At 69.5% G+C, this 102,332-nt stretch carries 100 protein-coding genes, 1 tRNA gene, 1 rRNA gene and 1 pseudogene (1 of these 103 only partly in view); 41 read left to right on the forward strand and 62 right to left on the reverse strand.

What is annotated here, in order from left to right:
- Positions 1-509, forward strand: the 3' end of a protein-coding gene (gene pepN, locus DMC61_RS38355) for an aminopeptidase N (RefSeq protein WP_125695385.1). Its footprint begins 2,065 nt before the window's first position; only the last 509 of its 2,574 coding nucleotides appear in the window; its start codon lies beyond the left edge, outside the window; it ends in the stop codon at positions 507-509.
- 84 nt (positions 510-593) lie between these two features.
- On the opposite strand, the gene DMC61_RS38360 is transcribed toward pepN, so the two are convergent.
- Positions 594-1,076, reverse strand: coding sequence for a DUF5130 family protein (locus tag DMC61_RS38360; protein WP_125695386.1), 483 nt, complete (start codon positions 1,074-1,076; stop codon positions 594-596).
- Complete coding sequence (locus DMC61_RS38365; RefSeq protein ID WP_063277678.1) at positions 1,063-1,326, reverse strand: hypothetical protein; 264 nt, start codon at positions 1,324-1,326, stop codon at positions 1,063-1,065. Before DMC61_RS38365 ends, DMC61_RS38360 begins: the two co-directional genes overlap by 14 nt.
- 278 nt (positions 1,327-1,604) lie before the next feature.
- Here DMC61_RS38365 and DMC61_RS38370 point away from each other — a divergent pair, with 278 nt between their 5' ends.
- Positions 1,605-1,976, forward strand: coding sequence for a hypothetical protein (locus tag DMC61_RS38370; protein ID WP_125695387.1), 372 nt, complete (start codon positions 1,605-1,607; stop codon positions 1,974-1,976).
- Between the two features lie 117 nt (positions 1,977-2,093).
- Here DMC61_RS38370 and DMC61_RS38375 read toward each other — a convergent pair whose 3' ends face one another.
- Positions 2,094-2,588 (reverse strand): HNH endonuclease, encoded by a 495-nt coding sequence (locus DMC61_RS38375; protein ID WP_016332308.1) that lies wholly within the window; start codon positions 2,586-2,588, stop codon positions 2,094-2,096.
- 409 nt (positions 2,589-2,997) lie between these two features.
- Between DMC61_RS38375 and DMC61_RS38380 the strand changes: the two genes are divergently transcribed.
- From DMC61_RS38380 to DMC61_RS38390, 3 genes are read left to right on the forward strand one after another with little or no spacing between them, the layout of a single operon-like run.
- Positions 2,998-3,978, forward strand: coding sequence for a mechanosensitive ion channel family protein (locus DMC61_RS38380; RefSeq protein WP_016332307.1), 981 nt, complete (start codon positions 2,998-3,000; stop codon positions 3,976-3,978).
- Between the two features lie 20 nt (positions 3,979-3,998).
- Complete coding sequence (locus DMC61_RS38385) at positions 3,999-4,394, forward strand: globin (RefSeq protein WP_016332306.1); 396 nt, start codon at positions 3,999-4,001, stop codon at positions 4,392-4,394.
- Positions 4,394-5,947, forward strand: a complete 1,554-nt coding sequence (locus tag DMC61_RS38390) for a glycoside hydrolase family 13 protein (protein ID WP_125695388.1) — start codon at positions 4,394-4,396, stop codon at positions 5,945-5,947. Before DMC61_RS38385 ends, DMC61_RS38390 begins: the two co-directional genes overlap by 1 nt.
- A gap of 78 nt (positions 5,948-6,025) precedes the next feature.
- On the opposite strand, the gene DMC61_RS38395 is transcribed toward DMC61_RS38390, so the two are convergent.
- Positions 6,026-7,489: an LVIVD repeat-containing protein gene (locus tag DMC61_RS38395; RefSeq protein WP_125695389.1), complete on the reverse strand. Its 1,464-nt coding sequence runs from the start codon at positions 7,487-7,489 to the stop codon at positions 6,026-6,028.
- A gap of 87 nt (positions 7,490-7,576) precedes the next feature.
- Here DMC61_RS38395 and DMC61_RS38400 point away from each other — a divergent pair, with 87 nt between their 5' ends.
- On the forward strand, positions 7,577-8,218 hold the full coding sequence (locus DMC61_RS38400) for a DUF305 domain-containing protein (protein WP_125695390.1): 642 nt from the start codon (positions 7,577-7,579) through the stop codon (positions 8,216-8,218).
- Positions 8,219-8,292: 74 nt separating this feature from the next.
- On the opposite strand, the gene DMC61_RS38405 is transcribed toward DMC61_RS38400, so the two are convergent.
- From DMC61_RS38405 to DMC61_RS38445, 8 genes are all read right to left on the reverse strand, one after another.
- Complete coding sequence (locus tag DMC61_RS38405) at positions 8,293-8,571, reverse strand: hypothetical protein (protein WP_125695391.1); 279 nt, start codon at positions 8,569-8,571, stop codon at positions 8,293-8,295.
- 63 nt (positions 8,572-8,634) lie between these two features.
- Entirely contained in the window at positions 8,635-9,270 is a 636-nt protein-coding gene (locus DMC61_RS38410; protein ID WP_037347649.1) for a hypothetical protein, read from the reverse strand.
- Positions 9,263-9,682 carry a thioesterase family protein gene (locus DMC61_RS38415; RefSeq protein WP_125695392.1) on the reverse strand — a complete coding sequence of 140 codons (420 nt, stop codon included), beginning with the start codon at positions 9,680-9,682 and terminating at the stop codon, positions 9,263-9,265. The genes DMC61_RS38410 and DMC61_RS38415 overlap by 8 nt, the downstream gene beginning before the upstream one ends.
- Positions 9,682-14,655 (reverse strand): NAD-glutamate dehydrogenase, encoded by a 4,974-nt coding sequence (locus DMC61_RS38420; RefSeq protein ID WP_125695393.1) that lies wholly within the window; start codon positions 14,653-14,655, stop codon positions 9,682-9,684. Before DMC61_RS38420 ends, DMC61_RS38415 begins: the two co-directional genes overlap by 1 nt.
- Positions 14,656-14,997: 342 nt before the next feature.
- Entirely contained in the window at positions 14,998-17,553 is a 2,556-nt protein-coding gene (locus DMC61_RS38430; protein WP_125695395.1) for a hypothetical protein, read from the reverse strand.
- Between the two features lie 16 nt (positions 17,554-17,569).
- Positions 17,570-19,246 carry an energy-dependent translational throttle protein EttA gene (ettA, locus tag DMC61_RS38435; protein WP_007034699.1) on the reverse strand — a complete coding sequence of 559 codons (1,677 nt, stop codon included), beginning with the start codon at positions 19,244-19,246 and terminating at the stop codon, positions 17,570-17,572.
- A gap of 96 nt (positions 19,247-19,342) precedes the next feature.
- Positions 19,343-19,792, reverse strand: coding sequence for a single-stranded DNA-binding protein (locus DMC61_RS38440; protein ID WP_233595092.1), 450 nt, complete (start codon positions 19,790-19,792; stop codon positions 19,343-19,345).
- A gap of 162 nt (positions 19,793-19,954) precedes the next feature.
- Entirely contained in the window at positions 19,955-21,982 is a 2,028-nt protein-coding gene (locus DMC61_RS38445) for a cytochrome c oxidase assembly protein (protein WP_125695397.1), read from the reverse strand.
- A gap of 42 nt (positions 21,983-22,024) precedes the next feature.
- Between DMC61_RS38445 and DMC61_RS38450 the strand changes: the two genes are divergently transcribed.
- A complete protein-coding gene (locus DMC61_RS38450; RefSeq protein ID WP_063277688.1) occupies positions 22,025-22,663 on the forward strand; it encodes a histidine phosphatase family protein in 639 nt (212 codons plus the stop codon).
- Here the strand turns inward: DMC61_RS38450 and DMC61_RS38455 are convergent.
- Together DMC61_RS38455 and DMC61_RS38460 are read right to left on the reverse strand one after the other, a co-directional pair.
- Complete coding sequence (locus DMC61_RS38455) at positions 22,637-23,770, reverse strand: sensor histidine kinase (RefSeq protein WP_125695454.1); 1,134 nt, start codon at positions 23,768-23,770, stop codon at positions 22,637-22,639. The genes DMC61_RS38450 and DMC61_RS38455 overlap by 27 nt on opposite strands.
- Before the next feature lie 103 nt (positions 23,771-23,873).
- Positions 23,874-25,052: an MFS transporter gene (locus tag DMC61_RS38460; RefSeq protein ID WP_125695398.1), complete on the reverse strand. Its 1,179-nt coding sequence runs from the start codon at positions 25,050-25,052 to the stop codon at positions 23,874-23,876.
- A 121-nt stretch (positions 25,053-25,173) separates the two neighbouring features.
- Here DMC61_RS38460 and DMC61_RS38465 point away from each other — a divergent pair, with 121 nt between their 5' ends.
- The 7 genes from DMC61_RS38465 (at position 25,174) to DMC61_RS38495 (ending at position 30,913) form a co-directional block, all read left to right on the forward strand.
- The gene (locus DMC61_RS38465) at positions 25,174-26,223 is read left to right on the forward strand and encodes a LacI family DNA-binding transcriptional regulator (RefSeq protein ID WP_125695455.1); all 1,050 of its coding nucleotides are present in this window, start codon (positions 25,174-25,176) and stop codon (positions 26,221-26,223) included.
- 187 nt (positions 26,224-26,410) lie between these two features.
- Positions 26,411-26,800, forward strand: a complete 390-nt coding sequence (locus DMC61_RS38470) for a peptidase inhibitor family I36 protein (RefSeq protein ID WP_125695399.1) — start codon at positions 26,411-26,413, stop codon at positions 26,798-26,800.
- Between the two features lie 242 nt (positions 26,801-27,042).
- Positions 27,043-27,116 (forward strand) — tRNA-Arg (locus DMC61_RS38475).
- A 263-nt stretch (positions 27,117-27,379) separates the two neighbouring features.
- On the forward strand, positions 27,380-27,988 hold the full coding sequence (locus DMC61_RS38480; protein WP_125695400.1) for a hypothetical protein: 609 nt from the start codon (positions 27,380-27,382) through the stop codon (positions 27,986-27,988).
- The gene (locus DMC61_RS38485) at positions 27,985-29,037 is read left to right on the forward strand and encodes a peptidoglycan-binding protein (protein ID WP_125695401.1); all 1,053 of its coding nucleotides are present in this window, start codon (positions 27,985-27,987) and stop codon (positions 29,035-29,037) included. The genes DMC61_RS38480 and DMC61_RS38485 overlap by 4 nt, the downstream gene beginning before the upstream one ends.
- Positions 29,034-29,723, forward strand: coding sequence for an ABC transporter ATP-binding protein (locus tag DMC61_RS38490; RefSeq protein ID WP_125695402.1), 690 nt, complete (start codon positions 29,034-29,036; stop codon positions 29,721-29,723). Before DMC61_RS38485 ends, DMC61_RS38490 begins: the two co-directional genes overlap by 4 nt.
- A complete protein-coding gene (locus DMC61_RS38495) occupies positions 29,720-30,913 on the forward strand; it encodes an ABC transporter permease (RefSeq protein ID WP_125695403.1) in 1,194 nt (397 codons plus the stop codon). The genes DMC61_RS38490 and DMC61_RS38495 overlap by 4 nt, the downstream gene beginning before the upstream one ends.
- On the opposite strand, the gene DMC61_RS38500 is transcribed toward DMC61_RS38495, so the two are convergent.
- From DMC61_RS38500 to DMC61_RS38510, 3 genes are read right to left on the reverse strand one after another with little or no spacing between them, the layout of a single operon-like run.
- A complete protein-coding gene (locus DMC61_RS38500; protein ID WP_125695404.1) occupies positions 30,910-31,395 on the reverse strand; it encodes a GerMN domain-containing protein in 486 nt (161 codons plus the stop codon). The two genes, DMC61_RS38495 and DMC61_RS38500, sit on opposite strands and share 4 nt — an antisense overlap.
- Positions 31,392-32,795 carry a HAMP domain-containing sensor histidine kinase gene (locus tag DMC61_RS38505; RefSeq protein WP_125695405.1) on the reverse strand — a complete coding sequence of 468 codons (1,404 nt, stop codon included), beginning with the start codon at positions 32,793-32,795 and terminating at the stop codon, positions 31,392-31,394. Before DMC61_RS38505 ends, DMC61_RS38500 begins: the two co-directional genes overlap by 4 nt.
- Positions 32,792-33,475 carry a response regulator transcription factor gene (locus DMC61_RS38510; RefSeq protein ID WP_125695406.1) on the reverse strand — a complete coding sequence of 228 codons (684 nt, stop codon included), beginning with the start codon at positions 33,473-33,475 and terminating at the stop codon, positions 32,792-32,794. The genes DMC61_RS38505 and DMC61_RS38510 overlap by 4 nt, the downstream gene beginning before the upstream one ends.
- Before the next feature lie 73 nt (positions 33,476-33,548).
- On the opposite strand from DMC61_RS38510, the gene DMC61_RS38515 reads away from it, so the two are divergent.
- A complete protein-coding gene (locus DMC61_RS38515; protein WP_125695407.1) occupies positions 33,549-34,172 on the forward strand; it encodes an MFS transporter in 624 nt (207 codons plus the stop codon).
- 3 nt (positions 34,173-34,175) lie between these two features.
- On the opposite strand, the gene DMC61_RS38520 is transcribed toward DMC61_RS38515, so the two are convergent.
- Positions 34,176-34,586 carry a MarR family transcriptional regulator gene (locus tag DMC61_RS38520; RefSeq protein ID WP_125695408.1) on the reverse strand — a complete coding sequence of 137 codons (411 nt, stop codon included), beginning with the start codon at positions 34,584-34,586 and terminating at the stop codon, positions 34,176-34,178.
- A gap of 87 nt (positions 34,587-34,673) precedes the next feature.
- Here DMC61_RS38520 and DMC61_RS38525 point away from each other — a divergent pair, with 87 nt between their 5' ends.
- From DMC61_RS38525 to DMC61_RS38540, 4 genes are all read left to right on the forward strand, one after another.
- Complete coding sequence (locus DMC61_RS38525) at positions 34,674-35,750, forward strand: substrate-binding domain-containing protein (RefSeq protein ID WP_255431801.1); 1,077 nt, start codon at positions 34,674-34,676, stop codon at positions 35,748-35,750.
- Between the two features lie 83 nt (positions 35,751-35,833).
- Positions 35,834-36,343, forward strand: coding sequence for an AmiS/UreI family transporter (locus tag DMC61_RS38530; protein WP_370456448.1), 510 nt, complete (start codon positions 35,834-35,836; stop codon positions 36,341-36,343).
- 27 nt (positions 36,344-36,370) lie between these two features.
- Positions 36,371-37,369, forward strand: coding sequence for an aliphatic amidase (locus tag DMC61_RS38535; protein ID WP_125695409.1), 999 nt, complete (start codon positions 36,371-36,373; stop codon positions 37,367-37,369).
- A gap of 29 nt (positions 37,370-37,398) precedes the next feature.
- On the forward strand, positions 37,399-37,863 hold the full coding sequence (locus DMC61_RS38540) for an SRPBCC family protein (RefSeq protein ID WP_125695410.1): 465 nt from the start codon (positions 37,399-37,401) through the stop codon (positions 37,861-37,863).
- On the opposite strand, the gene DMC61_RS38545 is transcribed toward DMC61_RS38540, so the two are convergent.
- Complete coding sequence (locus tag DMC61_RS38545; protein ID WP_370456449.1) at positions 37,803-39,296, reverse strand: MFS transporter; 1,494 nt, start codon at positions 39,294-39,296, stop codon at positions 37,803-37,805. The two genes, DMC61_RS38540 and DMC61_RS38545, sit on opposite strands and share 61 nt — an antisense overlap.
- 49 nt (positions 39,297-39,345) lie before the next feature.
- On the opposite strand from DMC61_RS38545, the gene DMC61_RS38550 reads away from it, so the two are divergent.
- Both DMC61_RS38550 and DMC61_RS38555 read left to right on the forward strand, forming a co-directional pair.
- Complete coding sequence (locus tag DMC61_RS38550) at positions 39,346-39,774, forward strand: helix-turn-helix domain-containing protein (RefSeq protein ID WP_081809649.1); 429 nt, start codon at positions 39,346-39,348, stop codon at positions 39,772-39,774.
- 8 nt (positions 39,775-39,782) lie between these two features.
- Entirely contained in the window at positions 39,783-40,757 is a 975-nt protein-coding gene (locus tag DMC61_RS38555) for an ROK family transcriptional regulator (protein ID WP_125695411.1), read from the forward strand.
- Here the strand turns inward: DMC61_RS38555 and DMC61_RS38560 are convergent.
- The 5 genes from DMC61_RS38560 to ligD (DMC61_RS38580) all read right to left on the reverse strand — a co-directional run bounded on the left by DMC61_RS38560 (position 40,735) and on the right by ligD (DMC61_RS38580) (position 45,498).
- Positions 40,735-42,123: an amino acid permease gene (locus DMC61_RS38560; protein ID WP_125695412.1), complete on the reverse strand. Its 1,389-nt coding sequence runs from the start codon at positions 42,121-42,123 to the stop codon at positions 40,735-40,737. The genes DMC61_RS38555 and DMC61_RS38560 overlap by 23 nt on opposite strands.
- A 32-nt stretch (positions 42,124-42,155) precedes the next feature.
- The gene (locus DMC61_RS38565; protein WP_125695413.1) at positions 42,156-43,520 is read right to left on the reverse strand and encodes an aminotransferase class V-fold PLP-dependent enzyme; all 1,365 of its coding nucleotides are present in this window, start codon (positions 43,518-43,520) and stop codon (positions 42,156-42,158) included.
- Between the two features lie 79 nt (positions 43,521-43,599).
- The gene (locus DMC61_RS38570; protein WP_123798827.1) at positions 43,600-44,133 is read right to left on the reverse strand and encodes a MarR family winged helix-turn-helix transcriptional regulator; all 534 of its coding nucleotides are present in this window, start codon (positions 44,131-44,133) and stop codon (positions 43,600-43,602) included.
- 114 nt (positions 44,134-44,247) lie between these two features.
- Positions 44,248-44,520 carry a hypothetical protein gene (locus DMC61_RS38575; RefSeq protein ID WP_125695414.1) on the reverse strand — a complete coding sequence of 91 codons (273 nt, stop codon included), beginning with the start codon at positions 44,518-44,520 and terminating at the stop codon, positions 44,248-44,250.
- A 60-nt stretch (positions 44,521-44,580) separates the two neighbouring features.
- On the reverse strand, positions 44,581-45,498 hold the full coding sequence (gene ligD / locus DMC61_RS38580; RefSeq protein WP_125695415.1) for a non-homologous end-joining DNA ligase: 918 nt from the start codon (positions 45,496-45,498) through the stop codon (positions 44,581-44,583).
- Between the two features lie 46 nt (positions 45,499-45,544).
- Here ligD (DMC61_RS38580) and ligD (DMC61_RS38585) point away from each other — a divergent pair, with 46 nt between their 5' ends.
- Positions 45,545-46,510: a non-homologous end-joining DNA ligase gene (gene ligD / locus DMC61_RS38585; RefSeq protein WP_125695416.1), complete on the forward strand. Its 966-nt coding sequence runs from the start codon at positions 45,545-45,547 to the stop codon at positions 46,508-46,510.
- On the opposite strand, the gene DMC61_RS38590 is transcribed toward ligD (DMC61_RS38585), so the two are convergent.
- Together DMC61_RS38590 and DMC61_RS38595 are read right to left on the reverse strand one after the other, a co-directional pair.
- On the reverse strand, positions 46,488-46,883 hold the full coding sequence (locus DMC61_RS38590; protein ID WP_125695417.1) for a VOC family protein: 396 nt from the start codon (positions 46,881-46,883) through the stop codon (positions 46,488-46,490). The two genes, ligD (DMC61_RS38585) and DMC61_RS38590, sit on opposite strands and share 23 nt — an antisense overlap.
- A complete protein-coding gene (locus DMC61_RS38595) occupies positions 46,880-47,722 on the reverse strand; it encodes a sigma-70 family RNA polymerase sigma factor (RefSeq protein WP_125695418.1) in 843 nt (280 codons plus the stop codon). The genes DMC61_RS38590 and DMC61_RS38595 overlap by 4 nt, the downstream gene beginning before the upstream one ends.
- 104 nt (positions 47,723-47,826) lie before the next feature.
- Between DMC61_RS38595 and DMC61_RS38600 the strand changes: the two genes are divergently transcribed.
- The 5 genes and pseudogenes from DMC61_RS38600 to DMC61_RS38615 all read left to right on the forward strand — a co-directional run bounded on the left by DMC61_RS38600 (position 47,827) and on the right by DMC61_RS38615 (position 51,643).
- A complete protein-coding gene (locus tag DMC61_RS38600; protein ID WP_125695419.1) occupies positions 47,827-48,240 on the forward strand; it encodes a VOC family protein in 414 nt (137 codons plus the stop codon).
- 141 nt (positions 48,241-48,381) lie between these two features.
- The gene (locus DMC61_RS38605) at positions 48,382-49,197 is read left to right on the forward strand and encodes a DUF4097 family beta strand repeat-containing protein (RefSeq protein WP_125695420.1); all 816 of its coding nucleotides are present in this window, start codon (positions 48,382-48,384) and stop codon (positions 49,195-49,197) included.
- Between the two features lie 253 nt (positions 49,198-49,450).
- Positions 49,451-49,567 (forward strand): annotated as a pseudogene (locus DMC61_RS42050) (IS30 family transposase); the annotation flags it as partial.
- 141 nt (positions 49,568-49,708) lie between these two features.
- Positions 49,709-50,965, forward strand: a complete 1,257-nt coding sequence (locus DMC61_RS38610; protein WP_125695421.1) for an HNH endonuclease signature motif containing protein — start codon at positions 49,709-49,711, stop codon at positions 50,963-50,965.
- A 63-nt stretch (positions 50,966-51,028) separates the two neighbouring features.
- Positions 51,029-51,643, forward strand: a complete 615-nt coding sequence (locus tag DMC61_RS38615; RefSeq protein ID WP_125695422.1) for a tyrosine-protein phosphatase — start codon at positions 51,029-51,031, stop codon at positions 51,641-51,643.
- Here DMC61_RS38615 and pip read toward each other — a convergent pair.
- On the reverse strand, positions 51,640-52,578 hold the full coding sequence (gene pip, locus DMC61_RS38620; RefSeq protein ID WP_125695423.1) for a prolyl aminopeptidase: 939 nt from the start codon (positions 52,576-52,578) through the stop codon (positions 51,640-51,642). The genes DMC61_RS38615 and pip overlap by 4 nt on opposite strands.
- Before the next feature lie 150 nt (positions 52,579-52,728).
- On the opposite strand from pip, the gene DMC61_RS38625 reads away from it, so the two are divergent.
- Positions 52,729-53,811, forward strand: a complete 1,083-nt coding sequence (locus DMC61_RS38625; RefSeq protein WP_233595093.1) for a glutamate--cysteine ligase — start codon at positions 52,729-52,731, stop codon at positions 53,809-53,811.
- An 11-nt stretch (positions 53,812-53,822) separates the two neighbouring features.
- On the opposite strand, the gene DMC61_RS38630 is transcribed toward DMC61_RS38625, so the two are convergent.
- Positions 53,823-54,428, reverse strand: a complete 606-nt coding sequence (locus DMC61_RS38630) for a DNA-binding response regulator (protein WP_043848645.1) — start codon at positions 54,426-54,428, stop codon at positions 53,823-53,825.
- A gap of 456 nt (positions 54,429-54,884) precedes the next feature.
- On the opposite strand from DMC61_RS38630, the gene DMC61_RS38635 reads away from it, so the two are divergent.
- Positions 54,885-55,583 (forward strand): AraC family transcriptional regulator, encoded by a 699-nt coding sequence (locus DMC61_RS38635; protein WP_016332248.1) that lies wholly within the window; start codon positions 54,885-54,887, stop codon positions 55,581-55,583.
- Between the two features lie 78 nt (positions 55,584-55,661).
- Here the strand turns inward: DMC61_RS38635 and DMC61_RS38640 are convergent, their stop codons facing one another.
- Positions 55,662-56,657 (reverse strand): DUF1702 family protein, encoded by a 996-nt coding sequence (locus DMC61_RS38640; RefSeq protein ID WP_199750207.1) that lies wholly within the window; start codon positions 56,655-56,657, stop codon positions 55,662-55,664.
- Between the two features lie 422 nt (positions 56,658-57,079).
- Here DMC61_RS38640 and DMC61_RS38645 point away from each other — a divergent pair, with 422 nt between their 5' ends.
- The 3 genes from DMC61_RS38645 (at position 57,080) to DMC61_RS38655 (ending at position 59,363) form a co-directional block, all read left to right on the forward strand.
- Positions 57,080-57,685 (forward strand): DNA-binding response regulator, encoded by a 606-nt coding sequence (locus DMC61_RS38645; protein ID WP_125695426.1) that lies wholly within the window; start codon positions 57,080-57,082, stop codon positions 57,683-57,685.
- 166 nt (positions 57,686-57,851) lie between these two features.
- Positions 57,852-58,631 (forward strand): AfsR/SARP family transcriptional regulator, encoded by a 780-nt coding sequence (locus DMC61_RS38650; RefSeq protein ID WP_125695427.1) that lies wholly within the window; start codon positions 57,852-57,854, stop codon positions 58,629-58,631.
- 45 nt (positions 58,632-58,676) lie between these two features.
- Complete coding sequence (locus tag DMC61_RS38655; protein WP_016332244.1) at positions 58,677-59,363, forward strand: helix-turn-helix domain-containing protein; 687 nt, start codon at positions 58,677-58,679, stop codon at positions 59,361-59,363.
- 38 nt (positions 59,364-59,401) lie between these two features.
- On the opposite strand, the gene DMC61_RS38660 is transcribed toward DMC61_RS38655, so the two are convergent.
- Entirely contained in the window at positions 59,402-60,022 is a 621-nt protein-coding gene (locus DMC61_RS38660) for an L-threonylcarbamoyladenylate synthase (protein ID WP_125695428.1), read from the reverse strand.
- Positions 60,023-60,348: 326 nt separating this feature from the next.
- On the opposite strand from DMC61_RS38660, the gene DMC61_RS38665 reads away from it, so the two are divergent.
- A complete protein-coding gene (locus DMC61_RS38665; protein WP_125695429.1) occupies positions 60,349-62,670 on the forward strand; it encodes a sensor histidine kinase in 2,322 nt (773 codons plus the stop codon).
- Here the strand turns inward: DMC61_RS38665 and DMC61_RS38670 are convergent.
- From DMC61_RS38670 to DMC61_RS41535, 8 genes are all read right to left on the reverse strand, one after another.
- Positions 62,667-63,275: a DNA-binding response regulator gene (locus DMC61_RS38670; RefSeq protein WP_083715723.1), complete on the reverse strand. Its 609-nt coding sequence runs from the start codon at positions 63,273-63,275 to the stop codon at positions 62,667-62,669. The two genes, DMC61_RS38665 and DMC61_RS38670, sit on opposite strands and share 4 nt — an antisense overlap.
- A gap of 231 nt (positions 63,276-63,506) precedes the next feature.
- Complete coding sequence (locus tag DMC61_RS38675; protein ID WP_016332241.1) at positions 63,507-63,698, reverse strand: hypothetical protein; 192 nt, start codon at positions 63,696-63,698, stop codon at positions 63,507-63,509.
- Positions 63,699-63,967: 269 nt separating this feature from the next.
- Positions 63,968-64,522 (reverse strand): carboxymuconolactone decarboxylase family protein, encoded by a 555-nt coding sequence (locus DMC61_RS38680; RefSeq protein ID WP_125695430.1) that lies wholly within the window; start codon positions 64,520-64,522, stop codon positions 63,968-63,970.
- A complete protein-coding gene (locus DMC61_RS38685) occupies positions 64,494-64,979 on the reverse strand; it encodes a DUF6187 family protein (RefSeq protein ID WP_125695431.1) in 486 nt (161 codons plus the stop codon). The genes DMC61_RS38680 and DMC61_RS38685 overlap by 29 nt, the downstream gene beginning before the upstream one ends.
- The gene (locus DMC61_RS38690) at positions 64,972-66,291 is read right to left on the reverse strand and encodes an FAD-dependent oxidoreductase (protein WP_125695432.1); all 1,320 of its coding nucleotides are present in this window, start codon (positions 66,289-66,291) and stop codon (positions 64,972-64,974) included. The genes DMC61_RS38685 and DMC61_RS38690 overlap by 8 nt, the downstream gene beginning before the upstream one ends.
- Before the next feature lie 8 nt (positions 66,292-66,299).
- Entirely contained in the window at positions 66,300-66,785 is a 486-nt protein-coding gene (locus tag DMC61_RS38695; RefSeq protein WP_016332237.1) for a DUF6423 family protein, read from the reverse strand.
- 240 nt (positions 66,786-67,025) lie between these two features.
- Positions 67,026-67,334, reverse strand: coding sequence for a DUF6235 family protein (locus DMC61_RS38700; protein WP_016332236.1), 309 nt, complete (start codon positions 67,332-67,334; stop codon positions 67,026-67,028).
- 103 nt (positions 67,335-67,437) lie between these two features.
- Positions 67,438-67,587, reverse strand: coding sequence for a hypothetical protein (locus DMC61_RS41535; protein WP_199750208.1), 150 nt, complete (start codon positions 67,585-67,587; stop codon positions 67,438-67,440).
- Between the two features lie 290 nt (positions 67,588-67,877).
- Between DMC61_RS41535 and DMC61_RS41540 the strand changes: the two genes are divergently transcribed.
- Positions 67,878-68,054 (forward strand): hypothetical protein, encoded by a 177-nt coding sequence (locus tag DMC61_RS41540; RefSeq protein ID WP_016332235.1) that lies wholly within the window; start codon positions 67,878-67,880, stop codon positions 68,052-68,054.
- A 307-nt stretch (positions 68,055-68,361) separates the two neighbouring features.
- Here DMC61_RS41540 and DMC61_RS38705 read toward each other — a convergent pair whose 3' ends face one another.
- The 18 genes from DMC61_RS38705 to DMC61_RS38785 all read right to left on the reverse strand — a co-directional run bounded on the left by DMC61_RS38705 (position 68,362) and on the right by DMC61_RS38785 (position 92,285).
- Positions 68,362-68,553 (reverse strand): acyl-CoA carboxylase subunit epsilon, encoded by a 192-nt coding sequence (locus DMC61_RS38705; RefSeq protein WP_125695433.1) that lies wholly within the window; start codon positions 68,551-68,553, stop codon positions 68,362-68,364.
- A gap of 12 nt (positions 68,554-68,565) precedes the next feature.
- Positions 68,566-70,269, reverse strand: a complete 1,704-nt coding sequence (locus tag DMC61_RS38710) for an acyl-CoA carboxylase subunit beta (RefSeq protein WP_125695434.1) — start codon at positions 70,267-70,269, stop codon at positions 68,566-68,568.
- On the reverse strand, positions 70,266-70,433 hold the full coding sequence (locus DMC61_RS41545; protein ID WP_167337763.1) for a DUF6222 family protein: 168 nt from the start codon (positions 70,431-70,433) through the stop codon (positions 70,266-70,268). Before DMC61_RS41545 ends, DMC61_RS38710 begins: the two co-directional genes overlap by 4 nt.
- A gap of 17 nt (positions 70,434-70,450) precedes the next feature.
- The gene (locus DMC61_RS38715) at positions 70,451-71,023 is read right to left on the reverse strand and encodes a flavin reductase family protein (protein WP_125695435.1); all 573 of its coding nucleotides are present in this window, start codon (positions 71,021-71,023) and stop codon (positions 70,451-70,453) included.
- 1 nt (position 71,024) lies between these two features.
- Positions 71,025-71,465, reverse strand: a complete 441-nt coding sequence (locus tag DMC61_RS38720) for a thioesterase family protein (RefSeq protein ID WP_005154182.1) — start codon at positions 71,463-71,465, stop codon at positions 71,025-71,027.
- Position 71,466: 1 nt separating this feature from the next.
- Positions 71,467-77,286, reverse strand: coding sequence for a type I polyketide synthase (locus DMC61_RS38725; RefSeq protein WP_125695436.1), 5,820 nt, complete (start codon positions 77,284-77,286; stop codon positions 71,467-71,469).
- A gap of 224 nt (positions 77,287-77,510) precedes the next feature.
- On the reverse strand, positions 77,511-77,936 hold the full coding sequence (locus DMC61_RS38730) for a hypothetical protein (protein WP_125695437.1): 426 nt from the start codon (positions 77,934-77,936) through the stop codon (positions 77,511-77,513).
- Positions 77,937-77,991: 55 nt separating this feature from the next.
- On the reverse strand, positions 77,992-78,810 hold the full coding sequence (locus DMC61_RS38735; RefSeq protein ID WP_158634167.1) for a helix-turn-helix domain-containing protein: 819 nt from the start codon (positions 78,808-78,810) through the stop codon (positions 77,992-77,994).
- 125 nt (positions 78,811-78,935) lie between these two features.
- A complete protein-coding gene (locus tag DMC61_RS38740) occupies positions 78,936-79,901 on the reverse strand; it encodes a carboxymuconolactone decarboxylase family protein (protein WP_125695439.1) in 966 nt (321 codons plus the stop codon).
- Between the two features lie 2 nt (positions 79,902-79,903).
- Positions 79,904-81,556 carry a GMC family oxidoreductase N-terminal domain-containing protein gene (locus DMC61_RS38745; RefSeq protein WP_125695440.1) on the reverse strand — a complete coding sequence of 551 codons (1,653 nt, stop codon included), beginning with the start codon at positions 81,554-81,556 and terminating at the stop codon, positions 79,904-79,906.
- A complete protein-coding gene (locus DMC61_RS38750; protein WP_063272893.1) occupies positions 81,553-82,110 on the reverse strand; it encodes a DUF5987 family protein in 558 nt (185 codons plus the stop codon). The genes DMC61_RS38745 and DMC61_RS38750 overlap by 4 nt, the downstream gene beginning before the upstream one ends.
- Before the next feature lie 5 nt (positions 82,111-82,115).
- The gene (locus tag DMC61_RS38755; RefSeq protein WP_125695441.1) at positions 82,116-83,468 is read right to left on the reverse strand and encodes a cytochrome P450; all 1,353 of its coding nucleotides are present in this window, start codon (positions 83,466-83,468) and stop codon (positions 82,116-82,118) included.
- Positions 83,465-84,454 carry an enediyne biosynthesis protein gene (locus DMC61_RS38760; protein ID WP_199750209.1) on the reverse strand — a complete coding sequence of 330 codons (990 nt, stop codon included), beginning with the start codon at positions 84,452-84,454 and terminating at the stop codon, positions 83,465-83,467. The genes DMC61_RS38755 and DMC61_RS38760 overlap by 4 nt, the downstream gene beginning before the upstream one ends.
- A complete protein-coding gene (locus DMC61_RS38765; protein ID WP_125695443.1) occupies positions 84,451-86,415 on the reverse strand; it encodes a CRTAC1 family protein in 1,965 nt (654 codons plus the stop codon). Before DMC61_RS38765 ends, DMC61_RS38760 begins: the two co-directional genes overlap by 4 nt.
- Positions 86,412-87,365, reverse strand: coding sequence for a DUF1702 family protein (locus DMC61_RS38770; RefSeq protein WP_255431812.1), 954 nt, complete (start codon positions 87,363-87,365; stop codon positions 86,412-86,414). The genes DMC61_RS38765 and DMC61_RS38770 overlap by 4 nt, the downstream gene beginning before the upstream one ends.
- Positions 87,366-87,526: 161 nt before the next feature.
- Positions 87,527-88,429: a helix-turn-helix transcriptional regulator gene (locus DMC61_RS38775; protein WP_370456450.1), complete on the reverse strand. Its 903-nt coding sequence runs from the start codon at positions 88,427-88,429 to the stop codon at positions 87,527-87,529.
- Between the two features lie 97 nt (positions 88,430-88,526).
- Positions 88,527-89,972: a SagB family peptide dehydrogenase gene (locus tag DMC61_RS38780; protein ID WP_125695459.1), complete on the reverse strand. Its 1,446-nt coding sequence runs from the start codon at positions 89,970-89,972 to the stop codon at positions 88,527-88,529.
- 42 nt (positions 89,973-90,014) lie between these two features.
- Positions 90,015-92,285: a TOMM precursor leader peptide-binding protein gene (locus tag DMC61_RS38785; protein WP_125695445.1), complete on the reverse strand. Its 2,271-nt coding sequence runs from the start codon at positions 92,283-92,285 to the stop codon at positions 90,015-90,017.
- Positions 92,286-92,508: 223 nt separating this feature from the next.
- Between DMC61_RS38785 and DMC61_RS38790 the strand changes: the two genes are divergently transcribed.
- The 4 genes from DMC61_RS38790 (at position 92,509) to DMC61_RS38805 (ending at position 96,095) form a co-directional block, all read left to right on the forward strand.
- Positions 92,509-93,348 (forward strand): AfsR/SARP family transcriptional regulator, encoded by an 840-nt coding sequence (locus DMC61_RS38790; protein ID WP_199750210.1) that lies wholly within the window; start codon positions 92,509-92,511, stop codon positions 93,346-93,348.
- A 34-nt stretch (positions 93,349-93,382) separates the two neighbouring features.
- Positions 93,383-94,069, forward strand: coding sequence for a winged helix-turn-helix transcriptional regulator (locus DMC61_RS38795; protein WP_125695446.1), 687 nt, complete (start codon positions 93,383-93,385; stop codon positions 94,067-94,069).
- Between the two features lie 116 nt (positions 94,070-94,185).
- On the forward strand, positions 94,186-94,764 hold the full coding sequence (locus DMC61_RS38800; protein ID WP_016332218.1) for a hypothetical protein: 579 nt from the start codon (positions 94,186-94,188) through the stop codon (positions 94,762-94,764).
- Positions 94,761-96,095, forward strand: coding sequence for a copper resistance CopC/CopD family protein (locus tag DMC61_RS38805; RefSeq protein WP_125695447.1), 1,335 nt, complete (start codon positions 94,761-94,763; stop codon positions 96,093-96,095). Before DMC61_RS38800 ends, DMC61_RS38805 begins: the two co-directional genes overlap by 4 nt.
- Here the strand turns inward: DMC61_RS38805 and DMC61_RS38810 are convergent, their stop codons facing one another.
- Positions 96,096-96,791, reverse strand: a complete 696-nt coding sequence (locus tag DMC61_RS38810) for a maleylpyruvate isomerase family mycothiol-dependent enzyme (RefSeq protein WP_370456451.1) — start codon at positions 96,789-96,791, stop codon at positions 96,096-96,098. It lies immediately after the preceding gene.
- 212 nt (positions 96,792-97,003) lie between these two features.
- On the opposite strand from DMC61_RS38810, the gene DMC61_RS38815 reads away from it, so the two are divergent.
- A complete protein-coding gene (locus DMC61_RS38815) occupies positions 97,004-97,672 on the forward strand; it encodes a M protein (RefSeq protein WP_125695448.1) in 669 nt (222 codons plus the stop codon).
- Here DMC61_RS38815 and DMC61_RS38820 read toward each other — a convergent pair.
- Entirely contained in the window at positions 97,669-98,031 is a 363-nt protein-coding gene (locus DMC61_RS38820) for a YciI family protein (protein WP_125695449.1), read from the reverse strand. The two genes, DMC61_RS38815 and DMC61_RS38820, sit on opposite strands and share 4 nt — an antisense overlap.
- A 168-nt stretch (positions 98,032-98,199) precedes the next feature.
- Between DMC61_RS38820 and DMC61_RS38825 the strand changes: the two genes are divergently transcribed.
- A complete protein-coding gene (locus tag DMC61_RS38825) occupies positions 98,200-98,481 on the forward strand; it encodes a metal-sensitive transcriptional regulator (protein ID WP_007034631.1) in 282 nt (93 codons plus the stop codon).
- Here the strand turns inward: DMC61_RS38825 and DMC61_RS38830 are convergent.
- The 3 genes from DMC61_RS38830 to DMC61_RS38835 are packed head-to-tail and all read right to left on the reverse strand — an operon-like array spanning position 98,432 to position 101,021.
- Positions 98,432-100,660, reverse strand: coding sequence for a cation-translocating P-type ATPase (locus DMC61_RS38830; RefSeq protein ID WP_255431809.1), 2,229 nt, complete (start codon positions 100,658-100,660; stop codon positions 98,432-98,434). The two genes, DMC61_RS38825 and DMC61_RS38830, sit on opposite strands and share 50 nt — an antisense overlap.
- Positions 100,657-100,818: a hypothetical protein gene (locus tag DMC61_RS41550; protein WP_170064575.1), complete on the reverse strand. Its 162-nt coding sequence runs from the start codon at positions 100,816-100,818 to the stop codon at positions 100,657-100,659. The genes DMC61_RS38830 and DMC61_RS41550 overlap by 4 nt, the downstream gene beginning before the upstream one ends.
- Entirely contained in the window at positions 100,815-101,021 is a 207-nt protein-coding gene (locus tag DMC61_RS38835) for a heavy-metal-associated domain-containing protein (protein ID WP_016332212.1), read from the reverse strand. Before DMC61_RS38835 ends, DMC61_RS41550 begins: the two co-directional genes overlap by 4 nt.
- Positions 101,022-101,117: 96 nt before the next feature.
- On the opposite strand from DMC61_RS38835, the gene cobF reads away from it, so the two are divergent.
- Positions 101,118-101,888, forward strand: coding sequence for a precorrin-6A synthase (deacetylating) (gene cobF, locus DMC61_RS38840; protein ID WP_125695450.1), 771 nt, complete (start codon positions 101,118-101,120; stop codon positions 101,886-101,888).
- A 327-nt stretch (positions 101,889-102,215) separates the two neighbouring features.
- Here the strand turns inward: cobF and rrf are convergent.
- Positions 102,216-102,332, reverse strand: a 5S ribosomal RNA gene (rrf, locus tag DMC61_RS38845).

Here is a 102,332-nt window from a genome sequence, read left to right on the forward strand (position 1 = left end):
TCGACACCGACCTGCGCTGGCGGCTGCTGCACGCGCTGGTCGCGCACGGCAAGGCGGAGAACCCCGAGATCGACACGGAACTCGGCAAGGACGACACCGCCGCCGGACGGCGCCAGGCGGAGCGCTCGCGGGCGCTGCGGCCGACCGCCCAGGCGAAGGCCGACGCGTGGCAGCGGGCGGTGTACGACGACGAGCTGCCCAACGCGGTCAGCGACTCGCTCATCACCGGCTTCTCCCACCCGGGTCAGAAGCACCTGCTCGGCGACTACGTGACGCGCTACTTCGAGGTCATCGACGAGGTGTGGCAGCGGCGCTCCAGCGAGCGGGCGCAGCCGACCGTGGTCGGGCTGTACCCGTCGTGGGCCGTCGAGCCGGCGACGGTCGAGGCGTCGGACGAGTGGCTGGCCGGGGAGCACCCGGCGGCGCTGCGCCGTCTCGTGTCGGAGGGCCGGGCCGGGATCGTGCGGGCGCTGGCCGCCCGTGAGTTCGACTCGCAGGCCGGGGTCTAGTCCCGTAATGCAATGAACGGTCCTTTCCTTGCAAATTTTGCAAGGAAAGGACCGTTCATTGCATTTGAAGCGGCTTGAAGAGCGTCAGTGCTGCGGAGCGCCCGCCTGGTCGCTCAGCATGCGGAGCGCGTTCACGAGGCCACCGATGAGGTCGCCTTCCTTGAACGAGGCCACCATGCTGGCCACGGCGAGCTTCGCGCCGCGGTCGGGCAGGCGGTGCCGGGCCTGCGTGCCGGTCACGACCTCGATCGCCCGCTGGCCGGGCGACACGGCGATGACGACCCCGTCGGCCGGGTTGTCGGTCGAGGTCAGCAGGGCTTCGGCGGTGGCGCGGGTGTCCTCGCCGAGGTCGCCCAGGTACACGCTGAAGTCCAGGCCGGTCTCGCGGCTGGCGAGCGTCAGCGCCTCGTCCAGCCGGGCGAGCTGCTGGGTGGTGAATGGGCTGATCGGACCAGCCGGTTCGTACATCTTGGCGGCGGAAATCCGGCCGCTCGAGGTAACGACGGCGCCGTAACCGGGCTCTTCGTCAACAGCGGTGGACGAATGGGTCAGTTCACCAGTTGCCACGAGCGCCTCCCGTCACCGAAGCTCCGTCCGCCGCGACGACGGCGGTCGCGCCGCCCTCGTTCGCGTGCGAATGCCTTGCGCCGACACCGTCGGGGTTGGCGCTCCACCACATGGCCGGGTACTCCCACGGCTGCCCCGGCCGGTACCGGGCGACGCCCGCGCCCTTCGACCGCAGCGTGGCCACCCCGCACAGCGCGTAGATGACCAAGGGGATCACCGCGAAGACCAGGATCGTCTCGACAAGGTTCACGCGCGTGAGCGTATCCGATGGCGTGCGGCCGCACCCGCTCGCACGGCCCCTACCGCTCGTCGTCCTCAGGTGGCCGTCCGCCGCTTGCCGCGAAAGCGCTCCCACGTTGGGGCGAAGCCCGCAAGGCCGAAAGGTTGCAACTCAACGTACGGGCGGCCGCACCCGGCGCTGTCGTCTTGTCGCGGCCTTGAAATCCTCGTAGCTTTTTCACCTGTACGGGCCTTGCGCCCAGCTCCCCCACCCCAGCAGGTAACGCACCGGTCGCAGGAGGATATGTCATGCAGAGCACCCAGACACCCGGCCAGGCGATCATCGACGACATTTCGTCACTCTTCGAAATTGGATTCGTCCCCGGTACGCGTGTGACGGCGGGCACACGGGTTACGCGCGGTACTCGTGTCACTCGCGGTACGCGGGTCACCGCCGGCACCCGGGTCACCCGCGGAACTCGCGTCACCCGGGGCACCCGCGTCACCGCCGGCACTCGAGTCACCCGTGGCACTCGAGTCACCCGCGGCACCCGCGTGACGGCGGGCACCCGCGTCACCTGCGGCACGCGCGTCACCTGCGGCACGCGCGTCACTCGCGGGACCCGCGTCACCCGGGGCACCCGCGTCACCTGCCAGAGCGACTTCTCGCTCGCCGCCTGAGTCCGAGCACGACCGGTTTGTAGGGGACGGCGTACTCGTAACGAGTTTCACCACGGCGTCATCGGCCCGCCCCGGCCGCCGAAAGGCAGCCGGGGCGCCGACGTGTTCACGGTCTGATCAGGCCGCGGTTCCCAGGTACGGCCGCCACAACGGGTCGGCCTCCTTGGAATGCGCGAGCAGCCGCCAGTGCGGCCCGTGCGGGGCCCTCGGCACGACGCGCAGGCGCCAGCCGATCTCGGAAAGCAGCTTGTCCGCCTTCCGGTGGTTGCACTTGGCGCAGCAGGCCACGCAGTTCGTCCAACTGTGGGGGCCTCCGCGACTGCGCGGGACGACGTGGTCGATGGTCTCGGCCCGCCCTCCGCAGTAGGCACAGCGGTACCGGTCGCGGTGCATCAGCCCGGCCCGGGTCAGCGGCACCTGCGCGCGGTAGGGCACGCGCACGTAGGTGCTCAGCCGGATCACCGAAGGCACGGGCAGCGAGACCGTGGCGGCGTGCAGTTCGATCCCCGCCGGGTCTCCGTGCACCACCTCGGCCTTGCCGCACATCACCAGGACCACCGCGCGCCGCAGCGGCAGCGCCGTGAGCGGTTCGAACGTGGCGTTCAACAGCAATACCCGTCTGCGGCCCCACGAATTCGTGGTGGGTGCCGCCGTGGTCGACGGGTCCCGCCCTCTACGCTGTCCGGGCGGGCGGGCAACACCCCCTGGCCGCGTTCCCGGCCCGCCCGGTGGAGCCCCGTGCGAGGGGGCACCTCCCGGATGGGCGCGCAACACGACCTCCGGCGCCTGTCCGGCCACGGCTTGGCTCGGGACGCCGAGGGGGATGGGTTGTCGGTCTGGCACTCGACCACCTCCACCGGTGCAGGCATAGTCGACCACAGATCAGCCCCAAAGTGCACGTGTGTTACTGGACGTGTCACATGCGCGCGACCCGGCGGCCACATGAAGTTGGGTGTTTCGCATCCGCCGGGGCGTGTGGCGTGACCGATCCCCGCCGAGTACGAAAGGACATTTCCTCTCCGTGAACCTGCTGCCCACCGAACCCCCGGCCTGCACACGCGAAGCCGGGAGCCTGTGCTACCAGGTGTTCCAGGTCACAAAGAACGAGTGGCTCTCCGCCTCAGCGGGCTGGCTTCTGACGAAGCCGCTCAGGATCCTGATGATCGTCGCCGTGGCGTTCCTGCTGCGGTACCTGGTGCGACGCCTGATCAACCGCGTGACGCGGATGCCCGGCGGCGGCTCCTCGAAGCTGCCCGCCCTGTTGAGACCGCTGCGGGAGAGGGCTCCCGAGGTGCTCGGGTCGGCGGTGATGGAACGGCGCCGTCAGCGCGCCGCCACCATCGGCTCGGTCCTCAAGTCGATGGCGACGTTCCTGATCTACGGCCTCGCGTTCATCCTGGTGCTGGGCGAACTGGGCATCGACCTCGCGCCGATCATCGCTTCGGCGGGCATCGTCGGCGTGGCGCTCGGGTTCGGCGCGCAGAACCTGGTCAAGGACTTCCTGTCCGGCATGTTCATGATGATCGAGGACCAATACGGCGTCGGTGACGTCGTCGACGTCGGCGAGGCGTCCGGCACCGTCGAGGCCGTCGGCCTCCGGATCACCACCCTGCGTGACATCAACGGCACCGTCTGGTACGTCCGCAACGGCGAGGTGCTGCGGGTCGGCAACTCGAGCCAGGGCTTCGCGGTGGCGGTCGTCGACGTCCCGCTCAGCTACTCCGCCGACGTCGAGAAGGCCACCGAACTGATGGCCGAGAAGGCGAAGACGCTCCTGGAGAGCGAGAGCCTCGCGCCGAACGTGCTGGAGCCGCCGGAGATGCTCGGCGTGGAGACCGTCACCCCCGAGGGCATCAAGCTCCGGCTGACGGTGAAGGTCCGGCCGGGTAAGCAGTGGTCCGTGCAGCGCGCGCTGCGGGCGCACCTGCTCGCCGCGCTCGACGAAGCCGGCTTCGAGCCGCCTCTGGGGCGCTTTATGTCGTCCGGCCCGGCCCCGCAGTAGGAGAAGGGCAGAATGGAGCTGTGTCCGTGACCGAACCTGAGCCCACCACCTTGTACGAAGCCATCGGCGGTGAACCGGTGTTCACCCGGATCGTCGCGCGGTTCTACGCCGAAGTGGCGGTCGACGAGGTGCTTCGCCCGCTGTATCCGGAGGAGGACCTCGGCCCGGCCGAGGAGCGTTTCCGGCTGTTCCTCATGCAGTACTGGGGCGGCCCGCACACCTACTCCGACCAGCGCGGTCACCCGCGGCTGCGGATGCGGCACGCCCCGTTCAAGATCGGCCCGATCGAACGCGACGCCTGGCTGCGCTGCATCAAGATCGCGGTCGACGAGGAGAACATCGAGGAGCCCTACCGCGGGCAGCTGTGGGCGTACCTGGAGATGGCCGCCAACAGCATGATGAACAGTTTCGTGTGATGGAACGCGACGTGGCTTGGTGGGACCAGGCGGTCTTCTACCAGGTCTACGTGCGCTCGTTCGCCGATTCGGACGGGGACGGCGTCGGTGACCTCGAAGGCATCCGCGGCAAGCTCGGGTATCTGGAGCTGCTCGGGGTCGACGCGCTGTGGCTGACGCCGTTCTACCGCTCCCCCATGGCCGACCACGGCTACGACATCGCCGACCCGCGCGACGTCGACCCGATGTTCGGCACCCTCGGCGACTTCGACGTCCTGCTGACCGAGGCGCACAAACGCGGCATCAAGGTCACCGTCGACGTCGTCCCCAATCACACCAGCAACACCCACGCCTGGTTCAAATCGGCGATGGCGGCGCCGCCGGGCAGCCCGGAACGGGATCGCTACATCTTCCGTGACGGGCTCGGCCCGCGCGGCGACCAGCCGCCGAACAACTGGGTCAGCTCGTTCGGCGGCCCGGCGTGGACGCGGGTGCCGGACGGCCAGTGGTACCTGCACCTGTTCTCGCCGCAGCAGCCGGATCTGAACTGGGCCAACCACGAGGTCGCCGCCGATCTGGAGCGGACGCTGCGGTTCTGGCTCGACCACGGCGTGGACGGGTTCCGCATCGACGTCGCGCACGGTATGGCGAAACCGCCGGGCTTGCCGGACATGGATCCGCGGGTGAACCCGCTCGGGCCGAGCGAATTCTACGATCCGCGCTTCGACAACGACCGCGTCCACGAGATCCACCAGATGATCCGCAAGGTGCTCGACGAGTACCCCGGCACCATGGCCGTCGGCGAGATCTGGGTGACCGACGAGGAGCGTCTCGCGCGCTACCTGCGTCCGGACGAACTGCACCTGGCCTTCAACTTCCGGCTCGTGCTCACGCATTTCGACGCGGACGCGCTGCGGACGGCCATCGAGCGGTCCCTGGCGGTGCCGAAGGCCGCCGGGGCCCCCGCCACCTGGACGTTGAGCAATCACGACGTCTGGCGGCAGGTCAGCCGGTACGGCGGCGGCGAACGCGGCGTCCGGCGCGCCAGGGCGATGGCGCTCGTCGAACTCGCACTGCCCGGCGCGGTCTATCTGTACAACGGCGAGGAACTGGGACTGGGCAACGTCGACATCCCGCCCGACGCGGTCGCGGACCCGCGCGCCAAGATCTCCGGTGCCGAGTTCGGCCGGGACGCGTCACGGGTGCCGCTGCCGTGGGAAGGCGACCTGCCGCCGTTCGGTTTCTCGCGTAATCCGAGGACGTGGCTGCCGATGCCCGCTTCGTGGGCGTCGGTGACCGTCGAGGCGCAACTGGAGGATCCGGCGTCGACGCTGTCGCTGTACCGGCGGGCGATCGAGATCCGCAAGTCGCACAAGGCTTTCCGCGGGGACGAGCTGGAGTGGTACGGCGCGCCCGCGGGGTGTTTCGCGTTCCGGCGGCGCGGTGGCGGGCTGGTGTGCGCGCTGAACACGTCGGCGAGCCCGATCGCGCTGCCGCCGGGTGAGGTGCTGCTGTCGAGCGTGCCGTTGGTGAACGGGAAACTGCCGCCGGACGCGGCCGCCTGGCTCGTCTGATCCCCGCCCCGCGTGCGATGAAGGACTCCTTCATCGCAAAATTTGCGATGAAGGAGTCCTTCATGGCGCGTTACCGGGTCAGTTGTTGTTGAAGCCCGGGTGCAGCTTGTACTGCGTCTGGGCGTTGAACTGGTTCTGCCGGACCAGCTTCGCCGGGAAGGCCCGCCAGTCGTTGAGGTCCAGGACGTCCAGGCCCTTCACGATGTCGGACGAGTAGATGTGGCCGTTGTACCAGTAGGCCGACCACGTCCCACCGCCGACGAGCTTCTCGTTCGAGAGCGGGCCACGCTCCCAGAACGCGATCTCCTTCGGGTTCTTCGCGTCGGTGAAGTCCCACACCGAGACGCCGCCCTGGTACCAGGACTGGACCATGATGTCCTTGCCCGGCACCGGGATCAGCGAACCGTTGTGCGCCACGCAGTTCTCGGTCTCGGACTGGAGACGCGGGATCTTGTAGTAGCTGACGAACTCCAGCTTGCGGTCGTCGCCGCGGCCGGTGATCTGGTAGATGCCGTTGGCGCCGCGGGTGGGGCCGAACTTCTCCAGGCAGGTCGCCATCCCGCCGCCGCCGAGTTCGTCGGTGAAGACGATCTTGGTGGCGTCGTTGTTGAAGGTGGCGCTGTGCCAGAACGCGAAGTTCACGTTGTCCTGGACCCGGTTGATGACGCGCGGCTTGAGCCGGTCGGAGATGTCGAGCAGGACGCCGTCACCCATGCAGGCACCGGCCATCAGGTCCTTCTCCGGCAGCGCCGTCAGGTCGTGGCAACCGGTGGTCGCCGAGCGGCGGGTGCCGTCGGGGTTGGTGCCACCGGGGTTGCCGCCGCCGTCCTCCGCCGGGAACAGCACCGGCGTCGCGACCAGCGAGGCCTTCGCCGGGTCCTTCACCGGGACCTTGATGATGGACAGCTTGTCGTGCGGCGGCTGGCAGTCGGGCAGGTTCGCCGCCGGCGCGTACGACGAGACGTAGATGTAGACGTCCTTGCCGCGCTTGTCCGGCACCAGGGTGTTGGTGTGCGAACCGCAGTCGGTCTCGATCGCCGCGACGTACTTGGGCGCCGCGAGGTTCGAGATGTCGAAGATCTTGATGCCCTCCCACGACGTCTTGTCCGAGGCGGGCTTCGAGACGCTGTTGCACGAGTTGTCGCTGCGCGACGCGTCGGTCGACAGGAAGAGCAGGTCGCCGGAGATCGACACGTCGTTCTGCCCGCCGGGGCACAGGACCTGGCTGACGATCTTCGGGCGGTAGGGGTTGCGGACGTCGTAGACGTTGAACCCGTCGTAGGTGCCGATGATCGCGTGGCCCTTGGTGAACGCGATGTCGGTGCCGGTCGAGTCCTTGGTGAACGGTCCCTGTTGCGGGACGTTCGCGATCGACCGGAGGTTCGGGCTGTGGACGATCTCGTCCACACCCGGGATCGCGGTCGCCGACGGTTCGGCGACGACGGCCGGCGCGGCGAGCGCGCTGGAGGCCCCGAGGGCGGCGACCGCGGCCGCCGACACGAAGACCCTGGTCAAGCGACGTTTCAGCCCAGGCTGCAGCACGATATGGCTCTCCTTCCACCCAGCTTTACGCGCACCTTATTCCTTATTTAGGCTCAGCAGATACCGACCAACGGAGGAACTCCCGGGATGCGAAAAAGTTTGACATCGGCGCTGGTCGCCGCCGCTTTCCTGGTCTCGGGCTGCACCGGTGACGCGGAGCCCGCCGCACCGGCCCAGAGTGCGCCGGTGATCGCCCCCGGCAAACCCGGCGAGCAGGCGAGCACGGGCTCCCGGGGACCGGTGAACCGCGATCAGCCCAACGAGGCCGACGTCGAGTACATGACGATGATGATCCCCCATCACCAGCAGGCGAAGGTGATGACCGACCTGGTGCCGGGCAAGACGGCCAACGAGCAGATCCGGGCGATCGCCGGGCGGATCTCGGTCGCGCAGGACGGCGAGGTCACGATGATGAAGACCTGGCTGGCCGACCGTGGCAAGCCGGTGCCGGGCGAAGGGCACGCGGGCCACGGGGGCGGGCACGATCACGCGCTCATGCCGGGGATGGCGACCGAGGCCCAGCTGGCGGATCTGCGCGCGGCGAGCGGGGCGGCGTTCGAAAAACTGTTCCTCGACCTGATGATCGCGCACCACCAGGGCGCGCTGACCATGGCCGAAGCCCAGCTCGGCAAGGGCGTGGAGGTCAAGGCGCAGGAGATGGCGCAGGAGGTCATCACCGGGCAGACCGCCGAGATCGAGCGCATGAAGGCCATGCGGGCGAAGCTCTGATCCCTCGCGTTTCGTCCTCTGAATGCGGTAGTTCGTAACGCCAACTACCGCATTCAGAGGACGAAATGCGGGAGTCAGGCCTCGCCGGAAGAGCCCATGTCACCGAACCCGGAGTCGCCGGAGTCGTCGAGGGTGCCCGAGACGATCCAGGTCGCCAGCGCGGCGGCCTGGACGTAGGGCGCCGCCTTCGCCGCGGCCCGGCCGGCGCTCTTGGCGCGGCCCCACTTCTCCGGGCGTTCGGCGTGTTCGGGCGCCTCCTCACCCGGCGGCCGCTCGGTCCGCCACGGCGTCTCCTCCGGCCTGACCTCGGCGAGGAAGTCCGCGGTGGGGTCGTCCCCGTCCTTGTCGTTCATGGAGACAGCATGACGCCGCGGGCGGCCGGAAGCCACCCGCGGCGTCAAGCGGTAAGAAACCCGTCAGAACAGCAGCGGCAGGAGCGCGTGGCGCCGCTTGAGGACGGCGCCGTACCGGGCGTCGATGCGCATCCACGAATCCGTCGCGGTGACGCGGACGACGTCGCCGTCGATCGACGAGTCCACGAAACCCATCCCCGACAACGCGAACAGGCACCGCATCTGGACCTTGATCTCCAGCTCGTTGCCCGAAACGGTGAGCACCGCCTGGTCCATCAGCGACGCCGGCGGCGTGCCGTGCGGGCCGACGTTGTCACGGGCCAGGGTGACCCCGCGATCGGCCAGCTCGGAGATCACCGTCGCCGGCAGTTCGTCCACCAGCTGCCAGCGGCCCGGCGCGGGCAGCTCCGAATGCCACATCAGGTCACGGGCCGGGCCCGGATCCATCCGCTCGCCGCCGGCGACGGTGAGTGCGGCGAGCAACTCGTTCCCGGACACGGTGATGTCCGACGGCGTGATGTCCCCGGCGACGGCCCTGGTGGCCAGGACCTCGAACGGCGTCGCGCACCACGCCTCGACGACACCGTCACCACGCTGCCGCAACCGCACCAGCGTGTTCTGGTCGAGCCGGACCGCCCTGGCCACGAACGCGCCGAGCGTTTCGCGGTCGCCCGCGTCCGGGATGACGAGCTCAGGCATCCGCGAACCCCTTCTCCAGGAAGGCACGTTCGTCCTCGGTCAGCCGGCGGGGCCGCTCGGAGACGGTGTCGAACGGCGCGAGCACCGTCTCCGCGGTGACCGCGACCTTGTCGGCCTCGGCGGGCCCGGAGTGCACCCGGTAGCCGAGGGTGAAGCTGGCGTGCTTCAAGTCCTTCAACGAGATCTCCACCCGGATGTCCTGATCGGACACCACGATCGGCGAACGGTAATGGACGGCCAGCTTCACCACCACGATGCCCTTGGGCAGTTCGGTGAGCCCGGCGCGGACGGCGTCCCCGAACAACAGCGGGATCCGTGCCTCTTCGAGCAGGGTCACCAGATTCGCGTGGTTGACGTGCCCGTAGACGTCCATATCCGACCAGCGCGGCCGGATCAGGGAAATGTAGCTCACTACCTCACCGTGCTCCGGATCTGCCTCGCCGCCACCGACAGCGTCGCCAGGTCGAGCTTGCCGAACTGGCTGATCTCGTCCAGCGCGACACGGGCCCGCTGCAACCGGGAAGCGTTCGTCTTCTCCCAATGGGCGATCTTCTCGTCCGGGTCGGTGCCCGAATCGCTGTGCCGCAAGGCGTCCAGCGTGATCGTCCGCAGGGAACCGTAGACGTCGTCCCGCAGCGCCAGCCGCGCGAGCGCGTGCCAGCGGTTGCCGCGTTCGAGACCGCTGATCGACGTCAGCATCTTGTCGATGCCGAGGTGGTCGGACAGCGCGTAGTACAGGCCCGCCGTCTCCGCCGGGGTGTGCACCGCGTCGATCCCCGCCTGCTGCTCGGCCAGCTCCGCGACGTCGGTGACGTCGAGCAGGCCGTAGGTGTGCAGCAGCAGCGCCACCCGTCCGGCGAGTTCGGCCGGGACGCCCTTCTCGATCAGCCGCTCGGTGTTCGCGTCCACCGAAGCGCACTCGACACCGCGAAGCAGCTCGTGCGCCCTCGGGGCCAGCTCGCCGACGACGCGGCCGAACCGGTTGATCTCGGCGAGCGGGGCCAGCGGCTGCGGCCGGTTGGTGAGGAACCAGCGGGCGGCCCGGTCGAGCAGCCTGCGGGTCTCCAGCATCATCTCGTCGGCGACCTCGGTGGGCACGACGTTGTCCAGCGCGTCGATCTGCGCCCACAGCGAGGGCAGGTCGTACACGTGGGTGACCACGGCGTACGCGCGGACGGCGTCGGTCGCGGTCGCGTTCATCTCCTCCATCAGGCGGAAGACGTACGAGATCCCGGCGCCGTCGACGACCTCGTTGGCCACCATCGTCGTGATGATCTCGCGCTTCAGCGGGTGCTGGAAGATCGCGTCGCCGAAGCGCTCCCGAAGCGGCTTCGGGAAGTACTCGGGCAGGCGGCGCGAGAACACCTCGGAGTCCGGCAGCTCGCTGGCCAGCAGCTCGTCCTTGAGGTCGAGCTTGACGTGCGCGAGCAGCGTCGCCAGCTCCGGCGAGGTGAGGCCTTCGCCCGCCTTCTCCAGCGCGCGGAACTCCGCCGAACTCGGCAGCGCTTCGAGCTTGCGGTCGAAGGCGCCCTTCGCCACCAGCGCCGCGACGAGCCGCTGGTGCACCGAGACCATCGGGCCGGCGTGCGCCCGGCTGACGCCGAGCACCGCGTTCTGCCGGTAGTTGTCGGCCAGCACCAGCTCGCCGACCTCGTCGGTCATCTGCTCCAGCAGTTCGTTGCGCTGCTCGGCGCCCAGCGATCCGGTCGAGACCAGGTGGTCCAGCAGGATCTTGATGTTGACCTCGTGGTCCGAGCAGTCGACGCCAGCGGAGTTGTCGAGCGCGTCGGTGTTGATCTTGCCGCCCGCGCGGGCGAACTCGATCCGGCCGAGCTGGGTCAGGCCCAGGTTCCCGCCCTCGCCGACGACCTTGACGCGGAGCTGGTTGCCGTTGACGCGCAGGGCGTCGTTGGCCTTGTCACCCGCGTCCGCGTGGGACTCGTTCTCGGCCTTCACGTAGGTGCCGATGCCGCCGTTCCACAGCAGCTCGACCGGGGCCAGCAGGATCGCCTGCATCAGGTCGTTCGGCGCCAGTTTCGTGACGTCCTCGCCGAGGCCGAGGGCCTCGCGGACCTGCGGGCTGATCGGGATCGTCTTCGCCGACCGCGAGTAGACCCCGCCACCCTCGCTGATCAGCGAGCGGTCGTAGTCCTCCCACGACGAGCGCGGCAGGTCGAACAGCCTGCGCCGCTCGGCGAACGAGGTCGCCGAATCCGGGTTCGGGTCGAGGAAGATGTGCATGTGGTTGAAGGCGGCCACGAGCCGGATGTGCTCCGAGAGCAGCATCCCGTTGCCGAAGACGTCACCCATCATGTCGCCGATGCCGACGACGGTGAAGTCCTCGGTCTGGGTGTCCTTGCCCAGCTCGCGGAAGTTGCGCTTGACGCTCTCCCAAGCACCCTTCGCGGTGATGCCCATGGCCTTGTGGTCATAGCCGACCGAGCCACCGGACGCGAAGGCGTCGCCGAGCCAGAACCCGTAGTTCGCCGAGACCTCGTTCGCGATGTCGGAGAACTTCGCGGTGCCCTTGTCCGCGGCGACCACGAGGTAGCTGTCGTCGCCGTCGTGGCGGACCACGCGCGGTGCCGGGACGGTCTTGCCCTCGACGCGGTTGTCGGTCACGTCGAGCAGGCCGGAGATGAACATCCGGTAGCAGGCGATGCCCTCGTTCAGCTGGGCGTCGCGGTCCAGGCCGGGGTCACCCGTGGCCGCCGGCGGGCGCTTCACGACGAAGCCGCCCTTCGCGCCGACAGGCACGATGACCGCGTTCTTGACCGCCTGCGCCTTGACCAGGCCGAGGATCTCCGTGCGGAAGTCCTCCCGGCGGTCGGACCACCGCAGGCCACCGCGCGCGACGTCGCCGAAGCGCAGGTGCACACCCTCGATCCGGGGCGAGTACACGAAGATCTCGTACTTCGGCCGCGGCTCGGGCAGCTCGGGCACCGCGCTCGGGTCGAGCTTGAGCGCCAGGTACTGGCGGGAGTTCCCGTCCGCGTCGGTGACGTGGTAGTTGGTGCGCAGCGTGGCGAGGATGACCGACATCAGCCGCCGCAGGATCCGGTCCTCGTCGAGGCTCGTCACCTCGTCGACCAGTTTGCCGATCTCGGTGGTGAGCTGATCGGCCTGCGACGCGCGCGCCTCGTCGCCGAGCGCGAGGTCGAAGCGGGTCTCGAACAGCCGCACCAGCGCGGTGGCGATGTCGGTGTGCGCGAGGACGGTGTTCTCGATGTACTCCTGCGAGAACGGGATCTTCGTCTGGCGCAGGTACCGCGAATAGGCCCGCAGGATGGCCGCCTGGCGCCAGGTGAGCCCGGCGCGCAGGACGAGACCGTTGAAGCCGTCGACCTCGCAGTCGCCGCGCCAGGCGGCGTGGAAGGCGTCCTGGAAGCGGGTGCGGAGGTCGTTGTCCGCGTGGTCGAGGACCTGCGGGTCGATCCGCAGGCCGAAGTCGTAGATCCAGGACCGGCCGCCGTCCTCGCGGCGCAGTTCGTAGGGCCGCTCGTCGACGACCTCGACGCCCATCCGCTGCAGGACCGGGAGTACCTGGGAGAGCGTGACGCCCTCGCCGCGCAGGTACAGCTTGAAGCGCCGCTCCCCCGCCTCCGCGTCGGCCGGCAGGTAGAACGACATCGACAGGTCGCCCTCGTCGGTCAGCGACTCCAGGGCGCGGAGGTCCGCGAGCGCTTCGAGCGCGGTGAAGTCCTCCTTGTAGCCCTCGGGGAACACCGCGGCGAACCGCTGCCCCTGCTCGCCCGCCGACTCCTCGACCAGCAGGCCGATCGCGACGCCGCTGTCCCCGGCGTCGGCGCGGCGCTCGGCGAGGATCGCCTCGACCATCCGGTCGTCCCAGCTGCGCACGGCTTCGTTGAGCCGTTCCTGGATGCGCAGGGTGTCCGGGGCGGAACTCTGCGACGGATCGGTGTGCACGATGAAGTGCACCTGCGCGAGCACGGTCTCGCCGATGCGCGCGCTGTACTCCAGTTGCGTGCCTTCGAGTTCTTCGAGCAGGACCTCCTGCATCGCGAGCCGCGAACGGGTCGTGTAGCGGTCACGCGGGAGGTACACGAGGCACGAGTAGAAGCGGCCGTACGGGTCGCGGCGCAGGAACAGGCGCAGCCGTCTGCGATCCGAAAGCGTGATCGCACCCGTCGTCGTCGAGTAGAGCGAGTCGGAGTCGGCCGAGAACAGGTCCGCGCGCGGCCAGTTCTGCAGGACTTCGAGCATCCGCTGGCCGGAGAAGGACTCCATCGGGAAGCCCGCGCGGTGGATGACCTCGCGGACCCGGTTGCAGACCACCGGGATGTCGAGCACGTTCTCGTGCAGCGCGGTGGTGGTGAACATGCCGAGGAAGCGGTGCTCGCCGGTGACGTTCCCGTTGTCGTCGAACGTCTTCACGCCGACGTAGTACGGATACACCGGACGGTGCACGGTGGACGGCGCGCTCGCCTGGGTCAGCACCAGCAGCGTCGGCGCGAGCGCGGAGGCCGCCGTGTCCGGGCCCGCGGTGAGGCTGCGCGCGGCCAGGCTGTCCTGGCGCAGCACGCCCAGCCCGGTGGCGAGCACCGCGCGCAGGGCGGGCTCGTCGCTGTCCGGGTGCGGGTTGTCGATCAGCTCGTACCGGCGGTAGCCGAGGAAGGTGAAGTGGCCGTCGGCGAGCCAGCGCAGCAGCCGGGCGCCTTCCGCGACCTCGGTGGCGGGCAGCCGCGGCGGGTTCCCGTCCAGCTCGTCGGCGAGACGGCGCGCCGTCTCGGTCATCTTGTCGGTGTCCTCGACGACCTCACGGACGTCACCCAGCACCGAGGACAGCCGGTTGTCCAGCTCGCGGGCGCGGTTCGGGTCCGTGACCAGGTCGATCTCGATGTACATCCACGATTCGGCCGCCGAATTCGCCGGCGGCTCCGCCGGGTCGGCGTCCGGGTGGACCTCCAGCAGCTCACCGGTCAGATCCCGGCTCACCACGACGATCGGGTGCACGATGCGCTGCACCTGCACCCCGTCGCGCGCGAACTCGGCCGCGACGGAATCCACCAGGTACGGCATGTCGTCCGTGACGACCTGCACCACGGTGGCCTCACGCGTCCAGCCGTCTTCGGGCCCCGTCGGGTTCAGCAACCGCACCGCGGGACGGCCGGGCATCCGGTCCTTCGCGAGCTGCAGATGCGAGCGGACGGCGCCGACGAGGTCGACCGGGTCGTCACCGAGAATCTCTTCGGCCGGGATGTGCCGGTAGTACAGGCGGATCAGGTCGCCGATCTCCGGGGCGTACGCCGCGGCGGCGTCGATCAGGTCGTCCCGGATCTGCTCCGGGTTCGCCCCCCGGCGCCGGGCGCCTTCCTCGGTGCCGACATCTTTTCCGGGCGGGGACGAGACTCCCGTCGAGCTCATTTGAGGCAACTCTCCACTGTAGCGAGATTGACACCGCGACCGGCACGACTCTGTACCGGCCCAGACCCAACCTACAGCTCCGGACAGTCGGCTCCACAAGGCCGGGTCATTCCCGCCCGTCGAAGATTTCCCTGCTCAGATACCGGAATCGCCGTGATCGGTTCAGCTACTCGCCGGTCACATAGGCGGTCTGTCCGGACCCTCCCACACCTCGCCGCACCGGGGTGACCAGCACCCATTCCCCAGGGCGACCCCGGCGGGCGATCCGAGCGGGTCAGCTGAATCGTTCAAGCCGACCGCGGCTCCCACCGAGGTGAGCAAGGGACCTTTGCTACCGCGGGGTCAGTCGCTCCCGTTGGCGCGGTGCCGGTCGTGACCGTTGACCGGACGCTTTCCCGAGTCCTGGGAGCCGAGCTGCTTCACGAGCGCGGCGGCGCTGGCGGTGCCCGCCTGATGCTCGGCGAGCGCACGGGCGAGCAGGTCGGCGAGACCGGCGTCCGGCGGCGGTTCCTCCTCCGCGATCGCACGGGCGTAGCTCTCCGGGAACGGCGTGATCGGCCGCCAGGAACCGGTGTCGGTCAGCGGGTCCAACGCCGGCGGCATCCGCAACCGAGGCAGCCAGGGATCGGCGACCTCTTCCTTCGCGGCCGGGCGAACGCTTTCCTGAGGCGGCGAAGGCGCGGGATCCTCCCGAGGCGGCGGTGCGAGCGGAACGGCAGGCTCGCGATACTCGACCGGCGGCTGTTCCCGGCGGGTATCGGCGCGTTCTTCGGCGACGGGTTCGGGATGCACCGGATCCGCGGCGCCGTCCGCACGACGACGGCCGCCGCCCTGTCCGCCGGTGCTCGAGATCCCGAGCCGGTCCAGCACCGATTTCGCCGCCACGGAACCGTGTTCGGCGTCGTGCCTGGTCTTGCGCGAGACGGGCGCCGAGGACCGGCGGGCACGCTCTTCGGCCGCCCACTCGTCGCTCTCCCACAACGGGGCGGCGGTGCCGGGCGGACGCGGCGGCGCGGCGTCGGCCGCCATACGCGGCCGGGGCTCGGCCGCGGGCTCGGGTGCGAGCAGCAGTTCCGGGACGACGGGTTCCGAAGCCGCCACGGGCGCCGGCTCCTCGATCCGAACGGGGATCTCGTCCTGGGGCCGCCACCGCGCGGCCGGAGCCGGGGTTTCGGATCGGGCGGCCACCGGTTCGGCGGCGCTCTCGCGCGCCGCGGGCTCCTCCTGGCGACGGCGGCGCCCGGGCTCCGGTTCGGGCCGCGACACCGGCGCGGGTTCCGGTTTCGGCGGCGGCATCAGTTTCGGCGCGACGGGTTCGGCCTTGGGCTCGAACCTGATCGACGGCTTGGCCTTCTTCGGCACCCGACGACGCCAGTCGCTGTCCGACGCCGCCACTTCCCGTGCGGGCTCCGGACGGGACGGCGGCTTCAACACCGGCGCTTCACTCTTTTCGGCGACCGGCGCCGGGGGCCGCTCAACCGGACGCGGCGGCTCGACGGGACGCGCAGGCTCCGCGGGACGCGAAGGCGCAGCCGCGCGTGCAGGCTCGACGGGCGCCTGCCGCACCGGCGCGGGCTCCGGTTGCCTGCTCTGCCGCACGGGCCGCGGCTCACGACGAACCGGCGGCTCGACCGCGGCCCGTTTCGGCGGTGCCACGTCGATCGGCGGCATCACCGCGGTCACCTCGGCCGGTTCCGGCGCCGGAACCGGGGACGGTGTGGACACCGCGGCGGCCGACCGCGCGGCGACGGCCCGCAAGACGTCGTCGAGGTCCACAGCGGCGTTCTCGGCCGAGCCGAACTCGCCGACCAGGACGTTGCACGCCTGCCTGCGCGCACGGGCGTGCAGATGTTCGGCGGCCCGCGAACGGTGCAGGCAGCCGATGGCCTCTTCGGCCCGGCCCAGCCGTTCCTCGATCTGCGCGAGCTCCAGCCACAGCCGCGCCGTGACGGCGTGCAGGTTGTGGTCACCGGTCCCGGCGACCGCCTCACGGACGAGCATGCCCGCGGCCTCGGCGGATCCCGCGGGCAGCAGGACACGGGTGGCCACCGCCAGCCGCAGCCAGGCGGCCGGGGCGATCCCCGCGGCCCGGACGGGGGCGTCGAGGATCGGCTGCGCGACCTCCAGCGCCATGTCCGTGTCGCCCCGGTCCAGCAACGTGCAGACGAGCTGCAGGACCAGCCTGATCCGGACGAGACCGCCGTCGTCGTCCGGGTTCCCGAGCTTTTCCAGCATGCCCAGCCCGGTCCGCGCGGCATCGGCGGCCGCTGTCAGGTCGCCGTGCCGACGGCGGTGCGCCGACACCCCGACCCGCAGCATCGCGCGGATCAGTAGCTGCGAATCCGCCGTCATCGAACCGTCGCCGAGCACGAGCTTGTCCGCCTCGGCGAGCACGCGGTCCAGTTCCGCCTTCCGGCCGAACTGCGCCAGGCAGCCGACGAGGTGACACAACGCCTCGGCCCGGTGCGACGGCGAAACCGCCGGATCCGCCAGCAGCGGACGCAACGCGGCCAGGCCCGTCAGCGGGATGCCGACACTGCGCGCGCAGACGGCCAGGTCGATCCTCAGCCGGGCGGCGATGTCACCGTAGCCCGCGTGTTCCGCGGCGCGCAGGGCGGCAACGGCCCGGCCGACCGTCCGGGGGCGGCCACCCAGCCGCACCCGGGCGCTCACCACCAGGCTCTCCGCACGGATCCACTGCTCGTCGGCACCGGCGGCCTCGGCGAGCGCGGCCGCGCGCTCCCCGAGGACCAGTGCGAGCTCGGGCGCCCTCAGGTGCAGGGCGTCCGCGCGTTCGATCAACCTGCCGACAGCGGACAGGGTTCCCCCGGTGGCAGCCGTCCGCCCACCCACCATGGTGGTGGGCGAGCCCGGCCGTTGGCGCTTGCTGGCTTCCACGGGGAACCCCCGGCCCTCAGTCGCGGGTCAGCTTGCGATGGGTGACGCGGTGCGGACGAGCCGCCTCGGCACCGAGACGCTCGACCTTGTTCTTCTCGTAGCCCTCGAAGTTACCTTCGAACCAGAACCATTGCGAGGGGTTCTCGTCCGTGCCTTCCCAGGCGAGGATGTGCGTCGCGACCCGGTCGAGGAACCACCGGTCGTGCGAAATGACCACGGCGCAGCCGGGGAACTGCTCGAGAGCGTTCTCCAGCGAGCCCAGGGTCTCGACGTCCAGGTCGTTCGTCGGCTCGTCGAGCAGGATCAGGTTCCCGCCCTGCTTGAGGGTCAGCGCCAGGTTCAGCCGGTTGCGCTCGCCACCGGAGAGCACGCCCGCCGGCTTCTGCTGGTCCGGGCCCTTGAAACCGAACGCGCTGACGTAGGCACGCGAGGGCATTTCGGTCTGCCCGACGTGGATGTAGTCCAGCTTGTCCGAAACCACCTCCCATACCGTCTTCTTCGGGTCGATCCCGCCGCGGTTCTGGTCCACATAGGACAGTTTGACCGTCTCGCCGATCTTGACCCGGCCGTCGTCCGGTTCCTCGAGCCCGACGATCGTCTTGAACAGGGTCGTCTTTCCGACACCGTTCGGCCCGATCACGCCGACGATGCCGTTGCGCGGCAGGTCGAACGACAGCCCGTCGATCAGCACGCGGTCGTCGAAACCCTTGCGCAGCTTCTCGACCTCGACGACCACGCTGCCCAGCCGGGGCCCCGGCGGGATCTGGATCTCTTCGAAGTCGAGCTTGCGGTGCTTGTCCGCCTCCGCGGCCATCTCCTCGTAGCGGTCGAGCCGGGACCGCGACTTGGTCTGGCGCGCCTTGGCGTTGGACCGGACCCATTCGAGCTCGGACTTCAGCCGCTTCGCGAGCTTGGCGTCCTTCTTGCCCTGGACCTCGAGGCGCTCGCGCTTCTTCTCCAGGTACGTCGAGTAGTTGCCCTCGTAGCCGACGACCCGGCCGCGGTCGAGCTCCATGATCCACTGCGCGACGTTGTCCAGGAAGTACCGGTCGTGCGTGACGGCGAGGACGGCGCCGGCGTAGTTCGCCAGGAACTGTTCCAGCCACAGCACGCTTTCGGCGTCCAGATGGTTGGTGGGCTCGTCGAGGAGCAGCAGGTCGGGCGCGGACAGGAGCAGCTTGCACAGCGCGACCCGGCGGCGCTCACCACCGGAGAGGTGGGTGACCGGCTCGTCCGGCGGCGGGCAGCGCAGGGCGTCCATCGCCTGCTCGACCGTGGAGTCGATCTCCCAGGCGTCGGCGTGGTCGAGCTCCTCCTGGAGCTTGCCCATCTCCTCCATCAGCTCGTCGCTGTAGTCGGTCGCCATGAGCTCGGCGACCTCGTTGAAGCGGTTGAGCTTGACCTTGATGTCGCCAAGACCCTCTTCGACGTTCTCGCGGACCGTCTTTTCCTCGTTGAGCTCCGGCTCCTGCATGAGGATGCCGACGCTGGCGCCGGGCTGGAGGAAGGCTTCGCCGTTACTGGCCTGCTCGATCCCCGCCATGATCTTCAGAACGGTGGACTTACCCGCGCCGTTCGGCCCCACCACGCCGATCTTGGCGCCGGGGTAGAACGCGGTGCTGACGTCGTCGAGGATGACCTTGTCCCCGACGGTCTTGCGCACCTTCTTCATGGTGTAGATGAACTCGGCCATACAAGCGATCGTAGAGCGAGCCGATCGCGGCCTTGACGGCGGTCACCACCGAGCTACCGACAGTCAGCCCGATATCACTGAACGAGCATCGGTACCTCACGCCACGGGCGCGTCCTCCAGCGCGATGACCATGGGATTCCCCGGGGGCGGCGGTACCGCCGGGATCGCCCTGGGCCGATCCCGCCCCATCCGGTGGATCTCGGCCGAGCACCGCGCGAGGTTGGGGCCGATGGAGAAGGCCTCAAGCTCAGGTAGACCCAGAGGTGCCGGGATCTCCTCCGCCGTCTCGGCGCCGCGCAGCCGCCCGGCCACGATCACCGGGTCGCCTTTGCTCAGGCAGGAGAACGCCGCCATCGCCAGCTTGCGCCAGCAGGTGACCTTGACCGCGAGTTGCCGCCCCTCGCCCCACTCCCCTCTTTCCTTGTCGTACCGGCGTTCGACACTCCGCAAGCCGAACGACACGACGTCGTGCCCGTGCACCCGCTCCGGATGGTGGATCGGCTCGCTGGTCAGGTTGCCGATCATGGTCACCCACGTTTCGCCCATCGCCATCACACTCGCCCTTCTCCTCGTTCCGGGACTTTCCCGTCCGTGATCACAGACTGCCGCGGATCGAGGGCGGAAAAGGGACGTGAACCGGATCTGTGGACAACTCGGGGCGTTGTGGACAACTCGACGTGGAGCGCCGAGGACTGTGGGCGGGGTGTGCTAGGAGCCGGACCCCGGACCCCGCCCCTGATCGGCGAGTTTCTTCAGCATCGCGTTGTAGGCGTTCAGATCCGCGTCGCCCGAGGCATCCTCGCGGCGGTCGCGGCGCCGTGCCTCCCGCTCGTCCTGACGCGCCCACTGCACGAGCAGCGCGACGAGCACCAGCAGCACCGGCAGCTCACCGGACGCCCACGCGATCCCGCCGCCGAGCCGCTGGTCGGTGAGCAGGTCGGTGACCCACGGCAGTTTCAGCCCGCGGTAGAAGTCCTGTCCGAGCACGGTCTGCATGCTCATCAGCGCGATCCCGAAGAACGCGTGGAACGGCATGGCGGCGAACATCATCCCCAGCCGTCCCAGCGGCGGAAGCCGTCGTGGCGCCGGGTCGACCCCGATCACCGGCCAGTAGAAGACGTAGCCGGCGAGCAGGAAGTGCGCGTTCATCGCCAGATGCGCCCAGTGGTAGTTCAGCGCGGAGTCGAACAGGCCCGAGAAGTACAGGCCGTAGAACGAACCGACGAATAGCAGCAGCGCGACGATCGGATGCGTCAGGAACCGCGAAAGCGGCGAGTGCACGAACGCGAGCAGCCATTCACGCGGTCCGGGCGGGGCGTCCTTGCCCGCCGTGGGCAACGCGCGCAGGGCGAGCGTCACGGGCCCGCCGAGGACGAACAGCACCGGCGCCACCATGGACAGCAACATGTGGTTGCCCATGTGCACGCTGAACATCGCCGGCGCGTACCGCCCGATGCCGGACGACGTCGCGATCAGCAGCACGAAACAGCCCGCGAGCCACGCGACCGTCCGGCCGGTGGCCCAGGTGTCGCCGCGACGGCGCAACCGTCGCACCCCGGCGAGATACAGCCCGGCGAGAACGATCGCGAGGGTCCCGTAGACGAGGTCGAAGCGCCAATCCGTGAGCAGGCGGAGCACGGTCGGCGGACCGTAGAGGTCGTAGCCGATCAGCAGTTCCGTGGTCGACGGCTGGGTGAGCGATTCCTGCGGCGGCGGGGTCTTCGCGAGCCCGGTGGCGATGCCGATCGTGATGAACATGATCAGCACCTCGACCGCGGCGAGCCGCAGCAACTGACCGCCGCCGGCACCGTTCACCAGCCCGGCGACGCCCTTCTGCCGTTGCTGATGCCCGAAGACACCGAGCAGCAGCAACGCGACGATCTTCGCGACCCCCAGCAGGCCGTAGTCCGTGGTGAGCAGGTCGGCGATCCTGATCCGCACCAGCGCGTTGACGACGCCGGAGACCGCCATCACGATCCAGCAGACGAGTGCCAGCTTGGAGAACCGGGTGGCGGCGAGCTTGAGGTTCTCGCCGCGGCGCCAGCCGAGCGCGAGCAGCGCCACGAGCCCGCCGACCCACAGCGCGGCGGCGACCAGGTGGTACAGCAGGCTGTTGGTCGCCATGTCGTGCGAGCCACCGCTCGCGGAATGCCCCGTGACCGCGACCGGTACGAGGCCGCCGACGGACAGGAAGAAGACCACCGTCGTCCAGCCCCAGGTCAGCGCGAGACGGCAGCCGAGCGCGACCAGTAGTGCGATCAACGCGGTGAACAGCCAGGCCTTGGGCTGTTCGATGGCGTCGACGAGGTCGACCAGCACCTGCGGCGAGAGCACCTCGGTGAACGGGCGGCCAGCGCCGTCGGCCGCCGAGAAGAAGATCGACGCGGCGGCCGCGAAGAACCAGACCCACGCGGCGGCGCCCGCGACACGGATGGCCGCGTAACCGTCGGCAGCGAGCGTGCCGGACTTCTGCGGCGGGACGAGGAACGCGGCGAGCAGCAGCGAACCCACGCACAGCACCGAAGCCGCCTCGGCCAGCACGCGCACGACGGTGATGCCGTAGCGCGTCACCAGCCCCGGGTCCGGGAGTCCGGCGATGACGTAACCGGCGCCACCGGTCAGCGCGACCAGGCCGACGGCCACCACCGCGGCCAGGAGCGCCCCGATCGACACCAGCGGCAGGACACCGGCCTTCCGCGCGGATGGGGCCGGTTTCGTCTCGGGGTCTGAAGGCACGTCACGAGGGTATGCCGGACGCGCAACCGGCAAGATGGCGGCGTGCGGATCATCCTGCTGAGGCATGCCGAGTCGCTCGGCAACGTCGACGAGCTCGCCTACACCCGGATCCCCGACCACGCGCTGCCGCTCACCGAAGCAGGCCGCGAACAGGCCAGGCTGGCGGGCCCGGAGATCGAGGAGATCCTCGACGGGCAGCGGCCGGCGGTCTACGTCAGCCCCTACCTGCGGACGCGGGAAACGTTGCGGCTGATGGACATCCGTGACTCCTGCGAGCGGATCGTGCCGGAGCCGAGACTGCGGGAACAGGACTGGGGCAACCTCCAGGATCCGCAGGACCAGGAGGTCCAGAAGCAACGGCGCCACGAGTTCGGGCATTTCTTCTACCGGCTCCCGTTCGGCGAGTCCGGCGCGGACGTGGACGACCGGGTCGCCGCGTTCCTCAGCGAGCTGGCGTCGTGCGGCGAAGATCACCCCGAAACCGTGCTGGTCGTCTCACACGGGCTGACCATCCGGTTGCTGTGCCGACGGCTGTTCGGCTGGAGCATCGAGCTGTTCGAGTCCCTGTCCAACCCGACGACCTGCGAATACCGGGTCGTCGAGCGGGTGGGCGACAAATGGACGCTGGACCGCCCGTTCCGCCAGTGGCGGGACTCACCCGACGGGGAGACGCAGGACTGAAGGAGCGAGGAGGACCACCCTCGTGCCCAGCCCCGGACTGGATTCGATCCGCGCGAAACCGCCGATCTCCGCCATCCGCGCGATGATCGAGTTCTCGAGGCCGAAGCCACGCCGCCGCTCGCCGACATCGAATCCGGCGCCGTGATCGCGCACCGTCAAGGAGACGCCGCCGCCGATCTCTTCGACGCTGACCACGGCCCGCCTGGTCCCGGAGTGCTTCAACGTGTTCCGCAAGGCCTCCCTGGCCGAGTCGTGCAGTGCCACGGCCGCTTCTTCCGCGAGCTCCGGGGCGCAGTCGTCCTGGATGACGACCTCCGCTCGTAGCCCCTCAGTGGCCATTTCGGCGGCGAGCAGCCGCAACCGCTGGTGCAGCCCGATCCCTTCGGCGGATTCGTGTTCGAGGCTGATCCGGATGCGCATCGCCTGGGCGCGAGCGGTCCGGCGGACGCGGTCGAGGCTGGCCGCCGGGTCGAGTTCGTCGGCGGGCGCGGGGATCGCGAACGACTCCATCACCTGCAGGACCGTGTCGTGGACGTCGCGGCGATGCCGTTCGCGTTCCGCCGCCCGGCCCTGCTGCTCCCCGAATCCGAGCGCGAACCGCATCGAAGCGCCGACCACGCCGACGATCGCGAGGGACGCCACCAGCGCGGTCGCGAGCGTGAGCAAGAGACCGAGGGCCGAGTCGAGGTTCAGCACGGTGTACAGCAGCACCGCGCCGCCGATGGCCAAGGCACCCGTCAGCGCGCCACGCAGCAGGGCACAGATCATCACCGTGCCCATCAGGTGGGTCCAGGTGATCGATGTGATCGCGCTGTCCTGGGCGAACGGCGCGGCCGCCAGGACGAACAGGGCGCCGAACCCGGCGTCCACCGCGGGAACCAGCCGCGTCCCGGCCGGAGGGCGGCGGAAGATCCAGACGGCTTCGGCGACGTTCGGCATCAGGTGGAGCAGCACGAACATCCAGAGCACCGACCCGCCGGTGCCCGCCGTCCAGAGTGCCTGCGCCAGCATCACCAGGCGGAACGCCACCGCGACCAGGATGAGCCAGGGCAGCGTGGTCTGCACCAGCCGCGCCGGGATCCCGGCGCCCCCTCCGAGCATCAGCACTCTCACGCTGCCCCTCCCCGGATCAGCCTTCCTGAAATGGCGACAAAGCCGCATTCATTTCAGTTTATCGAGCAGTCAGCTTGCCCGGGCTCCGGCGAGGATGTCAACGGGCGACGGGCTCGGCGGCCTCCTCCCGTTTCCCCGCCCGTGCCGCGGCCACCGCGGACGGCACGATCAGCGCGGCGGTCAAGCCGACGAACAGGAACGACACCGAAAGCGACGTCACCTGCGCGATTCCGCCGATGAGCGGCGGCCCGGCGAGGAAACCGGTGTAGGCGATCGCGGTGACGAAGGCCAGCTCCCGTTCACCTCCGGTGCCGTCGGCGCGTTTCCCCGACGCCCCCGCGAGGCTCAACGCGATCGGGAAGGCGGCGGCCAGCCCGGCACCCGCCAGAGCGAAGCCGACGAACCCGAACACAGGCAGGCTCGCCACCGCGGCCAGCACCAGGCCCGCCGCGGCGATCCCGGCGCCGGCCGCCATCGCACGCGTCGCGCCGAAACGGTTCTGCAGCCAGGCACCCGCGAGCCTGGCGAGCGCCATGGCCAGCGCGAACCCGGAGTAGGCGAAGGCCGCCGCGCCGTCGCCGACCCCGTGCACGGACGTCATCAGCAGGGCGGCCCAGTCCGAACTCGCGCCCTCCGCGATCGCCGAGAACAAAGCGATGGCGGCGAGCAGCCAAAGGACGGGACGTTTGATCGGCGGCACCCGCGGTTTCTCGACGGGTTCGGTGTGCACGGGCCGCGCGCCGGGCACGGCCGTGATGACGAAGGCCAGCACGACCAGCGCGGCCAGTGCGGCGACCGTGAGGTGCCGTCCCGGCGACCACTGGTGCGACGCGGCGAATCCGGCGGCGACCGAGCCCGCCAGCGCGCCGAAGCTGAATCCGGCGTGCAGGATCGGCATGATGGCCCGCCCGGACCGGCGTTCCACCTCGACTCCCGCGACGTTCATCGCCACGTCCAGCGCGCCGACGCTCGCGCCGAGGACGAACAGCGCCCCGGCGAGCAGGGCGACCGACGTCGAGAAGCCGATCATCGGCAACGCGGCGGCGGCGATGATCGTGCTGCCCGCGACCACCGCGCGGGCACCGTGGCGTTCGATCAGCCGCCCCGATACCGACGCCGCGATCAGCATGCCGACGCTGGCGCCCAGCAGGGCCAGCCCGAAAACACCCGGTGAGGCGTTCACCCTTTCCGACAACGCCGGCGTCCGCGGCGCCCAGGAGCCGAGCGCGGCCCCGTTGAGCGCGAACACGACGAAAACGGCCGTACGGTCACGCATAGACCCCAGTCTCCTTTCGATTCCCCTTCCCTCAGAATGACTTAAGCGCTTCAGAAAGTCCACCGGCACAGCTCGGGACTACACTGCGCCGGTGACCAGCACGCGACGGCGAAGGCCGACGTTGGACGATGTCGCCGACGCCGTCGGGGTGTCGCGGGCGACCGTGTCCAACGCCTACAACCGGCCCGATCAGCTGTCCGCCCAGCTGCGGGAAGAGGTGCTTCGCGCGGCCAAGAAGATCGGGTACGCGGGGCCGAACCCGACCGCGCGCAGTCTCGCCACCAGCCGCACCGGCGCGATCGCCGTCCTGCTCGACACGAACCTTTCGACGGCGTTCTCGGATCCCGCGTTGTCGCTCACCCTCGACGCGCTCTCGACCGTCGTCGACCCCGAGGGCCACGCCCTCCTGCTGCTCCCCGGCGACGGCGAGAGCGGCGGCCCGCGCGCGGAGCGGATCCTGACCGCGCAAGCCGACATCGCGGTGGCGTATTCGCTGGCCGACGGCGCGCCGGCGCTGAACGCGGTCCGGGACCGGGAAATGCCGCTGGTGGTGATCGACCAGCCGCATCTCCGCGGTTCGGCCAGGATCGGGGTCGCGGACCGGGCGGGAGCGGCCGCCGCTGCCCGGCATCTGGTGGAACTCGGGCACCGGCGGATCGGGATCTTCTCCGCACAGTGCCTCTCGGCGCCCCGCGGCGGGGAATTGAGCGTGGCCGAGGCCGGGAACAGCCGGTTCCACGACAACCGCGAACGGATGGCCGGTTACCTCCAGACGCTGACGGAGGCGGGGATCCCGGCGGCGGACGTGCCGATCTGGGAGGCTTCCGGGCTCTCGGTAGAAGGAGCCCTGCCCAGCGCTTTCGGCCTGCTCGACCGGCATCCGCGGCCGACGGCGCTGCTGTGCATGTCGGATCTGCTGGCGCTGGCGGCGATCTCGGCGGCCAGACAGCTCGGCCTGTCGGTCCCGGGTGATCTTTCGGTCGTGGGCTTCGACGACGTCCCGCCCGCCCGGTGGTCCGAACCACCGCTGACGACCGTCCGGCAGGATCTCGCCGCCAAGGGCCGGGCGGCCGGCGAACTGGTGCTCGGCCTGCTGCGCGGGGAGAAGGCACCCGCCCCCGCCGAGGTACCCGCCGAGCTGGTCGTCCGGGACTCCACCGCGCCCGCGTAGCAGCCGATTTCGGCGAGCACAAGGCGCTCCCGGCGATATGTGGACAACTCGCCCGATCGAGCGGCGCACAACTACTTATCCACAGAAGTAGAAATGCGGGCAGACAAAGCCTTCCCCGCGCGCCATCGTGGAATCACACATTCACCGACGGCGATCCAGCCGCCGATTCACGGGGGAGAACCCAGCCATGCAACGACGTTTGACGAACCTGCGCGCCCGCCTCCCGCGCGTGCTCCTGCTCGCCCTGGCGGGCTTGCTGACCAGCGCGGGAGTCGCCAGTGCCGCCACCGTGCCGCCGCAGCCCGACTGCCAGAAGGGCGAGTTCTGCGTATGGGGCGCGGAATCGTACGGCGGCGCGGTGCACAAATTCGACCTGCGCACCTCCAATCCCGAGGAATGCATTCCCCTGCCCCAGGGCTTCGACGGGCATTCGTTCGTCAACCGGCTGAGCCGTGACGTGACGATTTACCAGAGCGAGGAATGCACGACCGAAGGAGATTTCATCACCTATCCGGGTGGCGGCACCTACGTACCCCAGGGACCGTTCGTGATCCGCGCCCTCAAGATCTGGGACTGACCACCCCGGCGGTTCGCGCCGGTCGCTCGCGGACGAGTCGACTCGCGACCTGCGCGAACCCAGGGGCCGCTCCCCCGAAGCGGCCCCGGCCCGTGAGCGCGTCACCCCGCGTCGTGACGCGCTCACGGGTGTTCCAAAAAACGGTGGGCTCGACCTGAAACGATCTGGCGGTGTCGAACGATCGACAGGTTGGCGACGGCTAAGCTGCCGATGCTGGGCGACACCCAACGTCGCCGACGTCGGCCCTCGTAGCTCAGCTGGATAGAGCAAGAGCCTTCTAATCTCTAGGTCGCAGGTTCAAGTCCTGCCGGGGGCACGTCGCAGACGGTCCTGCCGCGAGGCGCAAACGCGCTTCGCGGCAGGCCATCCCAAGCTCGGGCAGAACGCCTTCGAGCCGAGGTTCGCCGCTCGTTCACCTCTGGACCCCGCAATTCGTCATCTTTTCCCGGCACGCCCGGCGTTTCCGGCTACCCGGACCTTTGTCGGCAAGATCACTCGGCGCACCGCGGCGGCGCGTTGTTACGTTCCCATCATGTCTTCGTAGAAGGACGACCATGTGCCGCTCGCATGCTCGTCCGCATGAGCAGCGAAACCCGTTCCAGGCGGCTGGCCGCGTTGCTGGCCCTCCCGTTGGTGCTTTCGGCGGCGTGCGGTGGCGAGAAGCAGGAAGCGGACATCGCGTCGGCGAACCCGCCGGGCGCGGCCGCACCGTCCACTTCCTCCGCCGCCCCGCAGGCTGAAGGGAAGAGTGCCTTCTACGACGCGCAACTCGCCTACACGCAGTGCATGCGCAAGGAAGGTCTGAAGAACTGGCCGGATCCCTTGCTTTCCGGTTACGCCGACTGGACCAAGATCGAGGTCGTTCAGGAAGAGGAGGAACGCAAGGACTCCCAGACGAAGCTCAGCGCGGCCATGCAGGCATGCAAGGAGCCGATGCAGAAGGCGATGCAGCTGGAGCCGGAAAAAGACCAGCAGAAGGTGTACGAGTCGCTGCTGGCCCACGCCCAGTGCATGCGGGCCAACGGCGTCAGCAAGTTCACCAACCCCACCATGCTGAACGGGATCGCCCAGCCCGGCGGGGACCCGAGCCCGGTCTCCCCGCAGCTCGACACGAACTCGCCTGCGTACAAGCAGGCGGAGACGGCGTGCCGGGACAAGCTCATCGAGCAAGCGCAAGGTATGCAGTGAGGCGCCGGCTGGTGGCCGGCGCGGTGGCGGCCGTGGTGACCGTGGTCGGAGTGGGTGCCTTCGTCGTGGTCAGCGACGACTCCGGCGGCAAAGCGGCCACCGCGAGCGCGCCGCCGGCGGTCGCCGAGATCACCCGTGCCGACCTGGTGCGGAGCAAGACCGTCGACGGCCACTTCGACTACGCGAACCGTCGCGCCGTGAAATCCCCGGTGGAGGGAACGGTGACGCAGGCCGCGGAAGCGGGCAAGACCTTGGAGCGAGGTCAGGTCTTGTACAAGCGGGACGCGCGGCCGGTGGTCCTGCTCTACGGGTCGACGCCGATGTTCCGGGACCTGACCGTCGGCACGCTGGGGCCGGACGTCCAGCAGCTGAAACGCAACCTCCGCGACCTCGGCCGGGCACGGGGCCTGCCCGTCGACAACAAGTACGACGAAGCCACCCAGGCAGCGGTGAAGTCCTGGCAGAAGGCGCTCGGAGTCCTGGAGCCGACCGGTGACCTCGGCAAAGGCGACGTGGTGTTCCAGGAAGGAGCTGTGCGGGTGGTCGCCGCCGACGCCGCTCTGGCCGACCAGATCGGGGCGGACAAGCCCGTCTTGACGATCGCGTCGACCAAGCCGGTCGTGCGGGTCCAGCTGGACAAGGACGACCAAGCACTGGCGAAGGCGGGTACCAGAGTCGAGGTCAGGTTGCCCGAAGGCGCCACGGCGGCCGGGCAGGTGTCCGGGACGGTCAAGGCGGAGTCCGGGACCGGCGCCGAGACCACCACCGGGATCCAGGTCGAGATCACCCTGGACGACGGCGCCGCGATACCCGAGGACACCACCGGGACCTCCAGCGTGAAATTCATCCAAGAGAGCAGGAAGGGGGTGCTGACCGTCCCGGTCGAGGCCATCGTCGCGCTGCGCGAAGGCGGCTACGGCCTGCAGCTCGTCCGCGCGTCGACGACCACGACCGTACGGGTCGAAACCGGTATGAGCGCCGATGGCCGGATCGAGGTCACCGGTTCCGGGCTGGCCGAAGGCATGCAGGTGGGAGCGGCCAAGCCATGACGGCGGTGATCGAGCTGATCGAGGCCACCAAGTCCTATCCCGGTGCCGTGACCGCGCTGCGCGGCGTCGACCTCCGGATCGACGAGGGCGAACTGGTCGCCATCGTCGGCCCGTCGGGGTCGGGCAAGTCCACCCTGCTCAACCTGATCGGCACGCTCGACCGGGCCACGTCGGGCACGGTGCGGGTGGCCGGCTACGACGTGGGTGGCCTGTCGGACGCCGGGCTGTCGGCCTTGCGGGCCCGGCACATCGGCTTCGTGTTCCAGCAGTTCCACCTGGCACCGGGCCGGGACGCCGTGACCAACGTCGCCGACGGGTTGCTCTACGCGGGCGTGCCGATGAGGCAGCGTCGCGACAGGGCCCGTACGGCCCTCGACCGAGTGGGTCTCGGTCACCGGCTGGACCACACGCCCGAGGAGTTGTCCGGCGGAGAGAAGCAGCGCGTGGCCATCGCGCGGGCCCTGGTCGGCGAGCCAGGGCTGCTCCTGGCCGACGAGCCGACCGGAGCGCTGGACACCGCGTCCGGCGAGGTGGTGCTGAACCTGATCCACGAGTTGAACGCGAGCGGCACGTCGATCTGCGTCATCACCCACGACACCGGGATCGCGGCACGGCTTCCCCGGCGCGTCGGGCTCCGGGACGGCGGGATCGTCTCCGACACGAGGGCGGCGGTGACCGCCCCGTGAGCACGCCGCTGAAACCCGCCCGGCTCACTCCTCCCGACATCCTCCGGGTGGGACTGAGCGGGCTGCGGACACGCCGGACGAGGGTGGTGCTGTCCGCGCTGGGCATCGCCATCGGCATCGCGACGATGGTCGCGGTGGTCGGGCTGTCCACGTCCAGCCGGGCCGACCTGATGGCGCAGCTGGACCGGCTCGGCACGAACCTGCTGACCGTCGAGGCGGGCAAGGACGCCGACGGCGAACCGGTGAAGCTCCCCAAGGCCGCGGTCGCGATGGTCGAGCGGATCGGCCCGGTCGAGAAGGTCACCGCGACGGCCGAGGTCGACGCGCGGGTGCGGCGCAGTGACGCGGTCCCGGAAGAACTGGCTCCGGGCGTCACGACCCAGGCCGCACGCATCGATCTGCTCGACGCGCTGGGCGCGAGGGTCGAGCGGGGCCGCTGGCTGGATCCGGCGGGCGAGCGCGTGCCGGCCGTCGTGCTCGGGTCGATCGCGGCCGGGCGGCTCGGCGTGACCGAGCCAGGCGCCAAGATCCTCATGAACGACGAATGGTTCGTGGTCATCGGGATACTGGCACCGGTCGAGCTCGTACCCACCCTCGACCGGGTCGCGTTGGTCGGTTTCCCTGTCGCGGAAAGGTTCTTCGGCTTCGACGGGCATCCGACCACGATCTTCGAGCGGTCCTCCGACGCCTCGGTGGAAGCCGTCCGCGGCGTGCTGGCCCGCACGGTCAACCCGGGCGACGAGCACTCCGTGAAAGTGTCGAGGCCCTCCGACGCACTGGTGGCCAAGGCCGCCACGGACAAGGGGCTGACCACGCTCATGCTGGGGCTGGGCGCCGTCGCGTTGCTGGTCGGCGGGGTCGGGGTGGCGAACACGATGGTCGTGTCGGTACTGGAACGGCGCCGTGAGATCGGGCTTCGCCGGGCTCTCGGCGCCACGAAGAACGCGATCCTCCTCCAGTTCCTCACCGAGTCGCTGCTGCTGTCCGCGCTCGGCGGGGTGGCGGGCGCGCTGCTCGGCGCGGGCGCGACCATCGGTTTCGCCAAGGCACAGGGCTGGACGGCGGTCATCCCGCCGTGGGCGTTGGGCGCGGGTCTGGGCGCCACGCTGGTGATCGGTGTGGTCGCGGGGCTCTACCCCGCCGTCCGGGCCTCCCGGCTTCACCCCACCGTCGCGCTCAACACGGCCTAGCCGGTCAGGAACTGGGAGCACTGGTACGGGCCGACCGTGCCACCTTGTGCCACGACGGTCACCCGTACCGCGTCGGGCCGGGTCCCGTGCAGCAGGGACTCGGCCCGCGAAAGGGTGCAGACCAGCTGACCGGCGGCCATCCCGGCGACACCGGTCACCGGCGTCCGCGGCAGCCGCGCGGTCACGTGACCTTCGACGGCGGACACGAAGAATTCGCCGGTGATGGCGGTCAGATCGGTGAGCCCGGCCGCGAGTTCGGCTTCGTTCGGGCCCGCCATGACGAGTTTGACCGCGGCGGCGAGCTCCGTGATCTCCTTGTCGGGACGGGAAACCCCGCGCAGCCCTTGGTCCGAGGCGAAGTAGATCCGCATCCCTTCGGGGATCCCGGAAGCCGGTGCGCCGCCGTCGAGTACTCCGGTCGGTCTCACGCCACAACCGGCGACTAGGGCCACGGCCACGAAGGACACGAGCAGTCGTTTCATCGGCCGGTCTCCTTTCCGTCGCGGGGAAGCCGGAGAAGGAACACCGCGCCACCGCCTTCGCGATCGAAGTGGGTGATGAGCCCGCCGTGCAGGCGCGCGTTCTCCTGGGCGATGGCCAGCCCGAGACCGCTGCCTTCGGATCGCGTGCGGGCACTGTCCGCCTTGTAGAACCGCTCGAACACGTGCCGCGCGGCTTCGGCCGTGAGCCCCGGCCCGTGATCGGAGACCTCGACGAGCACGTCGTCCGGGGTCGAGCGCAGCACCACCGTCACCGGGGGCGCGCCGTGCCGCAGGGCGTTCCCGACGAGGTTGGCGACGATGACGTCCAGTCGCCGCCGATCGAGCCGGGCGCGTACGGGCGCGAATTCGGCCGAGACCCGGCCCGTCCAGCCCCGCGTGGACAACGTCGCGCGGAGAGCCTCTGCGACGTCGAAGTCCTGCCGGGTCAGAGTCGCGGCTTGGGCGTCGAAACGCGAGATCTCGATGAGGTCGTCGACGAGCCTGGCCAGGCCGGAGATCTCGGTGCTCACCGTTCTCGCGGCGTGGGCCGTGTCGGGCGGAAGGCCGTCGGCGTCCTCGTCGAGCACGGACGACACCATGGTCATCGCGGCGAGCGGGGTGCGAAGTTCGTGGGAGACGTCGGCGACGAACCGCCGCGCACGGGCTTCCTGCTCCCGGATCTCGGCGACCGACGATTCCAGCGCGTCCGCCGTTTCGTTGAAGTCCTTGGCGAGATCGGCGAGTTCGTCGTGGCCCTTGACCGGGACGCGGGTCTCCAGCGCGCCGTCCGCCAGCCGCCGCGTGGCCTTCGCGAGCCGCCGGACGGGCCGCAGGACCGTGCCGGCGGCGAGCAGGGCGAGCACCGCGGCGAGCAGCACGACCGGGACGACACCGTCGCGGACGGTGGTCAGGAGCGCGGCGATGTCGTCCTGCTCCGGCCGCAGCGAGATCACCTCGAACACCTCGACGCCGGACGGCCGTCCTGAACCGGCGAACGCGACCGGTGTGCCCACGACGAGCCACGGCTCGCCGTTCCACTCGACCCGTTGGAAGCTCAGCCGGTTTCCGGCCCGCACCCGCTCCCGCAGCCCGGTGGGAATCGCCTCCTGATCGGCGGGCGCGACCAGGTCCTGATAGCGCGCGACGACCCGCGCGTCACGGGAGCCGGACGCGATGGCCTCGGCGAGCCGGTTCAGCGCGCGCCGGTCGGGCGGGATGTCGAACTCCCCGACACTCGCGTTGACGCGGTCGCGGAAGTTCTGCACGGCGGAGGAACCCGCCCGTTCGAGAATCGCCTCCCGCGCCTGGTCATAGGCCAGCACCGTGGCGGTGGCCGCGCTGAGCAGCGACACCAGCACAAAAGCGACCAGCAGGCGGCCGCGCAGCCCGCCGAACCTCACAGCGGCCCGAAGCGGTAGCCGAACCCTCGCACGGTCTGCACATAGCGCGGCCGGGAAGCGACGTCCTCGATCTTGGCGCGTAACCGCCCGACAGCGGCGTCGACCAGCCGCACATCGGCGAAATAGTCGTGCTCCCAGACCAGTTCCAGCAGTTGTTCCCGGGTGAAGACCCGGCCTGGCGCGGCGGAAAGTTCCAGCAGGAGCCGGAGTTCGGTCGGCGGGATCGCCAGCGGGACACCGTTCTTGGTGACGGTCAGCCCCGCCCGATCGAGGACGAGTCCTTCGTAGTCTTCCCGGTTCCGCGCGGCCGGGGCGACCCGGCGGACCGACGCGCGGATCCTGGCCTCCAGTACCCGCGCCGTCACCGGCTTCACCACGTAGTCGTCGGCGCCGGCCTCGAGTCCGTTCACGATGTCGGCATCGTCGCCGCGCGAGGTGAGCATGATGATCGGCATCGTGTCCACTTCGCGGATCCGGCGGCACACCTCGAAACCGTCCATCCCGGGCAGCATCAGGTCCAGCACGACCACCTCGATCCCGCCCGCGCCGGGACGCCGCAGCAGGTCGAGCCCGTCCTCACCGCTGCCGGCGGCGTCGACGTCGTGACCGTGGCGCCGCAGGACGAGTTCCATCGCGTCGCGAACGGACACGTCGTCTTCGATGAGCAGGACATGCGGCATGATCGTGATTATGGCGCCTTGTTCCCCCGGCGAACCGGCCCATCCACCCTGCCGGACGCTATAGGTTGTGCGCATGTACGTGCCGACCCCGACACAGCACGACCCACGTCCGACCGGGCAGCCGTGGTGGCTCGTCATCGGGCCCGGGTTCGCCGCGCTCATCGGGCTGTTCCTGCTCACCGTGATCTACCGCTTCGACGGCGAGTCTCCCCTGCGGATCGATCTCGGCATGTCCAGCCAAGCGCTACTGCTGAACGGTCTCGTCTCGTACCTCGTCGCGGCCGCGATCGCCTTCCCCGCGGGCCTGCTGCTCGGCGCGCGCTTCCCGACGTCGGTGACCGTGCCCGCGCTCGTCCTGATGCTCATGGGCGTCCTCTTGGTCGCCTTCGTCCCGGGCAGTGGCCTGCTCCTGATCGGCCGGGTGCTGAACGGGCTCGGCGCGGGCGCCGTCCTCGGGGTGACCGTCGCGCTGATCCGCCGGCTCCAGGCCGGTCGCGGCGTCGCGGCCGGGGTGGCGGCCGGTCTCGGTGTGCTCGCCTTGGCGATCGCACCGGTCCTCGGCGGCCTGCTTTCGGACGCCACCGGTTTCCGCGTGGTGTACGTGGTGGCCGCGCTGTTCGTCCTGCTCGCGCTCGTGGTCGCCGGGGTGCTCGGCATCGTCACGCTGGCCAAGCCGAAACCCCTGCCGCACGCCTGACTTTCAGGCGCCGAGCTCCCGCAGGGCCGCGAGCACGTCGTCCGGCACGTCGAGACCGGCTTCCACTTCCGCCACCTTCGTGGCCACGCGGCGGTACGTCGCGCGGCCGCGGGCGCTGAGGTGCACGAGCACGCGACGCCTGTCCGCGGTGTCGACCTCGCGATAGGCCTGCGCGGTGGTGACCAGCTTGTCCACCACCCTCGTCAGCGTCGGGGCGGTGGCGAGCGTCCGGTCGGCGAGGTCGGCCATGGCGAGTCCGCCCTTGCCGCTCAGCGCGTCCAGCACGAGCCACTGGTCCAGGGTGAGGCCTTCCTTGGCCAGCACCTGCTCGACCCTGGCGGCGACGGCACGGGCGGCGCGGGTGAGCGAGCCGGTGAGCGACGTTCCGGCGGTCGTGACGCCGCGTGTCCCCATATCCCGTCCCCTTGCCAAAACCGGACACCCTCGCAATACTTCCAGGTGAAAGCACTTTGACCTTACCGGGCCACCGCACGGAGCGCCATGCCCCTACGCCTCGCCACCCGGCCCCGCGACGACACCTGGCGTGTGGCCATGGTGGTCCCGTTGCAGGGGCCCGCCGGGCTGTTCGGCCCGTCGTGCGAGGCGATCACCGAGCTGGCCGTCCACGAGCTCAACGAATCCGGCGGGATCCTCGGCCGCCAGGTCGAGGCCGAGGTGGTCGACGGCGGCGGCACCCCCGCGCAAGTGGCGGGCGACCTGCGGCGTCTCGTCGACAGCGGACGGGTCGACGCGGTGAGCGGCTGGCACATCTCGTCGATCCGGCACGCGCTCGCGCCGGTCGTGGCCGACAGGATCCCGTACGTCTACACGTCGCTCTACGAAGGCGGCGAGCGCCGCTCGGGCATCTTCTGCACGGGCGAGACACCGCGTTGCCAGATCGAACCGGCCCTGCGCTGGCTGCGTGATCACCTCGGCACCCGGCGCTGGTTCGTCGTCGGCGACGACTACGTCTGGCCGCACCGCTCGACCCGCGCGATCCGGCAGTACGCCAAGGATCTCGATCTGCGCATCACCGGAGAGGCGTTCGTCGGGCTCGGCGCCGGCGATATGTCCACAGTGGTCCGCGGGATCGAACAGTCCACAAGCGACGGTGTACTCATGTTGCTGGTCGGACAGGACGCGGTGCGGTTCAACCGCGCCTTCGCCGCGCACGGGCTCAGCGACCGGCTGGTCCGGTTCAGCCCGCTGATGGAGGAGAACATGCTCCTGGCGAGCGGCGCGAACGCCACCGGCAACCTCTACGTCTCCGCCGCCTACTTCCGTTCCATGGTCACCGCCGACGCGATGGACCTGCTCGGCCGTTACGTCGACCGCAACGGTCCCGGCGCCCCCGCGCTCAACAACGCCGCCGAATCCTGTTACGAGGGGCTGCATACGCTCGCGGAGCTCGTCCGCCGGGCGGGGACGCCGGAGCTTCCCGCGCTCAACGCGGCGATCGACGGCGTCGCCTATCACGGCCCTCGCGGTACGGTCGAATTCCGAGGGCAGCAGGCCGATCAGCACGTCCATCTCGCGGTCGCCGACGGCTACGACTTCGAAGTCCTCACCCGGCTCTGAAATCCGCCCCTTGACTCACCCCGGTGCACCACATACTTTCATTTGAAATTATTCCACGTGACGTCGATTACGCGGAGGTGAGTATGGGCAGCGTGGGCCTGCTCTACGTCGGCGCCGCTCTGATGATCAACGGCCTGATGCTGCTCGGCCGGATACCGCCGCGGTCGGCGGCCGTGCTGAACCTGTTCGTCGGCGCGCTCCAATGCGTCACCCCGACCGTGCTGATCGTGCAGGCGGGCGACGACCGGGACGCGATCCTCGCCGCGTCCGGCCTGTACCTGTTCGGTTTCACCTATCTGTACGTCGGCATCGCGAATCTCGCGGGCCTGGCGCCCGAAGGCATCGGCTGGTTCTCGCTCTTCGTGGCGGGCGCCGCCGTGGTGTACGCGGGAATCGCCTTCTGGCACGACGACGATCCGGTGTTCGGCGCCATCTGGTTGTCCTGGGCGCTGTTGTGGACCTTGTTCTTCCTGGTTCTCGGCCTCGGAAAGGAGCGTTTGACGCGGTTCACCGGCTGGACCGCCCTGCTGCTCAGCCAGCCCACCTGCACGGTGCCCGCCTTCCTCGGCCTCACCGGCGTTTACCCGTCCTGAAAAACCGTTCCGAGAAAAGGAGTCTTCATGCGACACGGTGACATTTCCGCCAGCCCGGACACGGTCGGCGTCGCGGTGGTCAACTACAAGATGCCGCGGCTGCACACCAAGGCCGAAGTCCTCGACAACGCCCGCAAGATCGCCGAAATGGTGGTGGGTATGAAGTCCGGCCTTCCCGGCATGGACCTCGTCGTGTTCCCCGAGTACTCGACGCAGGGCATCATGTACGACCCGAAGGAAATGTACGAGACCGCCGCGACGGTTCCCGGCGAGGAGACCGAGATCTTCGCCGCCGCGTGCCGGGAGGCGCAGACGTGGGGCGTCTTCTCCATCACCGGCGAGCGGCACGAGGACCACCCGGACAAGCCGCCGTACAACACGCTCGTGCTCATCAACGACCGCGGCGAGATCGTCCAGAAATACCGCAAGATCCTGCCCTGGTGCCCGATCGAAGGCTGGTACCCCGGCGAGGACACCTACGTCAGCGACGGGCCCAAGGGCATGAAGATTTCGCTGATCATCTGCGACGACGGGAACTACCCGGAGATCTGGCGCGACTGCGCGATGAAGGGCGCCGAACTGATCGTGCGCTGCCAGGGCTACATGTACCCGGCCAAGGAACAGCAGATCCTGATGGCCAAGGCGATGGCGTGGGCCAACAACTGTTACGTGGCCGTGGCGAACGCCGCCGGTTTCGACGGCGTGTACTCCTACTTCGGCCATTCCGCGATCATCGGTTTCGACGGGCGCACGCTCGGCGAGACCGGCGAAGAGGAATACGGGATCCAGTACGCGCAGCTTTCGGTTTCGGCGATCCGTGACGCGCGGACCTACGACCAGTCGCAGAACCACATCTTCAAGCTGCTGCACCGCGGGTACACCGGCGTGCAGGACGCGGACGAAGGCGACAAGGGGGTGGCGGACTGCCCGTTCGACTTCTACAAGCTCTGGGTCACCGACGCCAAGAAGGCGCAGGAGAAGGTGGAATCGATCACCCGCGACACCATCACTCCTCGGCATCCCTGACGAGGACAGCGCGCCCTAGACTCGGCGCCATGGCCAGGATCGACAGCGGCAGCCGGACGATCGCCGCCCCGCCCGAGACCGTCTACCAGGCACTCCTCGACTGGGAGTCGCTCGAAGCCTGGCTGCCGCCCGAAGGGATGCGCGGCCGGATCGAGCACTGGGATCCGCGGCCCGGCGGCGGTTTCCGGATGACCCTCACCTACCTCGACGCGTCCGCCGCGCCCGGCAAATCGTCGGACGCGACGGACGTCGTCGAGGTCGGGTTCGCCGACCTGGTGCCCGCGGAACGCGTGGTGCACAAGGCCGTCTTCGAATCCGAAGACCCGGCGTTCGCGGGCACCATGACGATGACCTGGGACCTGGCCGCCGCGGGTGACGGCACCGAAGTGACCGTCACCGCGACGGACGTGCCGTCCGGCATCGGCCAGGCCGATCACGAGGCCGGGATCGCCTCCTCGCTGGCCAACCTGGCTTCCTTCGCCGAGACGCGCTGACGGCCGGCCGCGATGACGATCGCGGCGAGCACGGCCATCACCAGCGGCACGACCAGCGCCGCCCGGAACCCGCCGAGCGCCGCCTCGGGCGAACCACCCGCGCCGAGGACGGCGACGTTGACGGCGGTCACCACGGAAAGTCCGAGCGCCGCGCCGAACTGGAACGCCGTGTACAGCAGACCGCCCGCGAGCCCCTGTTCGTCCTCGGCGATCCCGTCGGTGGCGACGATCGTCAGCGGACCGTAGGCGAGCGCGAAGCCGAGACCCAGGATGATCATCGACGGGAACATCGCCGCGTACGTCCAGTCCAGGCCCAGCGGCAGGAAGAGCGCGTAGGACACGGCCGCGAGCACGAGACCGCCGAAGATCAGCCGCGTGTTGCCGAACCTCGCCACCAGCCGCGGGGTGAGCGTCGGCGCGAGGATCGCGTCGATCCCGACCGCCAGCAGCGCCAGGCTCGTCTCCACCGTCGACCAGCCCCGCAGTTCCTGCAGGTACAGCGTGACCAGGAACTGGAACCCGAAGAACGAGCCCGCGAACAGCAGCGCGCTGACGTTCGCCCGCACCAGCGGCCCCGACTTCAGGATGCCCAGGCGCACCAGCGGCGCGGGCGAGCGGCGTTCGACGGACACGAAGGCCACCAGCGCGGCCACTCCCCCGGCGAACGAGGCGACGGTCCAGCCCCAGCCCTGCCCGGGGTGTTCCAGCCGGACCACCGCGTAGGCGATCAAGAGCATCGCCGTCGTGACGGTGACCGCTCCGGCGAAGTCCAAGCGACGCGGGCCGCGTTCGTCGCGAGCGGGTTCCTTGATGAGCCACAGCGCGGCGAGCAGGATGACCGCGGAGAGGATCACCGGGGTGAAGAACACCCAGCGCCAGTCGATCCTGGTCAGCAGGCCGCCGATGACGAGGCCGAGCGAGAAGCCGCCCGCCCCGGTGCCGGCGTAGAACAGCAGGGCCTTGTTGCGCTTCGGGCCCTCTTCGAAGCTCGTGGTGATGATGGACAGGCCCGCCGGGGTCATGAAGGCCGCGGCGACGCCGGTGACGAACCGGGCGAGCAGCAGCATCCAGCCTTCGGTGGCGAAGCCGCCCAGCCCGGAGAAGACGAGGAACACCACCAGCCAGCCGACGAACATGCGGCGGCGGCCGTACAGGTCTGCGGCGCGCCCGCCCAGCAGCATGAACCCGCCGTAGCCGAGCACGTAGGCGCTCACCACGCCGCTCAGCGTCGCGGTCGACAGGCCGAGTTCGGCCCGGATGGACGGCAGCGCCACGTTCAGCATCGCGACGTCGATGCCCTCCAGGAAGATGGCGCCGCACAGCACTACGAGCACGCCCCAGGCCCGCCCGCCCATCCGGTCGGCACGCGGAAGCGTTTGCGAGTTGCTCAAGATCGGATCTCCCTCGGTGAACGGGAACCGACGGTTACTCATCGGCCGGTCGGTTCCCTCTTGTAACCAAGGGGATCTTCCGTCACCATCGATGACCATGGAAGAAGGCACTTTGAACTCACCTAGTCGTTGTGAACTCACCGAGGAGGACTACGAGGCCTTCCAGTGGGACACGCGCGAGGACTGCGAGGTCCGCCAGATCCTGGACCGGGTGGCGGACAAGTGGTCGCTCCTGGTGATCGCCCTGCTGGACCGCAACACCCTGCGGTTCACCGAGCTCAAGTACAAGATCGACGGCATCAGCCAGCGCATGCTCACCACCACGCTGCGGCATCTGGAACGCGACGGGCTGGTGAGCCGGACCGTCTATCCGGTGGTGCCGCCCCGGGTCGAGTACGCGCTGACGCCGCTGGGCATGACGCTGCACAAGACCATCCAGTCGCTGGTCACCTGGACCGAGGACCACCAGAGCGAAATCGCCCTCGCGCGCGCCCAGTACGACAAACGCGTCACCGCCTAGGGAGTCGCATGGCCAGGCTGTCCGGAGGGGATCCGTCACTGCTGCGGCGGCTCAACGCCATCGCCGTCCTGCGCGCGCTGTACGCGGCCGAGGAGCTCACCCTCGCGGAACTGGTCAAGGCGAGCGAGGTCTCCCGGCCGACCGTCGAGGAGATCGCCGCGGACCTCGGCGAACAGGGTCTGGTCGAGGAGGTCCCGCTCTCCCCCGGCGCCCCGCGGCCGCGGGGCAGACCCGCCAAGCGGTACCGGTTCCGCCAGGAGTCCGGGCATGTCGCCGGCCTCGAGATCGGCCCGCATCAGGCGTTGTGCCTGGTCGCCGACCTGCGGGGCGACGTCGTCGGACGGGCGAGGGCCGGGCTCACCCCGGAAACGGCCGCCGCCGACCGGCTCGGCGCCGCGCACCGGGTGCTCGGCGCGGCCGTCGAAGGCCATGCCAACCTGCGGATGCTCGGTGTCGGCACCACCGGTGTGGTGTCCGGCGGCAAGGTCGTCCACAACTACCGGCTTCCCGGCTGGACCGGCGTCGACCTGCCGGCGGAGTTCGGCGGCGGCTGCCCGGTGCTGGCAGGCAACGACACCGAACTCGCGACGCTGGCCGAACACTGGCGCGGCGCCGCGCACGGCCTCGACGACGTCGTCTACGTACGGGCCGGACCCGTCGTCTCGCTGGGCCTGCTGCTCGGCGGGAAGCCGCACGCGGGCCACCACGGGGCGGCGGGCGAGATCGGCGCCCTGCGGCAGGCGGGCGGATTCGTCGAGCTCGTCGCCGCCACGATCATCGCCGTCGACCCGCAGCTGGTGGTGATCGGCGGCGCCGAGGACCCGCTGACGGTGCCGCTGCGCGCCGAACTGGCCCGTCTGGCGCTGTTCCCGGTGCGCGTCGAAACGTCGGCGCTCGGTGAGGACGCGGTCGCGCTCGGCGCGGTCCGGCTGGCGCTGAGCCGGGTCGAGCGCGAACTGTTCAGCGTCGCGGACGTCGCCTGAGCAGGCTGATCACCACGATCAGCACGGCCACCGCGCCACTGGTGAACAGCTGCGTCCGCGCGTCGGCGTCCGTCCACATGAGAACCAGGACGCCCGCCATCGCCAGCAGCGCGACCCAGCTGAGCCACGGGAAACCCCACATCCGCACCGGCAGGCCGGCGGCCGTGCCGTCGCGTTCCGCCGCCTTCCGCAGCCGCAGCTGGGAAACGGCGACGAAGATCCAGACCAGCAGGATGTTCGCCCCGATGGCGTTGAGCAGGAACGGAAGCACGTGTTCGGGGGCGAGGAAGTTCAGCAGCACGGCCACGAAACCGAAGGCCACCGACGCGAGCACCGCCGTCCGCGGGACACCCGTGCCGGACAGTTTCAGCATCGCGCGCGGCGCTTCACCGCGTTCGGCCAAGGAGAACACCATCCGCGAGGCACCGTAGAGGTTCGCGTTGAGCGCCGAGAGCAACGAGGTCAGCACGACGAAACTCATCAGCAGTGCCGCCGACGGCACCCCGACCTTCTCCAGGATGGTGACGAAGGGGCTGGTGTTGGCCGAAGCGGATTCCCACGGCAGCAACAGCACCATCAGCGCCACGGAACCGATGTAGAACAGCAGCAGCCGCACGATGACCGTGCGCGTGGTGCGGCGGATCGAACCCGCCGGGTCGTCGGACTCCGCCGCCGCGATGGTCACCAGTTCCATGCCGCCGAAGGAGAACGCGACCGCGAGCAGGCCGGTCAGCACCCCTTGGAGGCCGTTGGGCAGGAAGCCACCGTGTCCGGTGAGATTGCTCAGCCCGACCGGCGTCGTGCCCGGCAGGACCCCGAACACCGCGAGGGTGCCGAGTACGAGGAAGGCGACCACGGCGGTCACCTTGATCGCGCCGAACCAGAACTCGAACTCCCCGAACGAGCGCACGGCGAACAGGTTCACCACGGTCAGCACCGCCATGAACAGCAGCACCCAGGTCCACTGTGGAACCTGGGGCAGCAGCTCGTTCGCGATCGCCGCGGCCGCGGTCGCCTCGGCGGCGACCACGACCACCAGCAGCGACCAGTACAGCCAGCCGACGGTGAACCCGGCCCAGCGGCCGAGCGCCTTCTCCGCGTACACCGAGAACGAGCCGCTGCTCGGCTCGGCGGCCGCCATCTCGCCCAGCATGCGCATCACGAGCACCATGAGCAGGCCCGCGACCACATAGGACAGCAGGATGCCGGGGCCCGCGGTCTTGATCCCCGCGCCGGTACCGACGAACAGCCCGGCGCCGATCGCCCCGCTGATGGCCAGCATGGTGACGTGCCGGCGCCGGAACCCGTTTCCGAGCGTTTTCGTCTCGATCGCGGTCACGGGTTCGGCGGGACCTGGTGCGGGCATGGTGGATCCATTCGTCTGCGGTACTGGCGAGCTCAACCGCGGGACAACTCTTCCAGCCGCTCGTGCAGCCGGTCGACGTGGTCCTCGCTTTCGGGCTTCATCAGCACGCTACGCAGGATCCTCGCGCCGTCCGCATCCGCGTCGACCCCGGTGTGACGCAGACCGAACTGCGCCTCGCCGATCCGCAGCGTGCTGAGGAACACCGGTTCCCTGGCCGCGGCCATTCCGGTCCGCAGGATCCGCGCGCTCTCCTCGTCGATCCTCGACAGCGAAAGCGGCTCCGTGCGGGGGAAGTAGGTGACGATGTCGAGTTCCGGTGGCTGGTACAGGTCGAACCGCTCGGAGTCCTCCAGCAGCTTCGCCCACCGCAGCGCCGCGCGGCGCCCGGCCGCGAGCACCTTGCCCAGTCCGTCGGGGGTCGGCGGCAGGACGCGGAAGGTGAGCCACAACGCGGCGGCGGCCGCGCCCGCCCGGGAACATTCGAGGCTGATCTCGCCGAGATGCAGCTCTTCCGAGGTGAAGTAGGTGTACGGCGAATCGTGCAGGAAGAACCGGCCCACCGCGGGGTCGGAGAACAGCACCGCGCCGCAGCCGTAGGGCTGGAGGCCGTGCTTGTGCGGGTCGATGACGATCGAGTCCGCCTCGGCGATGGCGTGCCACGGGGCTTCGGGCAGCCCCTCCGGACCGTCCAAACCGGACAGAAGCCGGAAGAAACCCCCGTAGGCGGCGTCGACGTGCACCCGGACGCCGTAGCGCTCGCGCAGCGCCAGCGCCTCGTGGATCGGCTCCACCGTGCCGAGCGCGGTCGTCCCGGCGGTGAGGACGACGGTGCCGATCTTCCCGGTGCGCAGCAGCTCTTCGAGCGCGTCGAGGTCCATCGCGCCGCGCGCGTCGACGGGCACCGTATGCCCCTCGACGCCGAGGACGCCGCACATCCGGCCGTGCGTGTAGTGGGCCTCGGCGCTGTACGCGATGCCCTTGCCGGGATGCGTTTCCCGCGCGACGAACAGCGCCTCGAGGTTCGCGATCGTGCCACTGGTGGTCAGATGCCCCAGATGCTCGGTGTAGCCGAACATCGTCGCCAGGGCCTGGACGACCTCGCGTTCCATCTCGGCCGTCGCGGGGCCACCGTCGAGCGCGTGGTTGTTGGGGTTGACCAGCATCGCGGTCAGGTAGCCGACCACCGCGGCCGGATGCGGCGGTTTGAGCATCTGGCCGGCGTAGGACGGGTGGAAGAACGGGTAGTTGTCCTTCAACCGCTCGGTGAGCTCCTCGAACGCCGTCTCGAACCGCCCGTCGGAGATCTCCAGCGACGGATGCGGCCGGACGGGGGTGAACGTCTCCGCCCACGCCTCGTTCGACGTCAACGCCTGACCGAGCCAGTACCGGAAGTCCATCAAGGGCGCCCTTCGCTTCGTTCGGCTCCAAAAAACGTAGGAGTCGCCGGAGGTTTCGCGCAACCGTCTTCGGTAGGGGTCAGCTCCCCCGGGTCCGCCGCTCCTCGCCCTTCTCCTCCAGCTGCCGGACGATCTCCCGCAGCGAAGCGGCCAGCTCGGTGCACTTCTCGGAGCTGAGCCGTTCGGTGACGAACGCTTCCTCCTGGTTGAACTCCGGGAAGAGCTCCCGCATCAGCCGCTCGCCCTCCGGGGTCAGCGCGAGCAGCACCAGCCGCCCGTCGACGGGGTGTTTGCGCCGGGTGACCAGGCCGTGCGCCTCCAGGGTCTTCATCACCCCGGTCAGCGTCCCCTTGGTGATCCCGGACTCCGCGGCGACGTGCCTGGTCTCCTTCTCGCCGAAGATCCACACCACCCAGAGCACCACGAACGCGGTCCAGGTGAGGCCCGCCGTGCGCAGTACCGAGTTCTCGAAGTGCAGCCGGACCGCGGTCGCGGCGCGGTGGAGGTTGGCCACCGCCTCCATCCGCTCCCACAGCAGCGGGATACCGCCCAGTTTGGCCCGGACGGCGTTCTCGGTCTCGGCCAGCGTGTGATACCCGGTCAACAGCCACATCCTCACCGGCCCCGGAGGCACCAGCCCGGTGGGCACGCACCCCCGCGCACCCGCTCCGCAGATCGTATGCGGAACGGGCGGGAGTCCACAGTGGTCTTTCCGGGTTGCTCTTCGCTAAGCGGCGGGCGCCAAGGGCTGCAGCAGATCCTGTCCTGTTTCGGACAATTCCGCGGGTACCCGGCTGCCGGGAACGCCGCCGCCGGGGGTCCGGATCAGCCCGGCGTGGGCCAAGCGGTGGGCCGTGCTCTGGTCACTGCACGGCAGGCCGTCGACGTAGAGATCGGGCTCCAGGCTGACGGTGATCTCGGCCCTGCCCTGTGCCACGGCTCGCAGCATGGCCAGGGCTCGCGATGACCAGCCTTCGGGGTCTTTGGTGTGTTCGGTCATTCGGGGTCACTCCTCTGACCTGAGGTTTTCCCGATGGCCGCGGTTCAAACATGAGCCCGGTCACCGTTGGGGAACGGCCGCGCGGTGCTCGGCGATGTCCCCGAACAGGTCGCCCATCTCCTCGACGCGTTCGAGCACCTGTTCGGCGGTGAACAGCAGGTCGGCGGCCTTGCGGCAGGCTTCGACCTCCTCCCAGGTCACCGGCGTGGAGACGGTCGGGACGGCGCGGCCGCGCAGCGAGTACGGCGCGATGGTGGTCTTGGCGGTGTTGTTCTGGCTCCAGTCGATGAACACGCGGCCGGGGCGGATCGCCTTCGTCATCTTGGCGACGATGGTTTCCGGTGACCGGCGCGCGAGTTCCTCCGCGACGGCCTTGGCGTACTCGGAGGTGCGTTCGTCGGAGCGCGTGCGCACCGGGCAGTACAACTGCATTCCCTTGTTGCCGCTGGTCTTCGCGTACACCGTGAGACCGTCTCCGATGAGCAGGTCGCTGAGTGTCTCGGCCACCCGGCAGCAGTCGACGACGTCCGCGGGCGGCCCGGGATCGAGGTCGAACACCAGCAGATCGGGTGATCTCCGCGCGCCGCGCGGGCCGACCGTCCACTGTGGAACATGCAGTTCCAGCGCGGCGAGATTGGCCGCCCACATCAGCGTCGGGAGATCGCCGACGACCGGGTAGTCGAGCGTCTCCTCCCCGCCCCGGCGGCCGCGGTTGGTGAGCCGCGCGGTGCGCACCCAATCGGGCGCGTGGCGGGAAACGTTCTTCTCGTAGAACGGTTCGCCGTCGACCCCGTCGGGGAACCGGCGGAAGGTGGCGGCGCGGTCACGCAGGTGCGGGAGCATCGCCGGGGCTATCCGGCGGTAGTAGTCGAGAACCTCGCGTTTGGTGAACCCGTGCGCGGGATAGAGCACCTTGTCCAGATTGGACAGCCCCAGCCGCCGCCCCTCGACCTCGACCGTTATCCGCTCCTCAGGCACCCTTCGACGATAGATCACCGGCGGGGTTTCCGGGGTACCGTGAGGCATGAGTACCGTGCCGGACGCGATCGCCCCGATGCTGGCGACCGACGGTGACCTGCCCACCGGCGGGTGGGGGTACGAATACAAATGGGACGGCTACCGCTGCTGCCTGCGTGTCGCGCGCGACGGCGAAACGCGCCTGACCAGCCGCCGCGGGCTCGACATCACGGCGACGTACCCGGATGTCACCGGCGAGGCGCTCGATGGACACGAAGCCGTCCTCGACGGCGAGATCGTCGTGCTCGACGAGCAGGGACGGCCCAGCTTCCCGCTGCTCCAGACCCGGCACCTGCGCACGCCGGACGCGTCGTTGCTGGAACGCAGCCCGGTGCACTTTTTCGCCTTCGACGTGCTGCTCCTCGACGGCGACGTCCTGCTCGACGAGCCGTACGAGGCCCGGCGCGAGGTGCTGACGTCCTTGGGCGCCGGCGGCCGCATCGCCATCCCACCGGGGTACACCGACGAGGACGTCTCGCCCGATCAGCTGCTCGACGTCGTCCGGCAGCACGGGCTCGAAGGTTTGATCGCGAAGAAGCTCGACAGCCGGTATTACCCCGGCAAGCGCACACGGCAGTGGGTCAAACGGGCGCTGTGGCACACCCAGGAGGTCGTAATCGGCGGCTGGCGGCCCGGCGACGGACGGCGCTCGGGGACGCTCGGCGCGTTGCTGCTCGGCGCCCACGACGAAGCCGGGGACCTGCGGTACATCGGCGACGTCGGGACCGGGTTCACCGACAAGGTCCTCGAAGACCTGCATGCCCGGCTCACTCCACTGGAGCGCAAGAAGCCTCCCTTCGCTTCGCAGGTCCCGCGCGATCGGGCACGGCGGGCGCACTGGGTGGAACCGGAACTCGTCGGCGAGGTCGTGCACCGGAACTGGACGCCGGACGGCCGGCTGCGGCATACGACGTGGCGGGGTTTGCGGGCGGACAAGACGCCTGAGGACGTCAAGCTTCCTTCCTCTGGATGAAGCGCAGCATGTTGCCGGAGGGGTCGAGGAAGGCGCAATCACGTACTCCCCCGGGCCGGTCGATCGGTTCCTGCATCACTTCCGCGCCCGCGGCCTCGATGCGCTCGAAGGTGCCGTCGCAGTCGTCGGTCGCGAAGACGAGCCGGTTCAGCAAGGCCTTGGACATCAGGTCTTCGATCGCGGACCGGTCGGCCGGTGAGGCACCGCGGTCCGCGTCGGGTGGTTCGAGGACGATCCGCACGTCCGGCTGCGAAGGCGGCCCGACGCTCACCGGTCCGTCACTCCACACGGTGAAACCGAGCACGTCACGATAGAAGCCGAGCGCGCTGCCGAGATCGTGGACGGCGAGCGTGCACGAGAAGAACCGGATCATTTGGCGCTGAGGAAGACGATTTCGAGACCGCGAAGGCGTTCCGGGTCCGTGTCGATGTCGATCCGGGTGATCTTCCCGTCGCGAACGCTGAACGTGAAGACGGCCTTCGCTTCGCCGCGATGCGACCAGACCGCCGACGGATCCCCGCCGACCAGGGCCGGCCGGGCCGCCTCCGCGCGACCGGAGAAGAAGGTCGCGACCGCGTGGCCGCCGCGGACCTCGCCGACCACGGCGTCCGGGTCGAGCACTTCGAGCAGGGCTTCGAAGTCCCCGTTCCGGGCGGCGGCCAGGAAGGCGACGATGACCTCCCGTTTCGGGGATCGCGCCGCGTCGGTCTCGTCGGAAGCGGTCTGCACCCGGCGTCTGGCCCGGCTCGCGAGCTGCCTGGCCGCCGCCGGCGAACGGCCGAGAACCGTGCCGATCTCGCCGAACGACACGGCGAACACGTCGTGCAGGACGAACGCGAGCCGCTCGGCGGGGTTCAGCTTGTCCAGCACCACCATCAGCGCGACCCCGACCGAGTCGGCCAGCAGCGCCTCGTCCTCCGGGTCTTCCCTGGTGACATCGGGCAGGGCGGGCTCGGGCGGCATCGCCCCCGCGGACTCCTCCCGTCTGGCGCGGCGGGCTTCCAGCATGTTCAGGCAGACCCTGGCGACGACCGTGGTCAGCCAGCCCGCCGGATTCTCGATCTCGTCGGTGTCCGCGCGGCTGACCCGCAGCCACGCCTCCTGCACCGCGTCCTCGGCCTCTCCGGGCGAGCCGAGTATCCGGTAGGCCACCGCCCGCAAGCGGCCCTGGTGTTCGGCGAACCGCTCGCTCACCCACTCCTGCTCGGCCATCTGTCACATTCCTCCGTCCGGGTCTGTCACTGCGAATGACCGGCGAACCCGTCCCGATGTGACATCGCCGGTCCGACCACCCGTTTCGAATCCAGGAGATCATCATGAAAGCGCACGTCAGCTCGATCCTCCTCGGCGTCAAGGACCTGGCCAGGTCCAAGGCGTTCTACACGGAGGGCCTCGGCTGGAAGATCAAGGACGACTACGGCGTCTCGGTGTTCTTCGAACCGGACGGCGGCACCTGGGTCGGCTTCTACGGCCGCGAAGGCCTCGCGGCCCAGGTGGGCACGAGCCCGGAGGGCAATGGCTTCAGCGGACTGGTCCTCAGCTACGTCGTCCGCAGCGAGGCGCGCGTCGACGAGATCGTCGCTGAGGCCGAGAAGGCCGGGGCCACGGTCCTGAAGCCCGCGGGCGCCCTGGCGTGGGGCGGGTACGGAGGCACCTTCGCGGACCTGGACGGCTACGTCTGGAGCATCAGCTACAGCGGGAAGAGCACGGATCAGCCGTACGCGGAGTGATCACCGATTGAGCCCGGGCCCGTCGTGTTCTCGCGAGGGGCCCGGTGTCTCCGGCGTGTCAGCGCCATGGCGGTCCGGTGTCAGGCGGGTCGGCGATCGTTGCTTTCACCACGAGAGATCACCACCACCAAGGAGTTCGAGATGTCCGTCTTCCCCACCCCGCAGCCGATCGCCGCCACCCTGACCGTCGCCGGCGCCCGGGTCCGCCTCACCGCGAGCGACCGCACCGACACGGTGGTCCTCGTCGAGCCGATCGACGCCACGAGCAAGTCGGACGTGAAGGTCGCCGAGAACACCAAGGTCGGCTTCGATGGCGGCAAGCTGTCGATCGAGACGAAGAAGGCGGGCGGCAAGAACGGCTCGGTCGCGATCACGATCGAGGTGCCCACCGGTTCTCAGCTGGCCCTGAACACCGCTTGGTCGGACGTCGACGCCGACGGCCGGTTCGGCGACTGCGCGCTGGAGATGTCGTCCGGACAGGTCCGGATCGACCGCGCCGCGGCGGTGCGAGGCGACCTCGCGGCAGGCGAGATCGCGATCGGGCACGTCGCCGGGGCCGTGAACATCGAAGGCGGCTCGGCCGGAGTCCGGATCGGCGAGGTCGAAGGCACCGTCAAGTATTCGGGCTCGACCGGGAAGGTCTGGATCGGGCACGCCCGGTCCGACGTCGAACTTTCCGGCTCCAGCGGAAGTTTCGACATCGACCGCGCCGACGGTGACGTCGTCGCGTCGGCGGCGAACTGCCCGATCCGCGTCGGGCGGCTGTCGCGCGGCGAGGCCGAACTGATGAACGCTTCCGGCGGCATCGAGGTCGGCGTCGACGCGGACACCGCGACGGTGGATGCCAAGAGCACCAAGGGATCCGTGCACAACTCCCTCGCGCCCGCCGGCGAGGGCGGCGTCAAGATCCACGCCCGCACGCGGCTGGACGACATCGTCATTCACCGCGCCGCGTGATCCCGGCTGGTTCGGTGGGGTGGCCGTAGTTAGCCGGCTGATTGCGGCCACCCATTTCCTGGGCGCGAGTGGAATTCCGGCACCTGCTGCCGATCACAGGAGCCCGTAGGCCATTTTCTGGGGCGATATATTGGAGTCAAACTGTCATTGCGCCACGAGGGATCGTGATGATGTTGCCGAGTGATGGGCGCGGCTCGCGGTGTTCCGTTGCACGCGATGGAGCGTGAGTTGACCGCGTTGCCGGTACGCCAAGTTCACCATTGCCACCGACATGCCCGCCTACTTCTGCGACCCGCACTCACCATGGCAACGCGGCAGCAACGGTCTACTTTGCCAGCACCTTCGACGAACGAACTCATTGACCGTCCACGTGAGACCCTTGGCTGACTCAAGCCTACCGAAGTCTTCAACAAACTCCCGCTAGACTCAGGTGGCGCATTGATCCGTTGAAACCGCCTATAGTCTGAATATGTCATAGCACAGGTGTTCGATTCGGCGTACTATTGATCTTGTGTCCAGCGACGATGCATCCCCGAAGACGACCACCGAGTGGTGGCGCGTCGACACCGCGACGCTGCACGCCCGCAAACAGGAACTCGAAGTTCTTAAGCGCCAGTTGGATGCCGAGCAGAACGCGATCCTCGCCGAAATCAATTCCCGCGGGATCCGTGGCTGCTCGGGTCATTCGACGTTGACGGGATTGATTCTCGAGGACTTCCTGGTCTCAGACAAAGAAGCCACCGCCCGCGCCGACCGGGTCCTCGCTCTGCATCCCGGCCCAACGATCGGTGGGGACCCCGAGCCGCCGTTGGCTCCGTTGACGGCTGAGGCTGCTGCGGAGGGCGCGATCGGTGGGGGTCAGATCGACGCGATCATCAAGACGCTCGCCCGCATCCCCTCCACCGTTCCCGAGGAAGAGGTGCGGACTGGGGAGAAGATCCTCGTCGAGCTGGCCCGGCACGCCGGGCCGAGGCAGATCGCCCGCGCCGGACGCCGCCTCCTCGACGAACTCGACCCCGACGGCAAAGAACCCCGCAACGAAGACCCCAAAGACACCCGCCCCGAACTACGGTTCATCAAACACCGCGACGGCACCCTAGGCCTCAAAGCCCGACTCGACCTGGAAACCTACGCCCGCTTGAAGTCCGACCTGGATCCGATGGCCAAACCCCACAAGGCCATCGACGGGGTCCGTGATGCTCGGACACAGGACGAACGCTACGGGGACGCCTTCACCGACTACGTCCGATTGAAGACCACCAGCCGCAACCTCCCCGGCCAAGCAGGCGAAGCCACCCACATCCTCATCACCATGTCCTACGACGACCTGATCCGGGACATCGGCGAAGCCCACCTCGACCTCGTCGGACCGATCAGCGCCACCGACGCGCGGATCCTCGCCTGCGACGCCCGCGTCCGCCCCGGCGTCCTCGGCACCGCAGGCGAACCCCTCGACATCGGCCGATCCAAACGCACCGTGTCGCTGGCACAGAAATACGCACTCACTATCCGCGACGGAGGCTGCGCGTTCCCGGGCTGCGACATGCCCGTCCCACGCTGCACCGCCCACCACATCGTCTTCTGGCGACACCACGGCGAAACCAAAATCGACAACCTCGTACTCCTCTGCACCAAACACCACCGGTTGATCCACCGCAGCGAATGGAAAGTCCAGATCGCCCAAGACGGACTCCCCGAGTTCACCCCGCCCGCCTACCTCGACCCCACCGGCACACCAAGGCGCAACACCATGCACCTACGGACATAGGCCGACCCCGTGAGCCGCCTAAGCTCGAAAACCACGAAACTGACGAAAACTTGGAGTCGCTCGATGAAGTTGCTTTGGGAAGGCTGCTCCAACAGCCGCGACGTCGGCGGCTTGCTCTCGGCCGATGGACGGCGGATCCGTTCCGGCGTGCTTTTCCGTTCCGACAGCCACAATCGGTTGACCACCGAGGGGAAAGCAGCGGTCCGGGCGGCGGGGATCGGCCGCATACTCGACCTCCGATGGGCGCGGGAAACCGAACTGGAGCCCAGTCCGTTCGCGGACGATCCGGTGTACCGCAACGCGCCCTTGATCGCCGAACTGGCCGAACTAGGCACCACCATGCCGGACGCGTACCGCACGATGCTCGACGACAACCGACGTCAGATCACCGGCGTCTTCGTTCAGCTGAGCGACGCTCCGCCCGGTCCGCTCGCGGTGCACTGCAGTGCCGGGCGCGATCGGACGGGAGTTCTCGTCGCGCTCGCGCTGAGTGTCGCGGGCGTGCCACCCGCGGCGATCGCCGAGGACTACGCGCTCACGGAAGGATGCAGCGGCGACACGATTCTCCGTACTTTGGCCCACTTGGAGAACCGCCACGGAGGCGCATACAACTACCTGACGAAGGGAGGAGCCACCAGGACTCAGCTAAGCCAGGTAAGGGATTGTCTGCTCGCTTAAGACGAAGCAAACCGGTCCAGCGCCGCGAGCTTCCAAGCCCGCTTCACGTCACTCGAATGGTGTCCTGAATCGTCGTCGATCAGCAACTCCGCGCCGGGCCAGGCGCGGGCGAGTTCCCAGGCCGTGTCCACCGGGCAGCTCAGGTCGCGACGGCCGTGGATCAGCACTCCGGGAATGTCGCGCAACAGACCGGCATCGCGGATCAGCGCGCCGGGCTCCAGCCAGCCGGCGTGGGAGTAGTAGTGCGTGACGATGCGCGCGAACGCGAGTTCCCATTCGCCGATCGGACCATTGTGGACGGTCGCGCCGGGTTCGAGTGAGAGCACGGTGTCCTCCCAGCGGCACCAGGAACGGGCGGCGTCGATCCGCACCCGTGGGTCGGGATCTTCCAGGAGCCGCGCGTAGGCGGCGACCAGGTCACCGGAGAGATCACCGCGGAAACGGGCCCATTCCTCGGGGAAGAACCGGCCGGCGCCGTGATACAGCCAGTCGATCTCGGAGGGCCGTGTCGTGCTGATCGAGCTGACGACGATCTCGGTGACCCGCTCCGGGAATCGTTCGGCGTAGGCGAGCGCGAGGGTGGTGCCCCAAGAACCGCCGGTGACGAGCCAGCGTTCGATCCCCAGGTGTTCCCGCAGGCGTTCCATGTCGGCGACGAGATGGTCCGTCGTGTTGTGCCGCATGTCGGTCGCCGGGTCGCTCGCGTGCGGGGTGCTGCGGCCGCAGCCGCGCTGGTCGAACAGCACCGCGCGATAGCGGGCCGGGTCGAACATCCGCCGCATCCCCGGCGTACAGCCCTGCCCGGGGCCGCCGTGCAGCATGACCGCGGGCTTCCCGGCGGGGTTCCCGCAGGTCTCCCAGTAGACGAGGTTGCCGTCACCTACATCGAGCAGTCCCTTGTCATACGGCTCGGCAGGTGGATACAGATCGATCATGAACGAAGACTAGACCGTCCGTGAGGCCACGAAACACTTTCGCCGCAACGAAGTTCAGCACACCGGCCCTTTCCTCGCCGCGCCCGAAGGGGCAGATTCGGAGGTTCACCGGCGAAAAACCACGAACGGGGAACCATGGCGGTCGACGGCATGACCTACACCGTTGGAGTGGAAGAAGAGTTCGTCCTGCTCGACCCGGTCGACGGCTCGGTCGCGTTGCGCGCGCCCGAGCTTCTCGAAAGCCTTACCCCCGGGCCCGACGTCACCGGTGAGCTGATGCGGTTCCAAATCGAGACCGCGACCGGCGTCTGCCGCGGCCTGGACGAGGTGCGCTCGGAGCTGACGCGGCTGCGGCAGATGGTCGCGACGGCGGCGGAAGCCGACGGTTGCCTGATGGTGGCGGCGGGGATCCCGCCCGGCGGCCTGCGGGGAGACACGCTCACGCCCGAACCGCGCTACCGGCGGATGGCGCAGGCGTTCCCGGAGCTGATCGGCGAGGCCGGGACGTGTGCCTGTCATGTGCATGTCGGCCTGCCGTCGCGGGATCTCGGCGCCCGCGTCCTCGCCGGGCTGCGGCCGTGGCTCGCGCCGTTGCTGGCGCTCAGCGTCAACTCCCCGGTGGAGAACGGCGCCGATTCCGGCTGGGCGAGCCGGCGTTTCCCGATCTGGAACCGGTGGCCGACGGCGAAGCCACCCGAGGAATGGCCCGGTGCGGCCGCGTACGACCGGAGCATCCGGGAGGCCTTGCGCCGCGGCGCCGCGCTCGACGCGGCGGGCGTGTACTTCTACGCGCGTCTTTCCCCTCGGCATCCCACGGTCGAGGTGCGGATCGCCGACGTCTGCCTCGCCGTCGACGACGCCGTGCTCCTCGCGGCGCTGGTGCGCGGGCTGGTCGCGACCTGCGCCGCGACGACGAGACCGCCGCGTGCCCGCAGTGCCCGGATCGACGCCGCCTTGGCGGCCGCCGCGCGCCGCGGTCTCGACGGGCCGGGCGTCGACGTCTTCACCGGCCGGGAGGCCGATCAGCGGGAATTGCTCGGCGAACTCGTCGAGTTCATCCGGCCGGCGCTCACGGCCGCGGGCGACGCCGAAGACGTCGAGCGTGGGTTGGATTCACTCTTCGAACACGGGACCGGCGCGACCCGCCAGCGCCGGTTGCTCGCGGAAGCGGCTTCTCCCGGCGAGTTCGCCGTGGATCTCGCCCACGCGACGATGAACGTCCCCGCCCGGTAGGCGGGCCGGCGTCACAGCCAGCCGGACTCGCGCGCGATCCGCACGGCGTCGACCCGGTTGCGGGCGCTGAGCTTCGAAACGATCGTCGTCAGGTAGTTCCGCACGGTGCCGGCGGACAGGAACAACTCGGCGGCGATCTCGGTCGGATCGGAGCCGACCGACGCCAGCCGGAGCACCTCGATCTCGCGGGCGGTGAGCGGGCATTCCTCGCTGTCCCAGGCGGCGAGCGCCAGGTCGCCGTCGACGACGCGCCGTCCGGCGGCTACCCCGCGGACCGCGTTGGCGAGCCGGTCGGCGGGCGCGTCCTTGCGCAGGAATCCGTTGACCTTCGCGGCCAGCGCCCGCCGCAGGGTGCCGGGGCTGCCGAGCGAGGTGAGGATCAGCGTGCGCACGCCGGGCAGTTGCTCGTGCAGTTCGGCGGCCGCGGTGAGCCCGTCCTTGCCCGGGAGGTCGATGTCGATCAGCGCGATGTCGGGGCGCGCGGACTGGGCGAGCGGGAGGATCTCGTCGCCGCTGGCGCATTCGGCGACGACTTCGATGTCGGGTTCCAATCCGAGCAGCGCGACCAGGGCCCCCCGGACAATGTGCATGTCCTCGGCCACCAGGACCTTGATCATCGACCCCATCTGCCTTTCGCCTGCGTCTCGCCCCACGAGCCGACGATACTATCCTCACACACTCGTTCCGCGAAATGGAAACCGGCCCTTGACCGCCGCGGGGGACGCGGTCAAGGGCCGGTTCTGTGTTGCCGCGGGAATACGTTCTTCGGACCGCGCCAACACGGCCGGGGAGGTTCCGGCGTGAATGCGCTACCAGGAATTCTGCGGCCACCGGCCACCAGGATCCAGTGCGCGCACCACCGGTGGACCATGGTTTTCGCATGCTCCACACCCCGTGAAATTTTCACGTCGCCGCACACATGAATCCATATCCGGCGGTGAATCAAGCACTTCAGGAGAAGCCGTGGCGAACACTACTGTCGGAAACCGCAAAGCATGCCAGAAATCCTCGAGCGAAAGGACGGCACAATGGATGAGACTGTCCGGCGAGCCGTGGAGCGAGCCATTGGGGCCATGAACGAGAAACTGGGCGAAGAGCTCACTATCGACGACATCGCCCGCGCCGCGACCTTCAGCAAATTCCATTTCACCAGGGTGTTCCAGCAGGCCACCGGGGTCTCGCCCGGCCGGTTCCTGTCCGCGCTGCGGCTCGACGAGGCCAAGCGCCTGCTGCTGACCACCTCGATCACGGTCGCCGACATCAGCCACCGCGTCGGCTACAACAGCGTCGGCACCTTCAGCACGCGGTTCAGCAGCCGCGTCGGCCTGTCCCCGTCCGCGTACCGGCGGCAGGGCGGCTTCCAGCGCCGCCTGGCAGGCGAGCCCCGTCCCGGCCCGAAGCGGGCGATCGTCCGCGGTTTCGTGTCGGCGCCGCCGGAGATCTCGCCCGGCCTCGTCTTCGTCGGCCTCTTCCCGACGCGGATCCCCGAGGGCGCGCCCGTGCGGTACACGGTCATCGACGCCCCCGGCCCCTATCAGCTGACCGAGGTCCCGGAAGGGGACTGGCACCTCGTCGCGCACTGCGTGACCGGCCCGCTCACGCGCCGCGGCACCGGGTACACCGGGCACCACGGTCCGATCACCGTCGAGCCGGGGGTCACCGCGCGGCTCGCGGACCTGCGGATGCGGCCCAAGCGCCTGTTCGATCCGCCGGTCCTGCTCGCGCTGCCCGATCTGCGGCACCGGCCGGAGCCGTTCCAGCGCGCGGCCTGACCCTCGCCCGGATGTCAGGAAAGGGTCGTTCAGGACGGGAAACGTCTTGAACGACCCTTTCCTGACATCCACGGAACCTCAGGCGGAGAGCCGGCCCGCCGACGGGGCCAGACCCTCCCGGATGTTCTGCCGCCACAGCTCGTACGCGGGCGTCCCGTCGGCGGCGTCCTCGGTGACCTCGGTCGAGTCGGCCAGCTGAACGGCCTCCTCGATGCTCAGCCCGGCGAGCGCGCGAGCGGCACGGCGGGTGTGCGGCGGGACGAACGACGAGAACGTCCTCGCCTTCACCGCGAAGACCACGCCGAGCCCGAGCTCGTCCTGGTGCTCCCCCGCCGCCTCGCGAAGCCTCACCAGCCCTGGCCGGTCGCAGCCGCCCGCGAAGGTCGAAGCCAGCCCGACCCCGCTCCAGAGGTCCGGACGGCGTCCGGACGGGAAGCGGTTCACCGCCGCGGCGACCTTCACCGGATCGCCGCCGTTGATGAACCACAGCGCCCGGCCGATGCCCTGGTCGCAGGCGCGCGGGAAGTACGCGGGGGCGCCCGCCCACGGGTACGGCTTGGGGACGAACTGCTCGTCGACCCATTTGCGCGTGTCGAAGTAGGCGCGGTCGAACGCGTAGCCGTCGACGGCCAGCCAGCTCATCGTCGGGTGGAACGGCACGCCGTCCAGCTCCGGCAGCACCTTCTTCCACAGCGGCCGGGGCAGCCGGGCCATCGCGAACCCGATGCCGATGTAGGTCAGGAACACGTGCGGGAGTCCGGGGCCGCTCATCAGTTCGGCCGTGCGGTCCTTGCGGCCGCCGGGCATGACGTCGAGGATGGTGAACGCCATCGCCGCGCCCTCGTAGGCGAATCCGCGCATCTCCGGCTCGACCATGTCCAGCCGCCGTTCGGCTTCCCACAGCGCCGGCGCGTCGATCCCCCACTCGAAGCCGCACACCACCGACTGCGGGATCGACTCCAGCCGCGCGGTCGACGGCGTCCGCGGCACTCCGAAGCCGCGCCCCTCGAAGCCGACCGAAGCCAGCGAAGGCGCGAACATGACCTTGCGCAGGGCACCCAGCAATGAGCTCATCATACGTCCTTTGTGGATAGTGGCGGCTTCGCGCGAACCGGCTCGTGCCGAGGAGACCATGCCGCGATCGACGTCCGATCGAGGTCGGCGCCGGTACCGCCGAACAGTCCATCGCCGTCTCCGGAATGGAGAGAATTCACCCGTTCGCCGGACTGATTCACCGGAATGGAACGTACTCGACAGGGAATGAAAACCACTCGAGGTAGCAATTTTACCTTCTTCTGACCTGACAGCCAGTAATCGATCGCTCGCAGTTTCAGTACCCTCGAAGCCGACGCATCGCCGCAGCTCACCGGCACATTGATCATGTCGGAGGGACCCCGAGGAAAAACGCAACCTTGCATCGTGCGATTCCGATTCACTCTTCCGGGTTTGCTATGTACACTGAGAGTTAGCACGTTTCTGGGGAAGAGGAGGTCGGAGTGATCCGAGTCCTATTGGCCGAGGATATGCACATGGTCCGTGGCGCCTTGGTCGCCCTGCTGAACCTCGAACAGGACATCGAGGTCGTCGCCGAGGTCTGCTCCGGCGACAAGATCCTCCCGATGGCCGCGGAGTATCTCCCGGACGTCGCGATCATCGACATCGATCTACCGGCCAAGGACGGGCTCTCGGCCGCTTCCGAGCTCTGCCAGCAACTTCCGAGCGTCCGCACGCTGATCCTCACCTCGCTCGGCCGCCCGGGCACCGTGCGCCGCGCGCTCGACGCGAAGGTCAACGGCTTCCTGCTCAAGGACGCGCCGGCCGACAAACTCGCCAACGCCGTCCGTTCGGTCGCCATCGGCCGCCGGGTCATCGACAGCGAACTCGCGTTGTCCGCCTGGGAAACGGAAGACTGCCCGCTGACCCCGCGGGAAGCGGAGATCCTCCGCCTCGCCGCGAACGGGCGCACGGTCGCCGACATCGCGGCGGAGCTGTTCCTGTCGCCGGGGACCGTGCGGAACTATCTCGCCACCGTGGTCACGAAACTCAACGCCCGCAACAGGGTGGACGCCATCCGCATCGCCACCGATTCGGATTGGCTCTGACCCGTTCCGCGTCTTCTCTTTTGCCACAACCGGTTCATCGCCGCAGGTCGTGACGATCGCATACCGCGCAACGAAGAAATCATGGCCAGCCGGGTGTTTCCGGCACTGTTCCGAAGGTTCCGCCTCTGTCACCGTCATCGAGGGGGACTCCGCCGGAGGGGCAGGGATGCACGCGATGACCATCGAAGCGGGTGACACGGCCAGGCTGCTGGGGCCACTCGAGCTGCACATCGGCGGCGCCGACCGCGCGCCGAGCACGCCGAAACTCCTGCAACTGCTGGCGATGCTGCTCATCCGTCCCGGCAAGACGGTCCACGTCGACTCCCTCGTCCACGAGCTGTGGAACGACGCGCCCCCGCGCAGTGTCCGCCGGACCCTGCACACCTACGTCCACCACCTCCGCCGCCACCTCGACCCCGGCGGCAACGGCGGCCTGCTGGTCACCAGCTCGCCCGGCTACCGGCTCGAGATCGACGCGGGCGTGGTCGACGTGTCGGAGTTCCAGCGGCTCCACCGGCTCGGCCGGGACCTGCTGGACGAAGGCGACAACGCGGCGGCCGCGCACGCGTTCCGTACCGCGCTGGACCTGTGGTCCGGTCCCCCGCTGGCGAACATCCACTGTGGACCGACCTTGGCCGCCTACACCGTCTATCTGCTGGAGCATCGGCGCAACGCGCGCGACCTGTGGATCGAGGCCGAGATCCGGTCGGGCAGGCACCGGGAGATGCTCGGCGTGCTGCGGTCGCTGACCACCGCCGACCCGTTCGACGAAACCCTGCACGCCCACCTGATCCGCGCGCTGGGACTCAGCGGACGGCGCAGCGACGCGCTGGCGTCCTACGAGTGGCTGCGATCCAGGCTCGAGGACGAACTGGGGGTGACACCCTGCGCCGAACTGCGAGAGCTGCACCGCGAGCTGCTCTCCGAGGGACATCCGGTCCGCTGAAGCACCACCCGCCACCACCAGATCAAGGAAACTGAGGAGTCAAGCATGACCGCTCGTACCTATGGCCAGTTCTGCGGCCTCGCCCGCGCGCTCGAGATCATCGGGGAACGCTGGTCCCTGCTCGTGATCCGCGACCTCGTGCTCGGGCCGAAGCGCTTCGACGAGCTCCAGCACGGCCTGCCGAAGATCCCGACCAGCATCCTGTCGACCCGGCTCAACGAACTCGAGCGGCACGGCGTCGTCCAGCGCCGGGTGCTCTCGCAGCTCGACGCCGGGGTGGTCTACGAGCTGACCGAATACGGCAACGACCTCGACCAGATCCTGCTGCAGCTGGGCCTGTGGGGCGCCCGTTCGCTCACCGACCCGGCCGCCGACGACCTGTTCACCCTCGACGCGGCCATCCTGTCGCTCTACACCACGTTCCAGCCCGACGCGGCCCGCGGCATCGACTGCGCGTTCGAGTTGCACTACGGCGATCAGATGATCGTGCACGCGGTGGTCGAGGACGGCGCCATGACCGCCGGGGAGGGCCCGCACCCGAACCCCGACCTCGTCATCGAGCCGCGCGGCCCCGTCGTGCTGAAGCTGCTGAACGGCGAGATGGACGCCGCGAGCGCGCTCACCTGCGGCGCGGTGGCCATCAAGGGCGAGCCGGCCATGCTGGAGCTGTTCACGCGGCTGTTCCACATCCCCTCGGCCCCGTCCAAGGCCGAAGGGCTCGTCACGCACTGAACCGCGGGCGCGTGGGACCGGGACGCCGGTCCCACGCGTCATTCGAAGCGTGCGGTGTCACCGGCGCCCCGGCGCACGATCTCCGGCTCGCCCGACGAGAAATCGATGACCGTGGTGGGCTCGACCCCGCAGTCGCCGGAGTCGATCACCGCGTCCACCACGTGCTCCAGATGTTCCTTGATGTCCCAGCCCTGGGTCATCGGCTCCTCCTGGTCGGGCAGCAGCAGCGTGCTCGACAGCAGCGGCTCGCCGAGTTCGCCGAGCAGTGCCTGGGTGACCACGTGGTCGGGGATGCGCACACCGACGGTCTTCTTCTTGGCGTGCAGCAGCCGGCGCGGCACCTCCTTGGTGGCCGGGAGGATGAACGTGTAGCTGCCCGGTGTGGACGCCTTGACCGCGCGGAAGACCGCGTTGTCCACGTGCACGAACTGGCCCAGCTGGGCGAAGTCCTGGCACACCAGGGTGAAATGGTGGCGGTCGTCGAGTTTGCGGATGCTCCGGATGCGGTCGATGCCCTGTTTGTTCCCCAGCTGGCAGCCGAGGGCGAAACAGGAGTCCGTCGGGTACGCGATGAGCCCGTCCTCGCGCAGGATGTCGACGACCTGTCCGATCGCGCGCCGTTGCGGATTTTCCGGATGTACGTCGAAATACCTGGCCATGCGCAGAGCTTAGGGCCACCGGTGCCCGCGCGCCCCGCGTGGCGTACAAAGTGGAACCCACGTCTTCCATCGTGGCGTGTTCCGCGATCCCCGGTGTGGTCCGAACGCCCCACACCCGCACGGGTGACCATGGCGATTTTCCCTGCCCCGGACGGGAAAACTTCTCCTTGATCATCCTCCTCCCCGCCACGGAAGCGGGAACCGGGGTAACGAAGATGGGTTAGGATCCGAATCACACCGCGACGGAGGTCGTGCGACGGCCCCGGCCGTCGCAAGGGGGCAGCACGACAAGGATCAAGACGTCTTCTGTTACCACTGGGGTGCCCGTGCCGGATCAGCTCGCCGTGACCGCCGAACCTCTGGGTACCGCCGGGGTCGACCGGCGCCCGCGCCGGGCACTGTTCCTCGCCGGCCTGATCATCACCGTCGTCTTCGTCAACTCCTGCCTGTTCGGTCTCCTCGCGGTCTTGTTCCGGCCGGGGGTGGACTTCTGGCAGGGCCTGCTGGCCGTGCTGTACGTCGGGCCCGTGCTGGCGATCCAGCTGCTGTACTTCAGCCGTCCGGCGGTCCGGCTCGACACCAGGCTCGCGAAGGCCATGCTGGTGGTGCAGGCGTGCCTGGCGTATTTGCCGACCCTGCACTTCGACGCGGCGCTGAGCTCGCTGACCACCCTCGCGGCGGGCAGCGCGCTGCTGCTGTTCCGGCCGCGGACGGGCTGGACGGTGTTCACCGTGTTCATGGCGGGCACGATCTGGATCCTGTGGACCTACGACGAGACCTGGCTCGGCGCGATGTTCGACAGCGTCACCGCCGTCTTCTACGCCCTGGTCGTGTACCTGCTGACCTGGCTCGCGCGGCTGGTGACCGAACTGCACCAGGCCAGGACCGAGCTGGCGAGGCGGGCCGTGGCCGAACAGCGGCTGGCCTTCGCGAGGGACCTGCACGACCTGCTCGGCCTCAGCCTGTCCGCGATCGCGCTCAAGGGCGAACTGGTGCACCGGCTGCTGCGCAAGTCGCTGGACCGGGCGCGTGAGGAGCTCGCCGAGATCACCGGGATCGCGCAGCGGACGCTGTCCGACGTGCGGTCGGTGGCCAGGGGCTACCGGGAGCTGTCGCTCGACAAGGAGTCCCGGACCGCGGTGTCGCTGCTCTCGGCGTCGAACGTCGCGGTGCGGGTCGACCTCGAACAGGTCGAGCTCCCGGTGAAGCTGCGCACCCTGCTGGCGAAGGTGCTCCGCGAGGGTGTCACGAACGTGCTCCGCTACACCGGCGTCGAGCACTGCGAGATCACCGTGCGCGAGAGCGGCGGCCGGGTCGCGCTGGAGATCGTCCACGACGGGACGGCGCACGACGACGTCCCCCAGGAGACGGCCGAGAGCCTGCGCGAGGTGACCGAGGAGGTCGCCGGGCACGGCGGGAAGCTGAGCGCGGGCCCCGACGCGGCGGGCCGGTGGCGGCTGCACGCCGAACTCCCGGTGCCCGAACAGGCCGAGCCCACCGAGACGGCGCTGGCCGAGGGTTCCGGGCACTGGTCCCGGATCGACGCCAGGAACGTCCAGTGGACGATGACGGTGGTCTTCATCGTCTTCAGCCTCTCCGCGATGGCACGGGCGTTCATGCTGACCGACGACGGCTGGTCCCTGGCCCTCATCGCCGGCTACCTCACCGCGCTGACCACGCTGCAGCTGTCCTACTTCGCCCGCCCGAACGTCCGGTTGCGCTCGCGGCAGAGCTACGCGCTGCTGTTCGTGCAGGCCTGCCTGATCTTCCTGCCGCTGATCCCGCTCGGGAGCGCGTGGGTGAGCCTGCCCAGCCTGTTCGCCGGCACCGCGCTGCTGGTGCTGCCGCCGCTGGCCGGCTGGACGGCGTTCGCGGTGACCGCCGCCGGCGTGGTGCTGATCCGGATCGCCTACGGCACCGACTTCCTCGGCGGCTTCTACACTTTCGCGTCCATCCTGAACACCGGGCTGATGGTGTTCGGGCTGATCTGGCTGATCCGGCTGGTGACCGAACTGGGCGAGACCAGGAAACGCCTCGCCGAGGTCGCGGTCGCGGAGGAGCGGCTGCGGTTCGCCCGCGACCTGCACGACCTGCTGGGGATGAGCCTGTCGGCGATCGCGCTGAAGAGCGAGCTGACCACCCGGATCATGGACATCGACACCGATCGCGCCTCCGCCGAGCTGCTGGAGATCCTCGGGCTGACGCGGCAGGCGCTGACCGACGTCCGGTCGGTGGCGAGCGGCTACCGCGAACTGTCGCTGGATCAGGAGTCGCGGTCGGCGCAGGCGGTGCTGGTGGCCGCCGACGTCCAGGTGCGGCTGGAGATCGAGCACGAGGACCTGCCGACGACGGTGCGGACCGTGCTGGCCGTGGTGCTGCGCGAGGGCGTGACGAACGTGTTGCGGCACAGCAAGGTCGAACGCTGCGAGATCGCCGTGCGGCGGACCGGCGACGGCGTCGCGCTCGACATCGTCAACGACGGCGTGGTGAACGGGCGGCCGCCGAAACCGGAGCAGCCGGTGCGGGTGGAGGCCCCGGGCAGCGGCATCACGAACATGTCCGACCGCGTCGCCGGGCTCGGCGGGGAGCTGACCGCCGGTGTGGAGCCCGACGGGCGATTCCGGTTGCGTGCCGTGGTGCCCGTCTAGATCCAGCCGGATTCTTTGGCGATGCGGATCGCGTCGACCCGGTTGCGCGCGTTGAGCTTCGACACGATGGTGGTCAGGTAGTTGCGAACGGTTCCGGTGGAGAGAAAGGCCTTCGCCGCGACCTCCAGGGTGTCGCGGCCTTCGGCGGTCAGCCGCAGGACGTCGATCTCCCGCGGCGTCAGCGGGCATTCGACGGTGTCCCAGGCGGCGAGGGCCAGATCGCCGTCGACCATCCTCCGCCCGGCAGCCACCCCGCGCACGGCGTTGGCGAGTTTCTCCGCGGGGGCGTCCTTCAGCAGGAAGCCGCTCACTTTGGCCGCCAGTGCCCGGCGGAGCGTGCCGGGCCTGCCGAGGCTGGTCAGGATCAGGGTCCTGACCTCCGGGAGCTGCTCGTGGAGTTCGGTGGCCGCGGTGAGCCCGTCCTTGCCGGGGAGGTCGATGTCGATGATCGCGACCTGGGTGCGGGAGCCCCGCGCGGCGGGGAGGATCTCGTCACCCGACGCCACCTCGGACACCACTTCGATATCCGGTTCCAGCCGCAGCAGCGCCACGAGCGCCCCGCGGACGATGTGCATGTCTTCGGCCACGAGAACTCTGATCACCATGGCGCCGTCCCCTCACGCACACCCCCATGTCCCCCAACATAAACACGCCCGCACGGAACGCGTTCCCCCGTTCGGGTGGTGAGTCGGCCGGGGCCGGCCGGGCGGAAGGGTCACCTGTCGACGGAATCCGCAGTCGGTCGGCTACTTTCCGTCGACCTGACGGGAGGTGCCCGCACACGAAACCGGCCGCCACTCGCCTTCGGGGTGCGAGTGACGGCCGGAAGAGTGCGTTCAGCTCGCTTCGGCCAGCGGCGGAGCGGTGCAACAAGCGCCGGTGAAACAGCTGAATGCCTCACTGCGGTGCTGGTTGGTCCAGTGGTCGAACCGGTCGATCACCAGCTCGACCTCGTTCCCGGCGAACCCGGTGTCGATCCCCCGGACGGCGAAGAGCGAGCGGACGTTGTCGGTCGCGGTGTTCATCATCGATGGCTCCCAGGCTGTTCGGTGGTGTTCCTTCGATGAGGAAATCGTGCTGCTCAGGGCGGGTACGCGGCCAGTGCCATGCATCATCGCGGGGATGTGCTTTTCACCTACGCCGGAAGGTGCCTTTCGCCTGCTCCGTTTCCGCGATCATGGGCACCGGACGGAGTAGCGGGCATCGATTTCGACGACGGAAAGTGGCAGTGCGACCTCAGCGCGACATGGTGACCCTTCGTGGTCATCACCCGGTTACCCGCACTCGAATGGCCCAGTCAGCGGGACGCGTCTCCGAGCAACGTCGCGAGGCCGGCGTAGCCGCCTTCCTTCAACCGCACGCCCGAGATCTTCGCGTAGGCGGCGTCGGCGCGGATCCCGAGTCCCTCGACCATCCGGTTCATGAAGTTGAACAGGGCGCACACGAGGACGGCGTCGTGCAGCGCGGTCTCGTCCCAGCCCGCCGCGTACACCGCTTCGGCGTCCGCGTCGGTCATGCGTGCCGGAGTGCGCGTCAGCTTGCCCACGTAGGCCAGCACGGGCTTCATCCGGTCGTCCACGGGCGAGGAGTCGAGATCGGCCAGCGCGGCGGCCAGAAGCCCTTCCGGCACACCGAAAGCCTCCGCGGTGACGGTGTGGACCCCGTGGCAGTACCGGCAATCGTTGACGCCGGAGACGTAGGCCGCGATCAGCTCCCGCTCCCCCGCGCCGAAGGGCGACGGCGCCCGCATGAGGAGCTCGTGGAGCTCCAGCAGTTTCGACGCGGGCGCGGGGAACTTCTGGAAGACCTGCAGCAGTGTGGCGTCAGTCGGCAAAGACCCGAGATAGGACATCCTGTGTATCGCTCCCGTTTTCCGGCGCCCGCCGGTGCCCGGCGAGCTCGACCATGTCGTCGACGTCGTCGCGACGCAGCCAGCAGGCCGCGAGGCACGCCACCGATGCCGGCCCCAGCCCGGTCACCGTGGCGGTGACCCGCGCGGTGGCGTGTTCCCATTCTCGGCGCAGGGAACCCGCCGCCGTCATCTCCGGACCTGCTTCGATCAACGGGCGGACCGCGCGCCAGCGAACGATTCCGGCCTCGACGAGCGCGCCCGGGCCGAGGTCGAGCGCCTCGTGCCGGGCCTGGTCCACGGCGAGGGCCACCAGCGCGGGCTCGTCGGCGAGCCGGGCCAGCCCGACCCCGGCGAGCAGCCGTTCGGCGTCCAGGCCCAGCAGGATCACCCCCGACTCGGTCGAGGGTGCGTCGTCGATCGACGGCAGGGTGAAACGGGAGTCGTAGGGCTCAGACACGGGCGACGTCCTTCGTGGCCGTCCGCGACGGGGTGTCCCGGCGCAGGTTCTCGGCGACGGCCGCCGCGACCCGGGCGGTGGCGACCCGGTGGCCGTCGATGTTGCGGGCGGCCGGGCCCAGCGCCATCCCCGCGGCCGCGCCGACGGCGAAGACCCGGGGAGCGCCGGTGTAGGCGAAGGTGCGCTCGTCCAGCCGCGGCCAGCCGCCGCGATCGAGCACCGCCTCGCCGGGCATCAGGCCGTCTCCGATCGACGGCGTGGTGCCGAGCGCCAGTACGGCGTGGTCCACGGAAACCCGTGAACCGTCTTCGAGGTGGAGCCCGACGCCCGGCGTCACCTTCGTGATCGCCTTGCCGCGATGCACGATCAACCGCCCTTCGGCTTCGGCCGCCTCGAGCATCGGCCGGAACTCGAACATGATCGACGCGCGCCGGAACCGGCCCATCAGTTCGAGCCGCTCCGCCCAGCTCACCCCGTCGAAGCGGGCACGGCCTTCGGGCCGGAAGAACGACGAGTTGACGTCGGCGCACTGGTAGCGTTCGCCGGCTTCACGGACCACCCAGTGCACCTCGCGCCCTTGGGCGAGCCCGTTGGAGATCAGGTGCGCGGCGGTGAGTCCGGCGCCGACGACGGCGAGGCGCTTCCCGCCGTCGGGCACGGGTTCGTCCCAATAGGTCACTCCGCGCGGCGGATGGCCGCCACCCCACCAGGTGTCCGGGGCGGACCGGCGCTCCTCGCCGAGGCAGAGCACGACGTGGCGCGCGGTGACGGAGAACCGGTCGGCGCGCACGGTGACCGCGTCGGAGGTCGGCAGCACCTCGCGCACCGAACCGCGCCAGGTCCGTTCGGTGACGTGGTGGCTCGCGGCCAGATGGCGGCAGTAGGCCTCGAAGACGTCGACCGGGACGACCGAGCGATGCCCGGCCTGCGCCATGCGGATCTCCCGGCGCTCCACCGGGGTCAGCACCGACCAGTGCAGCCGCGCGAAGTCCAGCAGTTCGCAGTCGCGGTAGCCCTCGACGCCGGGGTGGTGTTCGTACGGCGACCGCAGCACGCGCTGGCCGAGCAGGTCGACGCGGTCGAAGAACCGGCCGCAGGGACGGCCGTCGCGGTCGACGAGGACGAGGTCGCGGACGCCGTGGTGCCACAGGGCGGAGGCGACGGCGAGCCCGGCCGGGCCCGCCCCGACGATGACGACGTCGGCGGCGGACGGCGGCTCGGGGGTGATCGCCGCACGGGAACCGGGGAGAACCGGCCATTCCCGCCCGCGCGGCGATTCGAGCAGATGCGGTTCCGGGACGAAGGTGATCACCGGCGTGCTCAGCCGATCACGGTCACCGGGACGATCAGCTCGATCACGGGGCGCTGCTTCATCCCGTTGCTGATCAGTTCGTCCAGGGTCTGCTGGGACTGCTCGGCGGTGTCGGTGGCGATCGGGCTGTAGCGGGAATAGGAATAGGTCGGCTTCCGCCCGCCGGCGTCGAGCGAGTACACCTTCAGCACGGCCTCGCCGGGCCGGACCTCACCGTCGTAGAAGGTGAGACGGCGCTGATCCGGCGTCATGAAGGATTTCGAGAACTGGCGGGAAAGCACGAGGGTGTCGGCGTCGTTGACGAAAGTCGAGTCCTCGTCGGTGACGACCTGCATCGCGACCCAGGTCTTGTCGGTCAGGTTGGTCTCGGACTTGATCACCTGCCAGCGGCCGGGTTCGGGGAGATTGACGCTGACCGAGATGTCGTGCTCGGTGGTGTCGATCGCACCGGAGATCATCAGCACCCTCCGGCGGACGTCGGCGACGCCCGCCATCTGAATGTCACGTGCGCGCACCCGTGTGGAAACATCCAATCCCGGGAATTCAGGAGATGACATCTTTCATGCCTCCAGACCTCGATAACCGCAATTCCAGACCGGCAGAATTTCCCCATCCGCAAACACTCGCAGAATTTCACGCCGAACTGGACGATGTCAAGGTGAGGAACACATGATCCACTGGTACGAAAGGCTGCCGGTACCGATGCGCGGACTGGGCCGTTCAGCGGTACCGGCTCAAGAGCCGTCGACGTCGTCGGCCCATGCCGCGGCCGGTGTGCCGTGCTCCAGTGCGCCGATGTAGACGATCTCGAACGAGGAATCGGTTCTTTTGAGCCCTATCCTGATGACGAGATCATGTTTCACCAGAATGATGAACTGGTGCGGATCGCGGCCATCTCCGAAAATGTCGTAGATGAGAAAAGCGGATCCGTCGGCTACCGCGAAAAGCGCTTCGTAGATAACATTGCGGTCGGCCTGCGGAGCATTGATCGCCCATTCTTCCAGCACCTGCAAACCCGACGTGAGCTGGAGGCGCATAGCCATCCGGAGGCCTCCTCGTGGTCTGGCCGGTTCGCGGGCGATCTTCATTCTCGCGCGCGCGATATCCGGCGGTCTTCTTCGTCCGTGCTGTCCGTACGGGGGTGAGCTAGTTGTAGCCGAGGACGATGTGCTCGGCCGGGAAATCGTTTTCGGCGGCCGGCCTCGGCTCCGGGACGAACGCCGTCACGTCGGCCTCGACGGCCCCGCGCGGGTCGAGATCATCGGTCACGACCCAAATTCGCACCTGTGCCGTCATGGCGTTCCTCCCGGCCTTCGATGAACGACTCACTTGACAACCAAGGATGACCCCGTCCGATCGGGAGCCGGTCGTGACGCGATCGAGGATGCCGGGCGCGCGCGGTGAGCAAAGGAAAAGTCGCCGGTGGCGGGGTGCCGGTAGTGCCCTTGTGGTACCCCGAAACCCAAGGAGCGCGCCATGACCGAACGTCTCGACCCGTATGAGATCTATGCCGAAGACGAGCTCGACGTCGACCTGCTCGGCCTGTCGTGGCCCGACCCCGCGGTCCCCGAGCAGCGGGACCGGCAATGAGCGCGGCGGAGCGGCAACGGACCTGCGCGGCCTGCGGGGGCGCGTTCGAGCCCGGGGAGCGGACGGAGCTGGAGACGGTGGTCGACGGCGGGATCCTCTACGTCGCCGTGCACACCCGCCACAGTACGTATCCGCCGCGGCGGGAGACCGAGGCCGCGCGCCGGCTCGCGTGAGGACACGCCCCGAAAGCGAGACAGGTGACTTGTTCGGGTGGCAGGAGTCTCGGCGGCCCATCCCACTCACGTGATCGAAGCCGGAACTCGCGTGATTGAAGGCGGATCTCGCGTGATCAGCGGCGTAACACGCGAGTGCGGCCTCCAGTCACGCGAGTCACGTCCCTGATCACGCGAGTTACGTCTTCAATCACGCCGGTAGCCCACCGGGCGAAGGCTCCCTTCGCCGCATCAGACGCGACGAAGGGAGCCTTCAGCCCACGCACGACGGCACGGAACGCGCGGCGAGGCCGTTTTCGCGCGCGGCTCAGCGCAGCGCGGAGGTGCGCCAGGTCGGCGCGACGAGCGGCGACCAGGCCGATCGGGCCGGTGCCGCGGGCGGGGGCGCGGCCGAAGCCAGCGCGGTGAAGACGGCGACGAGCGCCGCGAGGTCGGCGTCTTCCGGGTCCCCCCGCAGGACCCGGAAGACCGGCACACTGTCCATTCCGGACGGTGACATGGGTTCCCCCGTTCAGATCGGGTGGTTGCCGTGCTTGCGCTGAGGCGCCGCCTTTCGCTTGTCCTGCAGCATGTCCAGCGCTCTGGCGACGGCGGACCGGGTGTCCGCCGGGTCGATGATGTCGTCGACCAGGCCGCGTTCGGCCGAGTACTGCGGGTTCATGAACTCCTCGGTGTACTCGGCCACCAGGTGGGCGCGCAGGGCGTCGGGATCGGGTGCGACGGCGAGATCCTTGCGGAACAACACGTTCACCGCGCCCTCGGCGCCCATCACGGCGATCTGGTTGGTGGGCCACGCCAGCGAGAGGTCGGTCCCGATGGACCGCGAGTCCATCACGATGTACGCGCCGCCGTACGCCTTGCGCAGGATGACCTGCACGCGCGGCACGGTCGCCTCGCAGTAGGCGTGCAGCAGCTGCGCGCCGTGCCGGATGATCCCGGAATGCTCCTGTTCGACGCCCGGCAGGAAACCCGGAACGTCCACAAGGGTCACCAGCGGGATGCTGAACGCGTCGCAGAACCGCACGAATCGCGCCGCCTTCTGCGAAGCCGGGCCGTCGAGCACGCCGGCGAACACCACCGGCTGGTTGCCGACCAGGCCGACCACGCGCCCGTCGATCCGCGCGAGCGCGCACAGCACGTTCTGCGCCCACCGCTCGTGCAGTTCGAAGAACTCGCCGTCGTCGGCCAGTTCCGAGAACACGTCACGCATGTCGTAGGGCTTGTTCGGCTCCACCGGGACGAGTTCGGCGAACCGCGGCCGCCGGTCCTTGCCCGCGTCCTGCGACGGCTCGCGGGGCGCGGGGTCCAGGTAGTTCGAGGGGAGCAGCGAGACCAGGTACCGCACGTCGGCGAGGCAGGTCTCCTCGTCGTCGTGCACCACGGTCGCCACGCCGGACGACGCGCCGTGCACGTCCGCGCCGCCCAGTTCGTCGTGGCTGACCCGTTCCCCGGTCACGGTCTCGACGACGTCCGGCCCGGTCAGGTACATGCGGGCGGTGTCGCGCACCATGAAGACGAAATCCGCGAGCGCGGGCGAATACGCCGCCCCGCCCGCGCACGGCCCCAGCACCACGCTGATCTGCGGGATGACACCGGACGCCTCGACCTGGCGGCGGAAGATGCCGCCGTAGCCGTTGAGCGCCATGACCCCTTCCTGGATCCGCGCTCCCCCGCTGTCGTTGAGCCCGATCAGCGGCGAGCCGGTGGCGATCGCCAGATCCATCACCTTCTGGATCTTCGCCGCGTGCGCCTCGCCGAGCGAACCGCCGAAGACGGTGAAGTCCTGCGCGTAGACGAACACGCGCCGTCCGTCGATGGTGCCCGAGCCGGCGATCACACCGTCGGTGTACGGCCGGTTCTCCGCCAGCCCGAGCCCGCTCGCCTGATGCCGCCGGTACAGCTCGACCTCGGTGAAGGAATCGGGGTCCAGCAACAGATCCAGCCGTTCGCGCGCGGTGTGCTTGCCGAGCGAGTGCTGACGGCGGACGCCGTCGAGCCGTCCGTCGACGATGTGCTCGCGCAGTTCGTCGCGCTGGGTGCGCAGCAACGGCATCGTCGGTTCCGGTGGATGCACCGGCTCGGCACCGCGGGCGAGCGGGATCACCCGCCCGTCGGTCGCCCTCGGGATCCGGGAGCGCCGCAGCCGGTCTTCCGGCAGCGGCACCACCTCGGAGTCCTCCGTGCGCTGGGCGCCCGGATCGCCCTGCAGGGTCACGCCGCCTCCCTCATACGGGCCTCGCGCTCGAGCTCGTCGAGTTCGATCTCGCGCACGATGTCGCGCCAGCACACCCCCCGTCCGAGGCGGGGCATCGTGGTCACCACCGGCGGCCGTTCGGCGGTGGGCGCCGGAGCGGGCGTGGCGGATTCGTTGGTGGTCATGACATTTCCTCTCCCTGTCAGGCGGATGCCCGGATGCGGCCGTCGATCTGGTGGTAGCCGCCGCTGTAGAAGACGAGCGAGTCCTGCGCGGTGCCGCGGCTGGAGGCGACCACCTTGCCGAGGAAGATCGAGTGGTCACCGCCTTCGTAGACCTCCGCCAGCTCGCATTCCAGCCACGCCAGCGCCCCGTCGAGCAGCGGGGCGCCGGTCTGCGGCCCGGCCGTCCAGTCCACCGAGTCGAACTGCGCGATGCCGGCCGGGCGGCGCCAGTCCGCGAAGTACTTCGCCAGTTCCTTCTGGTCCGACGCCAGCACCGTGACCGCGTACGAGCCCGCCGTCACGATCGCCTCGTGCATCCGGGCCGCGCGGGAAACGCAGCACAGCACCATCGGCGGCTCCAGTGACACGGAGGTGACGGCGTTGGCGGTCATCCCGTGTGCCCGTTCGCCGCCGGCGGTCAGCACGGTGACCCCGGTGGCGAACTGGCCCATCACCTCCCGCAGGCCGGCCTGCGCGGACAACCGGCGCCGGGCGACGGGTGCCGGCAGCCGTTTCAGCACCGGCCGCGACGGTTCCTCCAGCGTGCCCACGTCATTCCCCCTTGCCGTCGACCGCGTACGGGGCCAGTGCCTCACGCAGCTGTTCGGGCACGCGGCTGGGCACCGTGGCCGTGTTCGGGCCGCGCATGCACGCGATCCGCTGCCGTCCCCGGGCCACCAGCCGCTCGCCTTCCGCGGTGAGGTGGACGTAGTCGAAGGTGAACTGGATCTGGGTCTGGGTCAGCTCCTCCAGCCGCAGCCGGATGGACAGCTCGTCGAACGCGGTGATCTCCGCGTAGAACTCGCAGTCCACCTTGAGCGTGAACAGCTTGAGGTCGTGGCGGACCTCTTCGAGCACCGCGGGCGCCTTCTCCTTCAGGAACATCTCGCGGCACCGGCCCTGCCAGCGCACGTAGTTCACGTAGTAGACGTTGCCCACCAGGTTGGTCTCTTCGAATCCGACCGTGTGGAGGATCTCGTAGTAGTCGGCCATGTCAGCTCTCCTCTCCCTGGAGCACCGCGAAGACGACGGGATCGGTCCGGTCGTTGACGGTCGTCACCCAGGTGGCGATGCGGGCACCGCCGTGGGAAAGCACCGCCCAGCCGTCCGGGTCGACCCGGTGCACGGTGAGCGCCTGCGTCATGTCCCCGGTCTTGCGCACGCATTCCAGCGCGCTCCAGACCCTGGTGTGCGCCACCGAAAGCGGCTCGCGGGCGTCCGCGGCCAGCAGTTCGCCCACCGCGAGCAGATCCTCGCCGAGCAGGCCCGCCCAGTCCTCCGGCGTCCGTTCGATCGCCGTTTCGACGTCGCACGCGATCCGGCCGGCACCCGCGATGGCCAAGGTGAGGTCGGCGCTGTGCGACGCGCTCACCTCGACCCCGTCGGCCTCCGGTTTCCCGTCCGGGCGGTAGCGGATCTCGAGCGGCGCGTCGACCGCGCGACCGGCGGCCAATGCCGTCTGTGCCCGCCGCTCCGGTGTGGTCTCCACGGAAACGCCCACCGGATCTGGTTCGACGACGATCGCGCGGGACGAGCCGAGCAGCCGTTCGACAGAACGCTCCAAATAGGACCCGAGCATCGACGGGACCCAAGGCCCTTCGCCGTCCCGCTTGCGCACCGCGCGCAGCTTCAGCCCTTCCCACCGCTCGACCAGCTTCCCGTCGGGGTTGCGGACGTCGAGGTCGTAGACGTAGCTGTCACCGTCCTGCGAACGCTCGCGCGCGTCGAGGAGCACGTACTCCGGGTGCTGCTCGCCGGGCTCGGCGAGGTACAGCCGCTCGATCCCTTGCGGCAGCAGGGTCGCGTCCGGGACACAGCACTGGATCGCGTGCATCATCGCGTCGCGGGTGCCTGGGTCGGCCAGGAGCTGTTCCTGCGGGAGGAACGGCGCGAACCAGTCGACCTCGGCGCCGGTCGCGATCTCCGCGACCGCGTGCCGCGCGCTGGCCCGCCGGTATCCGGTGACCCGCTGGAATCGCTTGCCCTGGAACAGAACCGTGCCGTAGAGCTCGGTCGTCGGGTCCACCGGGACCGGCGGCAGCGCGACGTCGCGGGCGACGGTGTCGCCGAGCGGATCCGGCCGCGAGAAGCTCAGCCGGGCCCGGAAGTGATCGGCGCTGAAGCCGGTCTCCCCGCTGCGCAGCACCACGTCCACCGTTTCGGCGTCCCTGGCCAGCGCGGCGAGCCGGATCGTGGTCGACCCGCCCGGCGAGACGATGATCGGGCGCAGGAACTCGACGTCGGAGAACACCGGCGCCGGCAGCGTTTCCGCGGCCAGCGCGGCCTTGGCGACCTGGGTCATCGCCTCCATCCCGATCACCGCCGGGAACAGCAGCTGACCGTCGAGCAGGTGGTCGGCCAGATACGGGTCGCTGCCCGCGGACAGGTCGGCCTCGGTGATCAGCTCGACCCCCGGGTAGTGCACGACGGCGCGGTCGACGAAACGGGTCAGCGGGAGTTCGCGCTTCTCCACCGGCAGGGTGGCCAGCCCGGCGGTGCGGCCGCAGACGACCAGTACCGACGGTGCGGCCGGGTCGCCGACGACCTGGCGGAGGATCTCGATGCCCTCCTCGGTCGGGATGGGGGTGATGCCGTCGCGCATCAACGCGCTGACCACACCAAGCTTCTCGCCCATCCCGGTGCCGGACCAGACCGACCATTCGAGCGCGATCGCCTTGGCCCGGGGGTGCTCCTGGCCGAACCGCACGGTCAGTTCGGTCATCCAGTCGTTGGCCGTGGCGTAGTGCGCCTCACCGCGCAGGCCCGCCCGGCCGATGATGCTGCCGAAGGTCACCAGCAGCTTGATCTTGTCCTTGTCGACGGCGTCGAGGACGGCGTTGAGACCGCCGATCTTCGGTGCCAGCGTCTTGCGGAAGCTCTCCTCGGTCAAGGAGAAGAGCGCGGCGGGCTCGTTGCGGCCCGCGCCGTGCAGCACCGCGGTGACCGGGCCGAATTCGGCCTGCACCCGGCCGATCGCGTCGGCCACCTGCCGTCCGTCGGTGACGTCGGCACGTTCGTAGCGGTAGGTGATGCCCGCCGCCGCCATGCGGCCGAGGTTCTCCGACAGTTCGGCGTCGTCGGCCGGGTCGCTCCGGCCGAGCAGTGCCAGCTTCGCGCCGGAATCCTTGGCCAGCGCCAACGCGCTCTCGGCGGTGATGCCCTTCCCGCCGCCCGTGACGAGCAGGACGTCGCCGGTGTCCAGCGGGGTGCCTTCGGCCTCGGCCGGGGTCAGCGCCGCGAGCTTCGGCACCGTGCGGACTCCGGCGGTGTCGTAGCGGACTTCGCTGAAGTCGGTCGTCGCCGCCACCTCGGTGACCACAGTGGACACCGCGGCCTCGAGGGCTTCGGGGTCGACCGGGCCGAGGTCGGCGAGGTCGACGATCGTGGTGCGGGCCGACGGGTCCTCCAGCCGGAGCGTCTTCGCCAGCCCGGAGGCGCCGAGACCGTGCTGCACCACGACGAACCGCGTGCCGTTGGGCGCGGCCAGCACCGCGCGGCCCGCGTCCAGGAACAGGCCGACGTCGCCGGAAGCGCTGTCGGCGTTCAGGCAGAGGAGGACACCGTCGCCGACGCCCGCCGTGGCCAGTGCCGCGCGCAGCGGCTCCGCCAGTGGGTGACCGGCCGGGGCGAACGCCGTCCACTCCGCGGTGGAGATACCCGTGGCGAGATCGGGCGACGGCTTCGGCGCGACGACGTACTCCACCGCGAACGGCCGGACCCACGGGCCGACGCCGGCGACCTCGGCCTGGTTGCTGTCGGCGGGTTTGGCGGTCTGCGCGAGTTCGTCGATCATCTCGGCGAGTTCGCCGAGGCACACGGTCGCGAAGTTCGGCATGCCCTCCAGCGCCGGACGGCCGAGCGCCCTGGTCACGTCGTTGACCAGCTGGCCGACGGTGATCGACGAAAGGTGCAGATCGTCGAGGGGATGCGTGTCGGCGGTGACCGCTTCGAGCGGCAGCTCGACCCGTTCGGACGCGAGCTTGCGCAGCAGGTCGAGGGTGCTGCTGCCACCGCTTTCCGAGGCCGTTCCGGCGGCGGCCTCGGCGGGCTCGGCGACCCGGTCGCGGGTCAGGACGGCGCCGATGGACGGCGCGGCCTCGCACGGGCTGGCGAGGAACGAGAACTCGCCGTCCGCGGGCAGGGCCCGCACGACCCGGCCGTCGAACAGCGCGGACGTCTCAAGCTGCGCGCCGAACGCGAACGCGGCACCGGCGACCTTCAGCACCGGAGCGAGCGTCAGGCTGTCGGTGTCGATCGAAAGCACCGGGGTGCCGGGCGCGATGGTGCCGAGCAGACCGGTGAGCACGCGGCCGGGGCCGACCTCGATCACCAGGTCGCTGCGCTCGGCGACCTTCGCGGCCGCCTCACGGAAGCGGACCGGCAGGACCACCTGGTCGCGCAGCAGATCGCGCAGGTCTTCGGCGGCGTGCAGGACGTCACCGGTCACCGTGGAGACGACAGGCCGGTCGAGCCGCGCGAAGTCGATCGCGGCGAGTTCCTCGGTCATCGCCTCGGCGGCCGGGACGACCGCGGGCGAGTGGAAGGCGTGCGAGACGTTGATGCGGGCCGCGGTGACCCCTTCCGCGCGGGCACGGGCGACCACGCGGTCGATCGCCTCCGCCGGTCCGGAAAGGACGGTCTGCTCGGGCGCGTTGTAGCCCGCGATGACGACCTCTTCGCCCTCGGCGAGCCCCTCCGCGACACTCGGGGTGGCCGCGATCGCCGCCATGGCCCCGTCCCCGTCGCTGGCGGTCGCCATCACCTTGCCGCGGATCTTGGCCAGTTTGAGCACTTCGCGTTCGGTGAGCGCGCCGCCCCAGTGCAGGGCGGTGAGCTCGCCGAGGCTGTGGCCCGTGACCGTGGCCGCCTCGATGCCGAGGCTCTTCAGGACCCGCAGCCCGGCCAGCGAACCGGTGACGATGCGCGGCTGCGCGACGTCGGTGGCGACCTGGTCGGCGCCGGTGGACAGGTTCGCGGCGCGGTAGATGTCGTCGGCGTGCGCGAAGCGTTTGCGCAGCGCGCCGGCCCTGCCCTGCCCGGAACCCTGGCCGGGGAACAGGAAACCGATCTTCGGGGACTGGGAGCGGGAGCCGGCGAAGATGCCTTCCTTGGCGGAGAAGACTTCCGGCTCCCCCTCACCGAGAAGGTCGAGGAGTTTGGCCAGCTTGCGCTCGGCGTCGTCCGGTCCGGCCGCGACGACCGCCGCCCGGACCGGTTTTCCGGAAAGCTCGGCCGAAAGCGTGCCCGCGAGGTCCGCGAGTTCCGCGAACGAGAGCTTCGGGACGACCTCCAGCAGGCCGGTCACCTTGCCGCGCAACGACGCGGCGTCGTCGGCGTCGAGGAGCAGCAGTTCGCTGTCCTGCCGTCCGGCGACCAGCGACCTGGTCCGCTCGTCGAGCTCCTTGCGACGGGCCGCGCCCGGCGCTTCGGTGACGGTGACGTGCGAGTTGATGCCGCCGAACCCCATCGCGGAGACACCGGCGCGGACCGGCTGGTCCGAGGGCCACAACCCGGCCTCGGCGGGCACGTACATCCGCGCGGAGTCGCCGACCAGCGACTCGTGCGGTTCGAAATGGCCGGTCGCGGGCGGGATGACCTGGTGGTACACCGCCAAGGTCGCCTTGATCAGCCCGGCGACCCCGGCCGCGGCCTTGGTGTGGCCGATATTGCCCTTGATCGTGCTCAGCGCGGCCCGCTCGGCGAGCGGATCGGCGTCGCGGCGGGCGGTGGAGAGCGCCTCGATCTCGGTGGCGTCGCCCAGCGCGGTCCCGGTGCCGTGGCCCTCGAAGTAGGAAACGGTCTCGACGCCGTACCCCGCCTTGTCGTACGCCCGCTTGAGCGCGAGGCGGTGCCCCGAGGCCTCGGGGCGGGTGATGCCGCCCTTGCCGTCGGACGAGACGCCCCAGCCGCCGATGGTGGCGTAGATCCGTTTGCCCTGCGCGATCGCGTCCTCCTCGCGCATCAGCACGAGCATGCCGGACCCCTCGCCGGGCCAGAACCCGTTGGAATCGGCGTCGTAGACCTTCATCTCGCGTTTGGCGAGCGCGCCGGTCTTGGCGAACCCGATCACCTCGAACGGGTCGATCGACAAGTCGACACCGCCCGCGATGGCGACGTCGAGGTCGCCCTCCGAAAGCGCGTTCGCCGCCGTGACCACGGAAAGCAGCGACGACGAGCAAGCACCGTCCACAGTGAACCCGCCGCCGCCGAAGTCGAAGAAGTTGCAGACCCGGCCGGCGATCGTGTTCGCCAGCCCGCCCGCGAGCGTGTCCTCGTCGATCTCCGGGAAGGGGGCCTTGTACTGCGCCTCGAGATCGTGGAGGAACTCGGCGGTGTCGCCGTCGGCCCAGCCGCGCTCGGCGAGCGCCGCCGCCACCGTGCGGCGCACGTACGGCCAGCGCAGCCGCATGATGTTGGCACGGGAGAACTCGCCGGTGAGGCTGTTGCCGATGACCACGCCGGTGGCGGATTTCGGCAGCCCCTCGCCCTCGGGGAAGCCCGCGTCGGCCAGCGCCTGCGCGGCGACGTCGAGGGCCAGCCAGTGCGTGGTGTCGGTCGAGCGGAACGTGCTGCCCGCGACCTTGTACTTGATCCGGTCGAATTCGTAGTCGCGGAGGACCGCGGCCTTCTGGGCGTAGAAGCGGTCCGGCGCCTTGGGGTCGGGCGAGTAGTAGTCCTCGCGGTTCATCCGCTCGTCGGGCAGCCTCCGGAACGCCCGGCGGCCGGCGAGGACGTTCTCCCACAGCTCTTCCGGGGAACCGGCGTCCGGATATCGGAGACCGATACCGACAATCGAAATCCGCTCAACGCTCATGCCACCGCACTCCCCTAGCTCTCAACCACTCAAGTCACGGAATCCGGTCCCGGCGCCGGGCTCTGTCCCCAGATACGCGGCCGCCGTCCGTTCGCGCAGTCCGGTCAAGCATGAACCGGGGGCGGACGCGGAGTCTTCTCTCAAGTTGTTGACCGGGACGGTGAAAGGCCTCCTCCCTCGCCATTCGCGCAAGGAAGGAGGCCCATACCCCCAGTCGTCCCGGGTCAGCAGACCCGGATGATCCGGTCGGTCGCGTTACGGATCCCCACCGGCAGGTTCCCCCAGTTTCCCGGCACCGAGGTCCACAGCCGGTCCCAGCGCCGGGTGGCGGAGTTCCAGTTGTCGAGCCCCATGGTGGCGCTCGTCTTGTTCTGAATGGACTCGATCCGGTCCCGCCAGTTCCCGCCGTACGGATACGGGAGGTGGTACAGGTCGAGCCAGTCCCCGCAGTTGATCGTTCCGCCCCAGCAGCGGGCGGGGCCGCCACCGTACGGATGGTCCCAGAAGCCGAACTGCCACTGGCCACAGTCGGTGTACGCCTGGATTCCCGCGCCGCCGGCGGGGGAAGCGGAGGCGGCCGTCGGCACGGCGATGGCGCCACCGATGACGGCCACCGTCAGCACGAGCAGCTTCGCGATGGATTTGAGCATGTCGTCCTCCTCGCTGTTCCCGGAGATTCCGCTCTGGCGAGCGGACTTTCCGTTTCTAGCCGGAAGAATCCCGGGCGGTCTTGAACGAATGGGAACGACGCCCGGCCAGCTCGGCGGGCGTGCCACCGGCGAGGCTGCGGAATTCTCGCGTGAGATGCGGCTGGTCACTGTAACCCGCGATCTGGGCGACCGCGGACAGCGGAAGCGGTGGTTCTCGCCGCAGGAGGCGCAGGGCGCGGTCGAAGCGGATGACCCGCCCCGCGGCCTTGGGCGACACCCCGATCTGGGCACGGAACCGGGTGAGCAGATTCCGGCGGGTCCAGCCGACCTCGTCGGCCAGCCGTCCGATCGGAAGGCGGCCGCCCGTCCGGCACAACCGTCGCCACGCCCACACCACCCGGGGCGACGCGACGGGGCCGGCCGCCCTCCACGCGGCCAGCGTGTCGTCGAGCAACGCCATCCGTTCCCGCCAGCCCGGCGCCGCCGCCAGGCCTTCCACGAGGTTTCCGGCTCGACCGCCCAGCAGGTCGGCCCCGTCTAGCATGGTGTCGTTCACCGCCCCGAGCACCGAGTAGGCCACGTGCGGGGGCAGCTCCACGACGATGCCCAGGCCGTCGGACCGGCTGAGCCGGGTCGGTGCCGTGCGCATCCCGAACAGGGCGACCGAGGGCACCGGGCCCGAGCCGAGCACCTGCGGTGGCGCCTCCAGACTGATGTCCAGGAGGACCCTGGTCGCGGGAATGACGCGCAGCAGCGCCGAGCCGCCCCGATCGGTGCGATAGCCCCGATATCCCAGGGCGAGGCCCGCCATCCGCCCGCCGGGAAGCACGTCGACCGTCTCCGACGGCCCTTCCCCCTGCCTGAAGCGCTCCACCACGTATCCGTGCCGCACCGATATCCTTTTCCCGTTCTCCATGACGATTCCCTCCCCTTGGCCAGTGTCGGCAAGGGAGAGGGCGGTGTCATCGGTCAGGAAGCGGCTTCGCGCACTGCGTCGTGCTACGTACGTTCCCCGGCCTCGTCGGCGGTCCGGCGTGAGGTCAGGTTCGCCGCGGCGGTGAAACCCACCCACCCCACCAGCTCGACCAGTTCCCGGTCACCCAGCCCCGCCGCCGCCACCAAAGCGTCGTCCACCTGATAAGGCGCCTTCGCGACCACCAAGGCCAAGCGGACCACGGGATCGTCGAAGGCCTCCACCCAGGACCGGCTCAACCCCGGCGGCGCACCATCCCAAGTGGACAGTTCTCGCGCCACGACGTCCCGCACCGACGAAGGCACCGGCAACGCGGCGAACGCCGACGCGGCGCGGGAGAACGCGTCCTCGACCACGGGATTTCCCGCGGCCCAGCCGAAATCCCGGGAGCCCACCGGCAGCAGGTCCAGCGACTCCCCCGGCGCTGCCCCCGTCACCGGGCGAAGGAACCGCCCCAAGACGGCCATCGCCTTCGCCCGCGCCGAATCCGGCACGGACGACGGCAGCGGTGACGGCCCGAGGAAAACGCTCACCACCCGGTTCAGGTAGTGGAACGTGAACGCGACCGCGGTCAACTCCGACCGCGCGCCGGGGGACAACGGCCCCGCGAGAGGATCCGTCACGGGCCGCCCCGAGGCGATCGCCGCGGCCTCCGCAGAGCGCCCGAGCGAGTCCAGTGCCATCCCGTGGACCTCGACACAGTACGGACACGAGTTCCCTCGCGACACCAGCGTCGCGACGATCTCCCGGTCCGCCCGGCTCGTCTCCCCCGCCGCCACCAGCGATTCCCGCAGCATCACCCAGCTCGCCGCGAGCACCGGCGGCGACGGCGAATGCACCGCGACCGGCGGGGCCAGCATCCCGAAATCGCGTTCCAGCCGTCCGTAGACGTCGCGCACGAGCCCGGTCGCCCGGCCGAAGGGAACCGGCCGGACGTACCGGGCTTCACGCACCGCGCGCCGCAGCGCGAGCCTCACCAGCACGGGTGCCACGCTCAGCTCCCGGCCACCAGCGACAGCTTGCTGACCGCCCGCCGCCCGGTGATCGAACCGTCCGGAGCGGGGGCGCCGTAGGTGACGTCGACACCGCGAGCCTGCAACGCCCGCACGATCCCCGGCACCGAACGCTCGGCCAGCGCCGCGATCGTCATCGCCGGGTTCACCGTCAGCGCGCCCGGTACCGAAGCGCTGTCGGTCACGAAGATCCCGGGGTGATCGCGGAGTTCGTGGTTCGGGTGCAGCGCCGAGGTCGCCGGGTCGTCACCGATCCGGCACGACGCCAGCGGGTGCACGGTGTACGCGCCGACGACGTCGTTGGTCCACGGCGCCACCTTCGCCAGGCCGTCCTTCTCGAGGATCTCCTTGCACTCCGCGTCGGCCAGCGCCCAGCCGTGGCGGGTGTTCGGCGTCGGGTCGTACTTCAGCGGGCCACGGCCGAGCATCTGCTGCGAGATGCGGTAGGCGTTGCCGGTGGGCGGCGGCGCGCCGAAGACGCCCTCGTTGTCGTCCTCGGTCATCAGGAAGATGGTCAGCCAGGAGGCCCACTTCTTGAGGATCTCCTTCTTCTGCACCCCGAACCAACGTGGTTCGTCGCCGTCGGGCACCTGCGCGAGAATCGTGCCGAGCCCGGGCGGGAAGTACAGCTGCTCCAGCGAGTACCGCTCGTACTCCGGCAGCGAACCGTCGAGCTTGTCCCAGTTCGCGACGGTCGGGCCCTTGCCGATGTGGTTGGCCTCGTAGACCTTCCCGTCTTCACGGGACAGCCCGAGCACCTCGCGGACGCGCTCCTCGTTGATGATCGCGGTGTTGAGCCGCTCCCCGTTGCCCGAGAAGTACCGGCCGACGGCGTGCGGCATGGTGCCCAGCGCCACCTCCGAACGCTGCAGGATCACCGGTGTCGCGCCGGCGCCCGCGGCGATGATGACGATCTTCGCGTCGATCGTCCCGCTACCGGACTGGAGCCGGTAGTCCTCGTCGTCCACGATGTTGAAGTGCACGCGGTAGTCGCCGTCGTCGATCCGCTCGATCCGCTGCACCTCGTGCAGTGGCCGGATCTTCGCGCCGTGCGCGAGCGCCGCGGGCAGGTAGTTGGTCAGCAGCGAGCGTTTGGCGTCGAACCGGCAGCCCGCCATCATGAAGTTGCAGTTCACGCAGCGGTCGTTGTCGACCGCGACCGGCGCGGGGTTGGCGGTCCGGCCGGAGTGGTTGCAGAACGCCGCCCACAGCCCGCCCGCGTACGAGACGTCGTTCCAGTCCTGTGTGGACACCGGAAGCGACTCCGAAACGCGGTCGTACCAGGGTTCCAGGGTGTCACGCGTCAGCGCCGAAGGCCACATGCGACGGCCGATGCTGCCGTGTCGTTCGAACACGAACTTCGGCGCGCGGGGCATGGCGGCGAAGTACACCACGCTGCCGCCGCCGACACAGTTCCCGCCGAGCACGCTCATCCCGTCGCCGACGACGAAATCGAAGGCCCGGGTGTAGGACGAGCCGAGCAGATAGTCGTGCTCGAACTCCTTCGTCTCCAGCCACGGCCCGCGTTCCAGCACGGTGACCTTCGCCCCGCCCGCGGCCAGGTGGTAGGCGGGGATGGAGCCACCGAACCCGCTGCCGACGATGACGACGTCGGTCTTGTCGTAGGCGGTCATGCGGGACTCCCGGAAGGCGTGGTGTCGGGGTGGACTCGGGCCAGCTCGCGGCGGTAGGAGAACTTCGGGAACCGCCACAGACCGTCTTCGTCCGGCGCGGTGTACCCCATCGCCAGCAGGCCGGGATGGCCCTCGGCGATGGCTTCGGCGGTGTGCTTGTGCGCCGCGCTGTCGAAGGACATGTTGCAGAACAAGGCGAGGCTGACCCAGCCGTCCTTCTCCGGATGTCCCGGCGCGGTCAGCGACCGCACGAGCGCCGTCCTGTCCGCGAAGGACAGCGCGACGAACGCCGGCAGCGATTCGTCCAGCGTGACGTCGTGTTCCTTCGCGTAGACCTTCGCGTGGTCGTTGAGGGACTGCGCCAGATAAGGCAGCCCGACGGTCACCCCGGTCGCCTCGGTGTGCAGCAGTTCGAGCGCGCCCGCCGCGACCGCGCCCGGCCCCGGCGAAGCGCCGGCGATGGCGTGGTCGCCGGGGAAACGCTTCTCCCCCGGCACGATCGTGTCCGCGTAGGCCTCCAAAGTGGACACCTCGACCTGTTCGTCCGAATCCACGGAACCTACCTCCTGTTCCTGGTGTGCACGGTCATCGGCAGCCCGCCGCGCACCCGGAGCGACAGCATCGCCTCGGGAACCACGTCGTAGCCCGGGAGCTTTCTGAGTTCGAGGTCGCGCAGGACCATCGTCAGCACGAAGACGGCCTCCATCACGCCGAGGCTGTTGCCGATGCAGAACCTCGGCCCGGCGCCGAACGGGATGTAGGCGTAGCGCGGCCGCCCGCTCGGCCGGTCCGGGTCGAACCGGTCCGGATCGAACTTCTCCGGCTCCGGCCAGAAATCCGGATGCCGGTGCAGGGTGAAGGGCACGACGACGACGTCGGATCCGGCGGGGATGTGGTAACCGCCGATCTCGTCGTCGGCCTGCGCCACCCGCGGCAGCAGCCACACCGGCGGGTACAGGCGCATGACCTCTTCGACGACCCTCGCCGTGTACGGCAACCGGTGCAGATCCTCGTGCGTCGGCAGTTGGTCGCCCAGTACCGCGTCGGCCTCGGCACGCAGTTTCGCCGCGATCTCCGGATGCTCGTCGAGCAGATGGAACGCCCAGCCCAGCGTGCTCGCCGTCGTCTCGTGCCCGGCCAGCAGCAGCGTGATCAGCTCGTCGCGCATCTGCTCGCGGGTCCCGCCGGTGGCGATGAGGCGCGAAAGCACGTCCTCGCCGTTCTCGACCGGGTTGGCCAGCCGCTGCTCGACGAGTTCGTCGGCGATGCGGCGGAGGTCGTCCCGCGACTCCCGGAACCGCAGCTGTTTCTTCAGCGGCGCCCATTGCGGGACCATGCTCAGCGTCACCGCTTCGAACATCGCCTGGTCCTGCACGGCCTCGAACGAGTGTCCCAGCGAGGTGAACCCGCCCAGATCCGCGTCGAGCAGCGTCTTGCCGAGCACGCCGAGGGTCAGCCCGGTCATCTCGTGCAGGATCTCCACCGGTCCCTCGGTGTCCCGCAAGCGTTTCACGAGTCCTTCGACCTCGTTCGCGACGACCGAGGCCTGCCGCGCGATCCGCTTGGGCTGGAACACCGGCTGGATGGTCCGGCGCTGCTTCTTCCAGACGTCGCCGTCACTGGTGAGCAGCCCGTCGCCGAGTGCCCGTCTCGCCTCCTGGAGGCCGATTCCCTTGTGATAGTTGGCCGCGTTGTCCGCGAGTACGTGTTTCGCCAGTTCGGGGTGGTTCACCAGGTACATCGCCTTGGGACCGATCGCGATCCGGACGACGTCCCCGTGTGCCTGGGCCGACTCCGACATGAGCGCCAGCCGGTCGGTGAAGAGCTTCTTCAGCAGACCGAAGGTCGCCCGGCGCGGCGGGCCGGGCGGCGCGAGACGCGCCGCCCGGCTGCTTTCCGCACCGGGGGTCATGCCGCCACGGCCCCGGTTTCCGGCTTCTCGGCCGGCTTAGGCAAGGCCGTGATCTCGGCCGACTTCGCCTGCTCGGCCTCCCACTTTTCGGTGGCCTTCTTGGAGAAGTGCAGGCCCCACAGGAACATCCCGCGGATGAGGCAGACCAGCGCGGTGGCGAGGAACAGGCCGTAGGCCACGTGCACGACCATGAAGAACCCGTACGCCAGCGCCACTCCCGAACCGAACAGGATCTGCGACGCGGGCTTGGACGGGGTCGTCCCCGGGTCGGTGACCATGTAGTTCGTGTAGAGCACGAACGCCACACCGGTCATCATCCCGAGCGCGCCGGGGATCGCGGTGTCGAACATCCACCCGCGGATGATCGCCTGCAGCGCGAAGGTGATCAGCCAGGCGCCGATCAGCCACATGCGCTGGGTCAGCAGCGCGTTGAGCACGGTGCCCGAGACGATGATGATGCCGACGATCAGCCAGCCGACCCACGAGTCGACCTGCTCGGTGAAGTGGTACGGCGGCGCGATGCTCGCCCAGGGGAACACCAGCAGGATGATCGTGATGCCGAAGTTCGACGGGTTCATGTAGTGACGGAGCCTGCCGCGCACCGGGGCCTGCAGGACCCACTTGGCGCCGACGGCGACCACGACACCGAACATCATGACCAGCACCTGGTCGTTGACGTAGGTGAGCATGTTCAGCGCGAGACCGGTGATATGCGCGGGGAAGAGGAATTCCACCAGTCCCTTGAACCCGTTGCCCCGGAAGCGGACGCCGCGCCCCTGTGCGCGGGCCCCGATGATCTCCAGCAGGATTTCCGTGGCGTACGCCGTGGCCAGCGCGATGAACGGATAGGTGTAGGGCTGCTCGAAACCGAGCACGGTGTAGCCGATGATGTTGAAGATGGTGATCGAGATCGCGAACCGGCGCAGGGCCGTGATCGTCTTGTTGCTCTTCGGTGCGGTGAGTGTCTGCTCAGCCATGACGGTCATTTCTCCTTAGCCTGAGCGCCGAGCTGGAACGTGTGGTCGCCCGGGGTCAGCCGGACTTCCTGCGTGCGGATCTGCCCGGTCAGGTCGCGCCACTGCAGGTGGACCTTCACCGGCCCGGTGACCTTGCCCAGCCCGATCTGGATCTCGTGGCTGCGCTTGCCGGAGTGGCCGCTGCCGCCGTCGACGCGGTCCATGTACTTCTTGCCGTCGGGGGTGACGACGGTGACCTGCGCGCCGATCGCCGCGGTACCCGCCGCCTTGAGCGGGCCGTCCGCCGACGCCTTGTCGTGCACCAGCTTCAGGTTCAGGTAGGACCCGGTGCCGGGGCTGACGTTGCGGTAGAAGATCGGCTGCTCCCACTGGCGGGCCACGGCGAAGTCGAGCTTGCCGTCGCCGTCGGCGTCACCGGTGGCGATACCGCGGGTGGGCACCGGGACCGCGAGACCGAGGCGCGGGGCCAGGTCGGTGTAGCGGCCGTCGGAGCTCTTGGCCCAGAAGTGCAGCGTGTGGTCGCCACCGACGTCATCACCGGCGACCATGTTCGGCCAGAAGTACGGGTGCTTCAGCAGTTCGTCGTTCGACGTCGCCAGTTCCTGCAGCTGCGGCCAGCGGTTGACGTCGCCCTTGACGAACCCGGTCGCCTGGGTGATCACCGATTCGCCGCTGTTGTTGTAGTCGGCGATCTTGACGTCCCAGCCCCAGCCGGACCAGGCGGTGCCGGCCTGCGCGCTGCGGTCCACCCACGGCGCCTCGCCGCCCTGCAGACGGCCGCGCAGATCCGCGGTGTCCTTGGCGGTGTTCATGAACTGGAAGTGGCTTTCCTCGATACCCCACGACGTCGTGATGTTGCTGACGTACAGGTCGTAGAGACCGTCGTGGTCGAGGTCCGCGAAGTCGACGCCCATGCCCTTGAAGGAGTCGTTGCCGATCACCTTGGACTTCGGCTCGTTGGGCCCGCGAATGCCCTTCACCTCGGCGAATTCGACGTGGCCGGGGCGGGACTTGTTGTACAGCAGGCGGTCGTGGCCGAAGTCGTTGCCGATGTAGAGCTCGGGCAGGTTGTCGCCGTCGACGTCGGTGGCGCTGGCCGCCAGCGACCAGCCGCCCTGGGAGTCGGCCGGGATGGCCTTGTCGTCGAGGGCGAACGTCGCGCTCGGCTTCGCGCCCTGCGTGGCGCCGGTGAACCGCAGGATGTACTTGCCGCCGGCGTTGTCGGCGTGCGACATCGACTTGTTCATCTCGACCCCGCCGGAGACGCGGTCGTCCAGCACCGCGCTGTCGGGGAAGTAGTTGCCGATGAAGATGTCCTGGTGGCCGTCGCCGTCGAAGTCACCCACGGAGGCGGCGTTGGTGTTCCACAATGGACCGGAGTACTCGCCGTTCTTGGAGTTGTTGCCCGGCACCAGTTCCACCGGCTCGTAGGCCTTCGGCTCCAGCTTCGTGGCGCCCGGCTTCGAGAGGAACAGGATCGGCGTACGGCCCCAGTAGTAGGCCAGCAGGTCGACCCGGCCGTCCTCGTTGTAGTCCGCGGGAACGCAGCCCATGGGCGCGATGTACTTGCCCATCGGCAGCGGTGCCGCGTCGAGCGCGAACGGCGCGTAGCGGTCTCCGCCCTTGCCCGGCGTCGGGGTGATGACGACCTGGTCGCTGCGCGGATCCACGAAGCACAGGTCGTTCGCGAGCTTGTCGCCGTCGAGGTCGTTCACCGCGATCGCGGCGCCGACCGAGGAGATCCAGGCACGGATGTGCTCGTATTCCTTGTTCACCGTCCGGATCGACTGGCTCTTCGCCGCTTCCGGCAAGGCGATCGTCAGCGGCTCGAACGCGTACTTCGAAGCCATGGTGTCGGCCTCGGCGGTCGAGACGGTGGGCAGCTGCGCCACCACGAACAGTCCCGCCATCAGCACCAGCGCCACGATGCCCGCAAGCTGCTTGCGGAGCCAGCCCAAGGTCGCGGTCATTTCCCTGCACCTCCAGAAAGAATCGCTTCGGCGATGCGCTGTCGCCAGGTTTCGAATGCCGGGAGTTCGCCGTCGACCACGGTCGCCGGGCGCACCTCCTGGGTGATGGCCGCGGCCCGCTCGGCCGGCAGCCCGCAGATCGCCCGCGTGGCGACCTCGGTCTCGGGGATCAGCAGCCCGGCGCGGACGCGGGCTTCGGCGGCGAAAGCACTGCCCTGGGCGAGGTTCCCGCGGTGCTCACCGGCGAACTCGGCCAGCTTCAGCAGTTCGTCACCGGTGACACCGCACGCGTAGGTCGAGGCGAGCCCGATGCCGGCGTACAGGTCTCCGTGCCGCCGTTCCGGGAACCGAGCGACCGTGTCGGCGACCAGATCGACGTCGGTACCGCAGATGAACCACAGCGCCCGCCCGATGCCCTGGTCGATCGCCCGCAGCGCGTAGCCGTCGTTTCCGGGCGGCCAGGAGAAGTCCGGGTCCTGGAACTGCCCGTCGACGTATTTCGCCGTCTTGAAATAGGCCTGGTGGAAGCCGTAGCCGTCGAGCACCAGCCAGCGCAGCAACGGGTCGAAGTCCTCGGCGGACGGCCAGCGGAAGCGCGGCAGGCGCGCCATCGCCCAGCCGACACCGACGTAGATGATGTAGTCGTGCTTCTCGCCGGGGCCGTCGAGGAACCGCTCGATGTGACGGCGGCCGCCGCCCGGCAGCCCGTCCAGCATTCCGTAACCCATTCCCGCGCCTTCGTAGGCGAAACCGCGGTATTTCACCGGAATCTGTTCGAGCCATTCTTCCGCCTGATCGACGGACCGTGCTTCGACCGCGTGCGCGTAGCCGAGCAGGAACTTCTCACCGACGGTCTCCAGCAATTCTTGAGCGGCCGGGCTCTTCTTGTGGAAACCGCGCTTGTCCAGTGACGTCTCGGAGACGTCCGGCGTGATCATGCGACGTCTGATCGTGCGCCAACCATTGCCCAACGCACTCTCCCCCTAACGGGTGGATTCGAATTCCGGATTGTTTAAAGGCTCACATGCGTGCCGATCACGCGACCACTCCACGGTTGCGCCCGCGGTTCTCCCGGTTTGCGAAATCGGGAGACCGCGGGAACAACCTCGCCTCAGGCCACCGCGCGGAGGTACTCGGGAGCGGGCATGGTCATCCGGTTCCCGGCGGAGCTCGGACCGCCGGCGAGGGTGATCGCCATCGGCGCGTCCGTGGGCCGCGGGGCACGCATCGGCATCCTCAGGTGGACCCTGCCGTACCGGGTGATGTCGACGCGGCCGGGCAGCGTGCCCACGGAGAACGAGGAGGCCGCGGTCCCGGCGGCGTGCTCGGCCACCCCGATGACGGTCCAGCGTCCCTCGGGGACGTTCTGGATCTCGATGTCCGCGGAGAGGACGTTCGCCCTGCCACCGAAGGCGACGGGCCCGCACTGCGGGATCGACTCGGCGAACAGTCCGATGAGGACGGTCGCCGGGCCCGCCCCGCGCGGGGTCTCGACCCGCACGCTGATCGTGCCGGTGCCGCTGCGCATCGTGGCGCTGCCCATTCCGGCGCTGTGCAACGCTTCCAGGGTCGGGAGGCGCTGGAAATGCGGGGCCAGCGCGACGAGCAGCTCACCGACCTCGGGGTCGCGGTACTGGGTCGGGGTCATCCCGACCGCACGGGTGAAGCGGCTGGTGAACGTGCCGACGCTGCTGTAGCCGACGCTGCACACGATGTCCGACACCGTCAGCGATGTCGTCAGCAGCAGTCGTTTCGCTTCGAAGAGCCGGATCGCGGTGAGGTACCGGCCGGGGGTGATCCCGGTCGCCTTGGTGAAGATCCGCGAGAAGTGGAACGGGCTGACGAAGACTTCCGATGCCAGGTCGCCCAGGGTGATCGGGTCGAAGTACCTCGCGTGCATCGATGAGATGGCCTGCAGCACCGCAGGTTGCAGGGGGGACGCCGGCTCGGGGAGCCGACCGGGTTCGGTGACGCCTTTCTCGTTCGCCGCCATGGCGACTGTTCGTAGCTGCATCAGACCAACCTCGGATTCGCTGTCGCTTTTCCTCTGTACGCCAGCAAACGCGGTGTCGATTTCAGTGCACTCGATGAGCGATCGAGACGCAGGCCACTCAGACGGGGAGGTCGAGGACGCACTCGCCGACGCTGACCTCGGCGGGCCAGTCGAGCTTCAGCGCGCGGTCGACGCGGTCGCCGGCGTCCACCGGGACGGCGTGCGCGGCCAGCCCCATGGCGCGGGCGACGAGGTACAGCGTCTGTTGCAGCGCACCGACGTGCGCCAGCGTGGTGGCGTACGCGCCGCCACCGAGGACGGACGCCATCCGCGGCATCCTCGCGGTCACGGTGATCAGCGCCGAGGGCCGCCGATGGTTGCCGCCACCGATCATCGCCATGTCGAGCATCGCGTCGAGGTCGGCCTCGTCGGCGTTCACCAGGGCTAGCCGGTGCTCCAGCGGGTCGTAGTGGTAGATCCCGCGATCCAGCCCCGAGCAACGGTTGACCGAGACGTACAACTCGAGCTCGTACAGGCAGGCGACGCTGAAGTACGGCCGCTGCGAAGCACTATGAGCGGGCCCGTTCGGCAGGTGCGCGGGACCGATCGACCGGATTCTCGCGCCACGGAACAGGAACTCGCCGATCTGCTCGGCGGTCAGCACGCCCTCGGTGAATTCGGGGCAGGTGTGGTCGTTCTCCAGCAACGTCGTCAGCGTCGGATCGGTCACCGCGCGGTCGGCCAGATCCGGCCGGTACAGCTGGTGGACCGGTCCCTCGCCGGTGGCGGCCTTGACCACCGGCGGTTTCCCGAGACCGGGCAGATCCGCCGGGCCGCCGGGCCGCCAGGTGCGGCTGGTGGTGTGGAACGAGAGTTCGTCCGGCGACCACAAGCCCAGTTCGGGATCGTCGTCCTCGGCGAACCGGCCGTCCTCACCCGCCACCTGCACGACGCCCGCGGCGACCAGATAGGACACGATCGCGCCGACCACCGAGGCGTCGATCCCGGTGGTGGACACGATGTCCCCGACGGATTTCGCCGTCGCCAGTGTCGCCGCGACATGCACCGCCCACGGCTGGGAGAGCACGACGCGGTAGCGCGCCGATGGCGACTCCAGCCCCATCCCGTCCGCATCGGACCGCAGGGAACTGAAGCGGGACAACCGGATCGGGCGCGTGGGCGGGATCTCCACCGGCGCGAACACCGGCGCGAGCACGACCGGGATCACCGACAGCAGCGGTCCCCTACCATCGGCGAGCCCGAGCGAGCGCACCACGGAACCGCCGAGTTCCTTGAGTACCTGCCGCAGCGCGTCGGCGCCTTCGGCCGTCCAGCTCAGTTCGCCTTCGAGGTCGGGCTCCCGTTCGAAGGGCTCCCACGAAGACGTCACGTTCGCCAGCGAGACCGGCCCCAACGCCATCCGCCGCAACGATTCCAGCACCAGCGGTTCCGCGCGGTCGAACTCGTACTCGCCCCAGCGGGTGACGACCACCAGCGAGCCGTCCTCACCGATCTCGACAAGGCTGTCGTCGGTGAGCGACCACAAGGGGATCGTTTCGGCCACTCCGCCGGGGGGATCTGTCGTCAACGGTTGCTCCAGAGCGCTCTATAAGAACATGGGGAATGGGTTGAGCCGGTCGTAGGGAGTCGGCTCGGCGAGCCTGCCCAGCCGCACCGGCACGTCGAACAGGCGCCCGGGGGCGAAGCGGCTCCAGAACGGGCGCAGGCCCGGAACGACCACCCGGACCACCGGGAGGTCGATGTCGGGTCTGGTCTGGTCCAGCACGAGCGTCTCCATTCCCAGCGCGGAAAGCTTGCGGACCAAGCACTCCACGTCGTCACGGACATCGGGCCGCCGGACGAACTTGAAGTCCGCGGCGCGTTTCGCCGACCGCCCCGGCGCCGGCAGCAGATACGGCTGGTTCCCGACGGTCGCGTACTTCAGCCACGCCGACGCGTCGGGATCGTCGAGTTCGACGTCGTTCGCGAGCACCGCCGGGATCATCTGGTTGAGCTCGCTGACCGCCCTCCGCAACGCCGTCCTGGGGTCCAGGTGGGCGCCGAAGCCCATCATGACGTTCTCGCGCGGCCCGGCGATACTCCTGGACAGCGCGACCATCACCGGCACACCGAGGTCCGCGGTCAGGTCGAGCACCCACAGCTCCCGGCCCGCCCGCGCGTACTGGCCGACCATCTCCTCGGCCCACGGGTCGTCGAACGACGCGATGTCGACCCCGGGCACGGGAAGCCGGTTGTACCACCACATCGCGACGGCGTCGCGTTCCACGAGTTCGAGCAGGCCCTGCAGGATCGCGTCCTCGACGCTGCTCCCGGCCGCGCAGCCGTTGGAGTCCGCGCGCATCCCGGTGAGCCCGCACTCCGGCGGCACCCCGTAGTAGAGGTACGCCGTCGGCATCAGCTTGCGCCGCTGCTGCGAGAGCGACCACAGCGGTGTCCAGTCGACGGCCGCCTCGGTGTCGAACCGGTCGGGGACGTGCTGGAAGTTCGCGTGCCTGGCGTTCCAGTCGACGCGCGTTTCGTACTGGCGCTCGTCGAAGAGCATGCACGTGTTCGGGTGGACGGCGTCGTCGCCGAGCGCGCGGAAGGTGTCGCGGATCCGCAGTTCGTCGCCCTGGTAGTTCGCCGAGAACCGTTCGATCGCCTCGCACAGCGCGCCGACCTCGGCGTCGATCGGGCTCGCTCCCTTGCCGCCGTTGTCCCCGCGCAGCCCCGCCTGCAATCCCGCCTCGCCGCGCACACGGCGGGCGACGTTCAGCCCGGAGCGGTACGCGTTCACGAACGCGGGCGCCCTCGGGTCGCGGGCGATCTCCTTGACGATGCCGGTGACCGGGCTGACCAGATGGCCGTAGCGGTCGAGCACCTCGACCGGGGTGAGCGTCCGGTGCCCGCCACCGCCCGACGTCGCCTTCTTCGCCTCCCGCAGCACGACCGGTTCGGCCGTCCGCGCCGCGACGATGCCTTCGTCGCCGCATTCGGGGCATTGCGGGCGGCGCCGCAGTTCGTGCAGCCGCCCCTGCAGGTCGAGGGTGTCGAGGATCCACACGGCCTGCTGCCCCGGATAGCGGTGCCCCGCCAGCCATTTGGACGCTTCGAGCGAGATCAGGTGCGACGCGGCCGCGGTCAGCGGCGGCACCGCGGGCATCGGGAACGACGCGGGACCGTCGTGCCCCAGCACCTCCTGCACACAGGCCTCGGCGTGCCGGTGCCCCCACAACCGGTTCGTCAGGCAGTGCCAGCAGCCGGACCGGCCGGGCTGCATGATCGGGCCGATCCACACCTGGGACCCCGAAGGCCGCGCCAGCAGCCAGGGCCGCCCGGTGCGCCGGTGCTCGGCGTCGATCCCGGCGAGCCTCGGGTCGAGGTAGTCGTCGCACAGCACGATGGCCAGCTCGGAAGCCGTATCGACCACTTCGATCCCGCTCGCGGCCAGCGCGTTCGCCACCTGCGAGGTGTCGACGCCGCGGCCGATCGCGGTCAGGCTCGCCGTCGCCGGCTTCTGACGGCAGGCCACCGCGGACGCGTCGAGCCCGCACGCGTCCCAGTACGCAAGCGCGCGCTCGTCCCCGCTGAACTCGTCCGGAACGCGGACGGTGACCAGTCCGGCCTCGACCAGCCGGGCCACCACGCCGGTGACCTGTTCGGCGTTCATCCCCTCCGGGCAGGCGGACAGGAGCCCGTCGAGGTCACGGGTGCCGTCGAGCAGGGCCGCCACCGACGCGACCTGCGCGCCGCGGATGGCGATGACCCCCTGTTCGGAGAACAGGTAGGCACCGTTGCCCTCGCTGATCTCCGCACGCAGATGCCGCTTGAATCCCAGTCCGCCGATCGAGGTGGGCGTGGTCGATGCCTCGCGCATGATGACCCCCAGTAGGTCGGTTCGATTCTCGAATCCTGCTGTGTGGGGCCGGTGAGCGGCCAGTGTGCGATTCACGCGTCGGATGTGAAAAACCCATGTTCTTCCGGGAGACACGCATGCGGGCCCTGGTGGACGGCTCACTGGCCCGGCGACCGGCCGCTCTGTCACTGTCGAAGCACTGGGATTCAGGTCACGACGCGTATCGAGCTGGAGGGCGCTTGCGATGTACACCGGATCACGAGTAGCGGACAAGCACCACGGCTCGGCACCCAACCCGATTCCGGCCGCGTCCGCAAGCCCCGTCCGTTTCAGCCTGCTCGGCCCGCTCGAACTCGTGCGGGACGGGATCGACTACGCGCCGACGACGCCGAAGCTGCTGCAGGTGCTCGCCATGCTGGTCATGAGCCCGGGGAAGATCGTGCACATCGACACGATCGTGCAGGAACTGTGGGCCAACGACCCGCCGCGCAGCGTCCGCACCACCATGCACACCTACGTCTACCAGCTGCGCAAGTGCATCGACGAGAACGAGCTGGCCCCGTACGGCGAGACGATGCTGGCGACGAAACCGCCGGGCTACGTGTTCCGCATCGCGCCGGAGCAGGTGGACGTCTTCGAGTTCCAGGAGTTGCAGCACAAGGGCCGGGAGCTGCACCTGCGCGGCGAGCACGCCGAGGCGGCGAAGGCCTTCCGGTCCGCGCTCGACCTGTGGTCCGGCCCGCCGCTCGCGAACGTCCACTGTGGACCGGTGCTGTCGGCGTACGCGGTCGACCTCGTCGAGCAGCGGCGCAGCACGCTGCACCTGCGGATCGAGGCGGACATCGCGGCCGGGATGCGGCACGAGCTGATCGGCGAACTGCGTTCCCTGGTCACCGCGAACCCGCTCGACGAGGCCCTGCACGGGCAGCTGATCCGCGTGCTCGGCCGCAGCGGGCGCCGCTCCGACGCGCTCGCCACGTACCGTCAGGTACGGGCGAGACTCAACAACGAACTGGGCGTGGAACCCTGTGACGAACTGCAGGTCCTGCACCACGACCTGCTTTCCGAAGGTGAACCCGCGTGAACCCCGCCACGGAAACGAAAGTGAGGATCGACGGATGAGCAGTCGTACCTATGGACAGTTCTGCGGGCTGGCCCGCGCGCTGGAGATCATCGGCGAACGCTGGTCGCTGCTGATCGTCCGCGACCTCGTCCTCGGCCCGAAGCGGTTCACCGAACTGCAGGCGGGTCTGCCCAAGATCCCGGCGAGCACGCTGTCCGCGCGGCTCAACGAACTCGAGCAGTCCGGTGTGCTCCGCCGCCGCCTGCTCCCCCAGCTCGACGCCGCGGTGGTCTACGAGCTCACCGAATACGGCAGCGAACTCGACCAGATCGTGCTGGACCTCGGGCTCTGGGGTGCGCGATCGCTCGGGCAGCCCGCCGCCGAGGACGTCTTCACCCTGGATTCGGCGATCCTTTCGCTGTACACGACCTTCCGGAGTGAAAAGGCCAAGGGCGTCCAGGTGACCTACGAGCTGCGCTACCCGGGCGAGATGGTCCTGCACGCGATCGTCGAGGACGGCGCCCTCAAGGTCGCGGAGGGCGCGCACCCCGGCGCCGACGCGGTCATCGAACCGCTGGGCCCGTTCATCAAGGACCTGCTGAGCGGGGATCTCGCCGCCGCCGACGCGACGCGGACCGGGAAGATCCGCATCGAGGGCGACTTCGAATATCTGGAGCTGTTCACGGAATTGTTCCACATTCCCGCCGCTCCGAAAATATCCGACGGAATCGTCGTCCGCTGATCCATCCGGCGTAACACCGCTGGTCGGATCAGCAATCCGGAGTAACGGAAATCCTCGGAACGCGGGATATCGTCGACATCCGTCACCGGTCGGTCTTTCGCCCTAGGAGCCCTTTCATGGCCGCACTCGATTCGCCTCGTCCGGGTCTGCTCGCCTCGCTCAACGGGAAATACCACCGCGCGGCGCTCCTCACCTTCGCGGTGGTCGTCGTGGCCCACTGGGCGGAGCACCTCGTGCAGGCCTTCCAGATCTACGCGCTCGGCTGGAAGACCCCGGACGCCCGCGGCGTGCTCGGGATCCCGTTCCCCAAGCTGATCAGCTCCGAATGGCTGCACTACGGCTACGCCATCGTCATGCTGATCTTCCTGTTCGCCCTGCGCAAGGGTTTCGCCGGCCGCTCGCGGCAGTGGTGGAACCTGGCGCTCGGGCTGCAGTTCTGGCACCACATCGAGCATCTGCTCCTGCTGATCCAGGCGCAGACCGGCTGGCGGCTCGGCGGCGGCACCGCGCCGAGCAGCATCATCCAGCTGTTCATCCCGCGCGTGGAACTGCACCTGTTCTACAACACGATCGTCACCATCCCGATGATCATCGCGATGCTCGTGCACCGGAAGGCCTCCGCAGCCGAGCGGGAGCTGACCGGCTGCACGTGCTCGCCCGTCAGCCGGCGTGAGCTGGCGACCGCGGCATCGTGACCGGGAGACTCTGCGCACTCCTGGCCCTCGTGGCGGCGTGGTTCGGGGTCGCGGTGCTCACCGCGGCCCCGGCCTCGGCCCACGTCGAACTCCTCTCCTCGAACCCCGCCGACGGCGCCCGGCTCACCTCGGCGCCGTCACGGGTCTCGATCACCCTGTCGGAGAACATCGGCATCCAGCCGAACTCGATCAAGGTCGTCGATCAACAGGGCACCGACGTGGTGTCCGGTCCGGTGTTCCAACCCGGTGAAGTCGCCGAAGAGGTCGCCGTCGCACTCGAACCGGACCTTCCCGACGGCAGCTATCTCGTCGAGTACGCCTTCGTCTCGACCGACTCGCATCCGGTACGCGGCACGATCGCGTTCGTGATCGGCACCGGCCCCCTGATCACGTCGGCGGGCGCGGTGTCCGCCTCCACCGGCACCGACCCGGTGACCGACGCGCTGTTCACCACGTTCCGCTGGGGATCCTTCGGCGGGGTAGCGCTGCTCGGCGGGCTGGTGTTCCTGCTGGTCTGCCGTCCGGGCGGCCGGACGGACCCGGCGGCACGGAAGCTGATCACCGCCGGCCTGTGGCTCTCCGGTGTCACGGCCGTAGCCGGGTTCCTGCTGCAAGGCCCGTACGTCTCGGGGCGCGGGGTGGGCGCGGTCTTCGACGGCGCGCTGATCGAGGCGACCCTGCGGGTGGCCTACGGGAAACTCCTGCTCCTGCGCCTGGCCGCGATCGTCGCGCTCGCCGTGATCGTGCGACGGCTGCTGGCGGGCGACCTGCCGGAGCGGCTGCGGTCGCGCTACGAGAACCTCGGCATCGCGGCCGGGTTCATCGTGATGCTGAGCTTCTCCGCGACCGGGCACGCGGTGGCCGACAAGATCATGTTCCTCTCGGTCAGCGCGGACCTCGCGCATTTCGGCGCGATGGCCGTCTGGGTGGGCGGGCTGATCCAGCTGGCCGTGCTCCTGCGCGGCCGGTATTCGGCGTCGGAGGCCGAGCCCGCGCTGGCGCGGTTCCACCCGATCGCCACCCGGTCGATCGTGATCATGGTGGTCAGCGGCGCCTACCTGGGCTTCCGGCTCGTCCCCTCGGTGGAGGCGCTCTGGACGTCGGCGTACGGCATCGTCTTCGTGCTGAAGCTCACCGGGTTCGCCGCGTTGCTGCTGGTGGCGAACCTGAGCCGCACCGCCGTCCGGCGCGGGATCTCCGGCCGCGGCGGCACCGGAGTGGTGACCGCCGACCTGCGGAAACTGCGGGTCAGCGTCGGGGTCGAGGTGCTGATCGTGGCCGTGGTGCTCGCGCTGGCCGCGGCCCTGTCCTCGATGTCCCCGGCCGGCTGATCACCGTTCGATCTCCGCTTCCGGCGGGGTGAACGGTCCCCAGGTGAAGGCCCGGAGCCACGGCCCGGGATCGCCCAGCCAGTCCATGGCGGTGATCTGGGCCGGGCTCCGGCGCCCGGCGAGCGTCCGGTACAGGTCCGCGGGCGCGCCCGAGAGCACCGCGGCGACCGGTTCGGTGCCGGCGATCCAGGTCGCGCCCTCGGTCTCGATCCGCAGCCCCGGCAGCCCGTGCCTGCCCAGCGAGGCGCCGAGCCCGCTGACGAGCACCTCGAATCCCCGAAGCCAGGCCGCGTGCGCTTCGGGCGGCGGAGCGCCGAGCGCGTACCGGATGTCGAGCTCGTGGGTGAAGGCGTCCATCACCATGATGTCGCCGCGGCTCTTCCCGTCGCCGTCGGCGGCGAGGAGGGTGTCGGCCTCGGGACCGCGTTCGAGCCAGAGTTTCAGCAATTCGACGGCCGAGGCCGACTCCGGAATCGGGCAGGCCTCGCCACCGAACCGGGTGATCACCCGATCGCAGATCTCGGTCAGATGCGCGATCAGCTCGCGCACGGTCCACTGTGGACAGGCGGGGACGGCCCGCTCGCCCGCCCCCGCGTGATCGGTGACCAAGATCGCGATGTTCTCCCTGACCTGCCGATATCCTTCGGCCGCTGTCGCCGTATTCCAGCCAGGGACCCGAATTCGGCTGCTCGTCACGCGGCCACCTCCCGTGGGGTATGCGATGGTCGTCCATTCTCCCATCGCCGGGGAGCTTCACCCTTCTTCCCGCTTGCGGCGGACCGTTCACCGCAAAGACCACCCACCCGTGGCGCGTGTCGTCGCGCCTTCAGGCACACTGGTCGTTGAAAGCCCCGTGTGGCAAAGAAAAGCGCCCAACGGTGACACATCGACCACTGTGGAGGTGACCAATGGAGATGCCCGGCTTCGATCTGGCGTGGCGCGGTTTCAATCGCGCGCAGGTCCGGGAATTCGTCCGCGAGGTGGAAGCCGAACTACGACGAGTGGAAGCCGAACGCGACGAGGCGATCCGCCGTGGGCAAGCTCTCGCCGGCGAGCTCGCCGCCACACAAGAGGAAAATCGCGAACTGAAGGCCAGTGTCGACCGGATCAGCCGCGTGCCGATCGCACCGGACGCGTTGCAGGAGCGCTCGCGCCGGATGCTCGAACTCACCCGCGAGGAAGCCGACGACATCGCCGCGCGAGCCGCCGAAGAAGCCGCGAAGGCCGAAGAAGAACGGAAGCGGGTCGCCGAAGACTTCGAGCGCGCCATGACGCTGCGCCGCGCGGAGGCGATGCGCGCGCTCGCCGCGCGGGACGAAGCCGCGCAGGCGAAGGCGCGGAAATTGCTCGACGACGCCGCCGAAGAGGGCGAGCGCCTGGTCGCCGAAGCGCGGCAGAAGGCCGATGTGGCCCTCCGCCTGCGCGACGACGTGCTGAAACAGCTGGTCGGCTGCCGCGAACTGCTCACCGAAGCCGGTCTGGTGCTGGCCGTGCCGGACTCACCGAAACCGGAAGTGCCCGTTCAGCGCCGGAGCAGGCCCGAAGCCCGCACCGGCACCGAAGCGGCCGCCACCTAGGCGTTGTCCCCGGACGAGAAGACCACCGGCCGGATCTCCATCGCGTTGACATGCGCGTCCGGGACCTGGCCCGCGATCTCGATCGCCCGCTCCTTGCTGTCGCATTCGACCAGGTAGAAGCCGGCCAGGTACTCCTTCGACTCCGCGAACGGGCCGTCGGTGACCACCGGGACGCCGTCACGCACCCGGACCACCGTGCTGTCCTTCGGCTCCGCCAGCGCCTGCGTCCCGAGCAGCTCGCCGCTCTCGGTGAGCTTCTTCATGAAAGGGTCGATGCGGGCGACCACCTCGTTGCGCTCCTCTTCGGGGAGGGCATCCCAGGCGGTGGGGTTCATCGTGATCATGATCATGTACTTCATCGGTGTTCCTCCTGGTCGTGCGGCCGGCGCCCGGCCGCTCACGCAGGAGTCGGAGCGGCAGGCCCGTCCTCGACATCCTGACACCCGCGATTTCGGCTCCGTCCGGCACATACGTGGGGAGGGTATAGTGGGACGACGACAGGGAACGACGAGAGAACGGGTGCGGGAATGACGGGCTACGGCACCGAGCGGGAGGCCTATCTCAAGCGCCTGCGCCGGATCGAAGGCCAGATCCGCGGTTTGCAGCGGATGGTGGAAGAGGACAAGTACTGCATCGACATCCTGACCCAGGTGTCCGCCGCCACGAAGGCGCTGCAGTCGTTCTCCCTCGAACTGCTGGACGAGCATCTCGCCACCTGCGTGGTCCACGCCGCCGCCGCGGGCGGTGAAGAGGCCGACCTCAAGGTCCGGGAGGCGTCCGACGCCATCGCCCGGCTGGTCCGGTCCTGAACCGTCGCAACCGCAGGCTGTTGGTGACGACGAACACCGAGGAGAACGCCATCGCGGCCCCGGCGATCATGGGGTTGAGCAGGCCGAGCGCGGCCAGTGGCAGCGCGGCGACGTTGTAGGCGAACGCCCAGAACAGGTTGCCCTTGATCGTGGCGAGCGTGCGGCGGGCGAGCCGGATGGCGTCCACGGCCGCGCGCAGGTCGCCGCGCACCAGGGTGAGGTCGCCCGCTTCGATCGCGGCGTCGGTCCCGGTCCCCATCGAGAGACCGAGGTCGGCCTGCGCGAGCGCGGCCGCGTCGTTGACGCCGTCGCCGACCATGGCGACCACCCGGCCTTCGGCTTGCAGCCGCTTGACGACGTCGACCTTGCCGGCCGGCAGCACCTCCGCGACGACCTCGTCGATCCCCACTTCGGCGGCGACGGCCGCCGCGGAACCGGCGTTGTCCCCGGTCAGCAGGACCGGCCGGAGCCCGAGCGCCTTCAACCCGGCCACGGCCTCGGCCGAAGTCGGCTTGACCGTGTCGGCGACGACCACCACCCCGCGTGTCTCGCCGTCCCAGGCGACGACCACCGCGGTCGCGCCGCGTTCCTCGGCGACCTTCTTGACCTGGGCGAACTCGTCGCCGACGGCGATGCCGTGCTGGTCGAGGAGTGCGGACCGCCCGGCCAGGACGGTCTTGCCCTCGACCTCGCCGACGACACCCAGGCCCTCGACGTTGCGGAACCCACCGGCCGTCGGCAGCTCACCCAGCCGCTCCTCGGCGGCCGCGACGCTCGCGCGGGCGATCGGATGCTCGGAATGGTGCTCGACCGCCGCGGCCAGGCGCAGGACCTCGGTCTCGTCCTCGCCGAACAGGTCCGTGAGACTCATCTTCCCCGCGGTCACCGTCCCGGTCTTGTCCAGCACGACGGTGTCGACCGCGCGAGTGGACTCGAGCACCTCCGGACCCTTGATGAGGATGCCCAGCTGCGCGCCGCGACCGGTGCCGACCAGCAGCGCCGTCGGCGTGGCCAGCCCGAGCGCACAGGGGCAGGCGATGATCAGGACCGCGACGGCGGCGGTGAAGGCGGCGTCGGCTCCGCTGCCCGCGCCGAGCCAGAAGCCGAGCGTACCGACCGCGAGGGCGATCACCACCGGGACGAACACGGCCGACACCCGGTCGGCGAGGCGCTGGACCCGCGCCTTGCCGTTCTGCGCGTCCTCGACCAGCCGCGCCATCTGCGCGAGCTGCGTGTCGGCGCCGATCCGGGTGGCGCGGACGACGAGCCTGCCGCTCGCGTTGACCGTTCCGCCGACGACGGCGTCCCCGGCCACCACCTCGACCGGGACGGCTTCACCCGTCAGCATGCTCAGGTCGACGGCCGAGCCACCATCGGTCACCACCCCGTCGGTGGCGATCTTCTCCCCCGGCCGCACGACGAACTCGTCGCCCGTCCTCAGCTCGCCGATCGGGACACGGCTCTCGATGCCGTCCTTCAGGAGTGCGACGTCCTTCGCGCCGAGTTGGAGCAGGGCCCGCAGCGCGGCGCCGGAGCGGCGCTTGGACCGGGCCTCGAAGTAGCGGCCGGCGAGAAGGAACGTGGTCACCCCGGCGGCGACTTCGAGGTAGACGTTGCCCGCGCCGTGCCCGCGTTCCATGGTCAGCTCGAAGCCGTGGCGCATGCCGGGTGTCCCGGCGGTGCCGAACAGCAACGCGTACAGCGACCAGAGCGTGGCGGCGACGACGCCGAGCGAGATCAGGGTGTCCATGGTGGCGGCGCCATGGCGGAGGTTCGTCCAGGCCGGGCGGTGGAACGGCCATGCGCCCCAGGTGACGACCGGCGCGGCCAAGGCCAGCGAGACCCACTGCCAGTAGGTGAACTGCCAGGCCGGGACCATCGCGAGCACGATCACCGGCACGGCGAGCACGGCGGAAACCACGAGACGGGTTCTCAGGGAGCCGGCCTGCTCCGCGTCTTCGTCGGGTTTGGGCGGCTGGGCCGTGTAGCCGGCGGACTCGACGACGCCGACGAGGTCTTCCACCGACACCGCGGTGGGGAAGTCGACCTGCGCCTTCTCGGTGGCGTAATTGACCGTGGCGGAGACGCCGTCGACCTTGTTCAGTTTGCGTTCGACGCGCGCGGCGCAGGACGCGCAGGTCATCCCGCCGATGGCCAGTTCGACCCGCTGGGATGTCACGGCGTACCTCCCGGGTGGTGCCCGTGGTGCTCGCTGGTCGGCGCCGGCGGGGGCGGGTCCTCGTCCAGCGGCCCGACGGCGGAGCCGATCGCCCAGGCGACGGCGAACACCGCGACCAGGGCCGCGGCGAACGCCGACACCTTGACGGCGGTGCTCACGAGACGAGCTGGTAACCGGCCTCGGTGACGGCCGCGTCGACGGCTTGGACGTCCAGCGGTGCTTCGCTGGTGACGGTGACCTTGCCGCTGGCGACGTCCACGTTCACGGCGCTGACGCCTGCGATGCCGCTGACCTCTTCGGTGACGGAGGAGGCACAGTGCCCGCAGGACATGCCCTTGACGGTGTAGGTGGTTTCGGCCATCGGTTCGAACTCCTCTACAGGACAGGTGGAGCGATCACTTCCTTTATACCCCGTGGGGGTAGGGGTGTGCACAGAGGGTACGGGGACACTGCGGAAATGAGGAAGATCTCCGCCATCGGCATCGGCGCCGGCGACCCGGACCACCTGACCGTCCAGGCGATCCGGCGGCTCAACGAGACCGATGTGTTCTTCGTGCTCGACAAGGGCTCGGAAAAGCAGGACCTGGTGGCTCTGCGCCAGGAGATCCTCGACCGCTTCGTCGAGCAGCCCGGCTACCGCGTCGTGCGGGCACCGGACCCCGAACGCGACCGTACTCCCGACGACTACCGGAAGGCCGTCGCCGACTGGCACCGGCTCCGCACCGACGTCTACGAGAACATGATCGCTTCCCTGGGTCCCGACGAGCGGGGCGCGTTCCTCGTCTGGGGTGACCCGGCGCTCTACGACTCGACCCTGACCCTGCTGGACGCGGTGCTCGACCGGGGCAACGTCGAGTTCGAGTACGACGTCATCCCCGGGGTCAGCAGCGTGGCCGCGCTGACGTCCCGGCACCGGACCACGATGAACCAGATCGGCCGCCCGGTACTCGTCACCACCGGCCGCCGCCTCGAGGCCGGCTGGCCCGCGGACGCCGACGACGTCTTCGTCATGCTGGACGCTGGGTGCACGTTCTCCCAATTCGTGGACACGGGCCTGGAGATCTACTGGGGCGCGTACCTCGGCACCCCCGACGAGCTCCTGCTCTCCGGCCCACTGACCGCGGACCTCGCCGAAGAGATCCGCTCCGTCCGTGCCTCCGCCCGCTCCCGCAAGGGCTGGATCATGGACATCTACCACCTGCGCCGCCCCGCCCCCTCCCGCATTTAGTCCTCTAAATGCGTTCGGCCGCGCCCCTCCCTCGCGTGCCCGCCCCCCGTCACTCGCGTGATCGAGGCCGCAACTCACGTGATTGAAGACGTATCTCGCGTGATTGGAGGGGCGACTCGCGTGATCAGGTGGACGACACGCGTGATTGGACGGACGACACGAGCGGGGCGTCGTGTCGTCCGTCTGATCACGCGAGATACGCCTTCAATCACGCGTGTTACGTGTCTGGTCACGGGTGTGGCGGGTTTCGGGTATGAGAAATAGGGCTCGGGCCCCGGGAGAACTCGTGGTTCTCGACCGGGGCCCGAGCCCTATCTTTTAATGTTAGTCCGGCGGTGTCCTACTCTCCCACAACCCTTCGGTTGCAGTACCATCGGCGCTGTCAGGCTTAGCTTCCGGGTTCGGAATGGGACCGGGCGTTTCCCTGACGCTATAACCACCGAA

This window comes from Amycolatopsis sp. WAC 04169 (assembly GCF_003947535.1).
Taxonomy (GTDB): Bacteria; Actinomycetota; Actinomycetes; order Mycobacteriales; family Pseudonocardiaceae; genus Amycolatopsis; species Amycolatopsis keratiniphila.

Bases quoted from the DNA above. Each gene is read 5' to 3' on its own strand.
- DMC61_RS38370 (WP_125695387.1), top strand. From the start codon at position 1,605: ATGCAGAGCACCCAGACACCCGGCCAGGCGATCATCGACGACATTTCG.
- DMC61_RS38390 (WP_125695388.1), top strand. From the start codon at position 4,394: ATGGAACGCGACGTGGCTTGGTGGGACCAGGCGGTCTTCTACCAGGTC.
- DMC61_RS38400 (WP_125695390.1), top strand. From the start codon at position 7,577: ATGCGAAAAAGTTTGACATCGGCGCTGGTCGCCGCCGCTTTCCTGGTC.
- DMC61_RS38405 (WP_125695391.1), bottom strand. From the start codon at position 8,571: ATGAACGACAAGGACGGGGACGACCCCACCGCGGACTTCCTCGCCGAG.
- DMC61_RS38410 (WP_037347649.1), bottom strand. From the start codon at position 9,270: ATGCCTGAGCTCGTCATCCCGGACGCGGGCGACCGCGAAACGCTCGGC.
- DMC61_RS38420 (WP_125695393.1), bottom strand. From the start codon at position 14,655: ATGAGCTCGACGGGAGTCTCGTCCCCGCCCGGAAAAGATGTCGGCACC.
- ettA (WP_007034699.1), bottom strand. From the start codon at position 19,246: ATGGCCGAGTTCATCTACACCATGAAGAAGGTGCGCAAGACCGTCGGG.
- DMC61_RS38440 (WP_233595092.1), bottom strand. From the start codon at position 19,792: ATGGGCGAAACGTGGGTGACCATGATCGGCAACCTGACCAGCGAGCCG.
- DMC61_RS38460 (WP_125695398.1), bottom strand. From the start codon at position 25,052: ATGCGTGACCGTACGGCCGTTTTCGTCGTGTTCGCGCTCAACGGGGCC.
- DMC61_RS38470 (WP_125695399.1), top strand. From the start codon at position 26,411: ATGCAACGACGTTTGACGAACCTGCGCGCCCGCCTCCCGCGCGTGCTC.
- DMC61_RS38480 (WP_125695400.1), top strand. From the start codon at position 27,380: ATGAGCAGCGAAACCCGTTCCAGGCGGCTGGCCGCGTTGCTGGCCCTC.
- DMC61_RS38490 (WP_125695402.1), top strand. From the start codon at position 29,034: ATGACGGCGGTGATCGAGCTGATCGAGGCCACCAAGTCCTATCCCGGT.
- DMC61_RS38500 (WP_125695404.1), bottom strand. From the start codon at position 31,395: ATGAAACGACTGCTCGTGTCCTTCGTGGCCGTGGCCCTAGTCGCCGGT.
- DMC61_RS38510 (WP_125695406.1), bottom strand. From the start codon at position 33,475: ATGCCGCATGTCCTGCTCATCGAAGACGACGTGTCCGTTCGCGACGCG.
- DMC61_RS38515 (WP_125695407.1), top strand. From the start codon at position 33,549: ATGTACGTGCCGACCCCGACACAGCACGACCCACGTCCGACCGGGCAG.
- DMC61_RS38520 (WP_125695408.1), bottom strand. From the start codon at position 34,586: ATGGGGACACGCGGCGTCACGACCGCCGGAACGTCGCTCACCGGCTCG.
- DMC61_RS38525 (WP_255431801.1), top strand. From the start codon at position 34,674: ATGCCCCTACGCCTCGCCACCCGGCCCCGCGACGACACCTGGCGTGTG.
- DMC61_RS38530 (WP_370456448.1), top strand. From the start codon at position 35,834: ATGGGCAGCGTGGGCCTGCTCTACGTCGGCGCCGCTCTGATGATCAAC.
- DMC61_RS38535 (WP_125695409.1), top strand. From the start codon at position 36,371: ATGCGACACGGTGACATTTCCGCCAGCCCGGACACGGTCGGCGTCGCG.
- DMC61_RS38540 (WP_125695410.1), top strand. From the start codon at position 37,399: ATGGCCAGGATCGACAGCGGCAGCCGGACGATCGCCGCCCCGCCCGAG.
- DMC61_RS38545 (WP_370456449.1), bottom strand. From the start codon at position 39,296: ATGAGTAACCGTCGGTTCCCGTTCACCGAGGGAGATCCGATCTTGAGC.
- DMC61_RS38550 (WP_081809649.1), top strand. From the start codon at position 39,346: ATGACCATGGAAGAAGGCACTTTGAACTCACCTAGTCGTTGTGAACTC.
- DMC61_RS38555 (WP_125695411.1), top strand. From the start codon at position 39,783: ATGGCCAGGCTGTCCGGAGGGGATCCGTCACTGCTGCGGCGGCTCAAC.
- DMC61_RS38560 (WP_125695412.1), bottom strand. From the start codon at position 42,123: ATGCCCGCACCAGGTCCCGCCGAACCCGTGACCGCGATCGAGACGAAA.
- DMC61_RS38565 (WP_125695413.1), bottom strand. From the start codon at position 43,520: ATGGACTTCCGGTACTGGCTCGGTCAGGCGTTGACGTCGAACGAGGCG.
- DMC61_RS38570 (WP_123798827.1), bottom strand. From the start codon at position 44,133: ATGTGGCTGTTGACCGGGTATCACACGCTGGCCGAGACCGAGAACGCC.
- DMC61_RS38575 (WP_125695414.1), bottom strand. From the start codon at position 44,520: ATGACCGAACACACCAAAGACCCCGAAGGCTGGTCATCGCGAGCCCTG.
- ligD (WP_125695416.1), top strand. From the start codon at position 45,545: ATGAGTACCGTGCCGGACGCGATCGCCCCGATGCTGGCGACCGACGGT.
- DMC61_RS38590 (WP_125695417.1), bottom strand. From the start codon at position 46,883: ATGATCCGGTTCTTCTCGTGCACGCTCGCCGTCCACGATCTCGGCAGC.
- DMC61_RS38595 (WP_125695418.1), bottom strand. From the start codon at position 47,722: ATGGCCGAGCAGGAGTGGGTGAGCGAGCGGTTCGCCGAACACCAGGGC.
- DMC61_RS38600 (WP_125695419.1), top strand. From the start codon at position 47,827: ATGAAAGCGCACGTCAGCTCGATCCTCCTCGGCGTCAAGGACCTGGCC.
- DMC61_RS38605 (WP_125695420.1), top strand. From the start codon at position 48,382: ATGTCCGTCTTCCCCACCCCGCAGCCGATCGCCGCCACCCTGACCGTC.
- DMC61_RS38615 (WP_125695422.1), top strand. From the start codon at position 51,029: ATGAAGTTGCTTTGGGAAGGCTGCTCCAACAGCCGCGACGTCGGCGGC.
- pip (WP_125695423.1), bottom strand. From the start codon at position 52,578: ATGATCGATCTGTATCCACCTGCCGAGCCGTATGACAAGGGACTGCTC.
- DMC61_RS38625 (WP_233595093.1), top strand. From the start codon at position 52,729: ATGACCTACACCGTTGGAGTGGAAGAAGAGTTCGTCCTGCTCGACCCG.
- DMC61_RS38630 (WP_043848645.1), bottom strand. From the start codon at position 54,428: ATGATCAAGGTCCTGGTGGCCGAGGACATGCACATTGTCCGGGGGGCC.
- DMC61_RS38635 (WP_016332248.1), top strand. From the start codon at position 54,885: ATGAACGAGAAACTGGGCGAAGAGCTCACTATCGACGACATCGCCCGC.
- DMC61_RS38640 (WP_199750207.1), bottom strand. From the start codon at position 56,657: ATGAGCTCATTGCTGGGTGCCCTGCGCAAGGTCATGTTCGCGCCTTCG.
- DMC61_RS38650 (WP_125695427.1), top strand. From the start codon at position 57,852: ATGCACGCGATGACCATCGAAGCGGGTGACACGGCCAGGCTGCTGGGG.
- DMC61_RS38655 (WP_016332244.1), top strand. From the start codon at position 58,677: ATGACCGCTCGTACCTATGGCCAGTTCTGCGGCCTCGCCCGCGCGCTC.
- DMC61_RS38660 (WP_125695428.1), bottom strand. From the start codon at position 60,022: ATGGCCAGGTATTTCGACGTACATCCGGAAAATCCGCAACGGCGCGCG.
- DMC61_RS38670 (WP_083715723.1), bottom strand. From the start codon at position 63,275: ATGGTGATCAGAGTTCTCGTGGCCGAAGACATGCACATCGTCCGCGGG.
- DMC61_RS38675 (WP_016332241.1), bottom strand. From the start codon at position 63,698: ATGATGAACACCGCGACCGACAACGTCCGCTCGCTCTTCGCCGTCCGG.
- DMC61_RS38680 (WP_125695430.1), bottom strand. From the start codon at position 64,522: ATGTCCTATCTCGGGTCTTTGCCGACTGACGCCACACTGCTGCAGGTC.
- DMC61_RS38695 (WP_016332237.1), bottom strand. From the start codon at position 66,785: ATGGCGGGCGTCGCCGACGTCCGCCGGAGGGTGCTGATGATCTCCGGT.
- DMC61_RS38700 (WP_016332236.1), bottom strand. From the start codon at position 67,334: ATGGCTATGCGCCTCCAGCTCACGTCGGGTTTGCAGGTGCTGGAAGAA.
- DMC61_RS41535 (WP_199750208.1), bottom strand. From the start codon at position 67,587: ATGACGGCACAGGTGCGAATTTGGGTCGTGACCGATGATCTCGACCCG.
- DMC61_RS41540 (WP_016332235.1), top strand. From the start codon at position 67,878: ATGAGCGCGGCGGAGCGGCAACGGACCTGCGCGGCCTGCGGGGGCGCG.
- DMC61_RS38705 (WP_125695433.1), bottom strand. From the start codon at position 68,553: ATGTCACCGTCCGGAATGGACAGTGTGCCGGTCTTCCGGGTCCTGCGG.
- DMC61_RS41545 (WP_167337763.1), bottom strand. From the start codon at position 70,433: ATGACCACCAACGAATCCGCCACGCCCGCTCCGGCGCCCACCGCCGAA.
- DMC61_RS38720 (WP_005154182.1), bottom strand. From the start codon at position 71,465: ATGGCCGACTACTACGAGATCCTCCACACGGTCGGATTCGAAGAGACC.
- DMC61_RS38725 (WP_125695436.1), bottom strand. From the start codon at position 77,286: ATGAGCGTTGAGCGGATTTCGATTGTCGGTATCGGTCTCCGATATCCG.
- DMC61_RS38730 (WP_125695437.1), bottom strand. From the start codon at position 77,936: ATGCTCAAATCCATCGCGAAGCTGCTCGTGCTGACGGTGGCCGTCATC.
- DMC61_RS38745 (WP_125695440.1), bottom strand. From the start codon at position 81,556: ATGACCGCCTACGACAAGACCGACGTCGTCATCGTCGGCAGCGGGTTC.
- DMC61_RS38755 (WP_125695441.1), bottom strand. From the start codon at position 83,468: ATGACCCCCGGTGCGGAAAGCAGCCGGGCGGCGCGTCTCGCGCCGCCC.
- DMC61_RS38760 (WP_199750209.1), bottom strand. From the start codon at position 84,454: ATGACCGTCATGGCTGAGCAGACACTCACCGCACCGAAGAGCAACAAG.
- DMC61_RS38765 (WP_125695443.1), bottom strand. From the start codon at position 86,415: ATGACCGCGACCTTGGGCTGGCTCCGCAAGCAGCTTGCGGGCATCGTG.
- DMC61_RS38775 (WP_370456450.1), bottom strand. From the start codon at position 88,429: ATGCAGCTACGAACAGTCGCCATGGCGGCGAACGAGAAAGGCGTCACC.
- DMC61_RS38785 (WP_125695445.1), bottom strand. From the start codon at position 92,285: ATGCGCGAGGCATCGACCACGCCCACCTCGATCGGCGGACTGGGATTC.
- DMC61_RS38790 (WP_199750210.1), top strand. From the start codon at position 92,509: ATGTACACCGGATCACGAGTAGCGGACAAGCACCACGGCTCGGCACCC.
- DMC61_RS38795 (WP_125695446.1), top strand. From the start codon at position 93,383: ATGAGCAGTCGTACCTATGGACAGTTCTGCGGGCTGGCCCGCGCGCTG.
- DMC61_RS38800 (WP_016332218.1), top strand. From the start codon at position 94,186: ATGGCCGCACTCGATTCGCCTCGTCCGGGTCTGCTCGCCTCGCTCAAC.
- DMC61_RS38815 (WP_125695448.1), top strand. From the start codon at position 97,004: ATGGAGATGCCCGGCTTCGATCTGGCGTGGCGCGGTTTCAATCGCGCG.
- DMC61_RS38820 (WP_125695449.1), bottom strand. From the start codon at position 98,031: ATGAAGTACATGATCATGATCACGATGAACCCCACCGCCTGGGATGCC.
- DMC61_RS38825 (WP_007034631.1), top strand. From the start codon at position 98,200: ATGACGGGCTACGGCACCGAGCGGGAGGCCTATCTCAAGCGCCTGCGC.
- DMC61_RS38835 (WP_016332212.1), bottom strand. From the start codon at position 101,021: ATGGCCGAAACCACCTACACCGTCAAGGGCATGTCCTGCGGGCACTGT.
- cobF (WP_125695450.1), top strand. From the start codon at position 101,118: ATGAGGAAGATCTCCGCCATCGGCATCGGCGCCGGCGACCCGGACCAC.